This is a genomic window from Bradyrhizobium sp. WCU1 (assembly GCF_053474805.1).
The window spans coordinates 2500706-2612509 of record NZ_CM130280.1; the positions used below are offsets into that span (position 1 = coordinate 2500706).

General features: G+C 64.7%; 111 protein-coding genes and 1 pseudogene (2 of these 112 only partly in view). 44 read left to right on the plus strand and 68 right to left on the minus strand.

The genetic code is table 11. The features are described from left to right. Positions 1-338: the beginning of a TAXI family TRAP transporter solute-binding subunit gene (locus ACTUWL_RS11565; protein ID WP_021076399.1), read on the minus strand. It extends 610 nt beyond the left edge of the window; 338 of the gene's 948 nt are visible here — the first part of the coding sequence; it begins with the start codon at positions 336-338; the stop codon falls past the left edge of the window. A 747-nt stretch (positions 339-1085) separates the two neighbouring features. Here ACTUWL_RS11565 and ACTUWL_RS11570 point away from each other — a divergent pair. Next, positions 1086-2300 (plus strand): EAL domain-containing response regulator, encoded by a 1215-nt coding sequence (locus ACTUWL_RS11570; protein ID WP_021076398.1) that lies wholly within the window; start codon positions 1086-1088, stop codon positions 2298-2300. A gap of 93 nt (positions 2301-2393) precedes the next feature. Here the strand turns inward: ACTUWL_RS11570 and ACTUWL_RS11575 are convergent, their stop codons facing one another. After that, a complete protein-coding gene (locus ACTUWL_RS11575) occupies positions 2394-2873 on the minus strand; it encodes a hypothetical protein (protein ID WP_021076397.1) in 480 nt (159 codons plus the stop codon). Between the two features lie 204 nt (positions 2874-3077). Between ACTUWL_RS11575 and ACTUWL_RS11580 the strand changes: the two genes are divergently transcribed. Continuing rightward, positions 3078-3377, plus strand: a complete 300-nt coding sequence (locus ACTUWL_RS11580) for a hypothetical protein (RefSeq protein ID WP_021076396.1) — start codon at positions 3078-3080, stop codon at positions 3375-3377. 117 nt (positions 3378-3494) lie between these two features. Here ACTUWL_RS11580 and ACTUWL_RS11585 read toward each other — a convergent pair whose 3' ends face one another. Continuing rightward, on the minus strand, positions 3495-4691 hold the full coding sequence (locus ACTUWL_RS11585; protein WP_021076395.1) for a hypothetical protein: 1197 nt from the start codon (positions 4689-4691) through the stop codon (positions 3495-3497). A 133-nt stretch (positions 4692-4824) separates the two neighbouring features. Beyond that, positions 4825-5455, minus strand: a pseudogene (locus tag ACTUWL_RS11590) (NUDIX hydrolase). A 105-nt stretch (positions 5456-5560) separates the two neighbouring features. Between ACTUWL_RS11590 and ACTUWL_RS11595 the strand changes: the two are divergent. From ACTUWL_RS11595 to ACTUWL_RS11605, 3 genes are all read left to right on the plus strand, one after another. Then, the gene (locus tag ACTUWL_RS11595) at positions 5561-5986 is read left to right on the plus strand and encodes a PaaI family thioesterase (RefSeq protein ID WP_021076393.1); all 426 of its coding nucleotides are present in this window, start codon (positions 5561-5563) and stop codon (positions 5984-5986) included. A 25-nt stretch (positions 5987-6011) separates the two neighbouring features. Next, complete coding sequence (locus ACTUWL_RS11600) at positions 6012-7022, plus strand: aldo/keto reductase (RefSeq protein WP_021076392.1); 1011 nt, start codon at positions 6012-6014, stop codon at positions 7020-7022. A 190-nt stretch (positions 7023-7212) separates the two neighbouring features. After that, entirely contained in the window at positions 7213-7413 is a 201-nt protein-coding gene (locus ACTUWL_RS11605) for a hypothetical protein (RefSeq protein WP_021076391.1), read from the plus strand. A gap of 97 nt (positions 7414-7510) precedes the next feature. On the opposite strand, the gene katG is transcribed toward ACTUWL_RS11605, so the two are convergent. After that, entirely contained in the window at positions 7511-9676 is a 2166-nt protein-coding gene (katG, locus tag ACTUWL_RS11610) for a catalase/peroxidase HPI (protein WP_021076390.1), read from the minus strand. Between the two features lie 118 nt (positions 9677-9794). Here katG and ACTUWL_RS11615 point away from each other — a divergent pair, with 118 nt between their 5' ends. Next, positions 9795-10751: a hydrogen peroxide-inducible genes activator gene (locus ACTUWL_RS11615; protein WP_021076389.1), complete on the plus strand. Its 957-nt coding sequence runs from the start codon at positions 9795-9797 to the stop codon at positions 10749-10751. 226 nt (positions 10752-10977) lie between these two features. On the opposite strand, the gene galU is transcribed toward ACTUWL_RS11615, so the two are convergent. After that, the gene (gene galU, locus ACTUWL_RS11620; protein WP_035649745.1) at positions 10978-11853 is read right to left on the minus strand and encodes a UTP--glucose-1-phosphate uridylyltransferase GalU; all 876 of its coding nucleotides are present in this window, start codon (positions 11851-11853) and stop codon (positions 10978-10980) included. A 147-nt stretch (positions 11854-12000) separates the two neighbouring features. Further along, positions 12001-13290 (minus strand): NADH:flavin oxidoreductase/NADH oxidase family protein, encoded by a 1290-nt coding sequence (locus tag ACTUWL_RS11625; protein WP_021076387.1) that lies wholly within the window; start codon positions 13288-13290, stop codon positions 12001-12003. 15 nt (positions 13291-13305) lie between these two features. Between ACTUWL_RS11625 and ACTUWL_RS11630 the strand changes: the two genes are divergently transcribed. The 3 genes from ACTUWL_RS11630 to ACTUWL_RS11640 all read left to right on the plus strand — a co-directional run bounded on the left by ACTUWL_RS11630 (position 13306) and on the right by ACTUWL_RS11640 (position 17265). Next, positions 13306-13788, plus strand: coding sequence for a MerR family transcriptional regulator (locus ACTUWL_RS11630; protein WP_291735170.1), 483 nt, complete (start codon positions 13306-13308; stop codon positions 13786-13788). A gap of 133 nt (positions 13789-13921) precedes the next feature. Beyond that, positions 13922-15301: a lytic murein transglycosylase gene (locus tag ACTUWL_RS11635; RefSeq protein WP_021076385.1), complete on the plus strand. Its 1380-nt coding sequence runs from the start codon at positions 13922-13924 to the stop codon at positions 15299-15301. 221 nt (positions 15302-15522) lie between these two features. Next, positions 15523-17265: an SGNH/GDSL hydrolase family protein gene (locus ACTUWL_RS11640; protein ID WP_021076384.1), complete on the plus strand. Its 1743-nt coding sequence runs from the start codon at positions 15523-15525 to the stop codon at positions 17263-17265. Positions 17266-17404: 139 nt separating this feature from the next. On the opposite strand, the gene ACTUWL_RS11645 is transcribed toward ACTUWL_RS11640, so the two are convergent. Further along, on the minus strand, positions 17405-17782 hold the full coding sequence (locus ACTUWL_RS11645) for a CsbD family protein (protein WP_021076383.1): 378 nt from the start codon (positions 17780-17782) through the stop codon (positions 17405-17407). A gap of 72 nt (positions 17783-17854) precedes the next feature. Beyond that, positions 17855-18589 (minus strand): SDR family NAD(P)-dependent oxidoreductase, encoded by a 735-nt coding sequence (locus ACTUWL_RS11650; RefSeq protein ID WP_021076382.1) that lies wholly within the window; start codon positions 18587-18589, stop codon positions 17855-17857. 177 nt (positions 18590-18766) lie between these two features. Between ACTUWL_RS11650 and ACTUWL_RS11655 the strand changes: the two genes are divergently transcribed. Together ACTUWL_RS11655 and ACTUWL_RS11660 are read left to right on the plus strand one after the other, a co-directional pair. Continuing rightward, entirely contained in the window at positions 18767-19546 is a 780-nt protein-coding gene (locus ACTUWL_RS11655) for an SDR family NAD(P)-dependent oxidoreductase (protein WP_021076381.1), read from the plus strand. 117 nt (positions 19547-19663) lie between these two features. Beyond that, positions 19664-20551, plus strand: coding sequence for a TauD/TfdA dioxygenase family protein (locus tag ACTUWL_RS11660; RefSeq protein WP_021076380.1), 888 nt, complete (start codon positions 19664-19666; stop codon positions 20549-20551). 160 nt (positions 20552-20711) lie between these two features. On the opposite strand, the gene ACTUWL_RS11665 is transcribed toward ACTUWL_RS11660, so the two are convergent. Beyond that, a complete protein-coding gene (locus tag ACTUWL_RS11665; protein WP_021076379.1) occupies positions 20712-21371 on the minus strand; it encodes a YqgE/AlgH family protein in 660 nt (219 codons plus the stop codon). Positions 21372-21507: 136 nt separating this feature from the next. Here ACTUWL_RS11665 and ACTUWL_RS11670 point away from each other — a divergent pair, with 136 nt between their 5' ends. The 4 genes from ACTUWL_RS11670 to ACTUWL_RS11685 all read left to right on the plus strand — a co-directional run bounded on the left by ACTUWL_RS11670 (position 21508) and on the right by ACTUWL_RS11685 (position 24553). Then, positions 21508-22344: a protein-disulfide reductase DsbD domain-containing protein gene (locus tag ACTUWL_RS11670; RefSeq protein ID WP_021076378.1), complete on the plus strand. Its 837-nt coding sequence runs from the start codon at positions 21508-21510 to the stop codon at positions 22342-22344. Positions 22345-22580: 236 nt separating this feature from the next. Further along, the gene (locus ACTUWL_RS11675; RefSeq protein WP_021076377.1) at positions 22581-23975 is read left to right on the plus strand and encodes a lipopolysaccharide biosynthesis protein; all 1395 of its coding nucleotides are present in this window, start codon (positions 22581-22583) and stop codon (positions 23973-23975) included. A 33-nt stretch (positions 23976-24008) separates the two neighbouring features. Then, positions 24009-24245: a hypothetical protein gene (locus tag ACTUWL_RS11680; protein ID WP_021076376.1), complete on the plus strand. Its 237-nt coding sequence runs from the start codon at positions 24009-24011 to the stop codon at positions 24243-24245. Further along, a complete protein-coding gene (locus tag ACTUWL_RS11685; RefSeq protein WP_021076375.1) occupies positions 24242-24553 on the plus strand; it encodes a type II toxin-antitoxin system RelE/ParE family toxin in 312 nt (103 codons plus the stop codon). Before ACTUWL_RS11680 ends, ACTUWL_RS11685 begins: the two co-directional genes overlap by 4 nt. Positions 24554-24731: 178 nt before the next feature. On the opposite strand, the gene ACTUWL_RS11690 is transcribed toward ACTUWL_RS11685, so the two are convergent. From ACTUWL_RS11690 to cysG, 12 genes are all read right to left on the minus strand, one after another. Continuing rightward, positions 24732-25520 (minus strand): 3-hydroxybutyrate dehydrogenase, encoded by a 789-nt coding sequence (locus tag ACTUWL_RS11690; protein ID WP_021076374.1) that lies wholly within the window; start codon positions 25518-25520, stop codon positions 24732-24734. A 12-nt stretch (positions 25521-25532) separates the two neighbouring features. Further along, positions 25533-26717: a DUF3734 domain-containing protein gene (locus tag ACTUWL_RS11695; protein ID WP_021076373.1), complete on the minus strand. Its 1185-nt coding sequence runs from the start codon at positions 26715-26717 to the stop codon at positions 25533-25535. A 106-nt stretch (positions 26718-26823) separates the two neighbouring features. Beyond that, positions 26824-27321, minus strand: a complete 498-nt coding sequence (locus ACTUWL_RS11700; RefSeq protein ID WP_021076372.1) for a CAP domain-containing protein — start codon at positions 27319-27321, stop codon at positions 26824-26826. A gap of 279 nt (positions 27322-27600) precedes the next feature. Beyond that, positions 27601-28647: a sulfate/molybdate ABC transporter ATP-binding protein gene (locus ACTUWL_RS11705; RefSeq protein ID WP_021076371.1), complete on the minus strand. Its 1047-nt coding sequence runs from the start codon at positions 28645-28647 to the stop codon at positions 27601-27603. Next, the gene (gene cysW, locus ACTUWL_RS11710; protein WP_021076370.1) at positions 28637-29599 is read right to left on the minus strand and encodes a sulfate ABC transporter permease subunit CysW; all 963 of its coding nucleotides are present in this window, start codon (positions 29597-29599) and stop codon (positions 28637-28639) included. Before cysW ends, ACTUWL_RS11705 begins: the two co-directional genes overlap by 11 nt. An 8-nt stretch (positions 29600-29607) precedes the next feature. Further along, complete coding sequence (gene cysT / locus ACTUWL_RS11715) at positions 29608-30393, minus strand: sulfate ABC transporter permease subunit CysT (protein ID WP_021076369.1); 786 nt, start codon at positions 30391-30393, stop codon at positions 29608-29610. Between the two features lie 84 nt (positions 30394-30477). Further along, positions 30478-31467: a sulfate ABC transporter substrate-binding protein gene (locus ACTUWL_RS11720; RefSeq protein ID WP_021076368.1), complete on the minus strand. Its 990-nt coding sequence runs from the start codon at positions 31465-31467 to the stop codon at positions 30478-30480. 266 nt (positions 31468-31733) lie between these two features. Further along, entirely contained in the window at positions 31734-32462 is a 729-nt protein-coding gene (locus ACTUWL_RS11725; protein ID WP_021076367.1) for a phosphoadenylyl-sulfate reductase, read from the minus strand. Further along, positions 32459-32974, minus strand: a complete 516-nt coding sequence (locus ACTUWL_RS11730; RefSeq protein WP_021076366.1) for a DUF934 domain-containing protein — start codon at positions 32972-32974, stop codon at positions 32459-32461. The genes ACTUWL_RS11725 and ACTUWL_RS11730 overlap by 4 nt, the downstream gene beginning before the upstream one ends. Beyond that, positions 32961-34616: a nitrite/sulfite reductase gene (locus tag ACTUWL_RS11735; RefSeq protein WP_021076365.1), complete on the minus strand. Its 1656-nt coding sequence runs from the start codon at positions 34614-34616 to the stop codon at positions 32961-32963. The genes ACTUWL_RS11730 and ACTUWL_RS11735 overlap by 14 nt, the downstream gene beginning before the upstream one ends. Positions 34617-34643: 27 nt before the next feature. Then, positions 34644-34961, minus strand: coding sequence for a DUF2849 domain-containing protein (locus tag ACTUWL_RS11740; protein WP_021076364.1), 318 nt, complete (start codon positions 34959-34961; stop codon positions 34644-34646). Next, on the minus strand, positions 34958-36409 hold the full coding sequence (gene cysG, locus ACTUWL_RS11745) for a siroheme synthase CysG (RefSeq protein WP_021076363.1): 1452 nt from the start codon (positions 36407-36409) through the stop codon (positions 34958-34960). The genes ACTUWL_RS11740 and cysG overlap by 4 nt, the downstream gene beginning before the upstream one ends. Before the next feature lie 253 nt (positions 36410-36662). Here cysG and cysD point away from each other — a divergent pair, with 253 nt between their 5' ends. Both cysD and cysC read left to right on the plus strand, forming a co-directional pair. Beyond that, positions 36663-37457, plus strand: coding sequence for a sulfate adenylyltransferase subunit CysD (gene cysD / locus ACTUWL_RS11750; RefSeq protein WP_035649738.1), 795 nt, complete (start codon positions 36663-36665; stop codon positions 37455-37457). 24 nt (positions 37458-37481) lie between these two features. Then, a complete protein-coding gene (gene cysC / locus ACTUWL_RS11755; RefSeq protein ID WP_021076361.1) occupies positions 37482-39401 on the plus strand; it encodes an adenylyl-sulfate kinase in 1920 nt (639 codons plus the stop codon). A 166-nt stretch (positions 39402-39567) separates the two neighbouring features. Here cysC and ACTUWL_RS11760 read toward each other — a convergent pair whose 3' ends face one another. Further along, positions 39568-40572, minus strand: coding sequence for an AraC family transcriptional regulator (locus ACTUWL_RS11760; RefSeq protein WP_021076360.1), 1005 nt, complete (start codon positions 40570-40572; stop codon positions 39568-39570). A gap of 80 nt (positions 40573-40652) precedes the next feature. Between ACTUWL_RS11760 and ACTUWL_RS11765 the strand changes: the two genes are divergently transcribed. After that, entirely contained in the window at positions 40653-41891 is a 1239-nt protein-coding gene (locus tag ACTUWL_RS11765; protein WP_021076359.1) for an MFS transporter, read from the plus strand. Between the two features lie 144 nt (positions 41892-42035). Further along, positions 42036-44198: a malate synthase G gene (locus ACTUWL_RS11770; protein ID WP_021076358.1), complete on the plus strand. Its 2163-nt coding sequence runs from the start codon at positions 42036-42038 to the stop codon at positions 44196-44198. A gap of 72 nt (positions 44199-44270) precedes the next feature. On the opposite strand, the gene ACTUWL_RS11775 is transcribed toward ACTUWL_RS11770, so the two are convergent. From ACTUWL_RS11775 to ACTUWL_RS11785, 3 genes are all read right to left on the minus strand, one after another. Further along, positions 44271-44426 carry a Thivi_2564 family membrane protein gene (locus tag ACTUWL_RS11775; RefSeq protein ID WP_021076357.1) on the minus strand — a complete coding sequence of 52 codons (156 nt, stop codon included), beginning with the start codon at positions 44424-44426 and terminating at the stop codon, positions 44271-44273. A gap of 112 nt (positions 44427-44538) precedes the next feature. After that, positions 44539-45168 carry a DUF2865 domain-containing protein gene (locus ACTUWL_RS11780; protein ID WP_035649735.1) on the minus strand — a complete coding sequence of 210 codons (630 nt, stop codon included), beginning with the start codon at positions 45166-45168 and terminating at the stop codon, positions 44539-44541. A gap of 26 nt (positions 45169-45194) precedes the next feature. Then, positions 45195-46001, minus strand: a complete 807-nt coding sequence (locus ACTUWL_RS11785; RefSeq protein ID WP_021076355.1) for a L,D-transpeptidase — start codon at positions 45999-46001, stop codon at positions 45195-45197. A gap of 208 nt (positions 46002-46209) precedes the next feature. On the opposite strand from ACTUWL_RS11785, the gene ACTUWL_RS11790 reads away from it, so the two are divergent. The 3 genes from ACTUWL_RS11790 (at position 46210) to ACTUWL_RS11800 (ending at position 48404) form a co-directional block, all read left to right on the plus strand. Then, positions 46210-47322 (plus strand): AI-2E family transporter, encoded by a 1113-nt coding sequence (locus ACTUWL_RS11790; protein WP_021076354.1) that lies wholly within the window; start codon positions 46210-46212, stop codon positions 47320-47322. Between the two features lie 136 nt (positions 47323-47458). After that, a complete protein-coding gene (locus tag ACTUWL_RS11795; RefSeq protein WP_021076353.1) occupies positions 47459-47830 on the plus strand; it encodes a DUF883 family protein in 372 nt (123 codons plus the stop codon). Between the two features lie 124 nt (positions 47831-47954). Beyond that, positions 47955-48404, plus strand: a complete 450-nt coding sequence (locus ACTUWL_RS11800; protein WP_021076352.1) for a hypothetical protein — start codon at positions 47955-47957, stop codon at positions 48402-48404. 170 nt (positions 48405-48574) lie between these two features. Here ACTUWL_RS11800 and ACTUWL_RS11805 read toward each other — a convergent pair whose 3' ends face one another. The 7 genes from ACTUWL_RS11805 to ACTUWL_RS11835 all read right to left on the minus strand — a co-directional run bounded on the left by ACTUWL_RS11805 (position 48575) and on the right by ACTUWL_RS11835 (position 52284). Then, a complete protein-coding gene (locus tag ACTUWL_RS11805) occupies positions 48575-48967 on the minus strand; it encodes a hypothetical protein (protein WP_021076351.1) in 393 nt (130 codons plus the stop codon). Between the two features lie 301 nt (positions 48968-49268). Then, complete coding sequence (locus tag ACTUWL_RS11810) at positions 49269-49454, minus strand: hypothetical protein (RefSeq protein ID WP_021076350.1); 186 nt, start codon at positions 49452-49454, stop codon at positions 49269-49271. An 80-nt stretch (positions 49455-49534) separates the two neighbouring features. Continuing rightward, positions 49535-50461 (minus strand): DMT family transporter, encoded by a 927-nt coding sequence (locus ACTUWL_RS11815; RefSeq protein WP_021076349.1) that lies wholly within the window; start codon positions 50459-50461, stop codon positions 49535-49537. A gap of 41 nt (positions 50462-50502) precedes the next feature. Next, positions 50503-51183: a transglutaminase-like domain-containing protein gene (locus ACTUWL_RS11820; protein ID WP_021076348.1), complete on the minus strand. Its 681-nt coding sequence runs from the start codon at positions 51181-51183 to the stop codon at positions 50503-50505. 71 nt (positions 51184-51254) lie between these two features. Next, positions 51255-51476 (minus strand): hypothetical protein, encoded by a 222-nt coding sequence (locus ACTUWL_RS11825; RefSeq protein WP_021076347.1) that lies wholly within the window; start codon positions 51474-51476, stop codon positions 51255-51257. 471 nt (positions 51477-51947) lie between these two features. After that, positions 51948-52142 (minus strand): hypothetical protein, encoded by a 195-nt coding sequence (locus ACTUWL_RS11830; RefSeq protein WP_021076346.1) that lies wholly within the window; start codon positions 52140-52142, stop codon positions 51948-51950. Continuing rightward, entirely contained in the window at positions 52108-52284 is a 177-nt protein-coding gene (locus ACTUWL_RS11835; protein ID WP_021076345.1) for a hypothetical protein, read from the minus strand. The genes ACTUWL_RS11830 and ACTUWL_RS11835 overlap by 35 nt, the downstream gene beginning before the upstream one ends. A gap of 178 nt (positions 52285-52462) precedes the next feature. Between ACTUWL_RS11835 and ACTUWL_RS11840 the strand changes: the two genes are divergently transcribed. Beyond that, complete coding sequence (locus ACTUWL_RS11840; RefSeq protein WP_021076344.1) at positions 52463-52708, plus strand: hypothetical protein; 246 nt, start codon at positions 52463-52465, stop codon at positions 52706-52708. Between the two features lie 23 nt (positions 52709-52731). On the opposite strand, the gene ACTUWL_RS11845 is transcribed toward ACTUWL_RS11840, so the two are convergent. The 3 genes from ACTUWL_RS11845 to ACTUWL_RS11855 form a co-directional block, all read right to left on the minus strand. Continuing rightward, entirely contained in the window at positions 52732-52872 is a 141-nt protein-coding gene (locus tag ACTUWL_RS11845; protein ID WP_021076343.1) for a hypothetical protein, read from the minus strand. Between the two features lie 710 nt (positions 52873-53582). Beyond that, positions 53583-53930, minus strand: coding sequence for an EamA family transporter (locus tag ACTUWL_RS11850; RefSeq protein ID WP_021076342.1), 348 nt, complete (start codon positions 53928-53930; stop codon positions 53583-53585). Between the two features lie 217 nt (positions 53931-54147). Continuing rightward, a complete protein-coding gene (locus ACTUWL_RS11855; RefSeq protein WP_021076341.1) occupies positions 54148-54873 on the minus strand; it encodes a TetR/AcrR family transcriptional regulator in 726 nt (241 codons plus the stop codon). 116 nt (positions 54874-54989) lie between these two features. On the opposite strand from ACTUWL_RS11855, the gene ACTUWL_RS11860 reads away from it, so the two are divergent. Next, on the plus strand, positions 54990-56201 hold the full coding sequence (locus ACTUWL_RS11860) for a cytochrome P450 (RefSeq protein WP_021076340.1): 1212 nt from the start codon (positions 54990-54992) through the stop codon (positions 56199-56201). Positions 56202-56320: 119 nt separating this feature from the next. Here ACTUWL_RS11860 and ACTUWL_RS11865 read toward each other — a convergent pair whose 3' ends face one another. Next, a complete protein-coding gene (locus ACTUWL_RS11865; protein WP_021076339.1) occupies positions 56321-60412 on the minus strand; it encodes an ATP-binding protein in 4092 nt (1363 codons plus the stop codon). A 160-nt stretch (positions 60413-60572) separates the two neighbouring features. After that, the gene (locus tag ACTUWL_RS11870; RefSeq protein WP_021076338.1) at positions 60573-61385 is read right to left on the minus strand and encodes a response regulator; all 813 of its coding nucleotides are present in this window, start codon (positions 61383-61385) and stop codon (positions 60573-60575) included. A 298-nt stretch (positions 61386-61683) separates the two neighbouring features. Here ACTUWL_RS11870 and ACTUWL_RS11875 point away from each other — a divergent pair, with 298 nt between their 5' ends. Both ACTUWL_RS11875 and ACTUWL_RS11880 read left to right on the plus strand, forming a co-directional pair. Next, complete coding sequence (locus tag ACTUWL_RS11875; protein WP_021076337.1) at positions 61684-61887, plus strand: NepR family anti-sigma factor; 204 nt, start codon at positions 61684-61686, stop codon at positions 61885-61887. Continuing rightward, entirely contained in the window at positions 61887-62435 is a 549-nt protein-coding gene (locus ACTUWL_RS11880; RefSeq protein ID WP_016847265.1) for a sigma-70 family RNA polymerase sigma factor, read from the plus strand. Before ACTUWL_RS11875 ends, ACTUWL_RS11880 begins: the two co-directional genes overlap by 1 nt. A gap of 70 nt (positions 62436-62505) precedes the next feature. Here the strand turns inward: ACTUWL_RS11880 and ACTUWL_RS11885 are convergent, their stop codons facing one another. Continuing rightward, on the minus strand, positions 62506-65415 hold the full coding sequence (locus ACTUWL_RS11885) for an EAL domain-containing protein (RefSeq protein WP_021076336.1): 2910 nt from the start codon (positions 65413-65415) through the stop codon (positions 62506-62508). A 221-nt stretch (positions 65416-65636) separates the two neighbouring features. Here ACTUWL_RS11885 and ACTUWL_RS11890 point away from each other — a divergent pair, with 221 nt between their 5' ends. After that, entirely contained in the window at positions 65637-66002 is a 366-nt protein-coding gene (locus ACTUWL_RS11890) for a methylamine utilization protein (protein WP_106940167.1), read from the plus strand. Between the two features lie 20 nt (positions 66003-66022). Here the strand turns inward: ACTUWL_RS11890 and ACTUWL_RS11895 are convergent, their stop codons facing one another. Further along, the gene (locus ACTUWL_RS11895; protein ID WP_035649724.1) at positions 66023-67006 is read right to left on the minus strand and encodes a hypothetical protein; all 984 of its coding nucleotides are present in this window, start codon (positions 67004-67006) and stop codon (positions 66023-66025) included. A 347-nt stretch (positions 67007-67353) separates the two neighbouring features. On the opposite strand from ACTUWL_RS11895, the gene ACTUWL_RS11900 reads away from it, so the two are divergent. Then, complete coding sequence (locus tag ACTUWL_RS11900; protein ID WP_291736232.1) at positions 67354-67482, plus strand: hypothetical protein; 129 nt, start codon at positions 67354-67356, stop codon at positions 67480-67482. A 29-nt stretch (positions 67483-67511) separates the two neighbouring features. Here the strand turns inward: ACTUWL_RS11900 and ACTUWL_RS11905 are convergent, their stop codons facing one another. Together ACTUWL_RS11905 and ACTUWL_RS11910 are read right to left on the minus strand one after the other, a co-directional pair. Continuing rightward, the gene (locus tag ACTUWL_RS11905; protein WP_021076332.1) at positions 67512-68540 is read right to left on the minus strand and encodes a cytochrome-c peroxidase; all 1029 of its coding nucleotides are present in this window, start codon (positions 68538-68540) and stop codon (positions 67512-67514) included. A gap of 186 nt (positions 68541-68726) precedes the next feature. Next, complete coding sequence (locus tag ACTUWL_RS11910; protein WP_021076331.1) at positions 68727-70388, minus strand: CHASE domain-containing protein; 1662 nt, start codon at positions 70386-70388, stop codon at positions 68727-68729. A gap of 395 nt (positions 70389-70783) precedes the next feature. Between ACTUWL_RS11910 and ACTUWL_RS11915 the strand changes: the two genes are divergently transcribed. Then, a complete protein-coding gene (locus ACTUWL_RS11915) occupies positions 70784-71866 on the plus strand; it encodes an ISAs1 family transposase (protein ID WP_203368937.1) in 1083 nt (360 codons plus the stop codon). Between the two features lie 226 nt (positions 71867-72092). On the opposite strand, the gene ureG is transcribed toward ACTUWL_RS11915, so the two are convergent. From ureG to urtA, 15 genes are all read right to left on the minus strand, one after another. Continuing rightward, entirely contained in the window at positions 72093-72740 is a 648-nt protein-coding gene (gene ureG / locus ACTUWL_RS11920; RefSeq protein WP_035650039.1) for an urease accessory protein UreG, read from the minus strand. 156 nt (positions 72741-72896) lie between these two features. Further along, a complete protein-coding gene (locus ACTUWL_RS11925; protein ID WP_035650042.1) occupies positions 72897-73634 on the minus strand; it encodes an urease accessory protein UreF in 738 nt (245 codons plus the stop codon). Then, positions 73615-74226 (minus strand): urease accessory protein UreE, encoded by a 612-nt coding sequence (locus tag ACTUWL_RS11930; RefSeq protein WP_021076827.1) that lies wholly within the window; start codon positions 74224-74226, stop codon positions 73615-73617. Before ACTUWL_RS11930 ends, ACTUWL_RS11925 begins: the two co-directional genes overlap by 20 nt. A gap of 21 nt (positions 74227-74247) precedes the next feature. Further along, positions 74248-74547, minus strand: a complete 300-nt coding sequence (locus ACTUWL_RS11935) for a putative quinol monooxygenase (protein WP_021076828.1) — start codon at positions 74545-74547, stop codon at positions 74248-74250. Positions 74548-74571: 24 nt separating this feature from the next. Then, positions 74572-74871 (minus strand): putative quinol monooxygenase, encoded by a 300-nt coding sequence (locus ACTUWL_RS11940; RefSeq protein ID WP_021076829.1) that lies wholly within the window; start codon positions 74869-74871, stop codon positions 74572-74574. Positions 74872-74918: 47 nt separating this feature from the next. Beyond that, positions 74919-76634 (minus strand): urease subunit alpha, encoded by a 1716-nt coding sequence (gene ureC, locus ACTUWL_RS11945; RefSeq protein WP_021076830.1) that lies wholly within the window; start codon positions 76632-76634, stop codon positions 74919-74921. 36 nt (positions 76635-76670) lie between these two features. Beyond that, entirely contained in the window at positions 76671-77210 is a 540-nt protein-coding gene (locus ACTUWL_RS11950) for an HD domain-containing protein (RefSeq protein ID WP_021076831.1), read from the minus strand. Between the two features lie 163 nt (positions 77211-77373). Next, a complete protein-coding gene (locus ACTUWL_RS11955) occupies positions 77374-77679 on the minus strand; it encodes an urease subunit beta (protein WP_021076832.1) in 306 nt (101 codons plus the stop codon). Positions 77680-77688: 9 nt separating this feature from the next. Then, entirely contained in the window at positions 77689-77991 is a 303-nt protein-coding gene (locus ACTUWL_RS11960; RefSeq protein ID WP_021076833.1) for an urease subunit gamma, read from the minus strand. Positions 77992-78037: 46 nt separating this feature from the next. Beyond that, positions 78038-78874: an urease accessory protein UreD gene (locus ACTUWL_RS11965; protein ID WP_021076834.1), complete on the minus strand. Its 837-nt coding sequence runs from the start codon at positions 78872-78874 to the stop codon at positions 78038-78040. A gap of 50 nt (positions 78875-78924) precedes the next feature. Continuing rightward, positions 78925-79620, minus strand: coding sequence for an urea ABC transporter ATP-binding subunit UrtE (gene urtE / locus ACTUWL_RS11970; protein WP_021076835.1), 696 nt, complete (start codon positions 79618-79620; stop codon positions 78925-78927). Positions 79621-79623: 3 nt separating this feature from the next. After that, positions 79624-80385: an urea ABC transporter ATP-binding protein UrtD gene (urtD, locus tag ACTUWL_RS11975; RefSeq protein WP_021076836.1), complete on the minus strand. Its 762-nt coding sequence runs from the start codon at positions 80383-80385 to the stop codon at positions 79624-79626. A 4-nt stretch (positions 80386-80389) separates the two neighbouring features. Continuing rightward, positions 80390-81559, minus strand: coding sequence for an urea ABC transporter permease subunit UrtC (gene urtC / locus ACTUWL_RS11980; RefSeq protein ID WP_021076837.1), 1170 nt, complete (start codon positions 81557-81559; stop codon positions 80390-80392). After that, positions 81556-83151 carry an urea ABC transporter permease subunit UrtB gene (gene urtB, locus ACTUWL_RS11985; protein WP_373011652.1) on the minus strand — a complete coding sequence of 532 codons (1596 nt, stop codon included), beginning with the start codon at positions 83149-83151 and terminating at the stop codon, positions 81556-81558. Before urtB ends, urtC begins: the two co-directional genes overlap by 4 nt. Positions 83152-83265: 114 nt before the next feature. After that, complete coding sequence (gene urtA / locus ACTUWL_RS11990) at positions 83266-84594, minus strand: urea ABC transporter substrate-binding protein (protein WP_035650044.1); 1329 nt, start codon at positions 84592-84594, stop codon at positions 83266-83268. A 534-nt stretch (positions 84595-85128) separates the two neighbouring features. On the opposite strand from urtA, the gene ACTUWL_RS11995 reads away from it, so the two are divergent. From ACTUWL_RS11995 to ACTUWL_RS12005, 3 genes are all read left to right on the plus strand, one after another. Continuing rightward, positions 85129-86547: a DEAD/DEAH box helicase gene (locus ACTUWL_RS11995; protein WP_021076840.1), complete on the plus strand. Its 1419-nt coding sequence runs from the start codon at positions 85129-85131 to the stop codon at positions 86545-86547. A gap of 24 nt (positions 86548-86571) precedes the next feature. Continuing rightward, complete coding sequence (gene infA, locus ACTUWL_RS12000) at positions 86572-86865, plus strand: translation initiation factor IF-1 (protein WP_016842649.1); 294 nt, start codon at positions 86572-86574, stop codon at positions 86863-86865. Between the two features lie 268 nt (positions 86866-87133). Continuing rightward, the gene (locus ACTUWL_RS12005; protein WP_016842648.1) at positions 87134-87346 is read left to right on the plus strand and encodes a cold-shock protein; all 213 of its coding nucleotides are present in this window, start codon (positions 87134-87136) and stop codon (positions 87344-87346) included. A gap of 277 nt (positions 87347-87623) precedes the next feature. Here ACTUWL_RS12005 and ACTUWL_RS12010 read toward each other — a convergent pair whose 3' ends face one another. From ACTUWL_RS12010 to ACTUWL_RS12020, 3 genes are all read right to left on the minus strand, one after another. Beyond that, the gene (locus ACTUWL_RS12010) at positions 87624-88265 is read right to left on the minus strand and encodes a TadE/TadG family type IV pilus assembly protein (protein WP_021076842.1); all 642 of its coding nucleotides are present in this window, start codon (positions 88263-88265) and stop codon (positions 87624-87626) included. Beyond that, positions 88262-88831: a TadE/TadG family type IV pilus assembly protein gene (locus ACTUWL_RS12015; protein ID WP_035650045.1), complete on the minus strand. Its 570-nt coding sequence runs from the start codon at positions 88829-88831 to the stop codon at positions 88262-88264. The genes ACTUWL_RS12010 and ACTUWL_RS12015 overlap by 4 nt, the downstream gene beginning before the upstream one ends. A gap of 183 nt (positions 88832-89014) precedes the next feature. Beyond that, on the minus strand, positions 89015-89518 hold the full coding sequence (locus ACTUWL_RS12020; protein ID WP_021076844.1) for a pilus assembly protein N-terminal domain-containing protein: 504 nt from the start codon (positions 89516-89518) through the stop codon (positions 89015-89017). A gap of 121 nt (positions 89519-89639) precedes the next feature. Here ACTUWL_RS12020 and ACTUWL_RS12025 point away from each other — a divergent pair, with 121 nt between their 5' ends. Then, positions 89640-90857 (plus strand): phosphatase PAP2 family protein, encoded by a 1218-nt coding sequence (locus tag ACTUWL_RS12025; protein WP_106940512.1) that lies wholly within the window; start codon positions 89640-89642, stop codon positions 90855-90857. Between the two features lie 43 nt (positions 90858-90900). Here the strand turns inward: ACTUWL_RS12025 and ACTUWL_RS12030 are convergent, their stop codons facing one another. Next, positions 90901-92346, minus strand: coding sequence for a hypothetical protein (locus ACTUWL_RS12030; protein ID WP_021076846.1), 1446 nt, complete (start codon positions 92344-92346; stop codon positions 90901-90903). Positions 92347-92370: 24 nt separating this feature from the next. Next, on the minus strand, positions 92371-93201 hold the full coding sequence (locus ACTUWL_RS12035) for a sterol desaturase family protein (RefSeq protein ID WP_021076847.1): 831 nt from the start codon (positions 93199-93201) through the stop codon (positions 92371-92373). Positions 93202-93480: 279 nt separating this feature from the next. Here ACTUWL_RS12035 and ACTUWL_RS12040 point away from each other — a divergent pair, with 279 nt between their 5' ends. The 9 genes from ACTUWL_RS12040 to ACTUWL_RS12080 all read left to right on the plus strand — a co-directional run bounded on the left by ACTUWL_RS12040 (position 93481) and on the right by ACTUWL_RS12080 (position 102238). Further along, entirely contained in the window at positions 93481-93645 is a 165-nt protein-coding gene (locus ACTUWL_RS12040) for a Flp family type IVb pilin (protein WP_021076848.1), read from the plus strand. Between the two features lie 172 nt (positions 93646-93817). After that, the gene (locus ACTUWL_RS12045; protein WP_021076849.1) at positions 93818-94342 is read left to right on the plus strand and encodes an A24 family peptidase; all 525 of its coding nucleotides are present in this window, start codon (positions 93818-93820) and stop codon (positions 94340-94342) included. A 127-nt stretch (positions 94343-94469) separates the two neighbouring features. After that, the gene (gene cpaB, locus ACTUWL_RS12050; protein WP_021076850.1) at positions 94470-95264 is read left to right on the plus strand and encodes a Flp pilus assembly protein CpaB; all 795 of its coding nucleotides are present in this window, start codon (positions 94470-94472) and stop codon (positions 95262-95264) included. Between the two features lie 17 nt (positions 95265-95281). Beyond that, entirely contained in the window at positions 95282-96751 is a 1470-nt protein-coding gene (locus ACTUWL_RS12055; protein WP_021076851.1) for a type II and III secretion system protein family protein, read from the plus strand. Positions 96752-96759: 8 nt separating this feature from the next. Beyond that, complete coding sequence (locus ACTUWL_RS12060) at positions 96760-97512, plus strand: CpaD family pilus assembly protein (protein ID WP_021076852.1); 753 nt, start codon at positions 96760-96762, stop codon at positions 97510-97512. Then, complete coding sequence (locus ACTUWL_RS12065) at positions 97509-98777, plus strand: AAA family ATPase (RefSeq protein ID WP_021076853.1); 1269 nt, start codon at positions 97509-97511, stop codon at positions 98775-98777. The genes ACTUWL_RS12060 and ACTUWL_RS12065 overlap by 4 nt, the downstream gene beginning before the upstream one ends. Before the next feature lie 24 nt (positions 98778-98801). Further along, positions 98802-100265 carry a CpaF family protein gene (locus ACTUWL_RS12070; RefSeq protein ID WP_021076854.1) on the plus strand — a complete coding sequence of 488 codons (1464 nt, stop codon included), beginning with the start codon at positions 98802-98804 and terminating at the stop codon, positions 100263-100265. 11 nt (positions 100266-100276) lie between these two features. Then, positions 100277-101254 (plus strand): type II secretion system F family protein, encoded by a 978-nt coding sequence (locus tag ACTUWL_RS12075; RefSeq protein ID WP_021076855.1) that lies wholly within the window; start codon positions 100277-100279, stop codon positions 101252-101254. Positions 101255-101263: 9 nt separating this feature from the next. After that, on the plus strand, positions 101264-102238 hold the full coding sequence (locus ACTUWL_RS12080; protein WP_021076856.1) for a type II secretion system F family protein: 975 nt from the start codon (positions 101264-101266) through the stop codon (positions 102236-102238). Positions 102239-102328: 90 nt separating this feature from the next. Here the strand turns inward: ACTUWL_RS12080 and ACTUWL_RS12085 are convergent, their stop codons facing one another. Beyond that, entirely contained in the window at positions 102329-103135 is an 807-nt protein-coding gene (locus ACTUWL_RS12085; RefSeq protein WP_035650049.1) for a tetratricopeptide repeat protein, read from the minus strand. Positions 103136-103342: 207 nt separating this feature from the next. Here ACTUWL_RS12085 and ACTUWL_RS12090 point away from each other — a divergent pair, with 207 nt between their 5' ends. Both ACTUWL_RS12090 and ACTUWL_RS12095 read left to right on the plus strand, forming a co-directional pair. Beyond that, the gene (locus ACTUWL_RS12090; protein ID WP_021076858.1) at positions 103343-104722 is read left to right on the plus strand and encodes a leucyl aminopeptidase family protein; all 1380 of its coding nucleotides are present in this window, start codon (positions 103343-103345) and stop codon (positions 104720-104722) included. After that, positions 104715-105557, plus strand: a complete 843-nt coding sequence (locus ACTUWL_RS12095) for a C40 family peptidase (RefSeq protein WP_021076859.1) — start codon at positions 104715-104717, stop codon at positions 105555-105557. Before ACTUWL_RS12090 ends, ACTUWL_RS12095 begins: the two co-directional genes overlap by 8 nt. Positions 105558-105672: 115 nt before the next feature. Here the strand turns inward: ACTUWL_RS12095 and ACTUWL_RS12100 are convergent, their stop codons facing one another. The 5 genes in view from ACTUWL_RS12100 to ACTUWL_RS12120 are tightly spaced (at most 12 nt apart) and all read right to left on the minus strand, a layout consistent with a single transcriptional unit that may run on beyond the window. Further along, a complete protein-coding gene (locus ACTUWL_RS12100) occupies positions 105673-107298 on the minus strand; it encodes an ABC transporter ATP-binding protein (protein WP_106940510.1) in 1626 nt (541 codons plus the stop codon). A gap of 3 nt (positions 107299-107301) precedes the next feature. Further along, a complete protein-coding gene (locus ACTUWL_RS12105; protein ID WP_035650052.1) occupies positions 107302-108486 on the minus strand; it encodes an ABC transporter permease in 1185 nt (394 codons plus the stop codon). Beyond that, positions 108486-109598 carry a microcin C ABC transporter permease YejB gene (locus tag ACTUWL_RS12110; protein WP_021076862.1) on the minus strand — a complete coding sequence of 371 codons (1113 nt, stop codon included), beginning with the start codon at positions 109596-109598 and terminating at the stop codon, positions 108486-108488. Before ACTUWL_RS12110 ends, ACTUWL_RS12105 begins: the two co-directional genes overlap by 1 nt. Before the next feature lie 3 nt (positions 109599-109601). Next, positions 109602-111473, minus strand: a complete 1872-nt coding sequence (locus tag ACTUWL_RS12115) for an extracellular solute-binding protein (protein ID WP_021076863.1) — start codon at positions 111471-111473, stop codon at positions 109602-109604. Positions 111474-111485: 12 nt separating this feature from the next. Next, positions 111486-111804, minus strand: partial view of an extracellular solute-binding protein gene (locus ACTUWL_RS12120; RefSeq protein ID WP_168470962.1) — the 3' end only. It continues 1580 nt past the right edge of the window; only the last 319 of its 1899 coding nucleotides appear in the window; its start codon lies off the right edge, out of view; it ends in the stop codon at positions 111486-111488.

The following is a 111804-nucleotide window of genomic DNA, read 5'->3' on the forward strand; positions in this document are numbered from 1 at the left end:
ATCGCGCCGATGGTGCGCAGCTTGTCGAGCTTGGTCTTGAAGCCGGCTTCAGTGTCGCCTTCCCAGGCGGCCTTCAGCGAATCGCCGAGCGTGAAGGCGATCTCGCCGCGGCCCTGCTGCAGCAGCACCAGGTTCTCGACCGAAGCCTTGGTCGCCTGCACCTGGGTCTTCACGCCGGTGATCTTTTCGCCGTAAATCTTCCCCATCGCGACGCCGAGCGGATAGTAGACGCCCGAGGTGCCGCCGGTGAGCACGTTAATGAACTGCTCGGCCTGCGCGACCGGCGCCGACAAAACACCGGCTGCCACGATCGCGGCAGCCATCAACCTTGAATTCATGAGCATTATTCTCCCCTAAGCCGGGCCGGAAATTGGCCGGACAGCCCCTGCCGGGTCAACCCATCCAAATGACGCATGCGCGGCCGAAATCCCTGACGGCAGCACCACCTTACCTGCACCGGAGCTCCGCACGTGCGAGCAAGATGCGCAATCTCGCCGCGAGGTATCACTTGCAGCCGTCCGGGACGTCGACCGTCGGGCGCGCGCTCGATGCGTTGACTTCTTCCTCGCCGACATGCGGACGAGCTCGGGCCCCTACCTTGCGATCGATCTCCTGACCGTGCCGGTTACGATGCTGGACGAACGCACGGTCGACGTCTGGGGCACGTTGCGAACGGCGACGACAACGTCACGCATGACGGCATCTGCATCACACAACGGATGATCCGCGATTCGCTTGCGCTGTCCTGCGGAACGTTCGCACGAAGCGATCCGATGTCCGACAATGATGCAAATCCGCGCCCGCATCGACGCGACAACACATTCATTAACACCGTCTCTCGATGGCACACGCGCGCAACGTTTCTGCGCACGTTCAAAGTCGGGCGCGATCGCACTCGTGAACGCCAGATGACGCATTTGTTGCACCCGTCACCGCAGCGATACGCGGCAATTCCAGCATCATTTGATTCGAATTGAATCCTTTAAGGTTAGCGAGCCAATCAATGTATGAACCAGAAATTTCCATGATTGCCGGGGTTCTTAGATGTACGAGTCGAGCCGGGGTAATTACGGATAAGGCGGGGCATGAATCACATCAGCCACATCACACAACCACGAGCCGGATGGTTCGGACATCGCAAGCTGACCCCGCGCGCGTGCATTGCGGACAGCAAAAAACACCTTCGAACCTTCCTTGCAGAGGCGCTGGAAGACCTCGGCTTCATCACCAGCGAATGCGGCCAGGCCCTGGAACTCGACACCGTGCTGGACGCGGAACGGCCCGATCTTCTGGTGCTCGGCGTGTCCGTGGACGGCATCGAAGTCAGTAAAATTCTCGAGACTTTGGTGAGAAAGGACTATCGCGGCAAGGTCCTCGTCATCGGGCAACCGGACTCCATCATCGTCAAGGCGGTCCGCCAGATCGGCGACGAGTACGGCATCGCCATGCTGCCGGCCCTGTCCACGCCGTTCAGCGCTGGAACCCTTCGTGACAGTCTTGCGTCATTGCTTCCGCTCGAACCGGCGCCGAGCCCCGCGGTGGACGTGCCCGAAGCGCTGAAGGCCGGCTGGCTCGAGCTGTGGTATCAGCAGAAGATTCATCTCCGGACGCTGGTTCCAAGCGGAGCCGAGGCACTGATCCGGATGCGCCATCCCGCATGGGGCGTCGTGCCGCCGGCCTACTTCATCCCCGACGAAAGCGATCCGCATTTTCATGCACTGTCCGAGTTCGTGATCGAGCGCGCGATCGAGGACTGGCGCTATCTCATCGAACAGATCGGGCCGATCAATCTCTCGATCAATCTGCCGATCTCGTTTCTCGCGGACGACCATGCGGTGCGCGAGCTCTGCTACCGGATTCCGGACCATGCGGCTTTCGCCGGCCTGCTGATCGAGGTCGACAGCACCGAGGTGATCGACAATCTCGACCTTGCGGTCGAGGTCGCAAGGCGCGTTCGCCTGCACAATATCGGCATCTCGATCGACAATGTCGGCGCCAACTGGCCGTCCTTGCTGGGATTGCCGAACTTTCCGTTCGTCCAGCTCAAGGTCGATCATCAATACGTCACCGGCTGCGCCGATCAGCGCCTGAAGCAGACGGTGTGCCGGCGCATCGTCGAGCTCGCCCACGATGCCGGCGCGCAGGCCGTCGCCCAGGGGGTCGAGACGCGCGCGGATTTTCTCGCCGCGCACGAGATGGATTTCGATCAGGTCCAGGGCTACCTGTTCGGCAAGCCGATGGGCGTCAAGAAGTTCGCCCGTTCTCGCATGCACTTCTCGGAGAAAGAGCCGGCCTCCTGAGGCACCGCCTGCGGTCAGGCCCGAGCTTCGCGATCGATCGCGCGCAGCGCCCCGCCGCGCGCGATCAAACGCATCACGCGATCAGCGCCGCCATCACTGAAACGTCATGTCGAGGCATTTCGAGATATCGGAGCCGAGGCCGGACGAGATGGTGATGCAGCCGCGGACCTTCTGGGTGTTGGTGTCGCTGGCCCAGATCGCATAGCCGCCGGTGCCGAAGAACGAATTGGTGTTCGGCGGCTCGGTCTCGGTGGCGTCGAACGCATAATTGCCGTCGGTGTCGAAGATGCGCGGCTTCTTGGTGCAGCCGCCGTCGGCCTGGACGTTGATGACTTCCTTGTTGTCCCGCGTCAGCGCCAGCGAGACCTGGCAGCGGAAATATTCCGAGGTCTTGGCGTTGAACAGATAGGCGTAGGACTTGCAGGTCGAGGTGTTGAGCTTGCCGGCCGACAGGCCGCGGCTGCAGGAGATCCGCTGGTTGTTGGAGAGCTTGAACTCGTCCGCCCGCGCGACTGACGCCAGCGCCATGAACGACAGAGCGACACCGATACCAATCTTCATGACGTGCTTCATCCTGATCATCCCCAGGTCGTGTTTCCTGCAATCGAAGCGTTTGTAAACGGTAACGCGAAGATAGTCGCCAAGCTTGACTCGGGAAATCACAAAGTCGCTGATGTCAGCGCGCGGTCGCGCCGATTGTCGTATTGACGCGCGAACGCCGTTCGTGATTTGTTCAAGAACGTGGGGACGACGCCGTTTTTCGGCCGGAGGTGGATCATGACGCATTTTTTGACCAAGACCTTTATTGCGACCGCGACCCTTGCTGCGATGACGACATGCGCATTCGCGCAGGAAGCCGCGCCCTGGGAGCTGAAGACCGACATGGGCTACGCCTATGACAAGGACGGCAAGACCTGGGCCTACAAGATGGGGACCAGCAATGCCAACACGCTGCTGAAGGGCGCCAAGAAGGTGCCGAAAGGGACGCTGTTCTTCATCGGCCATAACGGCCAGCTCTACATGCGCTCCGGGCCCTATCTCGAGGGCGACGGCAAGTTCATGTTCGGCTCGAATTAGAGCGTTTCCGAGCGAAGTGGACGCCGGTTCGCGTGAAGAAGACGCGTCGAGCGAAGAGCCCAGGGCTCCGGTTCTGATTCAATCAGAACCGGAATGCCTGACGGTTTTCGCCAAAGTTCAGAACGCGCCGGCCAATTCCCTGGCGCCGGGCTTGTTGCTGTTGACGTCCATGCGCTCGTTGGTGACAGCGAGCAGCCTCGCCACGGTGTTGTGGCGGATCGCGACCGGGTTGCGCTCGTAGCCCGAGCGCTGGAAGAAATTCGCGGTCGGCACCTGCTCGCGCATCGCCTGCGGCATGGTCACCATGTCGAAGCCGGTGCCGTCGCCGGTCAGGTTCATCATCTCGAGCTCGGCCGCGGTGAGCGGCCGGCCGTAGCCCTTGTTGCGGGCGAAGATCACCGAGGTCAGCAGCTTATGGGTCTGCAGCATCGGGCCGATGTCGATGTCGAGCACCATGGCGTGACACGCCCAGCCCTGCGGGGTGTCGGCGAGGCGCTGATGCGCCGACCAGTCGTCGGGCACGGTGCGGGTGAACGCGACCATCTTCTTCAGCACCGCGAGCTTGTGCTCCATGGCCTTGCGCGCCGGCCCCTGCGTCCGCGCAACGCGCTCGGTCAGATCCCGCACGAATTCATGGCCCTGCTCGGCAAGCAGCTCGACGGTGTTGGTGGTGAGCAGCTGATTGTAGCCCATCGCGGTGGAAATGGCGCGCTTGCCGCCATGCTCGATGCCGGCCTGCACGTCGTAATTGCCGGTGCCGCCGGTCTCGAATGAATAGACCCGCACCGCCTGCTCCGGCGTCAGTCCTGCGGCGCGCGCGTAACGCGCATAGGCGCGCTTGAACTCGACCTCGCTCGACGGCCGCTGCGGCGTGAACTGGAATTGCTCGGCCGCCGCCCGGATCAGGTCGGAGACCACCGGTATCGTCTTCGGCGGACGCGGCGGCTTGCCGCCTTCCTCTTCGGGCGCCGGATTGACCGGCCGCTTCGGTCCCTCATAGACCGGCGGCTGTTGCAGCACGTAATCGTCGAGCGTGATCTGCACGCGGTCGCGACGTTTGGCGTTGCGGCCGCGCCGCTTGTCGGCGATCGCGCCCCAATAGGCGCCTGCATCCTGCTCGAAAGCGGTGCGCGCTTCCTCGTATTCCTGCAGCTTGCGGCGATAGTCCATGATCGCCTGCGGCGAGGCCTGCGCCATCGCATTGGCGACGGACGGCGGCAACGCATCGGCCTCGCCGGCCAATACAGACGGCGCGCCGGCGAGCAGCGCGAACGCGACAAATCCAGGACACAGGCGAATCAATTGCGGGCGCATGGCCACGTTGTAGCAAGCACGGCTGCGAAGTCAGCCCGGAATTGTTCGGATCGCAGGCGGCCCGATGCCGCGATCGGCTCCGAAATTTTCGCCACAATGCGGTGATTTCCGGGGAGAGTCGCGGGGACGACAGTCACTTCCAGGCGAACACCGGCTGTTCCAGGTCGGCGACACGGGTGCTGCGCCCGGCCAGCACCTCACGGAACTGATAGATCAGCGCGGCGGTCGGCGCATGAATGTGCTGGCCACCGAGCCGGAAGCGGATCACGCGCCGCGCGCTCTCGGGGATCGTCACGAAGGTGAACGCGTCATCGAGCTCGATCGCATCGAGGCCGATGCGGTGGACGGACGCGACCTCGTCCGGATTCGGCACGAGCGCCGCATGCGCGCCGGCCCAGACCACGACCGGCGTGATCAGATAGCCGGACCGCGTTGGATAATCGTCGAGCAAGCCGAGCACATCGCGCTCGGACAGCTTGAGCCCGAGTTCCTCGTGAAGCTCGCGCAGCGCGGCCTCCGCCTGCGTCTCGCCGGCATCGCAGCGGCCGCCCGGCAGCGCCCATTGCGCGCTGTGGGCGCGCAGTCGTGCGCTGCGTCGGGTCAGCAGGAAGGCGGTGCCATTGCCGTCGTCACCTTCGGTCAGCGCGATCGCGACTGCCGCGCGCTTCAGCGTCGGCGCCGCATCGGCCGCGACCTGACGCGCGAACGCGGCACAGAGCTCTGCGATATTCCGCCGGGTGGCAATCGTCAAATGTGCGGACCATCGAGCTTGACTACAACACAACAGCGTTTGATGAAATGAGCGGAACGGCATGCCTCCCTCGATCAATCACACGATCATTCATTTGCAAGCAACGGACCCCCATCTCATGACGGTCAAGGCCGCGGACAAGCTCAAATCCGACGGCTGGAAGGTCGCCGACACCACAGGTTTCCTGACGCTGATCGGCCCGCTGTGGGAACGGTTGAAGGACGGCGGGCTGGAGCTCGCGCTGATCACCGAGGACAAGCATCACAATCGCCGCGGCCTGGTGCAGGGCGGCGTGATCATGACCTTCGCCGACCGCGCCTGCGGCATGGCGGCGCGCTTCGTCTCGGGCAAACCGACGCTTGCGACGGTGCAGCTCGACACCCATTTCGTCGAGGCCGGCAAGATCGGCGAGATCCTGACGACGCGGCCGCGCGTGGTGCGCTCGACCCGCAGCCTGATCTTCATCACGGCCGAGGTGACGGTCGACAAGCGCTGCATCGCGATGGCCAACGGCGTGTTCAAGATCTTGAAGAACGAGAGTTGACGCCTCATTCCGGGAGGAACGATCGATGCAGTATCGCCAGCTCGGCCGCAGCGGCCTGAAGGTTTCGCCGATCTGCCTCGGCACCATGATGTTCGGCGGACCGACCGATGAAGCGACCTCGTCGCGGATCGTGGCCAAGGCGCGCGAGGCCAGCATCAACTTCATCGACAGCGCCGACGCCTATAATGGCGGCAAGTCCGAGGAGGTCGTCGGCCGGGCGATTGCCAACAGCCGCTCGAACTGGGTGCTCGCGACCAAGCTTGCCAACCCGATCGGCGACGATCCGAACCATGGCGGCCTGTCGCGGCGCTGGGTGTTGCAGGCCGCCGACGATAGCCTGAAGCGGCTCGGCACCGATTACATCGACGTCTATTACCTGCACAAGGAGGACCACGCGACCCCGCTCGACGAGACGGTGCGCGCGATGGGGGACCTGATCCGCGCCGGCAAGGTGCGCTATTTCGGCGTCTCCAACTACCGCGCCTGGCGCGTCGCCGAGATCTGCAACATCTGCGACCGGCTCGGCATCGACCGCCCGGTCGCGAGCCAGCCCTATTACAACGCGATGAACCGGATGCCGGAGGTCGAGCACTTTCCGGCCTGCGCTTATTACGGCCTCGGCATCGTGCCCTACAGCCCGCTGGCGCGCGGCGTCCTGACCGGCAAATACGCGCCCGATGCCGCGCCGCCCGCGGACACCCGTGCGGGGCGCAACGACAAGCGGATGATGCAGACCGAGTGGCGGCCGGAATCCTTGCGGCTTGCGCAGGAGATCAAGCGCCACGCCGAGAGTCGCGGCATCACCGCCGGGCAGTTCGCGGTGTCCTGGGTGCTGAACTCCTCGTTCGTCAGCGCCGTGATCGCCGGCCCGCGTACCGAGGCGCAATGGGACGATTACATCCGCGCGCTCGACTACCGCTTCACCGCCGAGGACGAGGCCCTGATCGACCGCCTCGTGGTGTCGGGCCATCCCTCGACGCCGGGCTTCAACGATCCGGCGTACCCAATCGAAGGACGACGGGCTCGAACCGGATAGCACTGGCGACGGCGACGAAATTAGCTCGCATCGTTTCAGCGGCAGGCTCGCTACACCTCTCCCGCAAGCGGGAGAGGGAGCGCACTTCCGATCCGGCTCTCGGTTTTGCCGAAGTTACGTTTCGTAGCTTCCGAATTGCGCAAGGGACACGTCGGCTGCACGATCGCCACATGACAATGCTGGTGCTGCCATGACGGCAACCAATGTACTGGACTGGACGGTCGCGCTGCTGGTGTGCTGGGCGAGCCTGACCGCAATCCTCGAGCCTCGGCGCGACGTCTCACAATGTGACGGTCCCATCGCAGCAAGCAGCGCGCCGCAAGCTGCCCTGGCGACGCCGACGCGTGCAGAGTTCGAGGAGATGATCCGGGACATGAAACTGCACGACTGAGCCAAGCACGAAAAGCCTTTCGTCTTGAAACCAGCGTCCCCGAAACGAAACAGGGCGGCGCCGAAGCACCGCCCTGTCCCTGATTGCCGTCCGCCGCTTACTTCACGAGATCGAAGCGATCGGCGTTCATCACCTTGGCCCAGGCCGCGACGAAGTCCTTCACGAACTGCTCCTTGGCATCCGACGAGCCGTAGACCTCGGCGAACGCGCGCAGCTGCGAGTGCGAGCCGAAGATCAGGTCGACGCGGGTGCCGGTCCACTTCACCGCCTTGGTCTTGCGGTCACGGCCCTCATAGACGCCCTCGCCGACATCGCTCCACACCGTGCCCATGTCGAGCAGGTTGAGGAAGAAGTCGTTGGTCAGCGTCCCCGGCTTGCCGGTGAAGACGCCGTGCTTCGACTTCTTGGCATTGGCGCCGAGCACACGCAGGCCGCCGACCAGGACCGTCAATTCCGGTCCGGTCAGCCGCAGCAGCTGGGCGCGATCGACCAATGCCTCCTCGGGCAGCATGAACTGACGCTTGCCGCTGATGTAGTTGCGGAAGCCGTCAGCCCGCGGCTCGAGCGGAGCGAAGGATTCGACATCGGTCTGATCCTGCGTCGCATCGGTACGGCCAGGCGTGAACGGAACCTTCACATCGGTGCCGCCGTCCTTTGCCGCCTTCTCGATCGCCGCCGCGCCGCCGAGCACGATCAGGTCGGCCAGCGAGACCTTCTTGCCGAACTCCTTCTGGATGGCTTCGAGCTTGGACAGCACGGTCTTAAGCTGCGTCGGCTCGTTGACATCCCAGTCCTTCTGCGGAGCGAGACGGATGCGCGCACCGTTGGCGCCGCCGCGCTTGTCCGAACCACGGAACGTGGAGGCCGAGGCCCAGGCGGTCGACACCAGTTCGGAGACCGAGAGGCCCGAGGCGAGGATCTTCGCCTTGAGCGCCTCGATATCCTTGTCGTCGATCACGGCATGATCGAGCGCCGGCACCGGGTCCTGCCAGATCAGCGTCTCCTTCGGCACCAGCGGGCCGAGGTAACGCTGGATCGGGCCCATGTCGCGGTGCGTGAGCTTGAACCAGGCGCGGGCGAAGGCGTCCGCGAACTGATCCGGGTGCTCATAGAACCGGCGCGAGATCTTCTCATAGGCCGGATCGAAGCGCAGCGAGAGGTCGGTGGTCAGCATGGTCGGGACGTGCTTCTTCGACGGATCGAACGCGTCCGGAATGTCGGCCGCAGCCCCCTTCGCCTTCCACTGCTTCGCGCCTGCGGGGCTCTTGGTCAGCTCCCATTCATACTTGAACAGGTTGTCGAAGAAGTGGTTGCTCCACTTCGTCGGCGTCTGGGTCCAGGTGACCTCGGGGCCGCCGGTGATCGCGTCGGCACCGACGCCGGTGCCGAACTTGCTCTTCCAGCCCAAGCCCTGCTCTTCGAGCGCGCCGCCTTCCGGCTCCGGCCCGATCAGCGACGGATCACCCGCGCCGTGGGTCTTGCCGAAGGTGTGGCCGCCGGCGATCAGCGCGACGGTCTCCTCGTCGTTCATGGCCATGCGGAAGAACGTCTCGCGGATGTCCTTTGCGGCGGCGACCGGGTCGGGGTTGCCGTTCGGACCTTCCGGATTGACGTAGATCAGGCCCATCTGCACGGCGCCGAGCGGTTCGGAGAGCTGACGCTCGCCGCTGTAGCGCTCGTCGCCGAGCCACGTGCCTTCCGGACCCCAGTACAGCTCTTCAGGCTCCCACACGTCGGCGCGGCCGCCCGCGAAACCGAAGGTCTTGAAGCCCATCGATTCCAGCGCGACGTTGCCGGCGAGGACCATCAGGTCGGCCCATGAGATCTTGCGGCCGTATTTCTGCTTGATCGGCCAGAGCAGCCGGCGCGCCTTGTCGAGGTTGGCGTTGTCAGGCCAGCTGTTGAGCGGGGCGAAGCGCTGCTGACCGGCACCGGCGCCGCCGCGGCCGTCGGTGATGCGGTAGGTGCCCGCCGAGTGCCAGGCCATGCGGATCATCAGGCCGCCGTAGTGACCGAAATCGGCCGGCCACCATTCCTGCGACGTCGTCATCAAGGCGGTCAGGTCCTTGATCACGGCGTTGAGGTCGAGGGTCTTGAACTCCTTGGCGTAGTCAAAGCCCTGGCCCATCGGGTCGGACAGGCTGGAGTTGCGATGCAGCACCTGAACGTCCAGCGACTCCGGCCACCAGTCACGATTCGTGTGTCCGCGAGGGGCTGCCGAAAATGGGCATTTGCCCGCGCCTTCGTCGGTTTTTGCGTCCATGTTTTTTCTCCGAGGTGATGGATTCTGGAATGTGCTGGAGCTCTTCCAAGAACGATTCTACGCGCCTCAATCCATCAGGGGAAATTGACTTTAATGATCGCGGCAATAAGATAATCTGATGATAAATGTCACACTCCGGCAACTGAGGTATTTCGATGCGCTGGCGCGGCACGGCCATTTCGGGCGCGCCGCGGACGCCTGCGCGGTGTCGCAGCCGGCGCTGTCGATGCAGATCCGCGAGATGGAACAGGCGGTCGGCGGCGTGCTGATCGAACGCAGCGCTCGCCAGGTCGCCTTGACGAGCTTCGGCGAGGAGCTGCTGCACCGCGTGCGCGACATCCTGCGTTCGGTCGACGAGCTCGGCGACTTCGCACGCGCCTCGCGCGACAAGCTCGCCGGACGGCTGCGCATCGGCATGATCCCGACCATTGCGCCATATCTGCTGCCGAGGGTGATCGAGACGCTGGCGCGGCTGCATCCCGAGCTCGACATCCATGTCCGCGAGACGCTAACGCCGAAGCTGATCAAGGAGGTCGCCGAGGGCCGGCTCGACACCGCGATCGTGGCGCTGCCGGTGTCGGAACCGTCGCTGACCGAGGTCGCGCTGTTCTCGGAGCATTTCCTGCTGGTGCGGCCGGGCGAGGATGCCAAGACGCCGGTGCCGAGCGCCGAGATGCTGCGCGAGATGCGGCTGCTGCTACTCGAGGAAGGCCATTGCTTCCGCGACCAGGCGCTGTCGTTCTGCAACATGCAGTCCTCGCCGCCGCGCGAGGTGCTGGACGCAAGCTCGCTGTCGACGCTGGTGCAGATGGTCGGCGCCGGCATCGGCGTCACCCTGATTCCGGAGATGGCGGTGACGGTGGAGACGCGCTCCGCGCCGGTCACGGTCTCGCGCTTCAAGCACCCGCAGCCCTCGCGCACCATCGGCATGGTCTGGCGCAAGACTTCTCCGCTCGCCCCGCAGCTCCAGCAGATCGCCGACGTGGTCTCACTCGCCGCGCGCGAACTGCGCGCGCCGAAGCAAGATGGCGCGAAGGAACCGGCGAAGCGCGCGGGACGAAGGAAGGCCGGGTGATTGCGAGTGCGGACCCCTGCTTTCGCATGGACGACACCGAGTTTGTTGCGAGCCGTGAGTGACTAGCCGGAGGCGTAGTCAGCCGCACGCCTGTTCGTCATTCCGGGGCATCGCGAAGCGATGAGCCCGGAATCCATCGAGCCACAGAACCAGTGGTGCAATGGATTCCGGGCTCTCGCTTCGCGAGCCCCAAGATGCGCAATTGCGCACCGGGGAATGACGAAACTCACTTCTCCAGATATTTCTTCATCTCGGCGATCAGGCCGTCGCGCAGTTCGGGGCGCTTGAGGCCGAAGGCGATGTTGGCGCGGAGGAAGCCGGGCTTGGAGCCGCAATCGTGGCGCTCCCCCTCGAACTCGACACCGTAGAACTTCTGCGTCCTGGCAAGCCCGATCATCGCGTCGGTGAGCTGGATCTCGCCGCCGGCGCCGCGCTCCTGCGTCGCCAGGATGTCGAAGATCTCGGGCTGCAGGATGTAGCGGCCGGTGATCGACAGGTTCGACGGCGCGGTGCCCTGCGGCGGCTTTTCGACCATGCCGTCGACCTCGAAGATGTTGCCGGTGCGCTTGCCGACGCCGCAGATGCCGTATTGATGGGTGAGCTCGTCGGGCACCGCCTCGACCGCGATCACGTTCGACTTCTCGCCGAGCTTGTTGGCGGCGTCGATCATCTGCTTCAGGCAGCCCGGCGTGTTCAGCACCAGCTCATCGGGCAGCACCACCGCGAACGGCTCGTTGCCGACGATGTCGCGCGCGCACCACACCGCATGGCCAAGCCCGAGCGGCGACTGTTGCCGCGTGAAGCTCATTGCGCCGGCTTCGGGCTGGTTCTGCGCCAGGATCTCCTGCTCGGTCTTCTTGCCGCGCTGCGCGAGCGTGGTGTCGAGCTCGAACATGCGGTCGAAATGATCCTCGATGACGCCCTTGTTGCGGCCGGTGACGAACACGAAGTGCTCGATGCCGGCTTCCCGCGCCTCGTCGACCACGTACTGGATCAGCGGCTTGTCGACGATCGTCAGCATCTCCTTCGGCATCGCCTTGGTGGCGGGCAGCACGCGGGTACCGAGACCGGCGACGGGAAATACGGCTTTGCGGATCTTCATGGGATTATCGGAGGCCTTGAAAAACGGGTGGGACGGCGGCACGAAATCTAATCGCACCTTGGTAACCGTTTTTGCAGCCGAGAACAAAGGCGGATGTGTGATGCACACGTTCCGCCCACCCCAGCGGTTTCCGCCCGAGTGTTCCGTTTATCGCGGCATCCCGACCGCGCGCGATGGAGCCGGCGCGCCGCCGGATGCGGCGGTCGCGGCGGCGGATGAGGTGATCCAGCGCCGATATTTGCGGGTCAGCGACGCGGTGCGGAGCTGGGCCAGCAACAACGCCTTCAACGGCGAAACGTTCGGATTGGCCGTGCGGCCCCGGCTCAACCGCCGCAACTGGAATTTCACGACGGCCATTGCGGCCAGCGAGGCCATCGGCTTGTTCTTCCATCGGATCGGCGCGACTTCTGGCCGCAGATCCTCCCCCCGACGCCAGGCGTTCGGCAGGTCCGGCCGGATCGCCAGCGCGGTGGCGATGCCGGCGATGGCGACGCCGCTGTCGAGCACCTGCTGCACGACGCCGATGCGGCGAATGCCGCCGGTGACCATGACCGGCATCCTGGCGACCGCGGCGACGTCGCGTGCGAAGTCGAGGAAATAGGCCTCGCGCGCCAGCGTGCGGCCGTCGCGCGCATCGCCCTGCATCGCAGGCGCCTCATAGCTGCCGCCCGACAACTCCACGAGATCAACGGACAACGCGTTCAACATCTCGACGACGGACTTGGCGTCAGCGGCATCGAAGCCGCCGCGCTGGAAATCGGCGGAGTTCAGTTTGACCGCAACGGAAAAACCGGGCGACACCGAAGCGCGCACCGCCTTGACGGTCTCGATCAACAGACGCGCCCGGTTCTCGAGCGGACCGCCCCAGCCGTCGGTGCGCCGGTTGGTCAATGGCGACAGGAACTGGCTGAGCAGATAGCCGTGCGCCGCATGGATCTGCACGCCGGAGAAGCCGGCGCGCTCCGCCAGCCTTGCGGCGCTGACGAAGCGGCCGATCACCTCGTCGATGTCCTGCTCGGTCATCGCCCTCGGCATTGCGAACAGGTTCGAATGCTTGCCGAGATCAAGCGCGACGGCGGACGGCGCCAGGGTTTGCTGGCCCAGATTCTTCATCATCTGGCGGCCCGGATGATTGAGCTGCATCCAGATCTGCGCGCCCCTGGCGCGACCGATGCGCGCCCAGTTTCGAAACGGCTCGAGCTCGGTGCCGTCCTCCAGCACGACGCCACCGGGCCCGGTCATGGCGTGGCGATCGATCATGACGTTGCCCGTGATGATGAGGCCGGCGCCGCCGTCGGCCCAGGCCTGATAGAGGCGCAGCAATTCGGCCGACGGGAAATGCCTGGCGTCAGCCATGTTCTCCTCCATCGCCGCTTTGGCGATGCGGTTCGGAATGCTGCTTCCGTTGGGCAGGGTCAGGGGCTCGAACGGCGACATCAGCCAATTTCCTTGTTGATCGCCACGGACCATAACCTTAAAGTTAACTTTAAGGTCAAGACGCCAAGGAGATCGGCAGTGAAGATCGGGGAACTGGCTCGGGAATCCGGCCTCGCGCCGTCGCGCATCCGCTTCTATGAGCGGCAGGGCCTGATCGGCTCGATCGATCGCGGCCTGAACGGCTATCGCCAGTATTCGCGCGGGACCCGGCAGGTCCTCGAGATCATCGTGATGGCCCAGCAGGCCGGATTTTCGCTCGACGAGATCCGGAACCTGCTGCCGCCGCACGGCAAGGGAGACTGGAGCAAGGACAGGCTGGTGGCCGCGTTGAAGACCAAGGTGGCCGAGGTCGAAGCCTTGCGTTGTCGATTGTCTGAAACCCAGGCCGGGCTCGAGGCCGTGATCGCCCGGATCGAAGCCACGCCACCGGGCGGCGACTGTTTTGAGAATGCCGAAGGTATCCTGGCGGGTCTGAGGGACCAGTCGAAGACGAGTTGATGACGCCGGACAATTTGTCCCGGTCAAACAACTGCGCGCGATTTCGTCACGCCCAAAATGCCGCCCATTGTTAAGATATTGGAAACCGTGACGGGGCCTTCTCAGGCAGCACGATTTTGACAGGCACACGACAATGCGCTCGACCGGAACACCGCGGACCACGCTTTTCAGCGCGAGCCTTGTCGCGCTGGCCCTGCTGCTGCCCGTCAGCACGCAGGCCCAGTCGGCGGGCAACGGCCTGACCAACCTGATCGACAGCATCTTCTCCGGACCGAACGCGACGCCGCCGCAGGCCGCGACCGGTCAGGACGGTGCAGCCCCACCCTGGAGCGGCGAGGACGGCGCTTCCGGTCATCCCTTGATGACCGCCGCCGCGATCCGCCAGGCCGCATCCGACTTCCCGAACTGCGTCGCGGCGATGTGGCCGGATGCCGCGCGGCGCAACATCACGCAGCAGAATTTCGAGCGCTTCACCGCCGGCCTGCAACCCGACCTGCGCATCATGGACCTGATGGATTCGCAGCCGGAGTTCACCAAGGCGATCTGGGACTATCTCGATATCCTGGTGAGCGACACACGGCTCGCCAAGGGCCGCGAAATCCTCGCCAAATACAAGCAGCAGTTCGACGCGACCGAGCGCGCCTATGGCGTCGACCGCTACATCATCGCCGCGATCTGGGGCATCGAATCAAACTACTCGACCCAGATGGGCGATCGCAACGTGGTGCAGTCGACAGCGACGCTCGCCTGCATCGGCCGCCGTCAGGCCTATTTCAAGGATGAATTCCTGTCGGCGCTGGAGATCCTCAACCGCGGCGATCTCAGGCCCGAGCAGATGCGCGGCTCCTGGGCCGGCGCATTCGGCCCGACCCAGTTCATGCCGACCGCGTTCAAGCGCTTCGCCGTCGACGGCGATGGCGACGGCCGCCGCGACGTCGTCGACAATCCGAGCGACTTGATCGCTTCGACCGCCAACAATCTGAAGAAGGACGGCTGGCAGACCGGCGCGAGCTGGGGCTACGAGGTGGTGCTGCCGCAGGGCCTCAACTACATGCTGGCCGACCGCGCCAAGGCGATGCCGCTGTCGCAATGGGAGCAGCTCGGCGTCAAGCGGCCGAACGGCCAGCAATTCCCGCGGCCGTCAGACAAGGCCTATCTGCTGGCGCCGGCCGGCGCCGAGGGGCCGGGCTTCCTGATGCTGCAGAATTTTCGGGTGATCATGAAGTACAACCCGGCCGAGGCCTATGCGCTCGCAATCGGCCATTTCGCCGATCGCCTGCGCGGCGGTCAGCCCTTCGTGCAGCCCTGGCCGCGCCAGGAGCGGGTGCTGTCGCGCGCCGAGCGGCTGGAACTGCAGCAGCTGCTGGCCCAGCGTGGCTTCTACAAGGGCACGCCCGACGGCCAGTTCGGCGGCCAGACCCGCGAGGCGCTGCGCGGCTTCCAGGTCTCGATCGGGGCGCCGGCCGACGGCTTTGCCACATCGGAGGTGCTGGAGCGGCTGCGGGGGCGGTAGCGACAAGCTAAGTCACCTCTCCCGCTTGCGGGGGAGAGGGAGCGCAGTTCCTTCGTGGTGGCACCCGGGCCTCTCCCCCGAAAGTAACCGTGAAATCCGATATTTGCCGCTCGCCTTGACGGCGGCCGGAGGCACCCGATTTATGGTGGAAAAGCTGCCCGCTTGCGGCCCGATTCCGCTAATATACTCGCCTGCTTCCAGATCATTTGCGACCGAACCCGATGCGAGAGCCGAAGTCCTTCCTGCGCGTATTCACCGAGGCCGGCCCGCTGGCTGCGCTGGCGGTGGCGCTCGCGCTCCTGATCGGTATTGCGCAGCCGGCCTCGGCACAGATCTTCGGCTTCCCCGGCTTCGGCGGCGGACCGCCGCAACCGCAGCGCCGCGCGCCTCCACAGCACGGCGGTGGCGGCGGCTGGTTCGGGGGCGATTTCTTCGCGCCGTTCCAGCAGCAGCAACCGCAATCACAGCCGCAGCGGCCGCGCGAGGATTTTTCGCGCGCGCCGCCGCCGGCCAAGCGCGAAGCCGCGGCCGAGCGCAACGTGCTGGTGATCGGCGACGCGATGGCCGACTGGCTCGCTTATGGCCTGGAAGATGCGTATTCCGACCAGCCCGACATGGGCGTGATCCGCAAGCACAAGACGGTGTCCGGCCTGATCCGCTATCAGCCCAAGGGCGACCCGGCGGATTGGGCGGCGGCCGCGAAGGGCATTCTCGCCACCGAGAACCCCGACGCCATCGTCGTAATGCTCGGCCTCAACGACCGCACCGCGATCCGCGAACCGGTCGTGGAGAAGAAGGTCGACAAGAAGGACGAGAAAAAGGACGCGCGCGCCAAACCGGACGCGAAGCCCGGCGACAAGCCCGATGCGACGGCCAAGAATGACGGCAAGAGCGACGGCAAGAATGATGGCAAGAACGATGGCAAGGCTGACGCCAAGCCTGCCGATCCCGAGTTGCCGGCCGACGACGCCGACGATTCACAAGCCGCACCGGACAAGACCGCGCGCTCGCCCAACGGCCTCTATGATTTCCGCGACGACCGCTGGGTCGAGCTCTACGGCAAGAAGATCGAAGAGCTGATCAACGTGCTGAAGAGCAAGGGCGTGCCGGTGCTGTGGGTCGGCCTGCCCGCGATCCGCGGCCAGAAGGGCACGTCGGACATGCTGTTCCTCGACGCGCTGTATCGCGACGGCGCCGGCAAGGCCGGTATTACCTATGTCGACGTCTGGGACGGCTTCGTCGACGAGGCCGGCCGCTTCATGCCGAAGGGCCCGGACTTCGAAGGCCAGCCGCGCAAGCTGCGCTCCGACGACGGCGTGTTCTTCACCAAGGCCGGCGCGCGCAAGCTCGCGCATTATGTCGAGCGCGAGGTGACGCGCCTGCTCGCCGTGCGCACCGGCCCGATCGCGCTGCCGAGCGAACCGGCGGCGCCCGAGACCAGCACCGAACCCGGCAAGCCCCCGCCGCGACCGCTCGCAGGCCCGGTGCTGCCGCTGGTCGCCTCCACGGTCGGCACCGATCAATTGCTCGGCGGCCCCGGCTCGCGGCCCGCCGCCGTCGATGCGCTCGCCGCGCGCACGCTGGTGAAGGGCGAGGCGCTGGCGCCGCCGGCCGGCCGCGCCGACGATTTCGCCTGGCCACGCCGCGAGATCGGCCGCGAGCAGGCCAAGGGCGACGTGCCGGTCGCCGCGGCGACGCCGGCTGCGCCGGCGGCCGGAGCACCTGCCAACCCGCCGCCGTCGACCACGGCGATCGCGCCCGACGGTTCGATCATCACCGCGCCGAAGCCGCAGAAGCGCGTGTTCCGTCCGGCCCAGGCTCAGCCGCAGCAGCAGCCGCAGCCCTGGCTGCGTGACTTCTTCGGCTTCGGCGCGCCGCAGCAGCGCCCGCTGCTCCCCCCGCCACCGCGTCCGCCGCGCAGTGTCGGACAGCGCGCCGCCGGGCCTGGGGATCCCTGGCAGTAAGCGGCGCTGCATCCGTCATTGCGAGCGAAGTAAAGCAATCCATCTATCCGCACGGGCAGATGGATGGATTGCTTCGTCGCGGACCCTGTCATCGGGCGCGCGTACGCGCGACCCGGTGGCTCCTCGCAATGACGGCGGATCAGCCGTAATGGCGCCAGCGCGACGGCGGCGGGCGGCGTGGCTGACGCGTCATCAACAGCGCGAGCGCAAAGCCGATGCCGCCGGCGATCAGGAGCGCGCCGAGCGGATTGTCCTGCACCGTCTGCGCCACCGCCTTCTGCCCGCTGCGAACGGTCTCGCCGCGATGCTCATAGGCATCCTTGGCATAGTTGACCGCGGTATCAGCCGCGTCGCGCGCGGCATCCTTGGCCTGGCCGTAGAGATCCTGCACGGTGCCGGCAGCCTCGCGTGCGCGGCCCGAGGCCTGTGTTTGCGCATCACCGGTCGCATCGCCGATTACGCCTTCGGCCTTGCCCGCGAATTCCTTTGCCGTTCCGAAAATCCGGTCCTTGTCCATCACATCTGCTCCCTGAAATTGTCAGGGAGCTAACCGCGGAACCGCGCGCAGGTTCCTTTAGCTCTTCTGGAGCTAGAGGATCAGCCCGCCGTCGACGACGATGGTCTGGCCGACGATGTAGGAGGCGAGCGGCGACGCCAGGAACAAAGCGGCGCCGGCCATGTCGGCGGGCGTGCCGAGGCGCTTCAGCGGAATGCGCCCGAGCGCGCCTTCGAGCCGCTTGGGATTGGCGGTCGTCGCCTTGGTCATCTTGGTGTCGACGAGGCCCGGCGCGATGCCGTTGACGCGGATGCCGTTCTCCGCCCACGCTTCACCAAGCGTGCGCGTCAGCCCGACCGCGCCGGTCTTCGAGGCGTTGTAGGCCGGATTGCCCATGGTGGAATGATACGCCGCGGTCGAACTCACGATGATCAGCGAACCTTGGCTCGCGCTCAGCATCGCATGGAATTTGGTGGCGCAGGCCATCAGGCTCATCAGGTTGACTTCGAGCACCTTGCGGAAACCCTCCATCTCGAATTCCCCGCGGCGGTAAATCACGGCGCCCTGCGCCAGCACCAGCACGTCGAGCCGATCGAACGACGGTGTGAGGCTTTCGATCGCCTTGGGATCAGAGACATCGAGTTGCGCATAGGCAAGGCCGTCGAGATGCGAGCCTTCTTCAGCCGAATAGTCGCTCGCTTGGGCGCGGGTGCCGTACACCGCAACGCGCGCGCCCTTGGCGCGGAAGGCCTGCGCAATGCCGTTGCCGATGCCTGAGGAGCCGCCGACCACCAGTACCTGCTTGCCGCCGAAATCAAGCTCGTTCATCGCGTTTCCTCTCTGCTGTTTTCTTGATTGAGCATGATCCTTTGCGAAAAGCCACCCGGGAAACTTGCGTTAACGCGCTGCGTGCGCGGCGATCAGGGAACGCCGGTTTGACGTCTCTGCGGATCGGTGCCAGCGTTGCCGGTCTCACAACGCAAAAAAATCAACGGGAGGTCCGTCGTGTCCGAATACAAGCAGCTCAGCCGTTCGGTGAAGGGCCTCACCGTTCTCGTCACGGGAGCGGCAAGCGGCATGGGGCGCGCCACTGCGCGCGTGTTCGCCGACGAGGGCGCCAATGTCGCGGTCACCGACCTGACCGAAGACGGCACGCAGGCGGTGGCGAAGGAGATATCGGCGAGCGGCGGCTCGGCGAAGGCCTGGACGCTCGACGTCAGTGATCGCGACGCCATCATCAAAGTCGTCAACGATGTCGCCGCGCATTTCGGGGGGCTCGACATCATCGTCAACAATGCGGGCATCTCGGTGCGGGTGCCGATCGACGATCCCGGTTACGAGGATGCCTGGGCCAAGGGCATCGCGGTGATGCTGACGGCGCATCCGCGCATCATCCGCGCGGCACTGCCGTACCTGCGCAAGTCGCGCTCGCCGCGCATCGTCAACATCGCCTCGACCGAAGCGCTGGGTGCAACAGGCCTGCACAGCCCCTACTCGGCGGCCAAGGGCGGCGTCACCAGCCTGACCCGCTCGCTCGCGGTGGAACTGGGGCGCGAAGGCATCACCGTGAACTGCATCTGTCCGGGCCCGATCCGCACAGGCATCACCGATCGCATCTCCGAGGAGCACAAGACGATCTACGCCAAGCGCCGCACTGCGCTGGCGCGCTACGGCGATCCGGAAGAGGTCGCGCACATGACGCTGAGCCTGTGCCTGCCCGCGGCATCGTTCCTGACCGGTGCGGTGATTCCGGTCGACGGCGGGTTGATGGCGCGGAATGCCTGACCCGCATTCGCTGCCCGCTCGGCCGTGAAGCGTTGACAGCGCGCGCGTCGGGAGTAGCCTTCCCGTCAAATCAGACGAAGCGGGCCAACCGCCCGCACGATACGGGGAGATACGCCAATGACGGTCCTGATCCGGCAGCTTCACAAGCACTTTGTCGGCGAGGTCTCCGGCGTCGACCTGCGCAAGCCGCTGACGAAGCAGGAAGCGACCGACATCGAGGCCGGCATGGACAAATACGCCGTGCTCGTCTTCCACGGCCAGGATATCACGGACGAGCAGCAGATGGCGTTCGCGCTGAACTTCGGCGAGCGCGAGCACTCGCGCGGCGGCACGGTGACGAAGAAGGAGGACTATCGCCTGTCGTCCGGGCTCAACGATGTCGGCAATCTCGGCAAGGACGGCAAGCCGCTGCCGAAGGATCACCGCACCCATCTGTTCAATCTCGGCAACTGCCTGTGGCACTCCGACAGCTCGTTCCGGCCGATCCCGGCGAAATTCTCGCTGCTGTCGGCGCGCGTCGTGAACCCGAAGGGCGGCAACACCGAATTCGCCGATATGCGCGCCGCCTATGACGCGCTCGACGACGACACCAAGGCGGAGATCGAGGACATGATCTGCGAGCACTCGCTGATGTATTCGCGCGGCTCGCTCGGCTTCCTCGACTACACCGAGGAAGAGAAAGAGATGTTCAAGCCGGTGCTGCAACGCCTGGTGCGCACCCATCCGGTGCACGGCCGCAAATCGCTGTATCTGTCATCGCATGCCGGCGCGATCAGGGGCATGAGCATGCCGGAGGCGCGGGTGCTGCTGCGCGACCTCACCGAGCACGCGACGCAGAGCGAGTTCGTCTATGTGCACAAATGGACGCTGCATGACCTCGTGATGTGGGACAACCGCCAGACCGTGCACCGCGTCCGCCGTTACGACCAGTCGCAGCCCCGCGACATGCGCCGCGCCACGGTGGCCGGCACCCAGCCGACGGTGGCGCAGGAAGCGGCGGAGTAGCGCGCCGCGATAACAGCCGTCGTCCCGGCGAAAGCCGGGACCCATAACCACAGGACGTGGGAATGGGGCGCGCTGAGGCCACAGCGTCGCGAAATCACAAGCAGTCGGGGTTTTGGGTCCCGGCCTTCGCCGGGACGACACCGTGGGTGTGGTGCGCGGCCTACGCGTGCCCGGCGTCGTTCGACAGCATGCCGGCCTCGATGCCGATCTTGCGCAAGGCGCGGGCGTATTTCTCGTCGACGTCGGTGCCGAAGATCAGCTCGGGATCGGCGTCGCAGTGCAGCCAGCCATTGTGCTGGATCTCGTTCTCGAGCTGGCCCGGCGCCCAGCCGGCGTAGCCGAGCGCGAGAATCGCGTGCTTGGGGCCGGCGCCCTTGGCGATCGCTTTCAGGATATCGACGGTCGCGGTCAGCGAGATGCCGTCGTCGATGTTCAGCGTCGCGTCCTGAATGTAGAAGTCGCTGGAATGCAGCACGAAGCCGCGGCCGGTATCGACCGGGCCACCCTTCATCACCTTCATCATCTCGGCATTTTCGGGCAGCTGGATCTGGTCCGACTTCTCGATGATGTCGAGCTGCACCAGCAGTCCGGGGAAATCGATGCTGCCGGCCGGGCGATTGACGATGATGCCCATCGCCCCCTCCGACGAATGCGCGCACATGTAGATCACCGAACGCTCGAAGCGCGGGTCGTTCATGACAGGCATCGCGATCAGCATCTGGCCATCGAGATAGCCGCCGTCTGCGGCATGCGGACCGACGGCCGGGCTTCTGCCGCCGGCGGTCTTGCGAGTCCTGCCTGTTTTGCCTTCAGGGCGCATCCACAAAGGCCTTTCCTGCTGATTTGGCATCCTGATATTGGGTGGCGGTTCTGTCAATCAAGCATCACGCCGCGTGCGGCGATGCATCACAAGCAATTCAATGGTTTGCAACGAAAGTTGCAGGTAAAGACGTCTCATGATCGTCACAGTTCCCCTGCGGGCCGCTTTTGGCGTTGCCGCCACATTGTCCGTCGCATGTATGGCAACTGAGGTGCGCGCCGACGACGCTTCGCCGTGGCAGCAGGACACCCATTCGGCCGTGCGGCTGCTCGCGGGATCGCGCAGCGGCGCGGTGCTGCTCGGCGGCATCGCCTTCCAGTTGCAGGACGGCTGGAAAACCTACTGGCGCACGCCGGGCGATTCCGGCGTGCCGCCGCGGTTCGATTTCTCCAAATCGGACAATGTCGATGCGGTCACGGTGATGTGGCCGGCGCCGCGCCAGTTCGACGACGGCGCCGGCGGCACCTCGCTCGGCTACAAGCATCAGGTGGTGCTGCCGCTGCGCATCGTCGCGAAGAATCCCGACAAGCCGTTGGTGCTGCGCGCCGACATCAGTTACGCGGTGTGCGAGAAGCTGTGCGTGCCGGTGGAAGCGAAAGCCGAGCTTGCGTTCGCGAGCGTCGCCTCGACCGAGGACGCCGCGCTGTCGGAAGCGCTCAACGCGGTGCCGAAGCCCGCCAATATCGGCGATCCCATCCCTGTCACGATCCGCGACGTCAAGCGCGACGGCAACAACGTGCTGGTCGATGTCACCGCGCCGGAAAGCAAGGACCTCAGCCTCTTCGTCGAGGGACCGACGCCGGACTGGGCGCTGCCGGTGCCCAAGCTCGTCGAGCATGCACCGCCGGGCGTGAAGCGCTTCGCCTTCGAGCTCGACGGGTTGCCGCCCGGCGCCAAGGCGGACGGCGCCGCGCTGAAACTGACCCTGGTCGGCGGCGACAAGAGCTATGAATTCAATATCAATTTGAACTGACGCCCACCGTCGTTCCGGCGGAAGCAGGAACCCATACTCCGCGGCCGCAGTGCGAGGCACGCTGCGGGTTAAGCTGTGCGCGTCAACTGTTCCCTGTGGTTATGGGTCCCGGCCTGCGCCGGGACGACGCCTGGGTTGCGAGCATCCGTCACCCAACCCAATCTTAACGATTCGTTGATAGATCGGTGACCATTGCCGCCTTGCGGCGCTTTGGGAATTTTTCCGCCTTGGCTGTGATGGAGACACAATCGGAATCCTCTGCCGCAACCTCTGCGCCATCGGGCCCGGTCGCGCGCCTGCGGGACCTCGTCGCGCGCCTGCTCGGCGGCACCAAGGAGGCGTCGGTCACCAAGCGCCTCGCCGGCATGATCTTCATCATCCGCGTGATCAGCGCCGCCATCGCCTATCTGGCGCAGATCCTTTTGGCGCGCTGGATGAGCGGCTCGGACTACGGCATCTATGTCTATGTCTGGACCTGGGTGCTGCTGCTCGGCAGCACGATGGATTTCGGCATCGCGCCGTCTTCGCAGAAGATCATCCCGGAATATCGCACGCGCGGCGACCTCGCCGCGCTGCGCGGCTTCCTTTCCGGCGGCCGCTGGGTGGTGCTTGCCGCCTCCAGCACCGTGGCGCTGCTGCTCGCCGGCGTGATCCATCTCGCCTCGCCCTGGATCGACCCCAATGCGATCGTGCCGCTCTATATCGGCTGCCTGACCTTGCCGCCGTTCGTGGTCGCCAACACGCAGGACGGCATCTCGCGCGCGCATGACTGGATGCAGCTCGGCCTGATGCCGCAATTCATCGTGCGGCAGGGGCTGATCATCGCGCTGACCGCCGGCGCACTGGCGCTCGGCCTCAATCTCGGCGCCACCGCCGCGATGATCGCGAGCGCAGCCGCCGTCTACATCGCGGCGATCGGCCAGATGATCGTGCTGAACCGCCGCCTCAAAGCCCATCTCGGGCCGGGCGAGAAGACCTACGACCTCAAAGGCTGGTTTAAGATCTCGCTGCCGATCATGCTGGTCGAGAGCTTCTATCTCCTGCTCGGCTACACCGACGTGCTGATGCTGCAGCAATTCCGCTCCTCCGAGGAGGTCGGCATCTATTTCGCAGTGGTGAAGACGCTGGCGCTGGTGTCGTTCGTGCACTACGCGATGTCGGCGACGACGGCGCACCGCTTCGCCGAATACAACGCGCTCGGCGACAAGGATAGGCTGTCGGCCTATGTCGCGCACGCCATCAGCTGGACGTTCTGGCCCTCGCTGCTCGCAACCATCGCCCTGCTCGCCTTCGGCAAGCCGCTGCTGTGGCTGTTCGGCCCGAAGTTCGTCGACGGCTACAGCATCATGTTCGTCGCCGCGATCGGGCTCGTGGTGCGCTCGGCGATCGGCCCGGTGGAGCGGCTGCTGAACATGCTCGGCCACCAGAGTATCTGCGCCACCGCCTATGCGGTATCGTTCCTGATGAATGTTGGGCTCTGCATCGCGCTGGTGCCGCGCTACGGCGGCATGGGCGCGGCGGCCTCGACCTCGCTGTCGCTGACCTTCGAGACGATCCTGCTGTTCGTCGTGGTGCGCTCGCGCCTCGGCCTGCACGTGCTGGCGTTCGGGAAGGCCCGGCCTACGCCGTAGCATTTTGATCGACCGCGGCATATAATACACGGCATGACCGCAGCGGAACTGAAAAACCTGCTCAATCGCGTTCAATCCTGGCCCGAGGCGGCACAGGATGAATTCGTGTCGATCGCAAATCAGATCGAAAGCGAGCTACAGTCCCAAGACTACGTCGCAACTCGAGATGAACTGCGGGTCATCGACGCCGCGATGGCATCGATCGACGCCGGCGAGTGCGCGACCGACGAGGAGATCGCAGGCGCGTTTGCCAAATTTCGCCGCAAATGAAGGTCGTCTTCTCGCGGCAAGCACTGACTGATCTGGACGAAATCGCGACCCACTATTCGACCCATGCCAGCCCGGCAATCGCCGCAGCTGCCGAGCGCCGCTTCCGCGATGTCATTGACCGGGTCTGCCGCGCACCCGAGGCCGCGCCGCGCATCTCGCAGCGCTCCACGGTCCGCGCAATTACCGTCCTGCGCTATCCGTTCCGCATTTTCTATCGGGTGCGCAGCGATACAATCGATATCCTGCACATCAGACATGCGTCCCGAACGCCGTTCTCCCCCGCCGATTTGGACCCTAAAGCGCGATGATATTTGGTTGAATCGTCATCGCGCTTTAGCTCTTTGTTTGAGCATGATCTTTTCGGAACACCGCTTCGCACTTTTCCGGATCATGCTTTAGCTAGTTCGGGCAGCTTTCTACCCTAAAAAGCCGGCCCTGATCCAATCGGGGCCGGCTCTTTGATGCCAGGTCAGTGCCGGCGGATAATTACTCCGCGGTCCAGCCGCCGTCGATCGAGAGGTTGGCGCCGGTGATCTGCGCGGCATCGTCGCCGCACAGGAACAGCGCCAGCGCTGCGACCTGCTCCGAGGTCACGAACTCCTTGGTCGGCTGCGCGGCGAGCAACACGTCCTTGATGACCTGCTCCTTGGTCATGTTACGTGCCTTCATGGTCTCCGGAATCTGGTGCTCGACCAGCGGGGTCCAGACATAGCCCGGCGAGATGCAGTTGCAGGTGATCTTGAATTGTGCGAGCTCGAGCGCCGCGGTCTTGGTCAGGCCGGCGATGCCGTGCTTGGCCGAGACGTAGGCCGACTTGAACGGCGAGGCCACCAGCGAGTGCGCGGACGCCGTGTTGATGATGCGGCCCCAGCCGCGCTTCTTCATGCCGGGCACCGCGGCGCGGATGCCGTAGAACGCCGACGACAGGTTGATCGCGATGATCGCTTCCCACTTCTCGGGCGGGAATTCCTCGATCGGCGACACGAACTGGATGCCGGCATTGTTGACCAGGATGTCGACCGAGCCGAAGGTCTTCTCGCCGAGCGCGATCATGTCGGCGATCTCGGCCGGCTTGGTCATGTCGGCCGGCGAATGCACGGCCTTGACCTTGAAGTCGGTCTCGATGCCGGAGCGTTCCTTCTCGATGTCGGCCGGAACGCCCATGCCGTTGAGAACGATATTGGCGCCGGCGCCTGCGAAGGCGCGCGCATACGCCAATCCGATGCCGCTGGTCGAGCCGGTCACAACGGCGGTCTTGCCTGTCAACGTACCCATTATCGGTCGCTCCTATTTTGCTTGCGGGGGGCTCGATTCAGGGGGCGTGGGTTCGTCCCCCGTGAGGTCGTAAGTCACCATGGTTTCCCCGGACTGTGGCCGTTCTAGCCATTCTTTGTGACGCATCGACAAATGCACGTCGCGCACGCCGGCGCCCCAGTGCTCGACCATCCCGACATGCGAGAAGTCGTAATCCTTCGAAGAGCTCTCGTAGTTCTTGCTCTTGTAGATCAGGTGAACCACCGTGACGGTGTTCTCCTTGGATGCCTTGCGCAGCAATTCGACCGACGGATCGTTCTTCAGGTAATCGGGCAGCTTGCCGATCAGGTCGCGCACCGCCATGCGGGCGTTGTGGATCTGCCGGTTCTTGTCGGTGTTCATCCGCGTCCGGCTCGAATAGCGGATGTCCTTCTCGCGCTCGGCGGCCTCCAGCAGCGTCTCCGGCAGCGGCCCGCGGGCGCTGAACAGGTCGACCTGGAAGATCAGCAGATCGCGGCTGGTCTCCTCGTCGAGCACGAAGTCGAGCGGCGTGTTGGAGGCGATGCCGCCGTCCCAGTAATGCTCGCCCTCGATCACGACGGCGGGAAAGCCCGGCGGCAGGGCGCCGGAGGCCATGATGTGCTCGGGGCCGATTGTCTTGCCGCGCTTCTTGAATTCGTAGTTGTCGAAATAGCAGAAATTGCCCGAGGTGACGCCGACCGCGCCGACCGACAGCCGCGTCTTCAGGTCGTTGATGCGATCGAAATCGACCAGGCGCTCCAGCGTCTTCTTCAGCGGCGCGGTGTCGTAATAGCTCAGCGACTGCGAGCTGCCGGGCGGCCACAGCGGCGCCGGCGGGATCCGCGGCGTGAAGAAGCCGGGCACGCCGAAGGTCGCGATGATGGCGGCAGAGGTCTCGTTGAACAGCGAGCGGGCGCGCTCATGCTTGGAAACCGGATTCCACGGCACCGGCGCCGACACCATCTCCCAGAATTCCTTCAGCCTAGGCACCCGCTTGTCCGGCTCGTTGCCGGCGATGATCGCGGCATTGATGGCGCCGATCGAGATGCCGGCGATCCATTCCGGCTCGAAGCCTGCATGACAGAGCGCCTGAAAGGCGCCGGCCTGGTACGAGCCAAGCGCGCCGCCGCCCTGAAGAACCAGCACCCGCCTCGCTTGCGCGGGCGTCGAGGCCGGCGCGGAATCCGAAGTATCCATTCGTAACCGTTCGCTCAAAAACGACCTGGACCACAACGGTGGCCGCTGTTGGCCGCCGCGTCAATCTGCGAGATGGGAGGGTTAGATCACGCGGAATTTATCGAAATCAGGTTGCCGCCAGAATGAGCGTCCAGAACACCTTGTACTTGGTGTTGGGGGCATAAACGGCCGCGATGCCCATTTTTGTGACACCGCTTTTCAGCATGTTGGCCTTGTGCGGCGGAGAATCGCGCCAGCCGGAAAAGGCTTCCGCGAGCGTGTGATAGCCGGCCGAGATGTTCTCGACCGCCACGGTCGCCGGGTAGCCGCCGGCCTCCAGCCGCTTGCCGAGCGGGGCCTTCACGTCGTGGTCCATCTTGTTGCGGGCGGCCATCGCCTGCGACTGCTGCTCGGCGAGCCTGGTCAGGTCAGGATCGACCACGACGGTGCCGAGACCATTGTTCTGGCGGTACTGGGAAAACAGGATCGCGGCGGCCTGGCTGTCCAGGACGGCGCCGGGCTGCGCCATGTTGAGATACATCGCCGGTTCTTCCGGGATTTTGGTGTCCGCGGCGCAGCCGGCAAGCACCAGAAGCCCGAACAGGGCGACCGTCGTCCGTTTCACTTCAGAAAACCCCCAAGGTTGGCTGGCCGTTGTTGCATACCAACCGTGGCTGAATGGTGAACAGGGGCTAACTTTTGACCACACAAAACGCCGTCATTCCGGGGCGCGAAGCGAACCCGGAACGACGACGGATATGGGGTTCTCCTTCCCGCCGAAAGGGCGAAGGTCGGGATGGGGGGTCAGCCACAGGCGATAGCGGTTATCGTGGAGACAGACCCGCCTTGCTCTGACGAGCAAGGCGACCTCCCCTTTTCAAGGAGAGGTTTGGACCCGCGGCAGCTACTGCGCGGCGAAGATCCGGTAGCGGCGGGGCTGCAGCGAGACGATTTCGCCGGCCTGCAGCTCGCGGTCGCGGGGCGCATCGATCTCGATCACGGTCTTGCCCTCACTGCCGGCCAGGGCGACCTCGGCGCGCTGGATCGGGCCGAACGAGCGGACGTGGCGGATGGCGCCTTCCAGTGCGCCGGTTCCGGCCGGACCGACCGCCATGTCGTGGCGGCGGACGAACAGCTTGGCCGCGCCGGACGCCGCGCCCAGCGCCGGAATGTTCAGCGGACGGCCGTCGAGCCGCACCGCATCGCCGGCCACGTCGACCGGCAGCACGATGGATTCGCCGATGAAGCCGTGCACGAAGGCGGTCGCCGGATTGTCATAGACCTCGCCGGGCGAGCCGATCTGCTCGATCCTGCCCTTGTCCATCACCACGACGCGGTTGGCGACCTCGAGCGCCTCCTCCTGGTCGTGGGTGACGAAGATCGAGGTGACGTGGATCTCGCTGTGCAGCGAGCGCAGCCATTGCCGCAGCTCCTTGCGCACTTTGGCATCGAGCGCGCCGAACGGCTCGTCGAGCAGCAGGATGCGCGGCTCGATCGCGAGCGCGCGCGCCAGCGCGATGCGCTGCCGCTGGCCGCCGGACAGCTGGCTGGGATAGCGGTTGGCGAGCCAGTCGAGCTGCACCAGATCGAGCAGGTTCTTGACGCGTGCGCGGATCGTCGCCTCATCCTTGCGGATCGCGCGCGGCTGCACGCGCAGGCCGAAGGCGACGTTCTCGAACACCGTCATGTGGCGGAACAGCGCGTAGTGCTGGAACACGAAGCCGACCTGACGCTCGCTGGCGCCGCGCGAGAGCGCGTTCTCTCCATCGATCGCGACCTCGCCGGAGTCGGGCCAATCCAGCCCTGCGATGATCCGCAGCAGCGTGGTCTTGCCGGAGCCGGACGGGCCGAGCAGCGCCAGCAGCTCGCCATCGGCAACCTTGAGATCGACATTGTCGAGCGCGGCAAAGCTGCCGAACCGCTTTACGATATTCCTGACTTCAATCGCCATCGGGCACCTCAGCCTCGTCGAGCCGCCGCTCAAGAATAGTTTTCGCCACCAGCGTGATCAGCGCCAGCATCGCGAGCAGCGAGGCGATCGCGAACGACGCGACGAACTGGTATTCGTTGTAGAGAATCTCGACCAGCAGCGGCATCGTGTTGGTCTCGCCGCGGATATGGCCGGAGACGACGGACACCGCGCCGAACTCGCCCATCGCGCGCGCGTTGCAGAGCAGGACGCCGTAGAGCAGGCCCCATTTGATGTTGGGCAGCGTGACGCGGAAGAAGGTTTGCAGGCCCGAGGCGCCGAGCGAGATCGCCGCTTCCTCCTCCTGGGAGCCCTGCTCCTGCATCAGCGGGATCAGCGCGCGCGCCACGAACGGAAAGGTGACGAAGATCGTCGCCAGTGCGATGCCGGGTACCGCGAACAGGATGTGGACGTTGTGCGCCTGCAGCCACGGCCCGAAATAGCCCTGTGCGCCGAACAGCAGCACGAAGACCAGGCCCGAGATGACAGGCGAGATCGAGAACGGCAGGTCGATCAGCGTGATCAGAAAGGTCTTGCCGGTGAACTCGAATTTCGAGATGGCCCAGGCCGCGACCACGCCGAACACGAGGTTGAGCGTGACCGAGATCGCAGCGACCAGCAGCGTCAGCTTGATCGCGGCGAGCGCCTCAGGCTCGGCCAGCGCCGCGAGATAGGCGACGATGCCTTTCGAGAAGGCCGAGGCGAACACGACCACCAGCGGCAGCACGACGAAGATGCTGAGGAAGGCGATCGCCAGCGCGATGATGATGAAGCGGATCGGCCCCGGCTCGGTGCGCGGGTTGCGTCCCGCGGCGACCGGCCCAGCGCGCGCGATATCGAGCTGCGGTGCAGGGGCCGCGACGCTGACATCGGTCGCGGGCGCGTAGCTCCGCAGCTGCGTAGTCGAGGTCGCCAATCCCGTCTGCATCGACATCTCGGACCTCAATGCACGGGAATGCGGGCTTGCGCCCAGCGCTGCAGCCGGTTGATCAGGAAGATGATCAGGAACGAGGCCACCAGCATCACCACCGCGATCGCGGTGGCATCGGCGTAGCGGAATTCGGACAGCCGGATCACGATCAGGAGCGGCGCGATCTCCGAGACGTTGGGCAGATTGCCGGCGATGAAGATCACCGAGCCGTATTCACCGATGGCGCGGGCGAAGGCGAGCGCGAACCCGGTGAGCAGCGCCGGGATCAGGCTCGGCAGGATGACGCGAAACACGGTGTGCCAGCGATTGGCCCCTAAGCTCGCGGCCGCCTCCTCGATCTCGGGATCGAGATCGATCAGCACCGGCTGCACCGTGCGGACCACGAAGGGGATGCCGATGAAGATCATCGCGATGAAGATGCCGATCGGCGTGAACGCGACCTTGATGCCGAGCTCGGCGAGCGGCGCGCCCAGCCAGCCCTTTTGGGCAAACAGCTGCGTCAGCGCCACGCCTGCGACCGCGGTCGGCAAGGCAAACGGAATATCGACGATGGCGTCGAACAGCCGCCGGCCCGGAAAGCGGTAGCGCACCAGCGCCCAGACGATGATGGTGCCCATCACCAGATTGACGCAGGCGGCCGCAAACGAAAGCCCGAACGAAATCTTCAGGGCGTTCAAGGTGCGGCGGCTGGTGACGATGCCCCAGAACTGATCGAGGCTGAGCTCAAACGTCTTGAGGAACAGCGCGGCCAGCGGAATCAGGATGATGACGGAGAGCCATGTCAGGGTCAGTCCCATGGTGAGACCGAACCCCGGCAGGGTACTGCGTCGTGCAACCGCTGTGCTCACATATCCCCCTGTTCGACCCGGGCCATATCTCGATCAGTTCTTGTAGATCTGATCGAAGATGCCGCCCTCGGCGAAGTGCTCCTTCTGCGCCTTGGTCCAACCACCGAAAACGTCGTCGATGGTGAAAAGTTCAACCTTGGCGAAGGATTTTTCGTACTCCTTGGCGATCTCGGGATCGCGCGGCCGGTAGGAGTTGCGCGCGGCGATCTCCTGGCCTTCCTTGGTGTACCAGTACTTCAGATAGGCTTCGGCGACCGCGCGGGTGCCCTTTTGATCGACAACCTTGTCGACCACCGCAACCGGTGGTTCGGCGAGGATCGACTGCGGCGGCGCCACGATCTCGAACTTGTCCGGGCCGAATTCGCGCAACGCCAGGAAGGCTTCGTTCTCCCAGGCGAGCAGCACGTCGCCGACGCCGCGCTCGACGAAGGTCACGGTCGAGCCGCGCGCGCCGGTGTCGAGCACCGGGACGTTCTGGTAGAGGTCGGCGACGAATTTCTTCGCCTTATCGGCCGAGCCGAACTTCTTCTGCGCATAGCCCCAGGCGGCGAGATAGTTCCAGCGCGCACCGCCCGAGGTCTTCGGGTTCGGCGTGATCACGGCGACGCCGGGCTTGATCAGATCGTCCCAATCCTTGATGCCCTTGGGATTGCCCTTGCGCACCAGGAACACGATGGTCGAGGTATAGGGCGAGGCGTTGAGCGGCAGCCGCTTCTGCCAGTCCGCAGCGAGCAGGCCCTTGCCCGCGATCGCATCGATGTCATAGGCCAGCGCCAGCGTGACGACATCGGCCTGCAATCCGTCGATCACCGAGCGCGCCTGCGAGCCCGAGCCGCCGTGCGACTGCTTGATCTCGACGCTCTTGCCGGTATCCTTCTGATAGGCCGCGGCGAACGCCTTGTTGAAATCGACATAGAGCTCGCGCGTCGGATCGTAGGACACGTTGAGCAGCGAATAGTCTGCCGCGAAGGCCGAGCTCGCCCACAACAATCCCGCGACCAGCGGCAGCATACGACGGATCATTTCTGTCTCCATTCAACCTGAGAATGTCAGGGAACACCCAAGACATAACTCACGGTGAAGCGCCCCTAAGTCAACAAAACCGGTTTTCTTTGTTTTCAGCGGCGCAGCGCGCTTGTGCTACGAAGTCGCCACGCTGCGAAGGCTTTGTCGCGTCCCCAAATCGCGATGAAAGATCATCGCGATCGAAGGCATTTTCGAGCATGATCCCCGCGCAAACGCTTCACGTTTGTCGCAGGAAAACCGCTGCGCACTTTCCGAATCAGGCCCTACGACATCTTCATCGTGTGGATGCCGCATTCCGTCTTCGCCCGGCCACGCCAGCGGCCGTCGCGTGCATCCTCGCCGGCAGCGGACCGGCTCGAGCAAGGCATACACCCGACCGACTGATATCCCGATGCGACAAGTGGATGCGGCGGCAGCTTGCCGAGGGTGTAGATCGCCTCGATCTCCTCGCGGGAGACGTTGGCGAACGGATTGAATTTGAGCCTGACGCCATCGTCCTCGACAACCGGGATGTCGGTGCGGGCGCCGCCCTGGAAACGCTTGCGGCCGTTGATCCAGCCGGCGAACGGCTTCAGCGCCCGCGCCAACGGCTCCACTTTGCGGATCCGGCAGCAGGCGTCGGGATCGGTGAACCACAATTCGCGGTCCGGATCCTGGCGCGACAACGCTGCTTCATCCGGCTTGATCGAGCGCACGTCGGTAAGGCCGAGCGTCTCGATCAGCGTATCGCGATAGGCCAGCGTCTCCTCGAACAGCCAGCCGGTATCGAGAAAGACTACAGGGATCGAAGGATCGACGTCCGCCATCACCTTGAGCAGTGCCGCGGACTCGGTGCCGAACGACGACACCAGCGCCAACTTCTCGCGGCCGACTATCCGCAAGGCGGCAGCGATCACCTCGGCGGGCGAAGCCGTGCGTAGCGCGCGATCGAGCACATCGGCTGCGGGCAATGCGGCCGGCGTCGCAGCGAGCTCTGGTGCAAGCGTGCTCACTGGCTCGCGCTCTCCGAGTGACGCAGCTGCATGCGGCGATTGAGTGCGGTGACGCGGCCGTCGCCGGTCGGCTGGTAGAACACCGAATAGCGCTTCATGGTCGCGGCGAACGCATCGGCATCGGCATCTTTCTTGACCTCGAAGGCGTCGAAGCCGGCACGTGTCATGAACACGAACTGGTCGCGTAGAATCTGCCCGATGGCGCGCAGCTCGCGGTCATAGCCATGACGTTCGCGCAGCAGGCGCGCCTGGCTGTAGGCGCGGCCGTCGCGGAAGGTCGGAAACACCAACGCGACCGAAGCGAGACGATCGAGATGCGGCACGAGATCCTCGAGACTGCGGTTGTTCGGCCAGATCACCCCGAGCTTGCCGGAACGGCGCAGCAGCGCCTCGGGATCGGCGAGAAAGCGTTCGGCCGTGACCAGCACCGCGCCGTCACCCGGCAGTTCGGCACCGTCGGCGACACGCACGAACGGATCGGTCGTGATTCTTCCCTGCTTAACGAGTGGCATAGACGCGCTCCCTGATCGGCTCGACACCCAGACGCTTCACCGTGTCGACGAACAATTCCTCGGGACGGTCGCGCAGCGCGAGATAGGCTTCGACAATGTCTTCGATCACGTCGGCGACTTCCGCATAGGGAACGGCCGGGCCAATCAAGGTACCCAACTGCGCGTTCTCGTCGGCGCGGCCGCCGATCGTGATCTGGTAGAATTCCTCACCATTCTTCTCGACGCCGAGAATGCCGATGTGGCCGACATGGTGATGGCCGCAGGCATTGATGCAGCCGGAGATATTGATGTGCAGCCGGCCGATCAGGTCGGCGGTGTCGTGGTTGGCGAAACGCCGCGTCAGCTCCTGCGCGATCGGGATCGAGCGCGCATTGGCCAGCGAGCAGTAATCCAGCCCCGGGCAGGCGATGATGTCGGTCACCAGATTGACGTTCGGCGTCGCGAGCCCAAGCCGGTCGAGCGCCTTGAACAGCGCCGGCAGGTCGCGCTTGGCGACATGCGGCAGCGCCAGGTTCTGCTCGTGGCCGACGCGGATCTCTCCGAACGAATATTTGTCGGCGAGGTCGGCGACCGCATCCATCTGCTCGGCGGTGGCATCGCCCGGAGGGCCGCCGACCGGCTTCAGCGACAGCACCACGATCGAATAGCCCTGCACCTTGTGCGGAAATACCGAGTTCTTGCGCCAGCGCTCGAACAGCGGATCATTCGCGGCCTGCTTCAGCTCGTCCGGCATGTGCGGCAGCTTTTCGTAAGCCGGATAGGAGAAGCGCGAGCGGACCTCCTCGATGGCGGCGTGGTCGAGCGTCAGCCCGACATCGCCCATCGCCTTCCATTCCTCGTCGACTTCCTTGGCGAATTTCTCGATGCCGAGCTCGTGCACCAGGATCTTGATCCGCGCCTTGTAGATGTTGTCGCGGCGGCCGTACTGGTTGTAGACCCGCAGGATCGCCTCGATGTAGCTCAGGATATCGCGGCCGGAAACGAACGGCTTGATGGTCTTGGCGATGAACGGCGTGCGGCCGAGACCGCCGCCGACCAGCACCTCGAAGCCGGTCTCGCCGTCGGCATTCTTGTGCAGGCGCAAGCCGATGTCGTGGACCTTGATCGCCGCGCGGTCGTGCTCGGACGCGGTGATCGCGATCTTGAACTTGCGCGGCAGGAACGAGAATTCCGGATGCAGCGTGGTGTGCTGGCGGATGATCTCCGACCAGATCCGCGGATCCTCGATCTCACCCGGCGCGACCCCGGCCCACTGGTCCGAGGTGACGTTGCGCATGTTGTTGCCGGAGGTCTGCATCGCGTGGATGCCGACCTCGGCGAGATCGGCCAGCGCGTCCGGCAGCTCGGCGAGCTTGATCCAGTTGAACTGGATGTTCTGCCGGGTGGTGAAGTGGCCGTAGCCGCGGTCGTAGCGGCGCGCGACATGGGCGAGCCGGCGCAGCTGCTTCGACGACAGCGTGCCGTAGGGGATCGCGACCCGGAACATGTAGGCGTGCAGCTGCAGATACACGCCGTTCTGCAGGCGCAGGATCTTGAATTCATCCTCGGTGAGCTCGCCGGAAAGGCGGCGCTTCACCTGGTCGCGGAATTCCGAAACACGCTCGTTGATCAGCGTGCGGTCGAGTTCGTCATAAGCATACATGTTCGATAAGCCTTAACGCGGCGCGCCTTACGCGGGAACCTGGAGATCGATGGTGACGCCCTTGGCGCGGATATGTTCGCGGAGATTGCCGGGCTTGACCTTGCCGCCGTCCTTCAGCTCGACCGGTGCAATGTAGGGACCCACCGCGCCGACGTCGTCGGCGGTGGCTTCGGCCAGCAGCGCGCGGGCCTCGTCGGACGTGGTCACGATCGCGGAGTCGGCGAGTTCGGTGGACCAGCCCTGCTTGGCGGTTCGGTACACCACGGCACCGTCCCAGGTCCGGTTGGCGGTGACCATCGAGGGGCCCGTGATCTTGATTTTCTTCTGTTCAAGCGGAGAGGTCATTCGGCAGCTTTCAGCAGTTCGGAGAACATCTGGTTGGAGAACAGTTGGGTGACGTTGGATCGGCTCCACGGCGCGGAATGCGCGACCACATCGCCGATGATGAGGACGGCGGGACCGCCGTCGACCTGTTTGACGAGTTCTGGCAGCCGCGCCAACGTGCCGACGGCAGCCTTGGCGTCGGGCCGCGTCACGCGCGCGAACACGCCGACCGGCGTCTCCGGCGAGCGGCCGGCGGCGAGCAGGCCTTCGCGGATCGCGGGCGCGGCGGTCATGCCCATATAGACCACGACGGTCATCTTGGTGTCGGTCAGCACGGACCAGTCGACGACCTCGGCATCGCGCGCCTTGTGCGCGGTCAGGAAGGTGATGCGCAGCGCCTCGTGCCGGAAGGTCAGCGGCACCTCGAATTGCGCGGCTGCGCCGAGACCGGCGGAGACGCCAGGAATAATCGAGTAGGCGACGCCGGCGTCGCGCAGCGCTTCGACTTCCTCGCCGCCGCGGCCGAAGATAAAGGGATCGCCGCCCTTCAGCCGCACCGCGCGCTGCCCCGACTGCGCCGCCTCGATGATCAGGCGGTTGGTGGCGTCCTGGCCGATGCCGGGCTTGCCGACACGGCGACCGACCGGAATCCGCGCGGCATCGCGCCTGACGCGGTCCAGAATTTCAACTGACACCAATTCGTCATAGAACACGACGTCGGCATCCTGCAGCGCGCGCAGCGCTTTCACTGTCAGCAGATCCGGATCGCCGGGACCGGCGCCGACCAGCGTCACATGACCGACAGCCTTGCCTTCCGTATCGGCGCCAGCAAATGCGGCAGGATCTTCGATCGCCTTCAGCGCCTGCTCGGCATCATCGTTGCGGCCGGCCAGCACCAGCGCACCGATCGGACCGTCAATGATGCGCTCCCAGAAGCGGCGGCGCAGCGGAAACTCGTCGATGCGGGCATGCATTGATTTGCGGACGCGGCCGATGAAGCCGGCGAGATCGCCGATCCGTGCCGGCAGCGCCGCCTCGATCTTCTCGCGGATGCGGCGAGCCACCACCGGCGACGTGCCGCCAGTGCCGACCGCGACCACCACATCACCGCGATCGACGATCGCCGGCATGATGAAGGTGGAGTGCACAAGGTCGTCCATCACGTTGACCGGCAGGCCGACCGCTCTCGCGCGCACCGACATCGGAACGCCGATGTCGCCTGCCCCCGCACAGAGAATCGCAATGACGTCAGAGAGATCGGCCGCAAGCGGATCTCCCTCGGCACGTTCGATGCGGGCAGCGTCCTCCACCGCGATGCCGGCGAGATCATGATCGCCGTCGGTCGCATACCAACGGACCCGCGCGCCTGCTGCTGCAAGCAGCCGCAACTTGGCGCGCACAAGCTCGCCGGCGCCAATCAGGAGCACCTTGCCGCTTTGGAGGTCCAGAAATACGGGCAGGTATCGCATCAGTTACTCGCTTCCCCAACTTAGGGGTTGACTGAAATTATTTTCTATTTATCTGTCGATCAAGGCCGAAAAATAGAAAATTATTTCTTCTATATTGCGGCGCAACTGTAGAATTTTCACCTCCGCAAGCCAAGGCCGATAGATGCATCTTCTCGACAATGAATCCGGCGTGGACAGGCTGCCGCAAACAAGCGCTGCCGCAGGCTCTATTAAAGCATCTTCCGTGCCGGAACCTGATCGGGCACCCTCGTCGATGGACCATCTCGACGAGCTGGAAGCCCAGAGCATCTACATCCTGCGCGAGGCGTTCGCCCGGCTGAAGAAGCTGGCGCTGCTGTGGTCGCTCGGCAAAGATTCCAACGTGATGATCTGGCTGGCGCGCAAGGCGTTTTTCGGCCGCGTTCCGTTCCCGGCAATGCATGTCGATACGGGTAAGAAGTTTCCCGAGATGTATGCGTTCCGCGACCGTTTCGCGAAGGAATGGGACCTCGACCTCCGCGTCGAGCCCTGCCCGCCGATCGACAGCGTCGACCCGACCCTGCCGCCGGCCGCACGTTCCGCCGCGCGCAAGACCGAGGGTCTGAAGCTTGCACTTAATAAGTATGGCTTCGACGGGCTGATCGCCGGCATCCGCCGCGACGAAGAGGCGACCCGCGCCAAGGAACGCGTGTTCTCGCCGCGCGGCACCGAAGGCGAATGGGACGTCCGCGACCAGCCGCCGGAGTTCTGGGATCACTTCAACGCCTCGCCGCCGCAAGGCGCGCATCTGCGCATCCATCCGATCCTGCATTGGACCGAGGCCGACATCTGGGCCTACACCAAGCGCGAAGGCATTCCGATCATCCCGCTCTATCTCGCCAAGGACGGCAAGCGTTACCGCTCGCTGGGGGATCAGGACATCACCAACCCGGTTGCATCCACCGCATCCAACATCGACGAGATCCTCGCCGAGCTCGACGCCACCAAGATCCCGGAGCGCGCCGGCCGCGCGCTCGATCACGAAACCGAGGATGCGTTCGAGCGGCTGCGCGTCGCCGGCTATCTCTGATCCCCGTCTGGCTTGAGTGCTTTGATGAACATGATCCTTCCCTCCGCTTCGATCTCGGCGACCCCCAACGGCACCACCCGTCCCCAGGTGCGCATCGTCATCGTCGGCCATGTCGACCACGGCAAGTCCACTTTGGTCGGCCGACTGCTGCACGAGACCGGCAGCCTGCCGGACGGCAAGCTGGAGATGCTGAAGGCGGTCAGCGCGCGGCGCGGCATGCCGTTCGAATGGTCGTTCCTGCTCGACGCGCTGCAGACCGAGCGCGACCAGGGCATCACCATCGACACCACCCAGATCCGCTTCCGCACCCGCTCGCGCGACGTCGTGCTGATCGACGCGCCGGGCCACGCCGAGTTCTTGCGCAACATGATCACCGGCGCCTCGCAGGCCGATGGCGCGGTGTTGATCATCGACGCGCTCGAAGGCGTCCGCTCGCAGACCCGCCGGCACGGCTATCTCTTGCACCTGCTCGGCGTGAAGCAGGTCGCGGTGGTCGTCAACAAGATGGACCGGGTCGATTTCAGCGCTGCGCGATTCAACGAGATCAGTGCGGAAATTTCGGCGCATCTGATCGGCCTCGGCGTGACGCCGACCGCAGTTGTCCCGATCTCCGCGCGCGATGGCGACGGCGTCGCCGAGCACACCCCGCGGATCGAATGGTACAACGGACCGACCGTGGTCGAGGCGCTGGACGCGCTCGAGCCGGCAAGGCCGCTGGCGGAGCTGCCGCTGCGGCTGCCGGTGCAGGCGATCTACAAGTTCGACGACCGCCGCATCGTGGCGGGCCGCGTCGAGTCCGGCAGCCTGAAGGCCGGCGACGAGATCGTCATCATGCCGACCGGCAAGATCGCGAAGATCAAGACGGTCGAGAGCTGGCCGGTGACGCCGGTCGGAGGCCCGCAAGGCGCCGGCCGCTCGGTCGGCATTACGCTCGACCGCGAATTGTTCCTCGAGCGCGGCGACATCATCGGGCATTCCGGGCAGAGCCCGCGCGACACCCGCCGCATCCGCGCCCGGATCTTCTGGCTGCACGACAAGCCGCTGACCAAGGGCGAGCAGATCCTGATCCGGCTCGGCACCAAGGAAAGCCGCGCCACCGTGGTCGCGATCGAGAAGGCGATCGATCCCGGCGCACTGTCCAACGAAGAGAACTCAGCGATCGCGCGCAACCATGTCGGCGAGATCGACATCTCGCTGGCGCAGCCGGTTGCGACCGATCCCTACACCGACAATCCCCGCACCGGCCGCCTCGTGATCGAGGTCAACGGCCGCATCGCCGGCGGCGGCCTCGTGCTGTCGGTCGACACCGGCCGCCCTGCAGTGCCGATCGATATCGTGCCGGTGGAGTCTGCGCTGCGGCCCGACGAGCGCTCGGCGCGCTACCACCACAATGGCGCGGTGGTCTGGCTGACCGGCCTGCCCGGCTCCGGCAAATCGACGCTGGCGCGGGCGCTGGAGCGGCGCCTGTTCAGCAACGGCGGCTCGCCGATTCTGCTCGATGGCGACACCTTCCGCGCCGGGCTCAACAGCGACCTCGGCTTCTCGCCGCAGGATCGCACCGAGAACATCCGCCGCCTCGCCGAGGTCGCGACCCATCTGGCGCGCAACGGCCATATCGCGATCGTCGCCGCGGTGTCGCCGTCGGCGGCCGACCGCGCAGCCGCGCGCCGTATCGCCGACAGCGCATTCCGCGAAGTCTATGTCGCGACCCCGGCCGAGGTTTGCGAGACCCGCGATCCCAAGGGCCATTACGCCAAGGCGCGCGCCGGCGGATTGCCGTCGTTCACCGGCATCACCAACGACTACCAGGCGCCGGCCGGCAATGAACTGACCATCGACACCTCGAACCGCTCGGTCAGCGATGCGACCGACGAGATCGAGCGGATGCTGGCCGCGACCGGCATCCTGTTCGACGAGCCGGCCGACCTCGCGGCGAATATCTGATCTTGCTCACCTGTCATCGCCCGGCTCGACCGGGCGATCCAGTATTCCAGAGACAGCAATTGTCGAGCCGATAGGCCCCGGCGTACTGGATGCCCCGCTTGAAGCGGGGCATGACGGCGGTGTGAGAGACGAGCGGCGCGCTGTCATTCGACCGCTCCGCGCGCAGCTATTCCGCCGCCGCGCGGCGGCTTCCGGCCGCGTGCCGCACCATCCCCGGCGATTGCCCGGTGATGCGCTTGAACGCGCGGCTGAAGGCCGCCTGTGACGCATAGCCCAGCCGTTGCGCGATCACGTCGATCGGCTGCCGCTCATGCTCGATCCATTGTGACGCCAGCCGCATACGCAACTCGGCGAGATAGCGCGCGGGCGATAGCCCGGTCATCGACTGGAAGCGGTCGGCGAACAGCGAGCGCGAGCAGCCCGCCTCCGCCGCCAATTCGGCGACCGTCCAGTTGCGGCCGGGCGCGCGATGCAGCGCACCGATCGCGCGGCCGAGACGCGGATCACGCAAGGCCTCGAACCAGCCCATGGCGTTGTCGCCGCCGCATTCGACCCAGCCGCGCACGATCGATGCGGCAAGAACGTCGGCGAGCCGCGCCATCACACCGACCGAGCCGGCCCGCGGCGTGCAGGTCTCCCGCTCCATGGCCTTCAGCATCGGTTCGATTTCCGGCTGGCGCGCCAGCAACGTATCGGCCCGCATCACTTCCGGCATCAGGGCGATCAGCGGACGCATCCCGCCAAGATCGAAATTCATGCAGGCGCTGAACACCAGGACCTGATCGTCCTGCGGGCATCCTTCAGGACAGGCCGACGTCACATCGACGTTGCCGCAGAGCGTCTCGGTCGCGAAACGCTCGACGTCGCAACTCGGCTCGTCAGGGGCCGAGACGAGATCATGCGCGCCGCCGCGCGGCAGGAAAATCGCGTCACCGCATCCGAGGGGATGCAAGGTCGCATCGGCGTAGCGCAGCAGCGCCGTGCCATGGGCGACGAAGTGGAATTGCGCGCGTCCATACGGCGTCTCGAACCGAAACCCGAACGGCGCCCGCGTCTCGACCCGACGGTAGTGAACACCCTCGAGCCGCATGCCGAGCAGCAATTCGCTCACCAGATCGACGGCGGCGTCGGTCGTATCGGCGGCGGACGATCTGGACGAATGATCAAACATTAGCGCGAATCTGGCATAGATTGTCCAAAACCTCCAGCCTATGTCTGCGGCGCTGCAACATAAGATGGAAGTTTCGGTCGATGGATCAAGAACTGGACCCCGCCCTGGCGCACGCCGATGCCGTTGCGCTGACGCCGGGCGACGCCGCCCTCAAATTTGGTGACGAGCAGATCGCGCCGGCCTGGGGCGCCGTCGTCGCCATGATGCTCGGCGTCACCGCCCTTCTGACGGCGGAGTTCCTGCCGTCCGGCGTGCTGACACCGATGGCAAGGGACCTCGGAGTCAGTCCGGGCCTCGCCGGACAGGCGGTGACCGCGACCTCGCTGGCCGGTCTGGTCGGCGCGTTGTTCACGCCGAGGCTGACGCGCAGCTTCAATCGAAAGCCGGTGCTGCTGAGCTTTTCGATTCTGCTAGTGATCTCCAACCTGCTGGTGGCATTGGCGCCGAACATCACGTTCCTGCTCGCCGCGCGGATCGTGCTCGGCCTCGCCATCGGCGGCTTCTGGGCGATGGCGGCAGCGACGACGATCAGGCTGGTGCCGCCCTCGCTGGTTGCGCGGGCCTTGTCGATCGTGATGAGCGGCATTCCCGCCGCGATGATCATCGCCGTTCCGCTCGGCAGCTATCTCGGCGAGGTGGCGAGCTGGCGCATCGTGTTCCTGCTGGCCACGGCATTGGGCGCAGCGGTGTTCGTCATCCAGGCGCTGGCCTTGCCGCGTTTGGCGCCGAGAGGCGAAGCCGGGCTCGACACCCTGTTCGAGATCCTGACCCGGCCCGGTATCGGCGCCGGCATATTCGCGGCAACCTTGGTCTTCACCGGACATTTCGGCTATTTCGGCTATATCCGCCCCTTCCTTGAAAGCGTGACCGGGCTTGGCGCTGCCGGCGTCGCAGCGACGTTGCTGGCGTTCGGCGTCGCCAACTATGTCGGCTCTTTCGCCAGCGGGCTGATGGCCGAGCGCAAGCTCAAGCTCACGCTGATCGCGATGCCGCTGGCGATCGGCGTGCTCGGCCTGTTGCTCTCGCTCTATGGCAAGGACCTCGTTCCCGCGCTCGCGCTGGTCGCACTATGGGGATTCGCCTTCAGCGGCGTGCCGGTGGCGACGACGACCTGGATCACCCGCATGGTGCCCGACGAGACCGAAAGCGGCACCGGGCTGACGGTGGCCTCGATTTTCCTCGGCATCACGATGGGCGCGGCCGGCGGCGGGATCGTCCTTGATGCGATGGGCGCGTCGGCGGTGTTCGTAGCGGGCGCAATTCCCCTGGTACTCGCCGCATTGCTGATCGCCACCAAGGTCCGGACCACGGCGCCTTGAGCGGGAGCGTGCGGCTGGAAAGGGGCCTTCTCAGAGCCGTGGCTTTAGGGCTAAAAGGGCCGTGAACGCGGCCCTTTGGCGCGTTTTTTGCTGATTTCTTACGAAAGCAGCGCCTAAACGCCCATTTCTTTGAGAAAGCCCATCATGACTCGTGTCGATGCCCATGGATTGAAGATCGCCCCTGTCCTGTTCGATTTCATCGCCAAGGAGGCGACACCGAAAACCGGGATCGCGCCGGACGCGTTCTGGGCAGGACTCGCCGCCATCATCCAGAAGCTCGGCCCGAAGAACCGCGAGCTGCTCGCGGTCCGCGACACCTTGCAGGCCAAGATCGACGACTGGCATCGCGCCCACAAGGGCAAGGCGTTCGACATCGATGCCTACACCGCCTTCCTCAAGGAGATCGGCTATCTGCTGCCGGAGCCCGCGACCCACAAGGTCGAGACCGCAAATGTCGACGAAGAGATCGGCAAGATCTGCGGCCCGCAGCTGGTGGTGCCGCTGACCAACGCCCGCTACGCGCTGAACGCCGCCAACGCGCGCTGGGGCTCGCTGTACGACGCCTTCTACGGCACCGACGCGATCCCGCATGATCCGAGCGAGTCTGGCAAGGGTTACAACAAGGCCCGCGGCGACAAGGTGATCGCCAAGGCGAAGGCGTTCCTCGACGTCGCCGTGCCGCTCGCGACCGGAAGCCACACCGACGTCACCTCCTACGCCGTGATCGCGGGCCAGCTCTCGGTCAAGCTGAAGAGCGGCAATGCGACAGCGCTGAAGAACGCCGCCCAGTTCGCCGGCTATCTGGGCGATGCCGCCCAGCCCACCGCGATCCTGCTCGTCAACAACGGCATGCATGTCGAGGTCAAGATCGACCGCAGCAACGTCATCGGCAAGGACGATCCGGCCGGTGTCGCCGACATGATCCTGGAATCGGCGGTCTCCACCATTCTCGACATGGAAGACTCGGTTGCCGCGGTCGACGCCGAAGACAAGGTGCTGGTCTATCGCAACACGCTCGGCCTGATGAACGGCACGCTGTCGGCCGATTTCGACAAGGGCGGCAAGACGCTGACGCGTTCGCTCAACGCCGACCGCGTCTACAAGAAGCCCGACGGCAGCGAGCTGAAGCTGCACGGCCGCAGCCTGCTGCTGATGCGCAATGTCGGCCACCACATGTTCACCGACGCAGTGCTCGACGCCAAGGGTGAGGAGATCCCGGAAGGCCTGCTCGACGCCGCGGTCGCCGGCCTGCTGGCGATCCACGACCTCAAGGGCAATTCCAAGGTCAAGAACAGCCGCACCGGCTCGGCCTATATCGTCAAGCCGAAGATGCACGGCCCCGACGAGGTGACGCTGACCTGCGACCTGTTCGCCGAAGTCGAGAAGATGCTGGGCCTTCCGGAGAACACGCTGAAGGTCGGCATCATGGATGAGGAGCGCCGCACCACGGTCAACCTCAAGGCCTGCATCCAGCGCGCCTCCAAGCGCATCATGTTCATCAACACCGGCTTCCTCGACCGCACCGGCGACGAGATCCACACCTCGATGGAAGCGGGTCCGATGATCCGCAAGAACGACATGAAGGCCCAGCCGTGGATCAAGGCCTATGAGGACTGGAACGTCGACAACGGCCTGACCTGCGGCCTGCCCGGCCATGCCCAGATCGGCAAGGGCATGTGGGCCGCACCCGACAAGATGGCGGACATGCTGGCGCAGAAGATCGGCCATCCGCAGGCCGGCGCCACCACCGCCTGGGTGCCGTCGCCGACCGCCGCAACGCTGCACGCGCTGCACTATCACCAGGTCAACGTAACAGCGCGGCAGCAGGAGCTCGCCAAGGGCGGCCCGCGCGCCAAGCTGTCCGACATCCTCACCATTCCGGTGTCGCAGTCGAACTGGGCGCCTGACGACCTGAAACAGGAGATCGACAACAACTGCCAGGGCATTTTGGGTTACGTCGTGCGCTGGATCGACCAGGGCGTCGGCTGCTCCAAGGTGCCCGACATCCACGATGTCGGCCTGATGGAAGACCGTGCCACGCTCCGCATCTCGAGCCAGCATCTGGCCAACTGGCTGCATCAGGGCGTCATCACCAAAGACCAGGTGATGGAATCGCTGAAGCGCATGGCTGTCGTGGTCGACAAGCAGAACGCCGGCGATCCCCTCTACAAGCCAATGGCGCCGGCGTTCGACGGCGTCGCCTTCAAGGCGGCCTGCGACCTCGTGTTCGAGGGCCGCACCCAGCCGAACGGCTACACGGAATACATCCTCACCGCGCGCCGCCGCGAGGCCAAGGCCGCCGGCTGATCTCAGGATCGCGACGACACGTAAAAGCCCCGGCGATGAGCCGGGGCTTTTTTGTTAGCGCCGCTGACGGCGCTAGAACACCGCGAGATATTTCAGCAGCGAGACGATGCCGATGATGATGACGACGACGCGCGCGATCTGCTTGGCGCGGCCGTCGAGCGGCAGCATGTTGATCAGATAAAGAACGAGAATAATGACAAGGAAAGTGACGAGTACGCCGACGAGCATGCGGGCCCCCTGGTGGCATCGATGAATGTGCTGTTCGCACTGACCTAACGTGCGAGAGGAAGTCCGGTTCCTTACGCCGGAACCGGATCTCGCTGGACTGATCCGAGCGGCGTTATTCGCGCGCCAGCACCGGCGCGCGCTCATACTTGGCGCGGATGCGTTCCGGCGCCGGCGTGAAGTTGAGCGAGGCTCCGCGACGGTCGGGGCGGCTGACCGACATCAGCCCATCCTTGCCGGCGACGATGTCGCCCTTGCGCAAGGTCGGATCGTCCTCGATCTTCACTGCAGCGAGCCCGACGGGATCCTTGCCGTTGCAGGTGCAGCCGGAGACGATCTCGTCGCGATAGCGGAATGCGTTCGGCAACTCGGAATAAGGCTTGCCGTCTTCCGTCGCGGAATTGTCGATGTTGCCGCCATAGACCACTTCGGTCGCGCTCGCCGGGCAGAAGCTGTTGCAGCTCTCGGCCTTGCTCTGGTTGCCGGTCGCAGCCAGCGGAAAATAGCGGCCATCGCAGGTGCGCACGCAATAGGCCTGCCCGCCGTCATAGCGCGCACGTCGCTCGGCCCGCGGCACAGGCGCCGGACCGTCGTCGAACGGCATCCGGATCACCGGCGGACGGCCCTGCATGAAGCCGCCGAACAATTGTGAGAAGAAATCCTGGGCTTGTGCCGCGGGCGCAAGGGACAGGCCGAGCAAGGCCGCCGTCCCGAACGCCCACCGCCTGGAATTGAGCTTCATCATACCGATCCCCGGTCCAACGCCGATGCTCAGTACAACGACGAAGTCGCCGGGATGTTCATCGCCTGACGGCCGGACGGCAGCGTCATGACCGCGGGGCGCGGCTGCACCGGCGCCGGCCGGACCGAGATCTGCGTCGTGGATGGGCCGAGCTCACGCGCGGCAAGGTGCGGTGCGTTCTTCGGCAGCACCACGACCTTGGTGCCGACATCGACCCGGCTGAACAGGTCGGAGACGTCCTCATTGGTCAGGCGGATGCAGCCCGACGAGACGAACTTGCCGATCGTCGAGGGATCGTTGGTGCCGTGGATGCGGTACTCGCTGGAGCCGAGATACATCGCGCGGGCACCGAGCGGGTTGCCCGGCCCGCCGGCCATGAAGCGCGGCAGATAGGGCTGGCGCTTGATCATCTCGGCCGGCGGATGCCAGTCCGGCCACTCCGCCTTGCGGCTGATGGTCTGGGTGCCGGCCCAGGTGAAGCCCTCGCGGCCGACGCCGACGCCATAACGGATCGCACGGCCGCCGCCGAGCACGTAATACAGCGCGGTGTTGCCGGTATCGATAATGATCGTGCCCGGCGCCTCTGACGTGTTGAGCGCGACGGTGGTGCGGCGCAGCCGCTCCGGCAGCACGCCGTCCTCGGTGGCCTCGGTCGAAGGATCGGTCATCGCCTGGTCGGACGGGAATGCGCCCGGCTGCGTCGACGCATAGCCGAGCGCTTGGGCGTTGGCCGAAGTGGTGACAATGAATGGCGTCACGAACAGGACGCCGGCGAAAGCAAAGGTGCGCGCGGCGCGCGACGCAAGCCGGCGGCTGGAGAAAGACTGCTGTGTCATGTGCTGCCCCTGGACGGGATGCGCATCGTGGTGATGCGATGCCAAGCCAACGCGCGTGGCCGCCACAGAGTTCCGGCCGAATCGTCGCGAAGCCGCGATTGTCAACCCGCCGTATCTCACGAACCCGCGATGGAACTTCTGCCGGGCGCGGTCGTTGTCACGCGCAATTTGATACGAAATTCATGTGTCCTCGTGCGGGAGGAAACTGGTGCGCGCCTTTCCGGGTGAACGTCTGCTTGGCAACGCCCCCGAAGGCACGCCCCTCCCCGACAGCAAGGCTGAACTGCCGCCGCTGATCAGCCGCGCCGAGGTCGTCGCCTTCGCGCTGGTCGCCCTGCTGATCATTGTCATCGTTGGGGTGCTCTATTTGGCGCGCGCCTTCTTCCTTCCGATCACCATGGCTTTCATTGTCGGGACCATGCTGTCGCCGGCGGCAGGCCGGCTCGAGCGCTACCGGATCCCGCGCGCGCTCGGCGCCGTGCTGATCGTGATCGCGGTCGGCACTGCCGTTGCCTTCATGGTCGGGTTGATCGCCTCACCAGTGATGGAATGGAGTTCGCGTCTGCCCGAGCTCGGCGCGATCCTGAGGCAGAAGCTGCACGTGTTCGACCGGCCGCTTGCGCTGTGGCAGGAATTGCAGAGCATGGTCGGCGGCTCCGACACGCTGGCCAGCTTCCAGATGCCGAAATTCGAATGGGTGCAGCCGACGCTGGAATTCCTGTCGCCGACCTTCGCCGAATTCCTGCTGTTCGTCGCCACCCTGATCCTGTTCATCGCGAGCTGGAAGGACCTGCGCCGCGCGCTGGTGATGACCTTCAGCGAACGCGAAGCGCGGCTACGTACGCTGCGCATCCTCAACGAGCTCGAAACCCATCTCGGCAATTATCTGCTGACGGTGACGATGATCAATGTCGGCGTCGGCATCGTCACCGGCGCGATCTGCGCGGCGACCGGCATGCCCAATCCGGCCGGGCTCGGCGCGCTCGCCGCGACGCTGAACTTCATCCCGATCATCGGCCCGGTCGCGATGTTCGTGGTGCTGGTCGTGGTCGGCATCATCTCCGCGCCGGCCATCGGCGCCGGACTGATCGCACCGGCCTGCTTTGCCGTCGTGACCTTCATGGAAGGGCATTTCGTGACACCGACGATCGTCGGCCGCAGGCTGTCGCTGAATGCGCTCGCCGTCTTTCTCGCCCTTGCGTTCTGGACCTGGTTGTGGGGCCCGATGGGCGCCTTCCTGTCGTCGCCGCTGCTGATCGTGGCATTGATCGTCAAGGAGCATTTGATGCCGGTCAATTCGCCGCAGTTGCCCGAAGGATAGCAAAGCGTTTTCAAGCGAAGTGGGCAGCGGTTCGCGTGAATAAGGCGCACGAACAAGAAGCTACAGTTTCGCATATGGAACTTTGCGTGATGCGCGGCGTTTTTCTCGCAATACGCGAATGAAGCGGGAGCCTCCGATGTCGAACACGGACAGCGTATTTGGGATCAAGAACATGACCGACAAAGCGACCTACGAACGCCTGGAAAAGGATGTCACCGCCGTGAAGAACGACATTGCAGCCCTCACCGAACAGATCACCGACGCGCTCAACTCATTTGCCAACAACGCGGGGAAGCAGGCTCGCCGCCGCTACAAGGATGCGCGCGCCAACGCGGAAGATGCGCTCGACGACATGTCGGAGCGCGGCAGCGCGATGATGGGCGCAGCGCAGGAAGCTGCCTCCTCGATCGAGGAGTCGCTGGAAGAGGTGATCACGCAGCGGCCGCTGGCGACCGTTGGCCTGGCGCTCGGCATCGGCTTTTTGATCGGCGTCACCTGGCGGCGCTAGATCCGATTCAACCCGATGGTGGTCATGCGCAAACCACCATTCTGGACGAGATGGCAGCGGTGGCGCGCCGCCGCCTCGTTTGTCGATGCGCTTTTCACGGCAAGGTCGAAGACAAGGCTGGTCAATGCTTCAGCGGCTGATCGATGACGTCAAGCAATCCACCGGCAGCGCGCTGCGGCTGACGTCGCTGGCCGCGGCCGCCGCGATCGCGCTGTTCATCACCCTCGCCTTCCTCTGTGCGGCGGCCTTCGTGTATGTGCTGCAGCACTACGGACCGGTGGAGGCGTGCCTCGCCGGCGCCGCCCTGTTCCTGGTCGTCACCTTGATCGTCGTTGCCGTGTACGTGGCGCACAAGCGTGAGATGCAGCGGCGCGCAGAGAAGGCGGCCAAGGCCGCGAAATCGGCCGCGGCAACCATGTTCGCCGATCCCGCCTTGATCGCCACCGGTCTGCAGATTGTCCGCGCCGTCGGCGTCAAGCGACTGATCCCGATCCTGGTGGTCGGCGGCCTCGCGCTCGGCCTGATGGCAAGCCGCAGTGCCGCGAGTGGTGCTGAGGCGGAAGAGGAAGAATAGCCTGCGTACCCGGCAAGGTGCAAGCCGCACCCACCATGTCATCGCCCGGCTTGACCGGGCGATCCAGTACGCTGCGGCTCATCCGCATAGTTACAACTGTCTCTGGAATACTGGATCGCCCGGTCAAGCCGGGCGATGACAGTGTTGCCTGCTGAGTTGGCGTTCGCCCGTCAGGTCACGCAGCGGCCGGGCTGCAGCAGCTTGGCCACTTCGGTCAGGACGCTGACCACCGGCTCGCAGGCGACCTTGCGGGTATCGCCGGGCCGGGCCCGGGCAGGCGCTGCGGAGTGATTGCGGGCCTCTTCCCGCGCCATGGGGACGCGGACCAGCACCGACGTGTCCGGCAACCGGTCGAGCTTCAGTGCAACGGTCCGGCTCGGCAGGTTGCTCGATGGAACCGCGGCACGGTCGGTTTTGGCGGCACGATTGACGGCGCTCTCCGGCGCCAATGCGGTGGTGACCTGCTGACTGCCAATGAGATCGTGTCCGGATGCGAGCTGGACCGCGCCGAGCGTCAGTCCGACCGCCAACGCAGCGAAAATTCCCTTTTGAATCTTTGACATGGTGATGTCCCTCGCCCCATGGAAATTCGCTCAGCAATCCCTCGGCGATCACGGACACAACGCGAACTAAACCTGTGCGGTTCTCGCGTCCGACCATCACTTAACCGTGTACGAAAAAATTTCGATTGGCGCGGAACGACTCCGGGGTCTGCGCGTCATTGCAAGAGCCGGTTATTCCCCCTGCCCCATTGACCGGCGACGTAGGGCGCGACCGTGGTGATGCCGGTCGCGCCCTGCTCTTTTTTGGGCGGTACGTCGCGCGATTGCATCTTTGATTGCATGATGAGGTCGGTTGCCGGTGTTATTTCGAACCGGGCTGCGCCGACGTCCCTGATCCCGCCGCTTCGCGCGCCTGCCGCTCGGCCTTGAGGCGCTGGAAATTGTCGTAGAAGGCCTTCTCGTTGGCGCGATGCTCCTTCATCGCCTGCGACGCCTCTTGCTGACGCTGCGCATCACGCTCTTTCCGTTGCTGGGGAGTGAGATTCATGCGGCCTCCAACTAAGTTCTTGAATCAACGCTGGATTCAACGCACGAGGCCGGGAAAAGTTGCAATGGCGGGGAGCTGGCCTATTTGCGCAGGCTGGCCCAGACACCGCCGAGGATCAGCAAGCCGCCGACCAGATGGATCGGCTTCGGCGGCTCGCCGAGGATGATCCACGACAACAGCGCGCTCGCGATCGGCGCGACGTACAGCACCAGCGACGTCCGCACCGAGCCGAACCGGGCGCCGAGCCAGGCGAAGCCGGCATAGGCGATCAGGCCGGGCACCAGACCGGCGAACACATAGGCCTCGAACGCCCTCGCGTTGAACACCGCAGCCGGCGTCGCCCACATCTCCTGCAGCGCCGGCGGCAGCGAGCACAGCGCGCCCGCCGCCGAGAACAGGCTGACCCGCGCCAGCAGCGAGGCGCGCGGCGCGACGCGCGATTGCACCAGCGTGTAGCCCGACCAGCCGAGCATCGCACCCACCACCAGCAGATCGCCCCAGGCCGCGCTCGATTGCGTCAGCGTTTCGAGGTGACCGCCGGAGACGATCAAGAGCGCGCCGGCGAGCGCCAGCGCCGTGCCGAGCCATTGCAGCGGACCGATATGCTCGATGCCGAGCGCGGCCGAAATCAACAGCACCATGATCGGCGACAGCGCGAAGATCAGCGCGATGTGGATCGCGGTGGTGGTGATGCCCGCGATGTAGACCGGGCCGCCGCACAGGAACATGCCGAGGAAGCCGGCGGCGAGGATCGGCCAGAGGTTCTGCGCCAGCGGGATCTTGCCGTCGCGGATCGCCGCGACCGCGAACGGCGCCAGCCCGATCGCGATGATGCTCCAGCGGAAGAAGGCCAGCGAGAACGGCGGCACCGAGCCTGCAAGGCCGCGCGCCAGAACCTGGTTGGAGGCCTGCGCGACCGCGACCAGCATGAAGCCGATCAGTGCGATCGCGCCGTCCCAACCGGTGGCCGGGCGGCCGACCGGCGCTTTCGGCAGCTCCGCATCCATGACACCGCCCCCTCAGCCGGTGCGCAGGCCCGCGCCCGCTATTATTGTTCCGCGGCCTCGCGCTCCATGTCGCGGCCGGACATGTCCTCGCCCTGCATGTTGGCGTATTCGCGCGCCATCTCGCGCATCAGGAACTTGGCGGGAACGTCGTGATAGCTGCCGTGATCGTTGACGTATTGCATGTAGGCACGGCCCTCACCATCGAAGGGATGCAGCAGCGCGTCGGAATGGCCGTCGAAGTCGAGCGGCTTGACGCCGAGCTTGGCGCACAGCGTGTCGTTGAAGGTCGGGGTCGCCTTGCGCCAGGCGCCGTCGACGAACACTTCGGTGAAGCCATGCCAGGTGAACAGGTCCGAGCCCATGCTCTGGCGCAGCTTCTCGGTGGTGAGATGGTTGCGGACATCGGCGAAGCCGACCAGGGCCGGGATGCCGTGGACCCGGCAGGCCGCCGCATAGAGCGCCGCCTTGCCGACGCAATAGCCGTTGCCGGCGGCGAGCACGCTGGAGGCGCGATAGCTCTCCGGCGAACGCATGCTGACATAGGGGTTGTAGCGGATGCCGTCGCGCACCGCGGTGTAGAGCCGGCTCGCGATCTCGCGGGTGCTGGCCCCGCGTGGAACGGCGGCGCGGGCGAACGCCTCGACGGCGGGATGGTCGCTGTCGACATATTCGCCGGGGTCGGTGTAGAGGCGGCTGATCGTGTCGGTGAGTTGCTCGGTCATGGCGCAAGCTTAGCAAGCCATGGACGCAGTTCAATGCGGCTGACGCAGCGCTTCTTGCAGCCCTGCCCCGCTTAGTTCCTGAAGCGTTCGTCCCATTGCGGCGGCTGGTAGCTGCGCCGCTTGGCCTTGAAATATTCGCGCGCGAAATGGATGGCGATCCCGATCAGGAACGGCGGGGCGAGCGCGGCTGCGATCATGAACACGGTGATCGACTTCGGCGTCAGGATGTCCAGCACCATCGACGCCAGCAGCCACAGCGTGGCAGCAATCACCGCGACGTCGACATGCTTCATTCTACGGTCTTCCCCTGGTCCCTGGCCACGTCCGGGTTCCATCCTACCGGCTGGCCCCGCGCGCGCCAAGGATTCCGGCGGCAGAGGATACCTCCGGCCCTTCACTTTTTGGAACGGTACCCGCACAGGCCGAAATATCGAAAACAACCCCATGCAAAGTGGCCGGCGCCGGCGTTCATTTGTATTGCTTTGCTCTTTGCTGCCACGGCTCCCACACTCGCCGAGAGCAGCGCAGCCCCAAAAGTCACCCCTTCAGCCGCAGCATGGAGACAGGATTTTTCCAACCGTCTGCTCCAGGCCCGCGCCCCGCCCGCCATTCCCTGCGGACACGGCGGGCGAAGACTTCCAGTTTATCTTGCCGATGACCTTCGATGCCGTCGCACTGGGGGACGGTCCCGCCCTCAAGGCAAAGCTGAATTCGGTCTGCCGAGGATGCTGAGCGGCCCGCCGCGCGGCGTGGCCGCGATCCGTCTATGCGGTCGTCGAGAGCATCGCGTTGAGCTCCACCGCCGTCTTCAGTTGATCGATGCGCGCAATGATCTGCTCGCGCTCGGCGCCGGGGGGCAACTGAGCGAGCAAGTTTTCTAGCCGCACGCGGTGTTCCTCGAGGCGCTGCTCGAATGTGTGGGGCTCAGATCGCTTCCGTCGTTGAATCATCCTCTCCATCGTCCATCCTTGGCGGTTGCAGACCGGGGCTATTGGCCCAACGGTCGAGTTGATCGATGATCCGAGCGTGGCTCGGGCGCCGCGGTTCCGGCGCTCCCGGCTCCTCGGATAGCTTGCGGGGCAGCTTGACGTCGTTGGTCATGGCATCACTCCCGCAACACAACGAAGCAGACCGCCGGACCGTTCCCAATTTTTTACATAAGATATTGATTTTGCTTGATAATTTTGCTAATTTGATGCTTTTGTCTAAAGCGTGGGAACTCACGGAAAGTTTGCTCGTTTAGCAAGTTACTCAAACAGCTAAGTCTGGGTATCTTGCGATGAACGAGTTGCGCGCCGAGCGACTGCAAGTGATGTTGTCGCCTGAGGAATTGGCTGCCCTCGATGATTTCCGCTTCAAGCATCGCATGCCGACCCGCGCCGCAGCGGTCCGCGAGCTGCTCAGGCTCGGTCTGGCCGGCGTTGGCGTCGACGGTTCAGCCGGAGTGAAATCCAGCGACTACGGGGTGTTCGATCGAGGGCCTGACGGCCACACGCAGGGAGAGGATGCGCCAAGCGACGCGTGACGGCGCGCATTCACAGGCGGCATTCAGCTGCCGACGAAGAGGTCAACGGCCGCTTTCAGGGTGCAGACCACGAGTGCGGACGTGAACATCGCCGTGCCGAGGTCCGCCAGATAAAGCAGCTGCGCCTTCTGCTCCGCATCAAGCCGCGCGATCGCCTTGCGCATGGCCAAGCTCCCTTTTCAGGAGAACGCGATGTGCCGATGTCCGTTCCTTCGGCCTCCGTACCGACCGGACACCGGCCTCCCGAAAACGCCCGCGTGCCTTTCTAGACTAGAGCGGGATGGGATTAGGTTGAGCTGGAACGGCATCGGAAGTTCACCTCTCCCCGCCGGGGAGAGGTGAATCGTGTTCGTGGCCAAACCGATTCAACCTAACGTCATTCCGATCTAGTTGGCGTGCTCGGCAGCCACTTTGATTTCATCAAAGCTTCGGCAAAGTCAGCCCCTCGCAAGAGACGAAGCAATAGCTCCGAGCCTCCCAAAGAAACGGCCCCAGCGAGGGGGCACAGGCTGAGGCCGCGCAGTTGCACTTTGGTCGTCCTGATACTGCCCGGCAGGGTGCAGCACCCGGACGCAAGAACAACTCGGCGCGCCGCGCTCGTTCCTAGATGAAAAACGGCCCCAGCTAGCAGGCGCTAGCTGAGGCCGTTTCGTATTCCCATTCTCACGCCGAACCGCCACTTGCCGAAAATTGGCGGCCCCTTCTGGGCTTGTATTTTGATCTTAATGAAACAGCCCTGCCCAGTGACCGGGATGATTGGCCATGGGCGCCTGTTCCAGAAATCACATGTGTGAATCGCGCTCGAATTATTTGCAGGGATTTCCTGAAAGCACCAAAGAAAAGACCCCTGAGCTGGAAAGCGCCGGGTCAATAGTTATGCTGCCAGGCGTGCCCCGACGTGTTCAATCGCAAGCAGCGCGCCCTCGCCGACCGTGACGAACTTCATCGCGATGGTGCCGAAGCCCATCCAGGCAAAGACGTTGGTGAAGGAGGCGAAAAGCAGCCGCGGGATCGCCTCACGCGGCACCGCGAGCGACTGGCCGCGGACCAGCGCCAGCGTGCCCAGGATCGCCGCCGCGCAAGTGCCGGCGAGCTCGCGGGCGAACAGCCGCGGCCATTGTTGCAGCAGCAGCTTCATCAGCGGCCAGTTCAGCGCCCAGCCGAACGCCGTCACCTCCAGGCAAAGAAAGCCGACCGTCCGGTCGCGTTGCGTCGTGTCCATGGGCCGCGCTTAGCAGGGCGAGCCATGCGATTCCACTTCGCTTCGCGTATGCCGCCGTGCGTCGCGTCGTCCATTCGTCACTCCGGGGCTAGCGAAGCGAGAGCCCGGAATCCATCAGGCTGCAGGTTCTGTGGCGAAATGGATTCCGGGCTCGCGCTTTGCGCGCCCCGGAATGACGAGGGACACCACACCACGCATGCACGCGCGAATACCACCATCAGGCGAAGGTGCCGGTCGAGATCCGCGGCCAGCCCTCGCTTTTCCGCGCGACGGCAAGTCTGGCCGTCCAGGCATCGATCAGGCTCGCGATCAGGAGACGGCCGGTGCCGCGCATGTCGGGAAGCTTCATGGTCGGCGTGCCGAGGGTCAGCGCGACCACGCCATGGGTCGCCGCGAGTAGCGCGGTCGCCAGCCGTTGCGGCAGGCCCGGCCCCGGCTCGGCGCCATGCGCGGCGAGAAATTCCCGCACCGAGACCACGAACAGCTCGTAGCTACGGCGCGCGATCTCCGTCTCGCCGAAATAGACGCCGTCAGGAAACCGGCGGTCCTCGACCGTGCCGGACATCGAGAACAGCGATCGGAAGTGATCGGGATTGTCGGCCCAGTAGTCGAGGTAGGTTTCCATCACCCGCCGCAGCCGCAGATCGCTGTCGGCAGTCTGCGCGCGGACCCGCTCGAGCGCTGCGGCAACCGCCTCGAGGTTCTGCTGCTTCACCGCGAGCAGCAGCAACAGCTTGGTCGGGTAGTATTTGAGGACGGTGCCCTTCGAATAGCCGATCGCGTCGGCGATCTTCTGGATCGAGACGGTCTCGAGCGTGCCGGCGGCGAACTCCTTGCGCGCGGTCTGAAGGATCAGCGCCTTCAGCGCCTCCTTGTCCGCCTCCTGGCGCGCCCGGCGCTGAAAGCGCCGCGCACCCCTGCTGGGTCGCTCCTCGATCGACATTACCGTCTCCTAGAGCCTTTTCCGGTCCGATGGAATCGAAACGAGGTCGTGCCCACTTGCCATACTCCAGTTAATTGACTACGGTCAATTAACTGGTCACAGGATGGGAGGATCCGATGAGCACCGCTGTGAGTCCCCTTGCCGGCGAAACTATCCGCAGTGATTTCGATCCGTTCAGCCCGGCGACGCGGGCCGATCCCTACGGCACCTATGCCGAGCTGCGTGCCGCAGCGCCGGTCATTCGCCTGACCAGATACGACATCTGGGCCGTGCCGCGCTTTGCCGAGGTCAAGACAATCTTCGGAGACCATCTCAACTTCAGCAACGCCGGCGGCGCCGGGCTTGCGAATCACTTCAAGGAAAAGCCGTGGCGGCCGCCGAGCATCGTGCTGGAAGCCGATCCGCCGCTGCATACAAGGACCCGTGCGGTGCTGGCGCGGATCCTGTCGCCCGGTGCGATGCGGCGGCTCGCCGATGATTTCAAGGCAAAGGCCGCAATGCTCGTCGACGGGCTGGTCGAGCGCGGATCGTTCGACGCCATCAAGGACATCGCGGAGGTGTTTCCGGTCAGCGTGTTTCCCGACGCGCTCGGCATCGACCAGGAGGGCCGCGAGAACTTCCTGACCTATGGCGCGATGGTGTTCGCCGGCTTCGGGCCGGAAAACGACTATTTTCGCGAGCTGATGCAGCAGGCGCCGCGCGTGCTGCCCTGGGTCGCTGCGCGCTGCCAGCGCGAGGCGCTGCGGCCGGGCAGCTTCGGCGCGCAGGTCTTCGAGGCGGCCGACACCGGCGAGATCAGCGCCGAGGAAGCACCGCTGCTGGTGCGCTCGCTGCTCTCGGCCGGGCTCGACACCACGATCAGCGCGATCGGCATGGCGCTGTACACGCTGGCGCGGCATCCCGAACAATGGGCGTTGCTCGCCGCCGACCCGTCGCTGTCGCGCGCGGCGTTCGACGAGACATTGCGGTTCGATTCGCCGGCGCCGTTCGTGTTCCGCACCACGCCGCACGAGACCGAGATCGCGGGCGTTGTGATCGGCAAGCACGAGAAGGTGCTGCTGCTGCTCGCCTCCGCCAACCGCGACGAGACGCGCTGGGAGCATGCCGACCAGTTCGACGTCAGGCGGCGGCTGTCCGGGCACATGGGCTTCGGCGTCGGCATCCACGGCTGCGTCGGACAGATGGTGGCGCGGCTGGAGGCGGAGGCCGTGATCGCAGCACTCGCCAGCCGCGTGAAGCAGTTCGACATTGCAGGCCCGGTCGCCTTCCGCGACAGCTCGGGCCTGCGGGCGCTCAGCACGATGCCGGTCCGCGTCACGCGCAAGTAGCTTCGAACCGATCGGTCGCTAAAGCGCGATGAGATTTGGTTGAATCGTCATCACGTTTTGGCGCTTTGTTTGAGCATGATCTTTTCGGAAAACCGCTTCGCACTTTTCCGGATCATGCTTTAGATTCCGTCGAGGACCTCGCGGACTTTGGTCGCCAGTTCGTCGATCGAAAACGGTTTCGGCAGCAGATTGGTGCCGGGATCGAGAATGCCGTTATGGATGATCGCGTTGCGGGTGTAGCCCGTGGTGTAAAGCACCTTGAGGCCCGGAATGCGGTCGCGTGCCTGCACGGCGAGTTCGCGACCGGACATGCTCGGCATCACCACGTCAGTGAACAGTAACGCCACCGAAAGCCCGCCATCGAGAAGTTTCAGGGCTTCGTGGGGATTGGCTGCGCTGACCACGGTGTAGCCGAGTTCCCGCAGCGCCTCGACCGAAACGCCGCGCACGCGATCCTCATCCTCGACCACCAGGATGACCTCGTTCGTCCGCCCGCGATATGAGGCCATCGGCACACGCCGGACAAACTCCGGACCGGCTTCGCCAAGATGCCGCGGCAGATATATCTTGACGGTGGTACCGACGCCAATCTCCGAATAAATCTTCACGTGGCCACCCGACTGGCGCACGAAGCCATAGACCTGGCTGAGGCCGAGGCCGGTTCCCTTGCCGACGCCCTTGGTGGTGAAGAACGGATCAAACGCCTTGGCGATGACGTCTGCGCTCATGCCGACGCCGTTATCGGCAACGGCGATCATCACATATTGCCCTGACGGAATCGAGTATGCCTTTGCCGCAACCTCATCGACATAGCTGTTGGCGGTCTCGAGTGTCAGCTTGCCGCCGTCCGGCATCGCATCCCGGCCGTTGACGCAGAGGTTGAGAACGGCATTTTCGAGCTGGCCCGGGTCCGCACGGACCCGCCACAGGCCCGCGGCCAACACGGTTTCGAGACTGATGGTCTCGCCAAGCGTGCGGGCCAGCAGGTCGGCCATGCCGGAAATCATTTTGTTGCCATCGAGCGTCACCGGCGCGAGCGGCTGTTGACGCGAGAACGCAAGCAGGCGCTGCGTCAGACCCGCGGCGCGCTGCGCGCCGTCGATCGCGGCTCCCACGAAGCGCTCGACATCGGTTTCTCCCCTGTCGAGTTTGCGCTGGATCAGATTGAGACCGGCGATAATCACCGCCAGCATGTTGTTAAAGTCGTGCGCGATGCCGCCGGTCAGCTGGCCGACGGCTTCCATCTTCTGAATCTGACGCAGCTGCTCTTCGGCCTTGGTCCGCTCCTGCACCTCTTCCAAGACGCGCTGCTCCAGCGTCGTGTTGAGGATCTGCAATGCGGCTTCGGCGCGACGGCGCTCGGCGACCTCGCGCTCGGCGGCCTGGAATAGCCGCGCAGTGTCGATCGCTGTCGCCGCCTGCGCGGCGATACCGGCGATCAACCGCTCTGCACGATCGCCGAACACACCCGGCTCAGGGTGGCCGAAGAACAGGCCGCCCAGCACTTCGCCGGACCGCGACACCACGGGCGCAGCGAGATAGCTCCGCACCGGCAGATGCCCCTTCGGCATCCCGTAATGCGGATGGTTCTTGCCGTAGCGCGGATCCTTCAGGATGTCGTCGGACCGCACGATCGCATCGCCGTTGAAGGTCGGCGCGAATACCGCCGTGTTGCGCGGCATCGGAAACCGCGAGAACGCCTCGCGCGGTACGCCGGACAGGGTGTAGAGCATGTAGCTCTCGCCCTTGTCGTTGATCACATTGTAGAAAAACGAGCCGAAGGCGGCACCGGTCAATTCGGTCGCGGCATCGGTGACGATCTGGACGGCCCGATCCAGATTGAGCTCGCCGGCGACTGTGCTGCCAACCTTGTTCAGGAGCTCGAGCACGTGAGCCTCCTCTTCAAGCCGCACCGCGCGCTCAGACCGTGTGGCCGACAGTTCGAGATTGGCGGCAACCCGCGCGAGCAGCTCGCGTGCGCTGAACGGCTTGACGAGATAGTCATCGGCGCCGATCTGCAGGCCTTCGACCTTCGCCTCTTCGCCCGCCCGCGCCGACAGGAAGATGACGGGCAGCCCTTTGAGGTCCGCATCAGCGCGAAGCGCATTGAGAAGACTGATGCCGTCGAGCCGCGGCATCATGATGTCGCTCAGGACGAGATCGGGGCGCCGCCGCCATACCGCCTCCAGCGCGGCCTTGCCGTCTTCGACCGCCTCGACGTCATAGAGCGGCGCCAGCAAACGACGTACATATTCCCGCATGTCGGCATTGTCGTCCGCGAGCAGAATGCGGTGGCGGGGCCCGGAGGCGGCAGGCGCGGCCAAACCGAGATCCTCGGGCGAGGACGGATCGGGCCGATCGTCGGTCTCGCTCCCTTCCAGCCATCCGAACGCCTCGTCGAGATAGGCCTGGGCACGGACGCTGCTCCGTTCGGCCGGCGCGATCGCGTTGATCTGATCGGCGGGAAGATGATCCGTTCCGAACGGGAGCGTGATGGTGAACGAGGTGCCGCGATCAATCTCGCTCTCGACCCTTATCTGGCCGCCATGCTGCTTCACGAGCTCCCGCACCAGCGCAAGACCGATGCCGCTGCCCTCGAAGGAGCGGCCCCGTGCGCTCTCGACACGGTGAAAGCGCTCGAACACATGCGACAGCGCCGCCGCGGGGATGCCGGTCCCGGTGTCGCTGACCGTGACTTCAGCGCCATCGGGCGAGGCCTTGACCACGACCGCGATCTCGCCCTCGAACGTGAACTTGAACGCGTTCGACAGCAGATTGAGAACGATCTTTTCCCACATGTCGCGATCGACATAGACCGGCTCGGGCAGCGGTTGCGTCCTGATCGCAAGGCGCAGACCCGCTTTCTCGACCGCGGAGCGGAAGTTAGATGCGAGATCCGACGTCAGCGCCGCAAGGTCGACGGGCTCGAAGCTGGCGGTGGCGCGACCCGCCTCGATCCGCGCAAAGTCGAGCAAAGTGTTGACCAGCTTCAACAGGCGTTGTCCGTTGCGGTGCGCGATTTCCGCCAACGAGCGCTGCGCGGGCAGCAGGTGGCCCTCCCCTCCGGACAGCAATTCCTCGAGCGGGCTCAGCATCAAGGTCAACGGGGTACGGAATTCATGGCTGACATTGGAGAAGAAGGTGGTCTTGGCGCGATCGATTTCGGCCAGCGCCTCAGCGCGGCGGCGTTCCTCCTCGTAGGCCTGGGCGTTGCTGATGACGGCGGCGATCTGCGTCGATACCAATCCGAGAAAGCTCGTATAGCGTTCGTCGAAGAGGCGGAATGGGTTGAGCCCAGCAATCAGGACGCCCGCCACCGCATCGCCGGCGGCAAGTACCGGAAGCACGACGGCCTGCTGCGGCGCCTGGCGCCAGCCACCGGAAGGGAAATCGAGATCGAACAGAGATTTCAGGTTCTGCACCAGCACTCCGTCGCGGCCCGCCAACACGTCGGCGATCGGCCACACTTCGCTGCCGTCGAGCGCCAGCTGCGGCTTTACCCCGCTATGATGCCGGTCGATGCCGCTGGTTGCGGCCAGCCGCGCAACCTGCTCCTCTGGATCGATCAGATAGATCATCGCAAAGGGCAAATCCTGTGGATCGGTCGCAAGGGCCTCGGCGCTGCGCTCGCAGGCCTCGCCGACGTTTCGCGCCTCGGCCGCACGGCTGGCAAGCTCGCGCAGAAGCAAAAGCTGGCGCTCGCTAATGACACGCTGCGTATCGTCCGTATTGGCACAGAAAATTCCGGCGGGCAGACCGTCGGCATCGGGAATCGGGCTGTAGGAAAACGTGTAGTAGGTCTCTTCAGGGAAGCCGTTGCGCTCCATGATCAGCAGCTGGGCCTCGACATAGGTGCCCTCGCTCCCGCTCATCGCCTTGGTGAGGAGCGGCGCGATGTCGTCCCAGATCTCGTGCCAGACCACGCGGGTCGGCTCGCCGAGCGCGCGCGGATGCTTGCCGCCGATGATCGATTTGTAGGGATCGTTGTAGAGGAACGTCAGATCGTCACCCCAGCCGATCCAGATCGGCTGCTGCGATGTGAGCATGATGCGCACGGCAGTCTTCAGGCTGTCCGGCCACGCCTCGGGCGAGCCTAACGATGTGCTTGCCCAATCCAGATTCTTGATGAGTCCCGCAAGCTCGCTGCGGCCGATGAAGAGGCGTTCGGTGAGTTCACCACGATCAGCTATCGGGGTTTGCAATATCGACACAATGACTCCGCCAAGCCCAGGCAATAAGAAGCAAACTCGTGTCGATGATCTCTGTTCCGCAACAGGGGAGGCGCACCCGCCCGGGTTGAACGACCCAAACGAAAAAACCGGCGTACCTTTCGGTACGCCGGCTGGATTTTGCCTCTTGCGTAATTTCAGGTCATGCCGACGCCGCACGCGGCGTGCGGTTGCGCGAGTTGCGCTGGAAGAACAGCGCCTGGCTCGCCACCGCCGACACCATCGCCGGCTGGAACGGTTTCGAGATCAGGAATGCCGGCTCCGGCCGTTCGCCGGTCAGGAAGCGCTCCGGATAGGCCGTGATGAACACCACCGGCACCTCGAAGGTGCGCAGCAGCTCGTTCACCGCATCGAGGCCCGACGAGCCGTCGGCGAGCTGGATGTCGGCGAGGATCAGGCCGGGCTTCTTGTTCGTGGCGAGCGCCACCGCGTCGGAGTGGGTGCGCGCGACGCCGATAACGTTGTGGCCGAGATTCTTCACCAGACTCTCGAGATCCATCGCGATGAACGTCTCGTCCTCGATGATCAGGACATCGGTGGCGATCTCGGCGGCCATCTCGCGGCCGGCGGCATCGGTCAGCTTGCGCGTCTCGGCGATATCGGTGCCGAGAATGTAGCCGACCTCCTCCTCCGAAAAGCCTTCCAGCGACAGCAGCAGGAAGGCCTGCCGCGGCAGCGGCGTGATGTTGGAAAGCCGGCGCTCCGGCGGCAGAGACAGCGTCGCCACGTCTTCATTGTCGTTGTTGTTCACCGACACCGAATTCCAGATCTGGGTGAACAGCCGAAACAGGCCGGCGCGCGGGCCATGCGCCTGGTCCAGCAATGATCCATCCTGCAGCAGGGCCTCGAGCATGGCCCCGACATAGGCGTCCCCCGACGCCTGGTTTCCGGTCAGCGCGCGTGCGTAACGGCGCAGCAGCGGAAGGTGTTCGGCAACGATCTGCGATCGGGACATTCCCACTCCATCCTTGTTCTTAAGCCTGGGTCGTTGGGCCTGGCGGCCCGAAACCCGTTGTCTGGGGACGACAGAACCCAGCTCCGAGAATCCATTTTCCGGGGCGACCCCGGTTCCCCTGCATGCCCGACTACGCGCGAAAGCCGGAAAAGTTCCACGAAATAGTTCCAGCCTTCCGGAACTTTCTGCGCAACTTCGCATTAGCTCCTGACCGACGAGGCAACGCGGCCAGCCTCTTTCTTCGAGGAAACATCTTGGAAATCAGAGACTTAACTCCCGGGGAAGCGTGGATCAGATCATGAAGGAAGTAAAGAAGCAGGGCGGTCTCAACGCCGAGATTCAGTCGAGAATCGGCCACCAGCTGCGCGCCATGTACGACGACGTGGTGCGGCAGGGGGTGCCCGACCGCTTTGCGGAGCTGATCCGCAAACTCGACGGACCCGAGGCTGCCGCTGCGGCCGTGGCCGGGGGCGATCCCGACAAGAACAATGGAGGGGACTAATGCCTCTCACGAATGAACTTCGCGACGACATCCTGGCGTCGGTCCCGAGCCTGCGCGCGTTCGCGATCTCGCTATCCGGTAATGGTGACCGCGCCGACGATCTGGTGCAGGAGACGCTGCTGCGCGCGATCGCCAACATCGACTCGTTCCAGCCCGGCTCCAACCTTCCCGCGTGGTTGTTCACCATCCTGCGCAACCTGTTTCGCTCCGACTACCGCAAACGGCGCCGCGAAGTCGAGGATGCCGAGGGCAACTATGCCAAGACGCTGAAGAGCCAGCCGTCGCAGGCCGCGCATCTGGAGTTCGAGGAATTCCGCGCGGCGCTGGAAAAGCTGCCGCAGGACCAGCGCGAAGCGTTGATCCTGGTGGGCGCATCCGGCTTCTCCTACGAGGATGCCGCGGCGATCTGCGGCTGCGCGGTCGGCACTATCAAGAGCCGCGTCAACCGCGCGCGCTCGAAGCTCTCCGCGCTGCTCTATGTCGACAGCGCCGAGGATTTCGGTCCCGACAACACCGTGCGCGCCGTGATCGGCGGCAATGGCGGATAAAAGAGCGCGATGCTGAAACGGAAAGGCGGCCCGATCGGGCCGCCTTTTGTTTTGCAAGGGATACGGGAACCTAGCTCGCCATCGCCTTCTTGACCGCGGCCGGCTTGAAGCCGCTCCTCAGTTCGAGGATCTTGGCCGCGATCTCGGTCACCGGGACCGGATGGCTGAACAGGAAGCCCTGGGCCTCGTTGCAGCCCTCGGCCCGCATGTGGTCGAGCTGCTCGACGGTCTCGATGCCTTCGGCGATCGTGGTCATGCCGAGGCTCCTGCCCAGGCTGATGACCGCGCGCACGATCGATTTCGATCCATGCGTCGCGGTCGCGTCGCGCACGAAGGATTTGTCGATCTTGAGCTTGTCGAACGGGAAGCTGCGCAGATAGCTCAGCGACGAGTAACCGGTGCCGAAATCGTCGAGCGCAATGCGCACGCCCTGGGCTTTCAGCTTGTGCAGCGTTGCAAGCGTCTCGCTGCTGTTGACGAGGAACACCGACTCGGTGATTTCGAGCTCCAGCCGGCGCGGCGACAATTTCGACGCCGCGAGCGCGTTGACGACGACGTCGGTGAAGTCGGGATCGCGAAACTGCACCGCGGAGACGTTGACCGCGAGCTTCATCTCGCTCGGCCAGGTGACGGCCTGTTCGCAAGCGCGGCCGAGCACCCATTCGCCCAGTGGACCGATCAGGCCGATCTCCTCCGCGATCGGAATGAACTGGTCCGGCGGCACCAATCCGCGCTTCGGATGATGCCAGCGCAGCAGCGCCTCGAAGCCGCAGATGCGGTCGAGATGGAGATCGTAGAGCGGCTGGTAGAACAGCGAGAACTCGTCCTTGAGCATCGCCTCGCGAAGGTCGAGCTCGATCGCCCTACGCCGCTGCAGGCTGGCGTCCATCGCAGGCTCGAAGAAGCGCCAGGTGCCGCGGCCTTCCATCTTGGCGCGGTACAGGGCGACGTCGGCATTCTTCAGCAGCTTCTCGCCGGTGGTGCCGTCGCCCGGCGACATCGAGATGCCGACGCTGCAGCCGACCACGACGCGATGCCCGTTCAGCTCATAGGGGGCGCCGACGCATTCCACGATGCGGCGGGCCAGGCGTTCGGCCTCCTCGCCGCCCTGCACGCCACACTGAATGACCGCGAACTCGTCGCCGCCCAAACGGGCAACGGTATCGACCTCGCGGACGCAGGCGTTGAGCCGGTCCGCGACCGCACAGAGCAGTTCGTCGCCGACCGGGTGCCCGAGCGTGTCGTTGACCTGTTTGAAATTGTCGAGATCGAGGCAGAACACCGCGAAGCCGGATCCGCGGCCGACCTGCGCGACCGCCAGCTCGATCCGTTCGGCCAGCAGCGTGCGGTTCGGCAGCTTGGTCAGGGCATCGTGCCGCGCCATGAACGCGATCTGCGACTCGGCCCGCTGCTGTTCGGTGACATCCTCGCAGGTGACGAGCCAGCCGCCGTCGGTTGTCGGCCGCTGCGCGATGGCGATGATCCGCCCATCGGCAAGATGCTGCAGATAGTTGCCGTCGTGCTGGGCCATCGAGCGCTCGCGCTCCGCCAACAGGTCGGCGACGGTTCGGTCCGCATGATTGCCCGCGGCGACGCTGAGCCCGAGCACGTCCTCCATGGTCATCCCGGGGACGACGAGCTCCGGCGAAATATCGAAGATTTCGCAGAACCGGCGATTGGCGACCTGCAGCCGCGCCTCGCTGTTGTAGAGGCACAGCCCCTGCGACATGTGCGTGAGCGCCGCATCGAGCCGCAGATTGGTCTCGTGCAGCTCCGCCTTCTGCTGCTTCAACGTGGAGATATCGCTGTAGACCAGGACGACGCCGCCCTCCTGCGTCTCGCTGCGGCTGACACGCAGCCAGCGTCCGTCCGACAGCCGCGCTTCGCTCGCAAAACCATCGTTGTCACCGTCGGCCGGCGCCAGGCTCGGGGCATCGAGCCGATCCGATTGCAGAAGCTGCGGCGAGAGGCGGATGAATTCGCTCGCCCGCGAATTGGCCAGCGCGATCTGGCCATCCGCATCGAGCAGCACGACGCCTTCCGGCGACGTTTCAAGCGCGTCGGAAAGCCGCGCCTGCGCGGAGCGGCGTTGCGACACCTCCCGATCGACCATCCGCCTGATGTTGTCGCGCATGGTTTCCATGGCGGTCAGCAGCGTACCCAGTTCGTCGGTACCGCCCTTGGGGACGGTCGCATCGAGGTCGCCGCCGGCGATGCTGCGAGCGGCCCGCGATGCAATGGCGACAGGACCGATGATGCGGCGGGCCAACAACCACGAGAACAGCGCCGACAGGAACAGCGCGACCGTCAGCCCGGCGACGTTGAGCTGCAGGTCCCGCTTGATCGTCGAGAGCGCCTTCTGCCGGAACAGAAAGCCGTCGCCGGCGGTATAGTTCACCAGCAGCTCGACCTGCTGGCTGACGATCCTGGAGTAGCGATCGACGTCGCCGACCGTGGTGCCCGATGCATGCGGATCGACGGCCGAATTTCCCTCCACCGACGATGCGATCGCGCGGCGATGCAGCGCCATCCAGGCGTCGGCAGCTTCCTGGACCTTTGCGGCGGCTTGCGCAGCCCGCGAGGACTGCGACCGGTCGGCCGCGATCGTCAGATCCTCGGAGAGCGTCTTCGCGAGTTTCTCGATCTGGCTGTCGAGGCCGGCACGGATATCCGGATCCGTGGTCAGCAGGCGCTGTGACGAGGCGACCCGCATCGAGGCGAAGTCCGCACCGGCGGCACGGGCGTAATTGATCGACATCAGGGATTCATCGAACGTCTTGGCCACCAGATCGCCGGCGTGGCGGATCCCCAGGATGGAGTATCCGCCGAGCGCGACGGCAACAGCGCTCATCGCGAGGCAAAAAATCAGAATCTGGGCGCGGATCGAACCCTTGGTCAGCGCAAGGCGCGACAGGCGGCCGGTTGCGAACCGAAAGGCCGCAGCGCTCTTCACCTTGAGGTTGCCTAATAGGCTGTCCATACCCGCGTTTCGCCGTAGTGCTCGATGTTCAAGCTACGCAGAAACGCGCAGCGCTGCGGAAGTATAATTGTCTGATCAAAATTGCCTTAGTAGTGACCGGAACTGATGCTGAAATCGTTAAGATCGGCTGGCGATAATCACGGTCATAGGTAAATCCGGGAGGCACCACATGCACCCTGGAGTAGCCGATGTCGGGTGTTCGAGGTTCAAGCGGGGGTTTCATGCAGTTGGGCTTGTTGCGCGCCTTGCGCCTGGGCCGGTTCGGCCGCGCGCCATTTGCGGCAGCGATCGTCACCGGAGCGCTGGCCGGAGCAGCTTTGGGCGCAGGGCCCTATGTCATCTCGCAGAAGGATCGTGAATTCAAGCCCGCCGAGATCTCGATCAAACGCGGCGAGATTTTACGATTCATTAACGATGACGGCGAGCTGCTGCATCACGCTTATTTGAGCAGCGATACGTTCAGTTTCGACTCGGGCGATCAGCAGCCGGGCAGCAAATTCGACGTCACCTTCTCCGTGCCCGGCGACTACACCGTGCTGTGCGGCATTCATCCGAAGATGAAGCTGGCCGTCCACGTCGCCAAATAGCCCCATCGGGCGGTGTCGATCTACAGGATCGAGGTCTTGAAGATCGCGGCATGGCCGAAATAGTAGACGAACAACGTCAGTGACAGCGCGGCGCAAAGCGCGACCGGGGCAAGCCATGGCGCGCGACGATCGCGCGGCAGCACCTTGTTGTCGGCGATGATCGCAAACAGCACGGCGATGATCGCCGAGTGTCCGATCGTGTCGATCTTGCCGAATTCGAAGCATGCGCTGATGAACATCCCCGCCAGCACGGTCGCAGCGCAACGCCGGATCAGCGGCGTCCAGATCAGGGCAAAGGCCAGCGCGAATTCCACCATGCCGGCGGCGCGCATGTAGAACTCGTTGTCGAAGCCGAGGGCCATCCCGGCGTGTTCGATCAGGAGCGGGAAGCTCCACTCCGGATAGGCCCATTTCTCGACCGAGGCCCACATCAACGTCACCGCCGCAGCGTACCGCATCACGTCGATCGGCCGGATGCCGAACAGGTCCTTGTTCAGCCCGATGAGCGCAAAATAGGCGGCGACGCCGAGAAAAATCGGGTAATCGGCGAGATGGAAGATGCCGTAGTCGCGGACACCGATCCCGAACAGGATCGCCATGCCGACCGCCGACAGCGGCAGCGTGCGCCGCGACAGCATGCCGGCGGCGATGCCGAGCTGCAGCGCGCCCACGAAAGGCGACGTCGTCTTCAATTCGGGGGTCAGCAGGATTCCGCCCACGGCCCAGATCGAGATGAAAAAGAAGGCGCAGACCGCGCGCATCATCAACTCGGTGCGCGACCGCAATGCCTCGGTGACGCGGTCGAGCACCCGGATCGTCGCATCCCCCACCGACGTGGGCTCGATCAGGCAGCCCGCAAACAACCAGAAGACGGCGACGCCGAGCAGCAGTTCAAAGTCGAGGCAAAGGACGTTCTCGAGTCCCCGGGGCTGCCCGGCGACATCGTAGGCGCAGAACCATTTGACATGTGCCTCGGCACTGCGCGCGGCTGTCACGCAAAACAAGACCGCTGCAAGGCACGTGGCGAAATAGGAGCGCACAGCCGAGCCGGCATCACGCTCCTGCCCACTAAACATCGAACCGACCGCCCACACATGCACACTTAAGGACTTGTTTAACTTATATCAAATTTTACGCTTTGCGCCTGCCCGTGACATCCGCTGGTTGCATTGTGGTTAATTGCGGCAGGCAAGTCCCGACCCGTCCCAAGTGCAGTGTTTTCCGGCCGGTTCCATCGAATTTTAGCTAATTCCGGCACGGGAGCTCAATTCAACTGTCGTAGTGAAACCCGAACAAATCGGATCGGGAGGCCGGTTAAATGTTCGGTGTTTTGAGTGCCGTGAGTATCGGGGTGGGGTCGGCCCTCGCCTATCTGACAAAGCCGTCCGCTGCGCGCGCGGCGACGCTGGAGACCTGCGCGGGCGCGCTGCTGATCGCAGGGCTCGGCCTGCTTGGGGCCGCACTGCCGCACCTCGCCTGACGAGCCGCCTCCTATGCCCTCTGCAGTGCTCAGCGCGGCAGTTTGGGGATCCCCGCCACCGGTGGGGCCGTTGCGGTCAGGGTCTGCAGGAAGGCGATCAGGTCCTTCTTCTCGCCTGCCGTCAGAGACAACGGCTTGATGTCGGGCGACCGGCTCGGCCGCTCGATCCCGCCCTTGTTGTACAGCTCGATGACATCTTCCAGCGTTGCGACCGATCCGTCGTGCATATAGGGCGCGCGGCGCGCGACGTCGCGCAGTGTCGGGGTCTTGAACGCATATTTCAGCTTCACCGACGTCGGAAAGAAATGGCCGCGCCCGATGTCATGGCCCCTCGCAGTGCCGATATCCTGGAACGATCCGTCTGAGAAGGACGGACCGCTGTGGCAGGACGAACAACGTCCCTTGCCGTTGAACAGCTCGAAGCCCTGCTTGGCCGACGCGCTGATCGCGCCATCGTCGCCCTTGATCCAGCGGTCGAACGGTGCCTCGCCGGCAACGATCGAGCGCTCGAAGGTCGCCAGCGACTGCTCGATCCTCGGCCGGGTGATCGCGCCGTCTCCGAACGCGTGGGCGAAAGCGTCGACGTAGCCCGGGATCGCCGACAGACGCGCGATCAATTCCGCCTCGGTCATGTTCAGGTTCATCGGACTGAGGATCGGCCCGAATGCAACGGATTCGAGGTCCTTGAACTTGCCGTCCCAGCCCAACGGCTCGAAGAAAGCCACGTCGATCAGCGTCGGCGAACGGATCGGCAGCCCCTTCGGATCCTCGCCGATGCCGCGCGGAAGGCCGTCGGCCCATGACAGGCTCGGCTTGTGGCAGCTCGCGCAGGAATGCGTCTTTGATCGCGACAGCAACGGATCGAAGAACAGCATCTGCCCCAGCGCGGATTTCGCCTCGGAATAGGGATTGCTGCTCGGGAAGGGAACGACGTCCGGCCGGCGATAGCTGGCGCGGATTGCCGCAGGGTCGCGGGGCGTCGTCGCCGGGGTCAAGGCAAGCGACAGCCCTACGGGCAAAACTGCCGCGAGCAAGGTCAGGCTGACCCAAAGCCTCATCGGGGTCCTCAGACGGTATCCTGCTCGGTATATGCCCAAGCATGTTCAACGAAGTTTTAACACTCGGTCGCGGGCAAATACGGATGCGGGACGTCGTCACAGATGAAGCAGCGTCGTCCCGTGCGCCTGATTTCGATCAATCCGGGCAGCACGCGAGCGACACAACCTGGAGCGGCTGCAGCGGCTCTATTTCTTCCCCGGACGAACCGGGGCCGAGAACTGCTCGGTGCGGTCGCGCTCGGTCATGTCGACGACCGTGTCCATCGGCGCGGTGAGCTCGTAGACATAGGAGACGTCGGTGAAGTAGCGCTTCGCGGTGCCGCCGAGCGCCTCGGGCGCGACACGGTCGAGCAGGATCAGGCCGAAGTCGCTGTCGGCCCGCCGCGTCGCCTGGCTGGTGTTGAACTCCTCCCAGCGGAAATGGAAGACCGCGTCGGCATCCTCGCCCGTGACTTCCCAATTGGCGACGATATGCGGGTGCTTGCCGACCAGCGACAACCCTTCGTCGGAGTGCGAGGCGAGCTCGAAGAACAGCAGCGACAGCGATTGCGCGGCACGGGCGCTGACGGTGATGTCGGGACCGTTCACCGCGATCCGGTCGGCATGCGGGATCGCGCGCGATTCGAACAGGCCCTTCAGCTTGACGCCCTGCCACTGGCTCTCGCTGAGCAACGTGACGACATTCGACATCGCGTGGATGCGCCCGATCAGCAGCTCGCGCGCGACGTCGATGTCGGCGCCGTGCCGCAGCGTGCGGGTGACGATCGACTGGATCACCGCGAGGATGTTCTTGACCCGGTGGTTGAGCTCGTCGATCACGGCGGTCAGCCGGCGCTCGAAGCCGATCCGGACCTCGATCTCGCGGCTGAGGCGCAGATTGTTGTAGGCGACATAACCGAACAGGCCGCAGACGATCCCGGTCAGCGCGAGCCCGATCGCCGCGACGATGGTCGCGGTCTGCTGCGCGCGCACCGTGGCATTGCTCTTGGCGTAATAGTCGAGCGACCAGTCGCGGCCGCCGAACGTCACCGTGCGGACCATCGACGGCATCGGGCCGTCCTGGCGCACCGCGCGCGAGGTGACGAAGCCCTGCTCGTTGGCGGTGAACTCGTCGTTGGAATCGCGCGGGTCCTTTAAGGCTACCGCGAACAGCGAGGAATCGTCGTTGGTCAGCATCAGCGCCGACAATTCATACGAGAAGGTGATGAAGCCGGCGGGCTCGGAGGCGCCCTCCGGGAACACCGGCGCGGCGAGCACGACCCCGACCGGGCCGTTCAGCCGGAGCAGCGGCACCGGGTCCGAGGCCACCGGCTTGCCGCTCGCCATCGCCCGCGCCAGCATCGGACCGACCACCGAGTGACGATCGAAGGCGCGCCCCGGGATGCTCAAGGTCTCCGGATTGCGCGGCTCGACGTCCATCAGCACGTTGATCGGCTTGTCGAGCGCCTTGAGGTCGAGCGCCTGGTCGTCGAAATCCCGGATCGTCGGATTGGTGAAGCCGTTGGCCTTCAGCTCGGCCTCCGCCGCGGCAAGCTCATTCGGCCTGAGACGAGCGATCCAGGCCGCGAAGACGAAATCGGTCTTGAAGGCATAGATCGCCGAGCGCAGCGGCTGCAGCATGTTGGCCTTCACCATCGACGGCGTCCGGAACAGCCCCGAGGCCACCCGCGCCAGCAGCTCGCGCTCGGTCAGGCGGTCCTGCACCAGGCTGGCATGGACGTCGATCGCCCGCGCCAGCGCGATACCGTCGATCGCGAGCTCCTGATCGTGCACTCGATAGGCGGCAAGACCGGAGAGCAGAACTCCGATCAGAGCAATCAATGCAACGATGAAGCCCAGTCGAACCACACGCTTACTCGGCAATCAGGGGGTGGCGAAAGGGGACGGTAGGCATCTGGCTTCTGCGGGGGCGGCGACAAATCAGGGTGTGATGACGGCCGGCCGCAAAGGAATATGGAATAGCGATCATCGGTACGCAACAGGAGCCGGTCGGCAACATTAACGACGACGCCACCCGGCGGTCTTTGGCGGCACCAAAGGTTGCTAATCGTCAAAGTCGGAATTTGTTCCGGCGATTGCGCAGCTTTTTTGCGGCGGAGTATTAGGGAGCGGAGCTTGTGGCTCACCCCTCTCCCTGCCCTCCCCCGCAAGGGTAGGGGAATCGCATATGGCGATGGAGGGGTGTTGCCAAGCGGTTGGAACTGGATTCTTTGGGTGTCTCTCGCTTCCCGAGGGAGACCAGAATGCGCCAACTCAAGCGCCTGCTTCGACCACTCAAGGACCCCCGCGCCAGCAACGTGCGGCACGATCTGGTGGAGATCATCGTCATCGCCTTGGCGGCGACACTGGCCGGCGCCAAGACCTGCACCGAGTTCGAGTTCTTCGGCAAAGGCCGAGAGGAGCTGTTGCAGCGGTTCCTGGAGCTCAGATCCGGCATCCCCAGCCACGATACGTTCAGCAACGTCTTCCGTGCTCTGGACCCGAAGGGGTTGGAAGCGATTTTGCGCAAGCTCAGCAAGGGCTTCGGCATCAAGGGCGTGGTCAGCATCGACGGCAAGGCGTTGCGCGGCGCCTTCATGCGTGGGCGGCAATCCACACCGCTGCATATGGTCAATGTCTGGGCGGCAGGCACACGCATGGCGCTGGCTCAAAGGAAGGCCCCCAATCGCAACGAGGTTGCCGGCGTTCTCGAAGTCCTCGCCTCGCTCGATCTGGACGGCGCTCTTGTCACTGCCGACGCCTTGCATTGCCGGCCCGATGTCGCGCAGGCCATCCGCGACCGGAAGGGCCACTACGTTCTAGCCATCAAGAGCAATCGCGGCCGGCTCTTCAAGGCCGCCAAGGCGTTGCTCGACACCGCCCGACGGCCTGCGCGAGCAAGCCAGCGAAGAACCGCCGCCCACGATCGCATCGAGCGCCGGCAAGCCATCATCGTGCCGGCACCGCAATTGGCGAAGCAACATGGCTTCCCCGCTATCGTCGCGGTCGGCCGCATCGACAGCTGGCGCGCAACGGCCGGCAAGCCTGCCAAGCGGACGGCCCGATACTTTCTGGCTTCGCGGCGGCTGTCGGCCAAGAAGCTGCTCGACGTCGTCCGCGCCCACTGGAGCATCGAGAACAACCTGCACTGGGTTCTCGACGTTCTGTTCGACGAGGACGCTTGCCGCAGCCGCAAGGACCACGCCCCGGAGAACCTTGCCGTCATCCGCAAGCTCGCCATCAACGCCCTGCAAGCCACGCCAGGTCCAGCGCGGACCAGCCACAAAATGCTCCAGGCAAGATGGAGCAACGACTTCCTTCTCACCGTCCTGGCCCATATGCGATAGCCCTACCCGCAAGGGGGGAGGGAGCCCGACCATCGTGCTCACCTTACGTCAAAGCATACGGTTGCTTCACGGCATGCGATCGAGCGTCTCGAGAACAGCGCCGCGCTTGTAAGGGAAGCACAGGCGAAAGGGCTCCCTGCCCCCTTGCGGGGGAGGGCTGGGGAGAGGGGTGCCGCTTGCTCCGCTGGTAAGAACAGGCCGGCCGTGCGCCACAATGATTAACGCGCTACCTCGCCTTTCCCAGCTTGCCTGCACCCTGCGACCGAAGGCCGCCCTTGGTCTCGATGAAGCTGATGATGCGGTCGAGACCGTCGCTCTTCTTCAGATTGGTCATCACGAAGGGCCGCTCGCCGCGCATCCTTCTGGCGTCGGTGTCCATCTTCTCAAGCGACGCACCGACATGGGGCGCAAGGTCGATCTTGTTGATCACCAGGAGGTCGGATCGCGTGATGCCGGGACCGCCCTTGGAGGGGATCTTGTCGCCGGCGGCGACGTCGATGACATAGATCGTGAGATCCGCCAATTCGGGCGAGAAGGTCGCCGCCAGATTGTCACCGCCGGATTCGATCAGGACCAGATCGAGGTCGGGGAATTTTGCGCGCATGTCGGCGACCGCGGCGAGATTCATCGATGCGTCCTCGCGGATCGCAGTGTGCGGGCAGCCGCCGGTTTCGACGCCGGCAATGCGGTCTGGCGTCAGCGAGCCGGAGCGCACCAGAAATTCGGCATCCCATTTGGTGTAGATGTCGTTGGTGATCGCGGCGATGTCGTAGCGCTCGCGCATCGACTTGCAGAGCAGGTCCATCAGCGCGGTCTTGCCGGAGCCGACCGGACCGCCGACGCCGACGCGGAGTGGGCCGTGAGAACTGGGCATATCAATCCATCCATCATCGTCCCGGCGAAGGCCGGGACCCATTACCACCGAATTCAATTGCTGCGCGAAGCTGGGGCCACAGCACTGCATAACCACAAGCCTCGGTGGTTATGGGTCCCGGCCTTCGCCGGGACGACGGCTGGGGAGAGCTGCGCATCATGACCTAAACAGCCTCGTATACTGCGTCTCGTGGCGCAGGCTGGCGAGGTCGGCCCGAAAGGTCGCGCTGCCGAGATCGTCGAGCGCGGCTGCATCGGCCCGCGCTGCGGTCGCGGCGACGACCGGCTCGAGATCCGCCAGCACGCGCTGACTGTCGGTCTGCCCGAGCGGGATCAGCCGGCTGCCTGCCGAGATCCAGTTCGACACCACGGCATGCAGGAAAGCATGCAGCGACGGCGCCAGCCGAATGCCGTGCGCCGCGCTGACGATGCCGACCGCAACCGGGTAGACGATCGGCCCGTCGCAGGCCGCGACCATCGCGTCGAGACCGGACGAATTCCAGGCGGCACGGGCGATCTCGATGAAGGCGCGCCCCTGTGTCGTGGTCTCGAGCTGCCGCTCGCGCGACGGCACGAAGGCCGCGGCGAGCTCGGCGATCTCTTTCAGCCCGGCGCAGTCTTGCTCCGCCGCCGCGCGAAAGCTTTGCGCGAGAAACACGGCGTCGCAAAATCCGCTGCCGTCGCTGAGCATCGCGGCGAGCCAGTCGCGCAGCGAGGCGGCGTCAGTGATGTCGCCGGCCTCGACCGCCCATTCGATGCCGCTGGAATAGGCGAACGCCCCCACCGGAAAAGACGGCGACAGCCACGTCAGCAGCCGGTACAGCGCGGCCGCCTCGTCATCCGCGATCCCGCCGCGCATCGCGGCGGGATCGGGCTCATTTGTGGTCATGAGCATGGGAGTGGTCGTGGTGATGATGAGCGTGCTCGCAATGCTCATCATGATGGTGGTCGTGGTCGTGCCCGTGATCATGATCATGGTGGTGACCATGGTCATGCGCATGGCTGTGGGCATGATCGTGCCCGGTGTGACCATGCGCGTGCGCGTCGGCGTGCGCATGCTCGGCATAGGCGCCGCCCTCGGGATCGAACGGCGCCTCGATCTCGATGACGCGGGCCCCTAACCCCTTCACCATCGCCTCGATGACGTGATCGCGCCGGATGCGCAGGCCCTTCGGCATGATCTGCGTCGGCAGATGGCGGTTGCCGAGATGCCAGGCGACCCGGATCAGGTGATGCGGATCGCTGCCGCGGATTTCCGCGAGCGGCTCGGGAGCCGCGACCACCTCGACCAGGCGGCCGTCCTCCAGCACCAGCGCATCGCCGCCGCGCAACGCGACGGCGTTTTCGAGGTCGAGCAGGAATTCGAGCCCGCGCGTCCCGGTCATCGCCATCCGCCGCCGGTGCCGGTCGTCGAAATCGAGCACGACGGTGTCGGCCGCCGCTTCCTTGAAGCGATGCTGTCCCAGGACCTTGGTTGCGCGGATCATCGAACCCTTCATGCCGATACGTTAGAGCTTCTGAACCTTGGCGTCGCTGATGATCTCGATCACCGTCGGGCCGGTCTTCATGTCGGCGGAATATTCGCGCCACACCTTCATGTGCGGCGCCTTGCTGTGTGCGGTCAGGTCGTCGCGGGTTTCCCAGCGCTCCACCACCACATACAGATTGGGATCGTTGACGCTGACATGGCCCTCATAGGAGAGGCAGCCCTTCTCCTTGTGGGTCTCGGCGATGCACGCCTTGTGCCCCCGAATGAAGTCGTCCTTGTTTTCCGGCTTCATCGGGGTAGTCGCGATGACATAGATCATGATGTTGCTCCGTTGTTGTTTTTATTACCGGACGTCGACTTTCTCGGGCGTGATCACCTCGATTTTCGGCGGCGCAGCCATGCACTTCACGGCGACCCGGCCGAACGTCTTCATGTGCTCGGCGGTGCGATGCGGCACCAGCGCGTCGGCGTTCTCCCACTGCTCGACAAACACCAACTTGCTGTGGTCGGTGACGCTCTCGTGCAGGTCGTAGGCGATGTTGCCGGGCTCCTTGCGGGTTTCCTTGATGCAGGCCGTCGCCGCGGCGATGAATTCGGCGCGGGTCTCGGGCTTGATGGTCAGCGTAGCAACGACGTAAATCACGGAAATTCCTCCCGGTTTCTTTTCTAGGTAAGTTACCGGGGGTGGTTTTAGAACATAAAATAGCGCTGTGCCATGGGCAGCACCTCAGCAGGCGCGCAGGTCAGCAGCTCGCCGTCTGCGCGTACCTCATAGGTCTCCGGATCGACCTCGATCTCGGGCGTCGCGTCGTTGTGGATCATGCTCTTCTTGGAGATTTTCCCACGGGTGTTCTGCACCGCGTAGAGCTTCTTGCTGATGCCGAGCTTGCGGGCGAGGCCGCCGGTGACCGCGGCCTTCGAGGTGAACACCACCGAGGAGGCGGTCAGCGACTTGCCGAACGCGGCGAACATCGGCTGGTAATGCACCGGCTGCGGCGTCGGGATCGAGGCATTGGGATCGCCCATCGGAGCTGCCACGATCGAGCCGGCCTTGATGATGCAGTCCGGCTTGACGCCGAAGAACGCCGGCGACCACAGCACGAGGTCGGCCATCTTGCCCTTCTCGACCGAGCCGATCAGCTTCGACACGCCATGCGCGATCGCGGGGTTGATGGTGTACTTGGCGATGTAGCGCTTGACGCGGAAATTGTCGTTGTCGTTGCCCTTGTCCTGCGGCAGCGCGCCGCGCTGCTTCTTCATCTTGTCGGCGGTCTGCCAGGTGCGGATGATGACCTCGCCCAAGCGGCCCATCGCCTGCGAGTCCGACGACATCATCGAGAGCGCGCCGAGATCGTGCAGGATGTCTTCGGCGGCAATGGTCTCCTTGCGGATCCGGCTCTCGGCAAAGGCGAGGTCTTCGGCGATCGACGGGTCGAGATGGTGGCACACCATCAGCATGTCCAAATGCTCGTCGATGGTGTTGCGGGTGAACGGCCGGGTCGGATTGGTCGATGACGGCAGCACGTTCTTCAGGCCGGCAATCTTGATGATGTCGGGCGCGTGGCCGCCCCCGGCGCCTTCGGTATGGAAGGCGTGGATGGTGCGGCCCTTGAAGGCCTTCACGGTGTCCTCGACGAAGCCGGACTCGTTCAACGTGTCCGAATGCAGCATCACCTGGACGTCATAGTCGTCGGCAACCGACAGGCAGGTGTCGATCGCCGACGGCGTGGTGCCCCAATCCTCGTGCAGCTTCAGCGCGCAGGCGCCGCCCTTGATCATCTCGACCAGCGCCGCCGGACGCGACGCATTGCCCTTTCCGGAGATGCCGAGATTGACCGGAAAGGCGTCGAACGACTGGATCATCCGCCCCATGTGCCACGGGCCGGGCGTGCAGGTGGTGGCGAAGGTGCCGTGCGACGGACCGGTGCCGCCGCCCAGCATCGAGGTGACGCCCGCCATCAGCGCGTGCTCGATCTGCTGCGGGCAGATGAAATGGATGTGGCTGTCGAATCCACCCGCGGTAAGGATCTTGCCCTCGCCCGCGATCACGTCGGTGCCGGGGCCGATCACGATGGTGACGTTGGGCTGGATGTCGGGATTGCCGGCCTTGCCGATCGCCGCGATCATGCCCTCCTTGATCGCGACGTCGGCCTTGACGATGCCCCAGTGATCGACGATCAGCGCATTGGTGATGACGGTGTCGGCCGCGCCCTGCGCATTGGTCACCTGCGACTGCCCCATGCCGTCGCGGATCACCTTGCCGCCGCCGAACTTCACCTCCTCGCCATAGGTGGTGAGGTCCTTCTCGACCTCGATGATCAGATCGGTGTCGGCGAGCCGCACCTTGTCGCCGGTGGTGGGGCCGAACATGTCGGCATAGACGGAACGCTTGATCTTCACGGACATGTCAGCCCCGTTTGTGTTTGAATTGTTGACCGGCGGTCACAACGAGCGCCTCGCCCTTCGCACCACGTCGTCGAACTTCGTATCAAGCCAGGGATTGCCGCCACGACAGCCCGCGACCACTTGCTCGGCCCAAGCGGTGTAGTCGACCAGATCGTCGCGCTCCTCCGTCGTCGGATCAGAGTGAATACGCGCGCCGATATTGCTGATCTTGTCGGCAATCTTGATCAGCTTGGCGTCGGCCGACTTCTTGGGCGCGTCGACGACTTGCAGCCGCCGCCGCTCGGCCTTTGGCAGGCTCATGTCATCGGTGCATTCGATGACGAGGAGGGCCACGCGATCAGAGAACCTCGCCGAGAGCTCTTCGCGTGTGGTGTCGGTGTCCTCCATCGTATCGTGCAGCCAGCCGGCCGCAACGAGTTCGGCATCCGCACCATCGGTCGCGATCGCAAGCAGGTTCGCGACCTCGGCGAGATGGTTGATGTAGGGCTCGTTGCCCCGTCCCTTCCGCGCCATGCCGTTGTGCCGGCGTGCGGCAAGATCGGCAGCTTCGGAGATGAGGCGGATTGCAGGAAGCATGGTTACAAAGCTCCCCTCTGATCGCAACCGCAGTTGGCGTGAGAACGAGAAGCGACTTCGATTGGCGCCCGGGGCTTACCCCTCTCCCCAACCCTCCCCCGCAAGGGGGGAGGGAGCCTGAGCAGCGTGCTCACCTCACCTGACACCAAGGCAACCTCGCACGTCACAGCTTCCCCTTCACCTCGGCACGAAACCCGTAGATCACGCGCTTGCCGGCGAGGGCGACGAGTTGGACGTCGCGGGTCTGGCCGGGTTCGAAGCGGACGGCGGTGCCGGCGGCGATGTCGAGGCGCATGCCGCGGGCCTTCTTGCGGTCGAATTTCAGCGCCGGATTGGTCTCGAAGAAATGATAGTGCGAGCCGACCTGGATCGGGCGGTCGCCGCTGTTGGCGACCGACAGCGTCACGGTCTTGCGGCCGGCATTGAGCTCGATCTCGCCGTCCTTGATGAAGAGTTCGCCGGGGATCATGTCGCGCTCCTATCGGATCGGCTCGTGGACGGTGACGAGCTTGGTGCCGTCGGGGAAGGTCGCCTCGACCTGGATGTCGTGGATCATCTCCGGAATGCCGGTCATCACCTGGTCGCGGGTCAGCACCTTGGCGCCGGCCTGCATCAGCTCGGCGACGGTGCGGCCGTCGCGCGCGCCCTCGACGATGAAATCGGTGATCAGCGCGATCGCCTCGGGATGGTTCAGCTTGACGCCGCGCTCGAGCCGGCGGCGCGCCACCATGGCCGCCATCGAAACCAGCAGCTTGTCCTTTTCGCGGGGAGACAAATTCATGCGAGCACTCTGCAAGCGTTGAAAGGATGAGTTGAGCCACAGGCCTTTAGTTAAGCCAGAGTCTTGGCAGCGGGACGATGGAGGCGCGGCCGAGCACCGCCATCATGTCGGCGCGCAACCGGGCCGCATCTTGGGCACAGAAGCGCGCCATTGCAAAGCCATTCCAGGCCGAGATGCCGACTTCACCTCCGAAGCTTTCCGACGCCTCGCGGATGCGCTCGACCAGCGCCTCGTCGCCCGGCACGATCAGCGCCGTGCCGATCGCGCAGCCGCCGCCTGCAATCGCGGGCCTTGCCAGCTTCTCGCCGATCTCGCCGTCGAGCCTGACGGTCTCGGCAAACGCAAGCCGGCCGCCACGGCGCATCCGCCAGCGGTCGACGAATTCACCATGGCGCATGATCTCGCCCATCGCAGCGCGGCCGAACACCACGATCTCGCAGAGCAGGAGCGAGGCCCCCTCGGCAAGGTCGATGTCGAAGCTCCTGACGATGCGCGCGCGGTCGAACAGGATAGTCTCCTGCGGCAGCCAGGAGAGATGCGCGCCGTCCGCGACGCTGAGCGAGATATCAAGCTGGGCAGCGGCGCCGGGCGCGCGATAGACCTTCTCAGCGGCTGCCGTGGTCAGCGTCAAGCGTGCGCCCTCGCCGGCCGAGATGCCAATCTCGAAGCGGTCTCCGCCGGCGATACCGCCGGCCGTATTGACGAACATGGCCGAGAGGCCGTCGTCCTCCGGCGACGGGAAGCGGACGCGCAGCGAGCCCGACTCATGCAGGTCGCCCCGCCGGGTCGCGCCGTCCTTGCGATGCACGCCGAACCGCACTGCGCCCTGGGCGCGGTTTGCCGCAAACGTCGCCGCCGCCGCGCCTGCGATCCCGCTCCGCATTCCCCCGACGCTCCCTCACGCGCGCCATGAAAGGCGGCGTCACATTGTCTTCACAGCGCCATCTGGCGGCTGATCTCGGCGGGATCGAGGCTTGCGCGGTCGCAGGCATATTTCACCGCACCCCGGTCCATCACGGCAAAACTGTCGCCGAGTTCGCAGGCAAAGTCGAGATATTGTTCGACCAGCACGATGGCGATGTTGCCGAGGTTGCGCAGATAGGAGATGGCGCGGCCGATATCCTTGATGATCGAGGGCTGGATGCCCTCGGTCGGCTCGTCGAGCAGCAGGAGTTTTGGCCGCATCACCAGCGCGCGGCCGATTGCGAGCTGCTGCTGCTGGCCGCCGGAGAGGTCGCCGCCGCGGCGGCCCAGCATGGTCTGCAGCACCGGAAACAGCGAGAACACGTCATCGGGGATGTTGCGGTCCTCGCGCTTCAGCGGGCCGAAGCCGGTCTTCAGATTCTCTTCCACCGTCAGCAGCGGGAAGATCTCGCGGCCCTGCGGCACGAAGCCGATGCCGCGCCGCGCCCGCTCATAAGGCTTCAGCGCGGTGATGTCCTTGCCGTCGAAATTGATCGCGCCTGACGCGATCGGATACTGCCCGACCATGGCGCGCAGCAGCGAGGTCTTGCCGACGCCGTTGCGGCCGAGCACGCAGGTGACCTTGCCCGGCTCGGCGGTCAGCGAGACGCCGCGCAGCGCCTGCGCCGCGCCGTAATAGAGATTGATGTTGTCGACCTTCAGCATCGCCTAGCGCCCCAGATACACTTCGACCACCCGCTCGTTCGACGACACCTGGTCGATCGAGCCTTCGGCGAGCACCGTGCCCTCGTGCAGGCAGGTCACCTTGACGCCGAGCTCGCGGACGAAGGTCATGTCGTGCTCGACCACCATGATGGTGTGGTTCTTGTTGATCTCCTTGAGAAGCTCAGCGGTCAGATGGGTCTCGACATCGGTCATGCCGGCGACCGGCTCGTCGACCAGCAGCACCTTGGGGTCCTGCGCCAGCAGCATGCCGATCTCGAGCCACTGCTTCTGGCCGTGCGACAGGCTGCCGGCGAGGCGGTTGCGCGCATCGGTCAGGCGGATGGTCTCGAGCACCTTGTCGATCCGCTCGGCTTCGGCCTTGCTGCCGCGCCAGAACAGCGTGCCGCGCACCGAATGATCGACATTGAGCGCGAGCAGCAGATTGTCCTGCACGGTCTGGCTCTCGAACACCGTCGGTTTCTGGAATTTGCGCCCGATGCCGAGCTCGGCGATGCGAGTTTCGTCGAGCCGGGTCAAATCGACGATGCCGTCGAACAGCACGGTGCCCTGGTCCGGCTTGGTCTTGCCGGTGATGATGTCCATCATCGTGGTCTTGCCGGCGCCGTTCGGGCCGATGATGGCGCGCATCTCGCCCGGCGCGAGCGTCAGCGACAGATTGTTGATGGCGTGGAAGCCGTCGAACGAGACATGCACGCCGTCGAGATAGAGCATGGCCGAGGTGGCGCGGGTATCCATCACGTTCATCTGCCTACTCCGCCGGGTTCGGCGCGCCGACGCCGTCTTCGCGCGCAGCGCTGTCGGCGTCGGGAGAGCCGTTCCTTGACTTTGTCGTCTCCCACCAGGAATTGATCGTGCCGACGATGCCCTTCGGCAACAGCAGCGTCACCAGGATGAACAGTGCGCCCAGCATGAACAGCCAGTATGGCGCGAGCGGCCCCGAGGTGAAGAACGTCTTGGCGTAGTTGACCACAACGGCGCCGAGCGCGGCACCGATCAACGTGCCGCGGCCGCCGACCGCGACCCAGATTACCGCCTCGATCGAATTGCCCGGCGCGAACTCGCTCGGATTGATGATGCCGACCTGCGGCACATAGAGCGCGCCGGCGACGCCGGCCATGCAGGCCGACAGCGTGAACACGAACAGCTTGTAGGATTCGACGCGATAGCCGAGGAAGCGCGTGCGGCTTTCGGCGTCGCGCACCGCGATCAGCACCTTGCCGAGCTTCGAGGTCACGATCGCGCGACAGATCAGGAACGCGACGATCAGCGCCAGGCAGCTCAGCAGGAACAGCGCGGCCCGCGTTCCTTCGGCCTGCACGTTGAAGCCGAGGATGTCCTTGAAGTCGGTCAGGCCGTTGTTGCCGCCGAAGCCGAAATCGTTGCGGAAGAACGCCAGCAGCAGCGCATAGGTCATCGCCTGGGTGATGATCGACAGATAGACGCCGGTGACCCGCGAGCGGAAGGCGAGCCAGCCGAAGCAGAAGGCGAGCAGGCCCGGCACCAACAGCACCATCAGCGCCGCGAAGGCGAACTTGTCGAAGCCGTACCAGTACCACGGCAGTTTGTCCCAGTTCAGGAACACCATGAAGTCAGGCAGGATCGGGTTGCCGTAGACGCCGCGGCTGCCGATCTGCCGCATCAGATACATGCCCATCGCATAGCCGCCGAGCGCGAAGAATGCGCCGTGACCAAGCGAGAGAATCCCGCAATAGCCCCAGATCAGATCGATCGAGAGCGCGAGGATGGCGTAGCAGACATATTTGCCCCACAGCGCCACCAGATAGGTCGGCACCTGGAACATCGAGCCCTGCGGCAGCAGCAGGTTCGACAGCGGGATCAGCACGCCGACCGCGGCGACGATCAGCACGAAGGCGATCGCGGCGCGGTCGAGCGAACGCGTCAGGATGTGCGGCGTCATGCTTCCACCGCCCGGCCCTTGAGCGCGAACAGGCCGCGCGGCCGCTTCTGGATGAACAGGATGATCAGCACCAGGATCGCGATCTTGCCGAGCACCGCGCCCGCCACCGGCTCGAGGAACTTGTTGGCGATGCCGAGCGTGAAGGCGCCGACCAGCGTGCCCCAGAGATTGCCGACGCCGCCGAACACCACGACCATGAATGAATCGATGATGTAGCTCTGGCCTAGATTCGGGCTGACATTGTCGATCTGCGACAGCGCCACGCCGGCGATGCCGGCAATTCCCGAGCCGAGGCCGAAGGTCAGCGCGTCGACCCGCGAGGTGGCGATCCCCATCGAGGCCGCCATGCGGCGGTTCTGCGTCACCGCGCGCATCTCGAGGCCGAGCGCGGTGTAGCGCAGCATCGCGAGCAGGATCGCGAACACCGCGAGCGTGAAGCAGAGGATCCAGAGCCGGTTATAGGTGATGGTGATCTGGCCGAGCTCGAAGGCGCCGCTCATCCAGGAGGGATTGCCGACCTCGCGGTTGGTCGGGCCGAACGCGGTGCGCACCGCCTGCTGCAGCACCAGCGACAGGCCCCAGGTCGCGAGCAGCGTCTCCAGCGGGCGGCCGTAGAGGAAGCGGATGATGGTGCGCTCGATCAGCACGCCGATGAAGCCCGCGACCAGGAACGCGAGCGGCACCGCGATCAGCAGCGAGTAATCGAACAGCGCGGGATAACGGGTGCGGATCACCTCCTGCACCACGAAGGTGGTGTAGGCCCCGAGCATCACCATCTCGCCATGCGCCATGTTGATGACGCCCATCACGCCGAAGGTGATGGCAAGCCCGATCGCCGCGAGCAGCAGCACCGAGCCGAGCGACAGGCCGTACCAGGCATTCTGCACCATCGACCACATCGCCAGATTGCTCTGGATCGAGGACACCGCGCCCGCCGCCGCCTTGGCGACCGGCGGCGGCTGATCGCCAAGCCCGGTGAGCAGCGCCAGCGCCTCCTGGTCGCCGCGCGCCTTGACCACGGCAACCGCATCGAGCTTGTCGCTGTCGGATGCATCCGACTTGAACAGGACGATGGCGGCGCGCGCCTCGGCGAAGGCCTGCTTGATCGGCTTGACGCTCTCCTTGGCGAGCGCGCTCTCGACCGTCGGCAGCAGATTCTCTTCGTGGCTCTTGAACACCGACTGCGCCGCGGCGAGGCGCTTGGCCGGATCCGGCGACAGCAGCGTCAGGCCGCCGAGCGCGGCCTCCACGGTGCGGCGCAGGCGGTTGTTGAGCCGCACGGCTGCGGCGTTGTCGGGCAGCTTGTCGACGGCAGCGCCCGTGGTGGCGTCGACGATCTTGCCGTCGGCCTGCGTGATGAAGACCTTCTTGCTGTCCGGATCGGCCGACAGCCGGCCGTCCTGCAGCGCGCTGATAATGGGCGACGCCAACGCATTGCCCGATGCGGCGATCTCGCCGACCGCGGCTTCAGTGTCGGAGAACTCGTCATTTGCGAATTTGGCGACCGAATCCTCGAACGGGCCGGCCAGCGCCGGCACAGCAAGGCAGCTCAGCAGCAGGATCCAGAGACAAAGCGTACGAAAACGATCAATACAAATGGCAAACACGTCAGGACCCCGGCAGGAGTGGGAGGAGAAGGCGGCGAGCGACGCCGCCTTCTCCAATGTTGGAAGGTTGTGTTGTGTCGTTAGGTCAGCAGCGCTCGATTACGAGCCCTGGCCGCCGCACTTGTTGGTCTTGGTGTTGTAATTGCCGCACTTCTTGCCGACCCAGTCGCCGATCAGGTCCTTGGAGCCCTCGAGTTCCTTCGACCAGGCGTCGCCGGCCACCAGGCCCGGGGTCTTCCAGACCACGTCGAACTGGCCGTTGCCCTTGATCTCGCCGATGAACACCGGCTTGGTGATGTGGTGGTTCGGCAGCATCTTCGAGGTGCCGCCAGTCAGGTTCGGCGCCTCGGTGCCGGGAAGCGCGTCGATCACCTTGTCCGGATCGGTCGACTTCACCTTCTCGACCGCCTTCACCCACATGTTGAAGCCGATGTAGTGCGCTTCCATCGGATCGTTGGTCACGCGCTTCGGATTCTTGGTGTAGGCCTGCCACTCCTTGATGAACTTCTCGTTCGCCGGGGTCTTGATCGACTCGAAGTAGTTCCAGGCGGCGAGATGGCCGAGCAGCGGCTTGGTGTCGATGCCGGCGAGCTCTTCTTCGCCGACCGAGAACGCGACCACCGGGATGTCGGTCGCCTTGATGCCCTGGTTACCGAGCTCCTTGTAGAACGGAACGTTGGCGTCGCCGTTGATGGTCGAGACCACCGCGGTCTTCTTGCCGGCCGAACCGAACTTCTTGATGTCGGCCACGATCGTCTGCCAGTCGGAGTGACCGAACGGCGTGTAGTTGATCATGATGTCGTCCTGGGCGACGCCCTTCGACTTCAGATAGGCTTCCAGGATCTTGTTGGTGGTGCGCGGATAGACGTAGTCGGTGCCGGCCAGCACCCAGCGCTTCACCTTCTCTTCCTTCATCAGATAATCGACGGCGGGGATTGCCTGCTGGTTCGGCGCCGCGCCCGTGTAGAACACGTTGCGCTCGGACTCCTCGCCCTCATACTGCACCGGGTAGAACAGGATGTTGTTCAGCTCCTTGAACACCGGCAGCACGGACTTGCGCGACACCGAGGTCCAGCAGCCGAACACGACCGCAACCTTGTCCTTGGTGATCAGCTCGCGGGCCTTTTCGGCGAACAGAGGCCAGTTCGATGCGGGGTCGACCACGACGGGCTCGAGCTTCTTGCCGAGCACGCCGCCCTTCTTGTTCTGCTCGTCGATCAGGAAAAGGATGGTGTCCTTCAGCGTGGTTTCGCTGATCGCCATGGTGCCCGACAGCGAGTGAAGGATACCAACCTTGATGGTGTCGTCGGCCGCTTGCGCGGGCGCGAAGGGCGAGGACGCTGCCAGGCCCAAAACCAGGCCGGCCGTCGCCGCGAGTGCGCGGCGGCGGGTCATCGTCGCTATTCCTTGAGTAAGCTGAGTAAGCATGAAATGTCGTCTCCCTGACGCAGGCGTGAACGCTTGCGAAACGGCCGCATGGCCGCCTGCGGTTAAGGGAATCGCAAGAACTGTGCCACGGTGCGTGGGCACCGTAAGCCGATGAACCAACTGGATAATTTCATGAGTTCCGGGAAAATACGGAGAATGACTGCTTAAACATTGAGCCGATAAATTGGCTGCCGAAAGAGCAATCAGGTTATTTTGTAGGCAAAATTGCCCTTATGGCTAAATTTCCGGCATCGATTTGTGACAGATTGCGCGATGGTTCGGCGCACGTTGAGAGCAGTTCCCGGCGATATCATCTTGAAACCGCCCAGTTCCTGGTCCATATCCTCGCCATGCCCGCGACATCGCGGTGCCTTCGCGAGCTGCGTGTTCTTATGCCGCCCCAAGCGGCTTCTGGCTCGCCTTTCAGCTAACCCAGCTTGACGCCCCAGACACGCGGGTGTCCCCGAATGCCTTCATGCGATTCCAGGCGATTTTGCCCGGGACGATGACGGCTTTTATGGAAAGAACCACCTTTTGACCTCCTTTCAGGATTTCGGCCTCGCCGATCCCATCGCCCGCGCGCTCCGAGAAGAAAATTATCTGACGCCGACCCCCATCCAGGCCCAGACCATCCCGCTCGCACTTGCCGGCCGCGACGTGGTCGGCATCGCCCAGACCGGAACCGGCAAGACGGCATCCTTCGCGCTGCCGATCCTGCACCGACTGCTGGAGAACCGCGTCCGCCCGCAGCCCAAGAGCTGCCGGGTGCTGGTGCTCTCGCCGACCCGCGAACTGTCCGGGCAGATCCTCGACAGCTTCAACACCTATGGCCGCCACATCCGGCTGTCCTCGACGCTCGCCATCGGCGGCGTGCCGATGGGCCGCCAGGTGCGCTCCTTGATGCAGGGTGTCGAGGTGCTGGTCGCCACCCCCGGCCGCCTGCTCGATCTTGTGCAGAGCAACGGCCTGAAGCTCAACCAGGTCGAGTTCCTGGTGCTCGATGAGGCCGACCGCATGCTCGACATGGGCTTCATCAACGACATCCGGAAGATCGTCGCCAAGCTGCCGATCCGGCGCCAGACGCTGTTCTTCTCGGCCACCATGCCTAAGGACATCGCCGAACTCGCCGAAGCGATGCTGCGCGACCCCGCCCGCGTGGCGGTGACGCCGGTGGCCTCGACGGTGGATCGGATCGCCCAGCGCGCGATCCAGGTCGATTTCGCGGCTAAGCCTGCGGTTCTCGCCCAGCTCCTGAAGAAGGAACCGGTCAATCGCGCCCTGGTCTTCACCCGCACCAAGCACGGTGCCGACAAGGTGGTGAAGAGCCTTGCCAAGGCCGGCATCGAGGCCAACGCGATCCACGGCAACAAATCGCAGAACCACCGCGAGCGCACGCTGGCAGCGTTCCGTTCCGGCGAGATCCGCACGCTGGTGGCGACCGATATCGCCGCCCGCGGCATCGACGTCGACGGCGTCAGCCACGTCGTGAACTTCGACCTGCCCAACATCCCGGAAACCTACGTCCACCGCATCGGCCGCACCGCGCGCGCCGGCGCGGACGGGGTCGCGATCTCGCTGATCGCCGGCGCCGAGGAGATGGGCTATCTGCGCGATATCGAGCGCCTGATCCGGATTACCGTGCCGCGGGAAGACCGCCGCACGCAGGGTGGCCGCGAGGCGGCTGCACCGGCCCAGGCGCCCCACCCGCATCGGGGCGGCCGCTCTGCGCCCCGCGCGCATAATGTCCGTGGGAATGAGGCTGCTCCGGGTGCAAAAGGCCCTCGCCGCCGCCGCCGTCCGGGTGGTAATAAAGGCGCGCCGCAGACGAGCCGGGGCGAGTCGCCGCGTCCGTCGCAGGCCGGCAACAGCGAAGGCATCCAGGGCGTCGCCTTCTTGCATCGCGAGAGCCGGCCGAATCCGCAACACAACCGCAACAACCGACCGAAGCACTAGCCGTCGCTCGATCTGGAGAACCATATGGCTAAGGAAGAGCTGATCCAGTTCGAAGGACTGGTGACCGAAATCCTCCCCGACGCTCGCTACCGGGTGCAACTCGATGCCGGACACGAGATCGTCGCCTACACCGCCGGCAAGATGAAGAAAAACCGCATCAAGACGCTGGCCGGCGACCGCGTCACGATCGAAATGTCGCCCTACGATCTGGAAAAGGGCCGCCTGATCTTCCGCCACAAGGACGAACGTCCGAGCGGCGCGCCCGGCGGCCCGCCGCGGGGCGGGGCCCAGCGCGGCGGCCAGTTCCGCCGCCGATAAGGCAGGCATGCAACCGTTGCGCGCATGATATTCTGACGTCTTGCGCAACAATTGGCCGGCGGTCGCGCCGGCCAAAAAAAGCGCGCACGTCAGGATTGTTTTGAAGCCCTCTATCGAATAATATCCTGCCCATCGATTTTCGGCCGGACGACATTAGCCAATACCGGTACAGCCGGTTCAGACGCTGACGACCCTTCCAAAAATTCGATCTCACCACCCCGCCGATCAGCGGGTCTTGAACTTGTATATCTGAGAAGGGACTACCCACGTGAGCATGGGAACCGTGAAGTGGTTTAACGCGACCAAGGGCTACGGCTTCATCCAGCCGGATGAAGGCGGGAACGACGTGTTCGTGCACATCAGTGCAGTCGAGCGCGCCGGCCTTGGCACTCTGCGTGAAGGCCAGAAGATCTCCTACGAGATCGTTGCTGACCGCCGTTCCGGCAAATCCTCGGCCGACAATCTGCGCGCCGCCGGATAAGCCGATTTCCCGGGAGCGCGAAGCTCCAGGAAATTGTCGTTAAAGCATCAAGGGCCGCACCTTCGGGGGCGGCCCTTTTTGTCTGGATCGCTGGTCCGCCGCCGTGACCCAAAGCATGAGTCGCAAACTGCGCGGCGGATTTCCGAAAGAGATCGTGGTTGCGCTCTAAAGCGCGATGAGATTGGGTTGAGCTGGAACGGCATCAAAAGATCACCTCTCCCTTGGGAGAGGTGAAGCAAGACCGCGCCAGGCCGATTCAGCTAAAACTCATCCCGCTTTAATAGGTCGAGCAGGTCGTCGGCATGGTCGCGGACGTCGGGGCATAGAACACGCAAATCGATTGCCGCGGCCGCGTAAAGGCGACGTCGCTGAGATTGATGCCGCTCTTGGCCATCACATAGCCGATCGCCGGAACGTATCTGTAGCTCACCTCACTGAATATCAGATAGGTGCCCGCAACCAGCAGCGCCGGCGGAACGATGCTTGTCACGATGTCACCCTGGCTGCGGCTCGAGGCCGTCACCGTGGCCTGCGTCGCACCCGAGGCGATCGTCCCGGACTTGCTCCACTGGATGTGCGCGATGTTCGAATTATCGACGTAGATTTCCGACAGCGTGACCTTGGTCGGCGACGCGTCGTAAGGCGTCATGATGCCGACGCTGGCACTGAAGAAATTCTGCAGGTCGGCATCCACCACCTGCGTCGCCTGCGAGGTCAGATCCGACGCGGCTCGTGCCATCAGCGTGACCTTGCGGTCGACCGCGACACCGGATGAAAACTCGACGGTGCCGAGGAACATCACGAGCATCAACGGCAACACGAAGGCGAACTCGACCGCGGCGAGACCCCTGCGGTCACGGCCGAGAGCGGCAACCGAGCGCAGCAGGGCCGCAGGCAGGCATTTCATGACTTTGCTCATGAGCAGGTGGTCCCCGCGGTACCGGACGGTTCGTTCTTGAACGTCGCGGTCGCGGTCAAGAGCCGCTTGCCATTGGCGAGGTTGGCGGTGTTGAAGCCAAGCTTGGTGACGAACAGCGGCCATTGGTAGAACAGGCGGACCACCACGACGTCGCCGTCCTTGCCGGGGCACCATTTCATGGTCGGAACGAATGCATTGGCGCCGTCGATCGGAGGCGTAATGTTGACGCTGCTGAAGCCGGTCGCAGCCGGATAGCTGCGTACGTCGACATAGATGCCATTGGTGCAGTCGAACAGCGTGCTGACCCGGCCGCAGACGAAGTCCTTGAACTGCTGCTGGGTATAGCTTGCGCCCTGAGCCTGTCCGGTCATGATGAAGCGGGCGGAATCCTGCGTCACCGTCTCGAGCACCTGGCTGGCAAAGAAGATCATCGCCACTTCGATGATCGCAAAAAGCAGCGCGAAGAACAGCGGCGCCACCATCGCGAATTCGACGGCAGTTGCACCACGGTGGTTTCGGCGAAAGCGACGGAGGAGGCGCGCATAAGAATGAGCGGGTGGTGGCATCAACGACCCCAGATCAACATGACGACCACAACTACCCAAGACTCATTGTCGAACTATTTCGCCGGATCGCGACAGATCGACCCGATCCGTTAGACCTTCATTAACCATATCGGTGGCTTGTCGGTGAAAGGCTTGGGATCGGCACGCGGCCTCCGGCGTGTGATGCGCCGGAGCGAGCGCGCGCTAGTTCTGCGGCTTCGCGGTACCTGATCCGGTGGCCTGGCTATTGAGGAAACCGGCCTGGTCCATGGTCGCCTTGAAATAGGTCTCGCCGTCGCCGAGCGTGATGCGGCGCTGGCAGACCGGCATGCAGCTATAGGTCTCGCGATCGATGCCGCGATAGACCGTAACAAGCTGGTCGGTCGGACCCTCGACCTGGATCTGGCGATCCACCAGCACCTGGCCGGTGCGGTCGAGTGCGATGAAATTGGTCGCGCCGTAGCCCTTGCCGGTCACGACAACGACCCCGCCATTCTGTAAGGTGACGTCGGCGATCAGGGGATTGCCGACCACGATCGTGGCGATACCGCCGGGCAGCTTGACGAGCTTGGCCTGGTCGACATTGACCGCAATCCGATCCGGATCCGGCGCAGCCGATGCAGGCGCGAGCCCCAGCAGCATGGCTGCGGCCAGCGAGATGAAGCCAATGCGCGTGACGGCGCGAATACGTTGGGACTGAAACGACATACTCTACCCCGGGACGTTAACAAGCCGGCAAAGGCGATACGCAGCGGACCGGCGCCCGACGCGGGCAAATCTGACGGCAATTCATTTAAGAAGAGCAAAAATCGACCGCCGAATTGCGCGGATGTCACAACTTCCGGAGCCGAGCTGCGCAGCGTCCGCCATCCCGCGCGGGAACGCCCCGCCATCGGGCTCCATAGTCCGCGGTTATAGCAATCTTAAGAGTCTCCAAGCCATCTCTGCCAGCCACAACCTCAGGGCGTGTCACGTGTCTTCCGTATCACGAATCGAAAAGCGCGCCGCCGGTTCCGCCGCGCGCGGCCTGATTGTCGACCCTGCCCGGATTCGCGACGCTGCGGCGCGCTGGCTGATGTTCAGTGACTTCGGCGACGCTGCGCAGCGCCGCATGGCGATCGCATGGTCCTGCATCTTCGCATGCATCCTTGCCGACGCGATCTGGCTGCCGAACTCCGGGCTTTCGTTTGCGTCGTCGAATTGGATCACGATCCTGCAAGGCATTGTATTTTGCGCGATAGCGGCCGCATTCATTGCGATTGCCTCCAACCGCCTTGCCGCCGACCAGCGACGCCCGGCCGTCCTGTTGCGGCGCGGCCTGTTGATGACCGAGCTGTTCTGGCGCGCGCTGCTGCCGATCAGCGCGCTGCTGACCGCGGGGAGCACGCTCAGCTATCTGATCGCAGCATCGACGCTGCCGCTTGGAGACGACCTTCTGGCAGGCTTCGATCATCTGCTGGGGTTCGACTGGCCGACGTTCCTGGCCGCGACGAACTCGAACGCGTTCGTCGCGACGCTGCTGACGACCGCCTATCAAAGCACCGGCCTGCTGTCGCAAGTGGTTCTTGGCTGGCTGATCCTGCAACGGCGCGGCGACAGGCTCGCGGAATTCATCGCCGTTCTCAGCCTCAGCGCAGTCGCGCTGTGCATCGGCATGTCGCTGATCCTTGCGGCCGGCGCGTTCGCCTATTTCCATCCCGCCGCGGACAGTTACGAGCACTTTGCGGCACGCGGCGAAATGTGGACGTTCGGGCAAACCTTTTCGATGCTGCGCGACGGATCGCTCTCGGTCATCGACATGTCGAAGGTCGACGGCATCGTCAGCTTTCCCTCGTTCCACACGATGCTCGGCGTCATGACGATCTATGCTGCGCGTGACACGCGTTGGCTCGTCATCCCGGTATTCGTTGTGAATGCGACGATGATCGTCGCGACGATGCCCGTGGGTGGCCATCACCTCGCCGACGTCCTGGCTGGCGGTGGCTTGACCATTGCCGCCATCCTCGTGGCTCGCTGCTCTGCCAGGCCGTCCGTCAGCAAGACTTGAGCCGCCGCAATCGGAGCTCTGGGCTTACGCGGCCGCGATGGCTTCAATTCGCGGCGCGGACATGAACGACCACACGGTCGTCGGCGTAGAGGCGCTGCCATCCTTCGATGTGATCCAGCAGCTTCGACGCCGGCGTGGTCGGGTCGAGCATCACCGCATCGATCTCATGGCTCTCGAGCAGGCCGAGGAAACCGTTGACGTCCTTGAGCTGAACCGCGCGGGCCATGGCCATCCCGAACGTCTCGCCGTAGAGCTCGGCGCGCCCGTCGATGAACACCGGCATCTGGCGCCAGATCAGGTAACCGCCGAACTGCAGATCGTTGAGCACGCGCTTGACGTTGTGCGCCTTCATGGCGTCAACGGCGGCAGCCCGCTCATAAACGGGTGGCGGCGAGATGATCTGACGTGCCGCGGCGACGGAGGTCCACGCGGCAAGCCCGGCGATCAGGATCGCAGCCGGAACGGCCCTCAGGCGAACGGCGCTCACGGCACGCAACTCAAACTGGGTTGCGACCGGCGTGAGCACGGCAAGCGGCAGCAGCAGCGCGAACAGCTCGAGATTTCTGACATGGGACAGCGCCATGTGCAGCAAACCCAGTACCAGGACGATTCGCGGTGCCGGCAACCTCGCTCCGTAATGGAGTGCGGCGCCGAGCAGGCCGAGGATGGACAGCGCGAACGGATCGATCTCGCTGAAAGTCGCCGGCCTCCATTCCTGGATGAGATGCAGCAATTCGCCGAGGCCGAGAATCCTCAGCGAGGCGAGGATCGAACCCCATCCATAGGGGGTCACACAGCACGCAGCCAACGCGCCGATGCCGAACGCTCCCCAGCGCAGCGCCAGCGCCAATCTTTGAGCCGGCAAGGCATTCCAAAGCGCATCGAGCGCGAATGCGCCGGCCAGCACCAGGCCAAACAGAAAGCCGCCGTGCAGGTTGGCCCACAGCGCGATCAGCGGCAGCAGCCAGAACGAGGGCGCCTCACGGCGCTCGCTGGCGGTCATCAGGCCGTCCGCCCAGACCAGCATGATGGGCATCGCCAGCACATGCGGACGGGCCAGCAGATGCCCGCAGGTCAGCACCAGCGCCGCAAGGGCGATCATGCTCGCGTGGATCGTCGGCAGCGCGCGGTTGAGGATGGCGGTCAGCAGCGCGAAGCTGGCGGCGGCGCAGGCCGCGGCCAGCGCTGCCGGGCCGGTCCACCCGGCGAGGTCATAGGCCTTCGCCAACAGGACCTGTGCCAGCCACGACGACGACGCCCACGGCGCACCGGCCTTGGTGAACGAATAGATGTCGACCGACGGCAGCGTGCGATGGTCGAGGATCCAGCGGCCGACGGCAATCTGCCAGTAGGTGTCGGAATCGGCCAGCAGCCTGTCGCCAACGAGCAGCAGCAGCGCATAGACGCCGCACGCCATCCAGAACCAGGCCGGGACGCCGGCGAACAGGGAGGCTTTGGTCCGTGGGAGGGTCGCGGCCTCGAGACTCATGGTGACACCGGCCGGGCTACGGCGTCATTGCCGGAACGGATAGGCCAGCTGCCCGCCGATCTCGGACGGTACGCCCTGCCCGGCATCGACGCCGTAATCTTCCGGAAGCTTGCCTTCGGGCATCCGGAACGTTCCGAACAGAATGTCCCAGAGTGGAAACGTGCCCGCGAAATTGGTGTCGCCGCCGTCCTCGAGCCCGGTGTGATGCCAGCGGTGAAACACCGGCGTCGCGATCACATATTTGAACGGGCCGAGCGTCCAGTTCAGATTGGCGTGCACGAATGCCGAGTGGAAAGTGGTGAACGGCCCGACCCACAGCATGATGTTCGGCGAGATGCCCGCCATCAGCAGGATCACATCGACGGTGATCGTGCCGACCAGAAGATTGACCGGATGGAAGCGCGCCGCCGAGATCCATTCCAGATCCTCGGAAGAGTGATGAATGGCGTGGTACTTCCAGAAATCGCCGCGGTGGAACATCCGGTGCAGCCAGTACAGCATGAAATCGGAGCCGACCAGGAAGATGATGGACTGCAGCCAGAGCGGAAGCTGCGCCAGCGGGCCATGCCCGTTCTCGTAGAACGCGATCAGATCGTCGGCGCCGTGAACGTTGAACACCACGGCCGCGCCCACCACCAAGAGCCCGATGCGCAGCACGCGGGCAAACACCGGCACGAAGAACCAATAGCAGATGTCGGTGACCAGCTCACGCTTCTGCCACCATGGCTTGCCGGGATTGCAGGCCCAGAAATGGGCGAGCACCGTAAAGCACAGCGCCAGCGCGATGGTGATCGGCACCACCTTCATCATCGTCTGGCCGATCATCTCGATGACTTCAAAGGGAAAGCTGGGCATGAACGGCCTCATTCGACGGATGCCCCATGGGTACAGATGTGCACTTAAGGAGCCGTGAACAGGTGCCCATAGCGGTCCTCAGCACAAAGCTGCAATTTGAGCAGGCCGCTTAATTCCAAATTTACTCTGCGCAACAAGTGCGGGTTCCCGCTGTGTTTGTTCAATCAAATTAACTGCGCCGCAATTGTCGAACCGTAGGGTGCCGCAATGGTCACGGTGCTGAGAACGCCGGCGAGACCAAACCTAGTTCGACCAGCCACGTGTACACAGGAGTTATTTATGAAGAACCTCGTTTCGCGCTTCGTGAAGGACGAATCGGGCGCGACCGCCATCGAATACGGCCTGATTGCCACCGGTATCGCGATCGCGATCATCGCTGCGGTCAACGGCGTCGGCAAGAACCTCTCGGGCACTTTCAGCACGATCGCCGGTTCGCTGAAGTAAGCCGGTTCCGACGAACTCGCATCAAAGGTCCCGGCACCCCCGGGGCCTTTGCTATTTGTCGGTGGCCGCTCGGCGGCCTCCGTTGCGGTCGCCGGCGGTCCTTTCCCGATTGTTCACCATTGGCCGCTAGCGTCCGCTCTCGACCGCAGCTCCAGCTTGACGGCATGACTCCATGATCCTCGACATCGCACGCTTGATGCTGTTTCCGGCCCTGATGGCCTTTGCGGCGGCGAGCGATCTCTTCACCATGACGATCCCGAACCGGATCTCGCTGGCGCTGGTGGCCGGCTTCTTCGTCCTGGCGCCCCTGACCGGGATGGGCGTCCATGAAATCCTCAACCATGCCGGCGCGGGCGCGCTGGTCCTGGTGGTGGCGTTCGGCATGTTCGCGATGGGCTGGGTCGGCGGCGGAGACGCCAAGGTGGTGGCCGCGGCCGCCCTTTGGTTCGGGTTTGAGCATCTGCTCCCCTATCTGGTGCTTGCTTCGCTGTTCGGCGGCGCGCTGACCGTCCTGTTGCTGCAGCTCCGGCAATGGCCGCTACCCTATCCGCTGGCGTCCCAGGCCTGGCTCAGCCGCCTGCACGACAAGCAGACCGGCATTCCCTACGGCATCGCGCTCGCCCTCGGCGCCCTGTTGATCTATCCGGAGACCGACTGGATCAAGACGATCGATCTCGCGCACTTCGCCATGCGCTGAGAAAGCAGCGGTAACCGCCCGTTAAGGCGATTTAGATACGCCTCATTAACCATGCTTTGACGAATAGCTGGTCAACTCCCATCACGGCGGCGGCAGCGTCGCGGCGTCATGTGGAAAGTGAAGCGTAATGGATAAGGCCCGCATTCTGGTCCTGGCTATCGCAGGCTGCGCCGGCCTCACGGCGCTCTATTTGGCGAGCGGCAGCGACGACAAGCCGGCGCCGCCTCCGCCGGTCGCCCAGCTGCCTACCGTCGACATCCTGGTCGCGAGAACCGACATCGGCCTTGGCCAGGCCGTGAAGCCTGAAGATCTGCAGTGGCAGACCTGGCCGGCGGCGACCGCCAGCGCCAGCTTCATGCGCAGGGACAGCAACGCCGAAGCGATCAAGGACGTCACCGGCTCGATCGCGCGCGCCCCGTTCATCCAGGGCGAGCCGATTCGCGAGCAGAAGCTCGTCAAGGCCGACGGAAGCGGCTTCATGGCTGCGATCCTGCCGACCGGCATGCGGGCGGTCTCAACCGAGATCTCGCCCGAGACCGGCGCCGGCGGCTTCATCCTGCCGAACGACCGGGTCGACGTCCTGCTGTCGAAGCGCGACAAGAATCCGGACCGCAACGGCGCCGACATCGTCAACTCCGAGGTGATTCTGACCAATATCCGCGTGCTCGCGATCGACCAGGCGCCGAAGGAAAAGGACGGCACCAACGCACTGATCGGCAAGACGGTGACGCTGGAGCTGAAGCCCGAACAGACCGAAACGCTGGCGCGCGCGCGCCAGAGCGGCGTCCTGTCGCTGGCACTGCGCAGCATCGCCGACAACAACGCGCCCGAAGTCCGGACCGACGACAACCACCAGAAGCGCGGTGAGACGATCAACGTCATCCGCTTCGGCGTTGCCAACCAGGCAACGATGCAGAAGTGACCATGAGGATACAGGTGATGAAGGGCGGGGCAACTCAACGGACGATGCGGGCCTTCATGGTCCGCGCATTGTCGTTCTCGGCCGTCACGGCGCTCTCGCTCAACCCGGCGCTGACGCCGGTGACGGCGAGCGATTACCGCGCCGCGCCCGCCCCTGCCGCATCGACCGACGGCGGCCAGATGAATGCCCGCTTCCTCTCGCTCGGCATCGGCAAATCGATCGTGATCGATCTGCCGAGGGACATCAAGGACGTACTGGTGGCCGATCCCAAGATCGCCAATGCGGTGGTCCGCTCGGCGCAGCGCGCCTACATCATCGGCGCGACGGTCGGCCAGACCAACATCGTGTTCTTCGATGCCGCCGGTCAGCAGATCGCGGCCTATGACATCGCGGTCAAGCGCGACCTCAATGGCGTACGTCAGGCGCTGCGGGCGGCGCTGCCGAATTCCGATATCCAGATCGAGGGCGTCGGCGACGGCGTGATGCTGACCGGGAGTGCGGCGAGCCCGATCGACGCGCAGCAGGCCGGCGAGATCGCCGCGCGGCTGGTCAGCGGCGCCGAGAAGGTCGTGAACTCCATCGCGGTTCGCGGCCGCGACCAGGTGATGCTGAAAGTCACGGTCGCCGAAGTCTCGCGCAGCCTGATCAAGCAGCTCGGCATCGACCTCACCGCGAACCTCAACTACGGCACGGCCGTAGTGAAATTCAACAACGCCAACCCGTTCACGGCGAACAACGCACCGCTGGTGCCCAACAACGCCATCACCACATCGTTCGGATCGTCGGTGTCGGCAACCATCCGCGCCATGGAAAGCGCCGGCGTGGTGCGAACGCTCGCCGAGCCGAACCTGACCGCGATCTCCGGCGAATCGGCGACCTTTATTTCCGGTGGCGAGTTTCCGATCCCGACCGGCGTGACCTGTCAGACGACGACGGGAGGCGCGATCGGACAGTGCGTTCAGACCGTCAGCTTCAAGAAGTTCGGCATTTCGCTCAACTTCACGCCGGTGGTGCTGACCGAGGGCCGGATCAGCCTGCGTGTGATGACCGAAGTGTCGGAAGTCTCGACCGAGAACTCGTTGACCGGCGGCGCCGGTGGAACGACGATCCCGTCGATCAAGACCCGCCGCGCCGAGACCACGCTGGAGATTCCGTCGGGCGGCTCGATGGCAATGGCCGGCCTGATCCAGGACCAGACCAAGCAGGCGATCAACGGCCTTCCCGGCCTCGGGTCGCTGCCCGTGCTCGGCACGCTGTTCCGCAGCCGCGACTTCGTCAACAACCAGACCGAAATGATGGTGCTGGTGACGCCCTATGTGGTTCGCGCGGTGGCGCAGAAGGATCTCGCGCGTCCGGATGACGGCTTCGCCAACGCGTCCGATCCGCAGGCCGACCTGCTCGGCAGCATCAATCGCGTCTACGGCGTGCCTGGCCGCACCGAGCCGGCGCGGAATTACCGCGGCACCTACGGCTTTATTACCGACTGAGGCGGACGATGACACAGACGACACCCAGAACATCCGCCGATCCCAGGCGCGCCGTCAGTCTCGCCGGCGCACTCGTCGGCCTCGCCATGACGCTCGGCGCCTGCCAGCACGCCGCCGACAACAGTTTCGCGATGGTGAACGCGCCGGCCGATTATCGCCAGCGTCACCCGATCGCGGTCACCGAGGCTGATCGCTCGATCGTGGTCTTTGTCGGCCGCAGCCGCGGCGGCCTGACCGCGGAGCAGCGCGCCGAAGTGATGGGAATGGCGCAGGACTGGATTCGCGAGGGCACCGGCGCCGTCACCATCGACGTTCCTGCCGACACGCCGAACGCACGGACCGCGCAGGAATCGCTGCGCGAGATCCAGGCGACCTTTACCGCCGCCGGCGTGCCGCCGCGCGGAATCCTCGTGCGGAAATACCATCCCGAGGATCCGCGGCAGATGCCCGCGATCCGCGTGAACTACCCGAAGATGAAAGCGGTCGCCGGTCCGTGCGGTCTCTGGCCGGAGGATCTCGGCCCGTCGATCCACAACGGGTCCTATATCGAGAACAAGCAGTATTACAATTTCGGCTGCGCCAATCAGCGCAACCTCGCAGCCATGATCGAAGACCCGACCGACCTCGTCCAGCCGCGCGCGGAGACCCCTGCCTACACGGCGCGTCGCAACATCGCGTTCGACAAATATCGCAAGGGCACCAGCACTGCCACGACGTATCCCGAGGCCGACAGGGCCAAGCTAAGCGACACAGGAAAATGATCACCTACGCGCAGCAAAACTCCGAAGAGCAGACGGACGCCCCGCCGCAGGCCGTGGACGACCATATTGCTCCGGCGCCCCGGGTTTCGGTTCAGGCGTTCTGCGAAACGGTCGAGACCGCCGCAGCCGTGCAGTCGGCAGGCGAGGACCGCCGGCTCGCCAAGGCCCACCTCAAGATCCAGATGGGCGGCATGGCGGCCGCCATCGAGGCCTATCGCTCGGCGCCGACGCCCAACGTCATCATCCTCGAGACCGAGGGCCGCAGCGATATCCTGGCCGGCCTCGACCAGCTCGCCACGGTGTGCGATGCCGGCACAAGGGTGGTCGTGATCGGCCGGGTCAACGACGTCACGCTGTACCGCGAGCTGGTGCGCCGCGGCGTCAGCGACTACGTGATTGCGCCGGCGCATGCGATCGACGTGGTGCGCGCGGTCTGCAACCTGTTCTCCGCGCCGGAAGCCAAGGCGGTCGGACGCGTCGTCGCCGTCGTCGGCGCCAAGGGCGGCGTCGGCGCCTCGACGATCGCGCACAATGTCGCCTGGGCGATCGCCCGCGATCTGGCGCTCGATTCGGTGGTCGCCGATCTCGACCTTGCGTTCGGCACCGCCGGCCTCAACTACAACCAGGATCCGGCGCAGGGCATCGCGGATGCCGTCTTCTCCCCGGACCGCGTCGATACCGCCTTCGTCGACCGCCTGCTGTCGAAATGCACCGACCATCTGAGCCTGCTGGCGGCGCCGGCCACGCTCGACAAGGTCTACGATTTCGGCGCCGAAGCGTTCGATGCGATCTTCGATACGCTGCGCACCACGATGCCCTGCATCGTGCTCGACGTGCCGCATCAATGGTCCGGCTGGACCAAGCGCGCGCTGATCGCGGCCGACGACATCCTGATCGTGGCGGCGCCAGACCTCGCCAATCTGCGCAACGCCAAGAACATGTTCGACCTGCTGAAGGCGTCCCGGCCCAATGACCGCGCGCCGCTGTACTGCCTGAACCAGGTCGGCGTGCCGAAGCGTCCGGAGATCGCGGCGGGCGAATTCGCCAAGGCGATCGAAAGCCAGCCGATCGCCGCCATCCCGTTCGATCCGCAGATTTTCGGTTCGGCCGCCAACAACGGCCAGATGATCGCGGAAATCTCCGCCAATCACCGCGCAGTCGAGATGTTTCTACAGATGGCGCAGCGGCTGACAGGCCGCGGCGAAACCAAGAAGCCGAGGGGGTCCTTCCTGTCGCCCCTGCTCGAAAAGCTGCGGTCCAAATAGTGGTCCGCGTGGAGTCAAGACGTCGTGTTTGGTAAGCGTAGCGGAAACGATGGGGACGTGCGGGCACCCAAGCCCGCTTTTCAGGCGCCGGAACCCGCCGGCTCGTCGCCGATGTCGCGCGAGTCCGCCGCCCCGACGGTATCGTCGCCGCCGCTGGCTCCGGCCAAGCCGCCGCCTGCTCCCACCGTCGAAGCGCGCCGCTCGGACAATTATTACCAGGTCAAGGCGACGATCTTCGGCGCCCTGATCGAGGCGATCGACCTCGCCCAGCTCGCCAAGCTGGACAGCGAGTCGGCGCGCGAGGAAATCCGCGACATCGTCAACGAGATCATCGCGATCAAGAACATCGTGATGTCGATCGCCGAGCAGGAAGAGCTGCTCGACGACATCTGCAACGACGTGCTCGGCTACGGGCCGCTCGAGCCGTTGCTGTCGCGCGACGACATCGCCGACATCATGGTCAACGGCGCGGGCACCGTGTTCATCGAAGTCGCCGGCAAGATCCAGCGCACCGGCATCCGCTTTCGCGACAACCAGCAGCTTCTCAACATCTGCCAGCGCATCGTCAGCCAGGTCGGCCGGCGCGTCGACGAATCCTCGCCGATCTGCGACGCTCGCCTCGCCGACGGCTCGCGCGTCAACGCCATCGTGCCGCCGCTGGCGATCGACGGGCCCGCGCTCACCATCCGCAAATTCAAGAAGGACAAGCTGACGCTGGAGCAGCTCGTCAAGTTCGGCGCGATCACGCCGGAAGGCGCGACCATCCTGCAGATCATCGGCCGCGTCCGCTGCAACGTGATCATCTCGGGCGGCACCGGCTCCGGCAAGACCACGCTGCTGAACTGCCTGACCAACTATATCGAGCACGACGAGCGCATCATCACCTGCGAAGACGCCGCCGAACTCCAGCTGCAGCAGCCGCATGTGGTGCGGCTGGAAACCCGGCCGCCGAACATCGAGGGCGAGGGCCAGGTCACCATGCGCGAGCTGGTCCGCAACTGCCTGCGTATGCGCCCCGAGCGCATCATCGTCGGCGAAGTCCGCGGCCCCGAAGCGTTCGACCTGTTGCAGGCGATGAACACCGGCCACGACGGCTCGATGGGCACGCTGCACGCCAACAATCCGCGCGAAGCGCTGTCGCGCTGCGAATCCATGATCACCATGGGCGGCTTTTCGCTTCCCTCACGCACCATCCGCGAGATGATCTGCGCCTCGGTCGATATCATCGTGCAGGCCGCGCGCCTGCGCGACGGCTCACGCCGCATCACCCACATCACCGAGGTGATGGGCATGGAAGGCGACACCATCATCACCCAGGACATCTTCCTCTACGACGTGGTCGGCGAAGACGCCAACGGCAAGATCATCGGCAAGCACCGCTCGACCGGCATCGGCCGGCCGCGCTTCTGGGAGCGTGCCCGCTACTACAATGAAGAGAAGCGGCTTGCGGCGGCGTTGGATGCCTCCGACTCGCCGGCGCCGGCCTAGGGGAGCGCAGGATGCAGACGCAAACGCTCGCTCTGGCGTTCCTCGCCGCCACCACCGTGGGCGGCATCGCCTGGGTCTTCCTGTACCCGTACCTCTCGGGGGAAAAGAAGGCCGAATCACGCCGCGCATCGGTGGCGCGCAGCGAACCGTCGACGGCACGAAGCAGCGAGCGCACGCAGCGCTCCCGCCGCGAACAGGTCGAGGGATCGCTGAAGGAGCTCGAGGCGCGGCGCCAGAAGGACAAGAAAGTCTCGCTCGGCATCCGCATCTCGCAGGCCGGGCTCGAGTGGTCGGAGCAAAAGTTCTGGGTGATCTCCGGCGCCCTCGGCCTGTTCGGGTTCGTCGTTGCATTCCTGATCGGCGGAGGCTTGCTGGGTGCGGCCGGCATCGGCTTCGCCATGGGTCTCGGCCTGCCGCGCTGGCTGCTCGGCTTCCTGAAGAAGCGGCGGGAAAAGGCCTTCCTGAAGGCGCTGCCCGACGCCGTCGACGTCATCGTGCGCGGCATCAAGGCCGGCCTGCCGCTGTTCGAATCGCTCAAGGCGGTCGTCAACGACGCGCCGGAGCCGCTGCGCAGCGAGTTCCTCGCGATCATCGAGACCCAGGCGATCGGCATGCCGCTCGGCGAGGCCTGCTCCCGGCTCTACGAACGCATGCCGCTGCCGGAGGCGAACTTCTTCGGCATCGTGATCTCGATCCAGCAGAAGTCCGGCGGCAATCTGTCGGAAGCGCTCGGCAACCTGTCGCGGGTGCTGCGTGACCGCAAGAAGATGGCCGAGAAGATCCAGGCGATGTCGATGGAAGCGAAAGCCTCCGCCGCCATCATCGGCTCGTTGCCGCCGATCGTGATGATCCTCGTGTTCCTGACGACACCCGACTACATCGCCCTGCTGTGGACCAACTCGCTGGGCCAGCTCATGCTGGTTGGTTGCGCGCTCTGGATGACATGCGGCGTGCTGGTGATGAAGAAGATGATCAACTTCGATTTCTGACGGTGCAGCATGATTGATATTCTGATCGCCAAGCTCCACGACGTCAGGTTCATGACCATGCTGCTTGCCTTCTTCGCGGCAAGCGCGACGGTCTATACCCTGGTGATGCCGCTGCTCGCCGGCGGCGACCTCAACAAGCGCATGAAGGCCGTCGCCAGCGAGCGCGAACGCCTCCGGCAACGCGAACGCGAACGCCTCGCCAAGACGGAGAAGGTGGCGCTGCGGCAGACGCCGAAGCAGGTCGTCTCGAGGGTGGTGGACGACCTCAACCTGACGAAATGGCTCGCCCAGGAAGCGGCGCTCGAGAAGCTCGTGATGGCGGGCTATCGCGGCCACGCCCCCTACGTCACCTTCCTGTTCGCCCGCGCCGTGACGCCGATCGTGATGCTGATCGGCGCCATCATCTACACGTTCTTCATCGCCGGCGCGGCCTGGTCGCTTACGATCAAGATCGGCATCTGCGTCGTCGCGGCCTATGCCGGCCTGCAGGCGCCGATGCTGTTCCTGAAGAACGCGATCTCCAAGCGCCAGCTCCAGATCAAGCGCGCCTTCCCGGATTCGCTCGACCTGCTGCTGATCTGCATCGAGTCGGGCATGTCGGTCGAGGTCGCGTTCCGCAAGGTGGCCAACGAGATCGTCGGACAATCGGTCGCGCTGTCGGAGGAGTTCGCGCTGACGACCGCGGAACTGTCCTACCTGCAGGACCGCAAGTCCGCCTACGAGAATCTGGCCCGCCGCACCGGCCTCGAAGGCGTGAAGTCGGTCTGCATGGCCCTGCAGCAATCCGAACGCTACGGCACGCCGCTCGGCCAGAGCCTCCGCGTGATGGCGCAGGAGAACCGCGACATGCGCATGAACGAGGCCGAGAAGAAGGCGGCAGCGCTGCCGCCCAAGCTGACCGTGCCGATGATCCTGTTCTTCCTGCCCTGCCTGTTCATCGTGATCCTCGGGCCGTCCTACATCAAGATCGCCACGATGCACTGAGCTGCGCAGCGGCGGCTTTCGAAAACGCCCGGCAATGCCGGGCGTTTGCTTTTGTGTGCGTGAAGTTGGAAGCGTCGCAGAGCCCGGAGATCAATCGTCCCTGGCGACGACCGGCGCGGTGGGTGCGGCGCGCGATGCGGTCCGCGGCCCGTCCTTGCGGTTCAGCATGTCACGGAGATAGGCGACGTTGGCTGCCGCTTCATCCGCCGGCAGGTCGGCCTTGACGATGGTTTCCGCCTCCGCGAAGCGGCCCTGCAGGCCGACCACCAGCGCAAGGTTCTGCCGGATGCGGGTGTCGGCGCGGGCGCTGGCATAGGCCTGGCGGAGCGTCTCTTCCGCCTTCGGCAATTCCTTGGTCAGCATGTAGGACAGGCCGAGATTGGACAGCACCGACGGCTCGTCCGGAGCCAGTCGCAGCGCGCTCGCATAATAGCGCCGCGCTTCCTCGTGCCGGTTCAGCTTGTCGAGCGTGGTGCCCTGCACCGACAGGATCCGCCAATCCGGATTGTCAGGGCTGTGCGCGCGGCTCAGCACGTCGAACGCGGCCTGCGAATTGCCGTTGTCGGCCAGCGCGCGGCCATAAGCGGCGAGCAGCGCCTTGTTGCCGGGGTTGGCGATCGTCGCCTGCTCCAGCACGGCGCAGGCCTGCGAACGCTGTCCGGTTGCGCGCAAGGCCTGGCCGTAGGCGATTGCGGCCTCGGCATCCTTGGCATTCTTGCGGTAGCGCTCGCCATAAACCTCGACAGCACGGCGCGGATCGTCGGGCGCAGGATCGGACCGGGACGCGATCGATCCGGTGACATCCGACATGGTCTGGCAACCGCCAAGTCCTGCGGCCAAAAGCGCCACGAGGGCTGCGGAAGCGAGATGCGGGGTCAAATTGGACTGTCGACGCATGGCACTGTGACTCACGAAATCGGGCGAATGGATCCAACTGAGCGTGCCAGCAATAGACTGTTAACCCTAACGTCTGGTTAACTGGCATGGTCAGCGATCGGCACGCCGGGTTCCAGTCGCAGCTCGCGTCGGCCACGGCGCGCGCTACCATCCGCCGCGAAAGCCGTGTTAGTCACCAGCAACGACGCCAGAACAGCCGAGAGTCGCATGCCATCCGTGTTCGAGACCGCACCCACGACCGCCGTCACGCCGATCACCTTCGTCACCAAGGCGACATGGGATGCGATCCGCAGCGCGTTGCCGGCGCCGGCGCGCCAGTTCGCCGAGGCCAACGGCTTCGAAGCCAAACCGGGCAAATCGCTCGCCCTGCCGGCGGCTGACGGCGGCATCGCAGAGGTGCTGTTCGGCCTCGAGGATGCCGACGCCAAGGCGCGCGATCCGTTCCGGCCCGGCGCACTGCCCGGCCTGCTGCCGCCGGGCGTCTACCGCTTCGGCAATGCGCCGCATGACACACGGCTTGCCGCGCTCGCCTTCGCGCTCGGCTGCTACCGTTTCGGCCGCTATCGCAAGAACAAGGCGCCCGAGGTCCGCCTCGTGCCGCCTGACGGCATCGACGCCGCCGAGATCGCGCGGATCGCGGATGCCGCGGCGTTGGCGCGCGACCTCATCAACACGCCGTCCAACGACATGGGACCGGCCGAGCTCGCCGAGGCGGCGCGCGACCTCGCAGCCAGGTTCGGGGCCGCCTTCAACTGCATCGACGGCGAGGAGCTTGCGCAGAACTTCCCGCTGATCCACGCCGTCGGCATGGCGTCGACGCGCGCGCCGCTTCTGATCGATCTCAGCTGGGGCGATCCGGCCCATCCAAAGGTGACGCTGGTCGGCAAGGGCGTCTGCTTCGACACCGGCGGGCTCGATCTCAAGCCGTCGAGCGGCATGCTGATCATGAAGAAGGACATGGGCGGCGCCGCCAACGTGCTGGCGCTCGCCCAGATGGTGATGGACGCGAAGCTGAAGGTGCGGCTGCGGGTCCTGATCCCGGCGGTCGAGAACGCGGTTGCCGGCAATGCGTTCCGCCCGCTCGACATCTTCAAGTCGCGCAAGGGCATCACCGTCGAGATCGGCAACACCGACGCCGAAGGACGGCTGGTGCTCGCCGACGCGCTGGCGCTGGCCGACGAGGAGACGCCGGATCTCCTGGTCGATCTCGGCACGCTGACCGGCGCGGCGCGCGTGGCGCTGGGCCCGGATTTGCCGCCGTTCTACACCAATGACGAGGCGCTCGCCGGCGACATCGCAGCCTGCGCGAAGAGCGAGAACGATCCGTTGTGGCGGATGCCGCTATGGCCGGCCTACGATGCCTGGCTCGACTCCAAGACCGCCGACATCACCAACGCGCCGTCAGGCGGCTTCGCGGGCTCGATCACCTGCGCGCTGTTCCTGCAGCGTTTCGTCGAGCACGCCAGGAGCTGGCTGCATGTCGACATCTACGGCTGGACGCCATCCGCAAAGCCCGGCCGCCCCGAAGGCGGCGAGTGCCAGGCCGCACGTGCGATCTACAAACTGCTGAGCCAGCGCTATGCATGATCCGCGCCTCACTCCCGCCCGCGACGACGTCGCCGCGAAATATCTCGAGGGAAAGGTCAAGGCTGCGCGCTTTGTCGAAGGCGAGACCTTCGAGGTGGTTGACGCCATCGCGCCGCTGCGGCGGGCGCCGGCGGCCGATGCCGAACAGATGACCCAGGCGCTGAAAGGCGAGCGCGTCACGGTGTATGATCGCAACGGCGAAGGCTGGGCCTGGGGCCAGCTCGCCGATGACGGCTATGTCGGCTGGATTGCCGAGGCTGCGCTGACGACGCCCGGCGCAGCACCGACGCACAAGGTGACTGCGCTGCGCACGCTGGCGTTTCCGGGACCGTCGATCAAGCTGCCGCCGGCCGAGGCGCTGGCGATGGGGACCAAGCTTGCGATCCTCCGCGAGGACGGAGCTTTCGCCGTGACACGCGAAGGCTGGCACCTGCCACGCCGGCATCTCGTACCGCTCGACGCGATGGCGCCAGATTTCGTCGCCATCGCCGAGCAATTCGTCGGCACGCCCTATCTCTGGGGCGGCAAGTCCGGTCTCGGCATCGACTGCTCCGGCCTGGTGCAGATCGCCTTGACCGCCGCCGGCACCGGCTGCCCGCGCGACAGCGACATGCAGCAGGACGGGCTCGGCCGCGAATTGACGGCTGCGGAGGCGAAGCACCTGCAGCGCGGTGACCTGATCTTCTGGAAGGGCCATGTCGCCATCGTGCGCGACGCGACGACGATCGTACACGCCAATGCGCATCACATGGCGACGGTCCTAGAAAACACGCACGCTGCGATCGCGCGGATCAAGGCGGCGGGAAGCGAGGTCGCCGCGATCAAGCGGCTTTGATTTCGTCATTCCGGGGCGGCGCGGAGCGCCGAACCCGGAATCCATTCATCCACCGAATATGCGGCCCGATGGATTCCGGGCTCGCGCTTCGCGCGCCCCGGAACGACACGGGAAGCTACGTCGCCACCGACCCATCGCCCGCCGCCTCGATCCGGAACGCCGCCGCGAACAGCGCGCGGGTGTAGTCGCTCTTCGGGTTCTTGAACAGCTCGGAGGCCGGCCCCTCCTCCTCGACCTTGCCGGATTTCATCACGATCAGATGGCTCGCGAGCGAGGCGACCACGCGCAGATCGTGCGAGATGAACATGTAGGTGAGGTCGCGCTTGCGCTGCAGGTCGCGCAGCAGATCGACCATCTGGGCCTGCAGCAACATGTCGAGCGCACTGGTCGGCTCGTCCAGCACGACGAAGTTCGGCTCCAGCACGACCGCGCGCGCGATCGAGATGCGCTGGCGCTGGCCGCCGGAGAATTCGTGCGGATAGCGGAAGCGCCAGTCGGGATCGAGGCCGACATCCTTCAGAGCCTTGATCACCCGCACCTCGCGCTCCTCGCGCGACAGCTGCTTCTGGTGCACCTCGAGCCCCTCGGCGATGATATCAGCAATCGACATGCGCGGGCTGAGCGAGCCGAAGGGGTCCTGGAACACGATCTGCATGTCGCGGCGGAACGGCCGCATCTGCTTGAAGCGCAGGCCCTGGATGTCCTTGCCAAGGAACACGATCGGGCCATCGGACGAAATCAGCCTGAGCAGCGCGAGCCCGAGCGTGGTCTTGCCGGAGCCGGACTCGCCGACCACACCGAGCGTCTCGCCCTTGCGCACCGCGAGGCTGACGCCATCGACGGCCTTGATGTGGCCGACGGTCGAGCGCAACAGCCCGCGCTTGATCGGAAACCAGACCTTGAGATTGTCCGCCGACATCACGACCGGCGCGCCGGGTTGCGGCGGCGCCGGATCGGGCTTCGGCTCGGCCGCCAGCAGCGCCTTGGTATAGGCGTGCTGCGGCGCGGTGAAGACTTGCTCGACCGGGCCCTGCTCGACGATCTTGCCGTTGTTCATCACGCAGACCGTGTCGGCGATGCGGCGGACGATGCCGAGATCGTGGGTGATGAACAGTAGGCTCATGCCGAGCCGGGCGCGGATCTCGGCCAGTAGCGCCAGGATTTGCGCCTGCACGGTGACGTCGAGCGCGGTGGTCGGCTCGTCCGCTATCAACAAATCGGGCTCGTTGGCGAGCGCCATCGCGATCATCACGCGCTGGCGCTGGCCGCCCGACAATTGGTGCGGATAGCTCTTGAGCCGCGTCTCCGGCTCGGGGATGCCGACCTGGCCGAGCAGTTCCAGCGTCCGCGCCCGGGCCGCCGCACCACCGATGCCCCGATGCAGCGACAGGATCTCGCCGATCTGGGTCTCGATGGTCTGCAGCGGATTGAGCGAGGTCATCGGCTCCTGGAAGATGATCGAGATGTCGTTGCCGCGGACCTCGCGCATCTCCTGGTCGGACGCGGTCAAGAGATCGCGGCCGCGGAAACGGATCGCACCGGAAGGATGCGAGGCCGTCGGATACGGCAACAGCTTCAATACCGACAGCGCGCTGACGGATTTTCCCGAACCGGATTCGCCGACCAGTGCGACGCACTCGCCGCGCTTGATCGAGAACGAGATGCCGTCGACCGCAACCGAACGGCCGAAGGCGACCGAGAGGTCGCGGACATCGAGCAAAGGCTGGTTGGTCGCGTCCATGCGTCAGCCCTTCGAGAACGTCTTGCGCGGATCGAAGGCGTCGCGCGCGGCTTCGCCGATGAAGATCAGGAGCGACAACATGATCGCGACCGAGAAGAAGCCGGTGAGGCCGAGCCACGGCGCCTGCACATTGGCCTTGCCCTGCGACAGCAATTCACCGAGCGAGGGCGAGCCGGGCGGCAGGCCGAAGCCGAGGAAATCCAGCGCCGTCAGCGTCATCACCGAGGACGAGACGATGAAGGGCAGGAACGTCATGGTCGCGACCATCGCGTTCGGCAAGAGATGGCGGAACATGATCACGCCGTTGGAGACGCCGAGCGCGCGCGCCGCCTGGATGTATTCGAAATTGCGGCCGCGCAGGAATTCGGCGCGCACGAGGCCCACCAGCGAAACCCATGAGAACAGCAGGAGGATGCCGAGCAGGATGAAGAAGCCCGGCGGCAGCACCGCCGAAATGATCAGCAGCAGATAGAGCGAGGGAATCGCGGTCCAGATCTCGATCAGCCGCTGGAAGATCAGATCGGTCCAGCCGCCGAAATAGCCCTGCACGCCGCCGGCGGCGATGCCGATGATCGACGACAGGATGGTCAGCGTCAGACCGAACAGCACCGAGATGCGGAAGCCGTAGATCAGCCGCGCGACCACGTCACGGCCCTGATCGTCGGTGCCGAGCCAGTTGTATTCGAGGTCGCGGCAGCCGGTGAGGCCCTTCTTCTGCACCACGTCCTTGCATTCGGCCTCGGTCAGCATCCAGGTCGGCTTCGACGGCGCCGGCGTCGGCAGATCCAGATTGTGGGTATCGTAGGAATATCGGATCGGCGGCCAGATCATGCTGCCGCCCTTGGCGGCGATCTGTTTCTGCAAATAGGGATCGCGATAGTCGGCGGCGGTCTCGAAATCACCGCCGAAGGTGGTCTCGGCATAGCTCGCCACCACCGGCCAGTAGAGATGGCCGTCATACTTGACGAGCAGCGGCTTGTCGTTGGCAATGAAATTGGCGAACAGCGAAACCACGAACAGGACAAGGAAGATCCAGAACGACCAATAACCGCGGCGGTTCGCCTTGAAGTTCTGCCAGCGCCGCTGGTTGAGCGGCGACGGCGCGAAGGCGTGGCGGGTGGCAGGCACCGCCTCGCCCAGCGGCGATTGCGTCGTGGTCTCGACCGGCTGGGGCGCGAGCATCGTCATCAGACCTCCCGCGCCTCGAAGTCGATCCGTGGATCGATCCACATATAGGCGAGATCGGAGATCAGATTGACCACCAGTCCGACCAGCGAAAAGATGAACAGCGTTCCGAACACCACCGGGTAATCGCGGTTCAACACGCTCTCGAAGCCGAGCAGGCCGAGCCCGTCGAGCGAGAAGATGGTTTCGATCAGCAGCGAACCGGAGAAGAAGGCGTGGATGAACGCGCCGGGGAAGCCCGCGATCACGATCAGCATCGCATTGCGGAAGATGTGGCCGTACAGCACCTGGTGCTCACTGCAGCCCTTGGCACGCGCGGTCATCACGTATTGCTTGCGGATCTCGTCGAGAAACGAGTTCTTGGTCAGCAGCGTCATGGTAGCGAACGCGCCGAGCGCCATCGACACCAGCGGCAGGGCCAGATGCCAGAAATAGTCGATGATCTTCCAGTACCAGGGAAATTGCGCCCAGCCGTCCGAAGTCAGGCCGCGCAGCGGGAAGATGTTGAAGAACGAGCCGCCGGCGAACAGGATGATTAGCAGGATCGCGAACAGGAAGCCGGGGATCGCGAAGCCCACGATGATCACGGCCGAGGTCCAGGTGTCGAACCGAGACCCGTCCTTGACCGCCTTGCGAATGCCGAGCGGGATCGAGATCAGATAGGTCAGCAGCGTCATCCAGATGCCGAGCGACATCGAGACCGGCAGCTTCTCCTTGATCAGCTGCAGCACGCTGACACTGCGGAAATAGCTCTCGCCGAAGTCGAACCGCGCGAAATTCCAGACCATCAGCGCGAACCGCTCCGGCGCCGGCTTGTCGAAGCCGAATTGAACTTCGAGCTTCTTGATGAAATCGGGGTCGAGCCCCTGCGCGCCGCGGTATTTCGAATTGATCGCACCGCCTGCCCCGCCGCCGCCCTGGCTGCGCTGCGCGGCAAAATCGCCGCCGCCGCCCGAGACGCGCGAGGTGCCGCCGGTGTCGGCACCGTTGAGCTGCGCGATGACCCGCTCGACCGGCCCGCCGGGTGCGAACTGCACCACCACGAACGACACGAACAGGATGCCGAGCAGCGTCGGCAGCATCAGGAAGATACGTCGGGCGATATAGGCGCTCATCGGCTACTTCGCCTGTTCGAGCTTGGCGGCCTTGGCCGCATCGTACCACCAATTCTCCGGCGCACCGACGCCCTGGGTATATTTCGCCAGCTTCTCGGTATGACCGAACTGATCCCAATAGGCGATCGGATGCGTGTTGCGGTACCACTGCGGCACCCAGTAACGGCCGGCGCGGAACACCCGGTCGAAGGCGCGGCACGCGACCGTCAGCTCATGGCGGCCGTTCGCGCCGATGATTTTCTCGATCAACGCATCGATCGCCGGGTTGGAGATGCCTGCGAGATTGTAGGAGCCCTTGGTCTTCGCCGCCTGCGAGGAGAAGAACGGCCGCATGCTGTCGCCGGGCGTCGCCGAGAAGCTGAAGCGCTGCATGGTCATGTCGAAATCGAAATCTTCTACCCGGGCGCGGTACTGTACCGCGTCGACCAGGCGGAACGTCGCATCGATGCCGAGCGTTCCGAGATTCTTGATGTAAGGCCCGTGGTGCGGTTGCAGCGAGGGCTCGTCGTTGAGGAATTCGATGGTGATGGGCTCGCCGTTCGGCAGCACGCGCTTGCCGTCCTTGACGACACAGCCGGCTTCGTTGAGCAGTTGCACCGCCTTGCGCAGCAGCGCACGGTCCTGCCCGGAGCCATCAGACATCGGCGGCACGAACGGCAGGCCGAACACCTCATCGGGTATCTGGCCGCGGAACGGCTCGATCAACGCAAGCTCCTCAGGCGAGGGCGGGCCCTCCGCGACCATGTCCGAGTTCTGGAACGGCGAGACGGTGCGCGCATACGCATCGTACATGATGGTCTTGTTGGTCCACTCGAAGTCGAAGGCGCAGATCAGCGCCTCGCGCACGCGCGGGTCCTTGAACTTGTCGCGGCGCATGTTGATGAACCAGCCCTGCGCGCCGGACGGGGTGTCGTCGGGCAGCGTCTCGCGCTTGACGCGGCCATCCTTCACCGCGGGGAAATCGTAGCGTGTCGCCCAGACGCGCGCCGTGAACTCTTCACGGAACAAATAGCTCTTCGAGGTGAAGCCCTCGAAGGCCACATCGCGGTCGCGATAGAATTCGTAACGCACGGTGTCGAAATTATAGCTGCCGCGGTTGACCGGAAGGTCCGCGCCCCACCAATCCTTGACGCGGTCGTACTCGACATAGCGATTGACCTCGTACCGGCCGACCTTGTACGGCCCCGAGCCGAGCGGCGCATCGAGCGTCGAGTCCTCGAACGACCTGGTCGCGTAATAGGCCTTGGAGAAGATCGGCAGGCTCGCGACAAACAGCGGCACGTCGCGCGCACGCCCTGCCGCGAAGGTCACCACCACGGTCGCGTCATCGGGCGCCTCGGCCTTGACGAAGTCGCGCAGCTGCACCTGGATCAGCGGGTGACCTTTTTCCTTCAGCGTGTTGAGCGAGAAGACCACGTCCTGCGCGGTCAGCTTCGAGCCGTCATGGAAGCGCGCCTCTGGGCGCAAGGCGAAACGATAGATCAGCTTATCCGGCGAGATCTGGACCGATTTGGCGGCAAAGCCGTACATCGCGTCGGGCTCGTCGTTGGCGCGCGACATCAGCGTCGCGAACGTCATGTCCATGCCCTGCGCGCCTTCACCCTTCAGGACATAGGCGTTCAGCGAGTTGAAGGTGTAGTAGGACTGGTTGTAGGCGCGCACCCACGGGATCACCGAGAAGGCACCGCCCTTCGGCGCTTTCGGATTGACGTAGTCGAAGATCTGGAAGTCCGCCGGATATTTCAGGTCGCCGAACACAGACATGCCGTGCATCTCGGCTCCGTCGTCGGCCACTGCCGGTGCGACACGCAAGCCTGCAGCACTCAACGCACCTATGCCGAGACCGAGTGCATGCCGGCGGGTCAATAGCGCCATGCGCGTTTCCTTCTAAGAGCGCTTGATCTTTGCAGCCTTGTCGGCGTCGTACCACCAGAGGCTCGGAAAACCCGTCACGCCATATTTCGGCAGCGGATCGGGCCGACTGAAGCGGTCCCAGCGGGCGGCGCGCTCGAATCCTGCGGCGAATTGCGGGACCAGATAGCAATTCCAGAGCAGGACGCGGTCCAGCGCCTTGCAGCTCGCGACCAGGTCGGCGCGGTCCTTGGCGAAGATGATGCGCTCGATCAGGGCATCGACCGCCGGATTCTTGATGCCCGGGCGATTGCGCGAGCCCGGCCGATCGGCGGCATCCGATCCGAAGAAGTCG

What these genes read in the sequence shown, in the direction of transcription:
- ACTUWL_RS11570 (WP_021076398.1), top strand. Translation starts at nt 1,086, where the DNA reads ATGAATCACATCAGCCACATCACACAACCACGAGCCGGATGGTTCGGA.
- ACTUWL_RS11575 (WP_021076397.1), bottom strand. Translation starts at nt 2,873, where the DNA reads ATGAAGCACGTCATGAAGATTGGTATCGGTGTCGCTCTGTCGTTCATG.
- ACTUWL_RS11580 (WP_021076396.1), top strand. Translation starts at nt 3,078, where the DNA reads ATGACGCATTTTTTGACCAAGACCTTTATTGCGACCGCGACCCTTGCT.
- ACTUWL_RS11585 (WP_021076395.1), bottom strand. Translation starts at nt 4,691, where the DNA reads ATGCGCCCGCAATTGATTCGCCTGTGTCCTGGATTTGTCGCGTTCGCG.
- ACTUWL_RS11595 (WP_021076393.1), top strand. Translation starts at nt 5,561, where the DNA reads ATGACGGTCAAGGCCGCGGACAAGCTCAAATCCGACGGCTGGAAGGTC.
- ACTUWL_RS11600 (WP_021076392.1), top strand. Translation starts at nt 6,012, where the DNA reads ATGCAGTATCGCCAGCTCGGCCGCAGCGGCCTGAAGGTTTCGCCGATC.
- ACTUWL_RS11605 (WP_021076391.1), top strand. Translation starts at nt 7,213, where the DNA reads ATGACGGCAACCAATGTACTGGACTGGACGGTCGCGCTGCTGGTGTGC.
- katG (WP_021076390.1), bottom strand. Translation starts at nt 9,676, where the DNA reads ATGGACGCAAAAACCGACGAAGGCGCGGGCAAATGCCCATTTTCGGCA.
- ACTUWL_RS11615 (WP_021076389.1), top strand. Translation starts at nt 9,795, where the DNA reads ATGATAAATGTCACACTCCGGCAACTGAGGTATTTCGATGCGCTGGCG.
- galU (WP_035649745.1), bottom strand. Translation starts at nt 11,853, where the DNA reads ATGAAGATCCGCAAAGCCGTATTTCCCGTCGCCGGTCTCGGTACCCGC.
- ACTUWL_RS11625 (WP_021076387.1), bottom strand. Translation starts at nt 13,290, where the DNA reads ATGTCGCCGTTCGAGCCCCTGACCCTGCCCAACGGAAGCAGCATTCCG.
- ACTUWL_RS11635 (WP_021076385.1), top strand. Translation starts at nt 13,922, where the DNA reads ATGCGCTCGACCGGAACACCGCGGACCACGCTTTTCAGCGCGAGCCTT.
- ACTUWL_RS11640 (WP_021076384.1), top strand. Translation starts at nt 15,523, where the DNA reads ATGCGAGAGCCGAAGTCCTTCCTGCGCGTATTCACCGAGGCCGGCCCG.
- ACTUWL_RS11645 (WP_021076383.1), bottom strand. Translation starts at nt 17,782, where the DNA reads ATGGACAAGGACCGGATTTTCGGAACGGCAAAGGAATTCGCGGGCAAG.
- ACTUWL_RS11650 (WP_021076382.1), bottom strand. Translation starts at nt 18,589, where the DNA reads ATGAACGAGCTTGATTTCGGCGGCAAGCAGGTACTGGTGGTCGGCGGC.
- ACTUWL_RS11660 (WP_021076380.1), top strand. Translation starts at nt 19,664, where the DNA reads ATGACGGTCCTGATCCGGCAGCTTCACAAGCACTTTGTCGGCGAGGTC.
- ACTUWL_RS11665 (WP_021076379.1), bottom strand. Translation starts at nt 21,371, where the DNA reads ATGCGCCCTGAAGGCAAAACAGGCAGGACTCGCAAGACCGCCGGCGGC.
- ACTUWL_RS11670 (WP_021076378.1), top strand. Translation starts at nt 21,508, where the DNA reads ATGATCGTCACAGTTCCCCTGCGGGCCGCTTTTGGCGTTGCCGCCACA.
- ACTUWL_RS11675 (WP_021076377.1), top strand. Translation starts at nt 22,581, where the DNA reads ATGGAGACACAATCGGAATCCTCTGCCGCAACCTCTGCGCCATCGGGC.
- ACTUWL_RS11680 (WP_021076376.1), top strand. Translation starts at nt 24,009, where the DNA reads ATGACCGCAGCGGAACTGAAAAACCTGCTCAATCGCGTTCAATCCTGG.
- ACTUWL_RS11685 (WP_021076375.1), top strand. Translation starts at nt 24,242, where the DNA reads ATGAAGGTCGTCTTCTCGCGGCAAGCACTGACTGATCTGGACGAAATC.
- ACTUWL_RS11690 (WP_021076374.1), bottom strand. Translation starts at nt 25,520, where the DNA reads ATGGGTACGTTGACAGGCAAGACCGCCGTTGTGACCGGCTCGACCAGC.
- ACTUWL_RS11695 (WP_021076373.1), bottom strand. Translation starts at nt 26,717, where the DNA reads ATGGATACTTCGGATTCCGCGCCGGCCTCGACGCCCGCGCAAGCGAGG.
- ACTUWL_RS11705 (WP_021076371.1), bottom strand. Translation starts at nt 28,647, where the DNA reads ATGGCGATTGAAGTCAGGAATATCGTAAAGCGGTTCGGCAGCTTTGCC.
- cysW (WP_021076370.1), bottom strand. Translation starts at nt 29,599, where the DNA reads ATGTCGATGCAGACGGGATTGGCGACCTCGACTACGCAGCTGCGGAGC.
- cysT (WP_021076369.1), bottom strand. Translation starts at nt 30,393, where the DNA reads ATGGGACTGACCCTGACATGGCTCTCCGTCATCATCCTGATTCCGCTG.
- ACTUWL_RS11720 (WP_021076368.1), bottom strand. Translation starts at nt 31,467, where the DNA reads ATGATCCGTCGTATGCTGCCGCTGGTCGCGGGATTGTTGTGGGCGAGC.
- ACTUWL_RS11730 (WP_021076366.1), bottom strand. Translation starts at nt 32,974, where the DNA reads ATGCCACTCGTTAAGCAGGGAAGAATCACGACCGATCCGTTCGTGCGT.
- ACTUWL_RS11735 (WP_021076365.1), bottom strand. Translation starts at nt 34,616, where the DNA reads ATGTATGCTTATGACGAACTCGACCGCACGCTGATCAACGAGCGTGTT.
- ACTUWL_RS11740 (WP_021076364.1), bottom strand. Translation starts at nt 34,961, where the DNA reads ATGACCTCTCCGCTTGAACAGAAGAAAATCAAGATCACGGGCCCCTCG.
- cysG (WP_021076363.1), bottom strand. Translation starts at nt 36,409, where the DNA reads ATGCGATACCTGCCCGTATTTCTGGACCTCCAAAGCGGCAAGGTGCTC.
- cysD (WP_035649738.1), top strand. Translation starts at nt 36,663, where the DNA reads ATGGACCATCTCGACGAGCTGGAAGCCCAGAGCATCTACATCCTGCGC.
- cysC (WP_021076361.1), top strand. Translation starts at nt 37,482, where the DNA reads ATGAACATGATCCTTCCCTCCGCTTCGATCTCGGCGACCCCCAACGGC.
- ACTUWL_RS11760 (WP_021076360.1), bottom strand. Translation starts at nt 40,572, where the DNA reads ATGTTTGATCATTCGTCCAGATCGTCCGCCGCCGATACGACCGACGCC.
- ACTUWL_RS11765 (WP_021076359.1), top strand. Translation starts at nt 40,653, where the DNA reads ATGGATCAAGAACTGGACCCCGCCCTGGCGCACGCCGATGCCGTTGCG.
- ACTUWL_RS11770 (WP_021076358.1), top strand. Translation starts at nt 42,036, where the DNA reads ATGACTCGTGTCGATGCCCATGGATTGAAGATCGCCCCTGTCCTGTTC.
- ACTUWL_RS11775 (WP_021076357.1), bottom strand. Translation starts at nt 44,426, where the DNA reads ATGCTCGTCGGCGTACTCGTCACTTTCCTTGTCATTATTCTCGTTCTT.
- ACTUWL_RS11780 (WP_035649735.1), bottom strand. Translation starts at nt 45,168, where the DNA reads ATGATGAAGCTCAATTCCAGGCGGTGGGCGTTCGGGACGGCGGCCTTG.
- ACTUWL_RS11785 (WP_021076355.1), bottom strand. Translation starts at nt 46,001, where the DNA reads ATGACACAGCAGTCTTTCTCCAGCCGCCGGCTTGCGTCGCGCGCCGCG.
- ACTUWL_RS11795 (WP_021076353.1), top strand. Translation starts at nt 47,459, where the DNA reads ATGTCGAACACGGACAGCGTATTTGGGATCAAGAACATGACCGACAAA.
- ACTUWL_RS11800 (WP_021076352.1), top strand. Translation starts at nt 47,955, where the DNA reads ATGCTTCAGCGGCTGATCGATGACGTCAAGCAATCCACCGGCAGCGCG.
- ACTUWL_RS11805 (WP_021076351.1), bottom strand. Translation starts at nt 48,967, where the DNA reads ATGTCAAAGATTCAAAAGGGAATTTTCGCTGCGTTGGCGGTCGGACTG.
- ACTUWL_RS11810 (WP_021076350.1), bottom strand. Translation starts at nt 49,454, where the DNA reads ATGAATCTCACTCCCCAGCAACGGAAAGAGCGTGATGCGCAGCGTCAG.
- ACTUWL_RS11815 (WP_021076349.1), bottom strand. Translation starts at nt 50,461, where the DNA reads ATGGATGCGGAGCTGCCGAAAGCGCCGGTCGGCCGCCCGGCCACCGGT.
- ACTUWL_RS11820 (WP_021076348.1), bottom strand. Translation starts at nt 51,183, where the DNA reads ATGACCGAGCAACTCACCGACACGATCAGCCGCCTCTACACCGACCCC.
- ACTUWL_RS11825 (WP_021076347.1), bottom strand. Translation starts at nt 51,476, where the DNA reads ATGAAGCATGTCGACGTCGCGGTGATTGCTGCCACGCTGTGGCTGCTG.
- ACTUWL_RS11830 (WP_021076346.1), bottom strand. Translation starts at nt 52,142, where the DNA reads ATGGAGAGGATGATTCAACGACGGAAGCGATCTGAGCCCCACACATTC.
- ACTUWL_RS11835 (WP_021076345.1), bottom strand. Translation starts at nt 52,284, where the DNA reads ATGACCAACGACGTCAAGCTGCCCCGCAAGCTATCCGAGGAGCCGGGA.
- ACTUWL_RS11840 (WP_021076344.1), top strand. Translation starts at nt 52,463, where the DNA reads ATGAACGAGTTGCGCGCCGAGCGACTGCAAGTGATGTTGTCGCCTGAG.
- ACTUWL_RS11845 (WP_021076343.1), bottom strand. Translation starts at nt 52,872, where the DNA reads ATGCGCAAGGCGATCGCGCGGCTTGATGCGGAGCAGAAGGCGCAGCTG.
- ACTUWL_RS11850 (WP_021076342.1), bottom strand. Translation starts at nt 53,930, where the DNA reads ATGGACACGACGCAACGCGACCGGACGGTCGGCTTTCTTTGCCTGGAG.
- ACTUWL_RS11855 (WP_021076341.1), bottom strand. Translation starts at nt 54,873, where the DNA reads ATGTCGATCGAGGAGCGACCCAGCAGGGGTGCGCGGCGCTTTCAGCGC.
- ACTUWL_RS11860 (WP_021076340.1), top strand. Translation starts at nt 54,990, where the DNA reads ATGAGCACCGCTGTGAGTCCCCTTGCCGGCGAAACTATCCGCAGTGAT.
- ACTUWL_RS11870 (WP_021076338.1), bottom strand. Translation starts at nt 61,385, where the DNA reads ATGTCCCGATCGCAGATCGTTGCCGAACACCTTCCGCTGCTGCGCCGT.
- ACTUWL_RS11875 (WP_021076337.1), top strand. Translation starts at nt 61,684, where the DNA reads ATGAAGGAAGTAAAGAAGCAGGGCGGTCTCAACGCCGAGATTCAGTCG.
- ACTUWL_RS11880 (WP_016847265.1), top strand. Translation starts at nt 61,887, where the DNA reads ATGCCTCTCACGAATGAACTTCGCGACGACATCCTGGCGTCGGTCCCG.
- ACTUWL_RS11885 (WP_021076336.1), bottom strand. Translation starts at nt 65,415, where the DNA reads ATGGACAGCCTATTAGGCAACCTCAAGGTGAAGAGCGCTGCGGCCTTT.
- ACTUWL_RS11890 (WP_106940167.1), top strand. Translation starts at nt 65,637, where the DNA reads ATGCAGTTGGGCTTGTTGCGCGCCTTGCGCCTGGGCCGGTTCGGCCGC.
- ACTUWL_RS11905 (WP_021076332.1), bottom strand. Translation starts at nt 68,540, where the DNA reads ATGAGGCTTTGGGTCAGCCTGACCTTGCTCGCGGCAGTTTTGCCCGTA.
- ACTUWL_RS11915 (WP_203368937.1), top strand. Translation starts at nt 70,784, where the DNA reads ATGCGCCAACTCAAGCGCCTGCTTCGACCACTCAAGGACCCCCGCGCC.
- ureG (WP_035650039.1), bottom strand. Translation starts at nt 72,740, where the DNA reads ATGCCCAGTTCTCACGGCCCACTCCGCGTCGGCGTCGGCGGTCCGGTC.
- ACTUWL_RS11925 (WP_035650042.1), bottom strand. Translation starts at nt 73,634, where the DNA reads ATGCTCATGACCACAAATGAGCCCGATCCCGCCGCGATGCGCGGCGGG.
- ACTUWL_RS11930 (WP_021076827.1), bottom strand. Translation starts at nt 74,226, where the DNA reads ATGATCCGCGCAACCAAGGTCCTGGGACAGCATCGCTTCAAGGAAGCG.
- ACTUWL_RS11935 (WP_021076828.1), bottom strand. Translation starts at nt 74,547, where the DNA reads ATGATCTATGTCATCGCGACTACCCCGATGAAGCCGGAAAACAAGGAC.
- ureC (WP_021076830.1), bottom strand. Translation starts at nt 76,634, where the DNA reads ATGTCCGTGAAGATCAAGCGTTCCGTCTATGCCGACATGTTCGGCCCC.
- ACTUWL_RS11950 (WP_021076831.1), bottom strand. Translation starts at nt 77,210, where the DNA reads ATGCTTCCTGCAATCCGCCTCATCTCCGAAGCTGCCGATCTTGCCGCA.
- ACTUWL_RS11955 (WP_021076832.1), bottom strand. Translation starts at nt 77,679, where the DNA reads ATGATCCCCGGCGAACTCTTCATCAAGGACGGCGAGATCGAGCTCAAT.
- ACTUWL_RS11960 (WP_021076833.1), bottom strand. Translation starts at nt 77,991, where the DNA reads ATGAATTTGTCTCCCCGCGAAAAGGACAAGCTGCTGGTTTCGATGGCG.
- ACTUWL_RS11965 (WP_021076834.1), bottom strand. Translation starts at nt 78,874, where the DNA reads ATGCGGAGCGGGATCGCAGGCGCGGCGGCGGCGACGTTTGCGGCAAAC.
- urtE (WP_021076835.1), bottom strand. Translation starts at nt 79,620, where the DNA reads ATGCTGAAGGTCGACAACATCAATCTCTATTACGGCGCGGCGCAGGCG.
- urtD (WP_021076836.1), bottom strand. Translation starts at nt 80,385, where the DNA reads ATGAACGTGATGGATACCCGCGCCACCTCGGCCATGCTCTATCTCGAC.
- urtC (WP_021076837.1), bottom strand. Translation starts at nt 81,559, where the DNA reads ATGACGCCGCACATCCTGACGCGTTCGCTCGACCGCGCCGCGATCGCC.
- urtA (WP_035650044.1), bottom strand. Translation starts at nt 84,594, where the DNA reads ATGCTTACTCAGCTTACTCAAGGAATAGCGACGATGACCCGCCGCCGC.
- infA (WP_016842649.1), top strand. Translation starts at nt 86,572, where the DNA reads ATGGCTAAGGAAGAGCTGATCCAGTTCGAAGGACTGGTGACCGAAATC.
- ACTUWL_RS12010 (WP_021076842.1), bottom strand. Translation starts at nt 88,265, where the DNA reads ATGAGCAAAGTCATGAAATGCCTGCCTGCGGCCCTGCTGCGCTCGGTT.
- ACTUWL_RS12015 (WP_035650045.1), bottom strand. Translation starts at nt 88,831, where the DNA reads ATGCCACCACCCGCTCATTCTTATGCGCGCCTCCTCCGTCGCTTTCGC.
- ACTUWL_RS12020 (WP_021076844.1), bottom strand. Translation starts at nt 89,518, where the DNA reads ATGTCGTTTCAGTCCCAACGTATTCGCGCCGTCACGCGCATTGGCTTC.
- ACTUWL_RS12025 (WP_106940512.1), top strand. Translation starts at nt 89,640, where the DNA reads ATGTCACAACTTCCGGAGCCGAGCTGCGCAGCGTCCGCCATCCCGCGC.
- ACTUWL_RS12030 (WP_021076846.1), bottom strand. Translation starts at nt 92,346, where the DNA reads ATGAGTCTCGAGGCCGCGACCCTCCCACGGACCAAAGCCTCCCTGTTC.
- ACTUWL_RS12035 (WP_021076847.1), bottom strand. Translation starts at nt 93,201, where the DNA reads ATGCCCAGCTTTCCCTTTGAAGTCATCGAGATGATCGGCCAGACGATG.
- ACTUWL_RS12040 (WP_021076848.1), top strand. Translation starts at nt 93,481, where the DNA reads ATGAAGAACCTCGTTTCGCGCTTCGTGAAGGACGAATCGGGCGCGACC.
- ACTUWL_RS12045 (WP_021076849.1), top strand. Translation starts at nt 93,818, where the DNA reads ATGATCCTCGACATCGCACGCTTGATGCTGTTTCCGGCCCTGATGGCC.
- cpaB (WP_021076850.1), top strand. Translation starts at nt 94,470, where the DNA reads ATGGATAAGGCCCGCATTCTGGTCCTGGCTATCGCAGGCTGCGCCGGC.
- ACTUWL_RS12055 (WP_021076851.1), top strand. Translation starts at nt 95,282, where the DNA reads ATGAAGGGCGGGGCAACTCAACGGACGATGCGGGCCTTCATGGTCCGC.
- ACTUWL_RS12060 (WP_021076852.1), top strand. Translation starts at nt 96,760, where the DNA reads ATGACACAGACGACACCCAGAACATCCGCCGATCCCAGGCGCGCCGTC.
- ACTUWL_RS12065 (WP_021076853.1), top strand. Translation starts at nt 97,509, where the DNA reads ATGATCACCTACGCGCAGCAAAACTCCGAAGAGCAGACGGACGCCCCG.
- ACTUWL_RS12075 (WP_021076855.1), top strand. Translation starts at nt 100,277, where the DNA reads ATGCAGACGCAAACGCTCGCTCTGGCGTTCCTCGCCGCCACCACCGTG.
- ACTUWL_RS12080 (WP_021076856.1), top strand. Translation starts at nt 101,264, where the DNA reads ATGATTGATATTCTGATCGCCAAGCTCCACGACGTCAGGTTCATGACC.
- ACTUWL_RS12085 (WP_035650049.1), bottom strand. Translation starts at nt 103,135, where the DNA reads ATGCGTCGACAGTCCAATTTGACCCCGCATCTCGCTTCCGCAGCCCTC.
- ACTUWL_RS12090 (WP_021076858.1), top strand. Translation starts at nt 103,343, where the DNA reads ATGCCATCCGTGTTCGAGACCGCACCCACGACCGCCGTCACGCCGATC.
- ACTUWL_RS12095 (WP_021076859.1), top strand. Translation starts at nt 104,715, where the DNA reads ATGCATGATCCGCGCCTCACTCCCGCCCGCGACGACGTCGCCGCGAAA.
- ACTUWL_RS12100 (WP_106940510.1), bottom strand. Translation starts at nt 107,298, where the DNA reads ATGGACGCGACCAACCAGCCTTTGCTCGATGTCCGCGACCTCTCGGTC.
- ACTUWL_RS12105 (WP_035650052.1), bottom strand. Translation starts at nt 108,486, where the DNA reads ATGACGATGCTCGCGCCCCAGCCGGTCGAGACCACGACGCAATCGCCG.
- ACTUWL_RS12110 (WP_021076862.1), bottom strand. Translation starts at nt 109,598, where the DNA reads ATGAGCGCCTATATCGCCCGACGTATCTTCCTGATGCTGCCGACGCTG.
- ACTUWL_RS12115 (WP_021076863.1), bottom strand. Translation starts at nt 111,473, where the DNA reads ATGGCGCTATTGACCCGCCGGCATGCACTCGGTCTCGGCATAGGTGCG.